This is a genomic window from Sphingobium cloacae, assembly GCF_002355855.1.
GTDB classification, from domain to species: Bacteria; Pseudomonadota; Alphaproteobacteria; order Sphingomonadales; family Sphingomonadaceae; genus Sphingobium; species Sphingobium cloacae.
Window position 1 is genome coordinate 904484 of the sequence record NZ_AP017655.1, and the last position, 110680, is coordinate 1015163.

Genomic DNA, 110680 nt, shown 5'->3' on the forward strand with positions numbered 1-110680 from the left:
GTTCGCCAGCGCCCGCGCCACCGCCACGCGCTGCTGCTCGCCGCCCGACAGCTGGCTCGGCCGATGATCCAGCCGGTGGCCCAGCCCCAGCGACGTCAACAGCGATTCGGCCCGCGCCCGCGCCGCGCCCATGTCCACGTCGCGGATCACCTGCGGCAGGATCACATTCTCCACCGCGTTGAAATCCGGCAGCAGATGGTGGAACTGATAGACGAAGCCCAGCGCATCGCGCCGCAGCCGCGTCCGCCCGTCATTGTCCAGCTTCGCCGCTTCCTCGCCGCCGATGCGGATGGAGCCGTCGAACCCGCCTTCCAGCAGCCCGACCGCCTGCAACATGGTCGACTTGCCCGAGCCGGACGGGCCGAGAAGCGCGACGATCTCTCCTGGCCCCACGCTCAAATCCACGCCGCGCAGCACCTCTATGGTGACGCCGCCCTGCGTGAAGCTGCGCGTCAGGCCGGTGACTTTCAGGACGTCATTCATAGCGCAGCACCTGCACGGGATCGGTATTGGCGGCCTTGAACGCGGGATAGAGCGTCGCAAGGAAGCTGAAGACAAGCGCCATCAGGCAGATGATGGTGATTTCCACCGGATCGGGCTTGGACGGCAATTCGGTGAGGAAGCGGATCGACGGGTCCCACAGATTCTGCCCCGTCACGAACTGGATCGCATTCACCACCGCCTGCCGGAAGAACAGGAAAGTGAAGCCCAGCACCATTCCCGCCGCCATGCCCAGCGCGCCGATGGTGACGCCCACCGTCATGAATATCTTCACAAGCCCACCCCGGCTCGCGCCCATGGTCCGCAGGATCGCGATGTCCCGCGTCTTGGCGCGCACCAGCATGATGAGCGAGGACAGGATGTTGAACACCGCCACCAGCACGATGATCGACAGCACGACGAACATCGCCACCCGCTCGACCGCCAGCGCTTCGAACAGGGATGCGTTCATCTGCCGCCAGTCGGTGATGACGGCGCGGCCCGCGACCTTGGCCGCCAACGGCTCCAGGATCGCGCCCACCTTGTCGGGATTCACCGTCTCCACCTCGATCATGCCGACCATGTCGCCCATCAGCAGCAGCGTCTGCGCATCCTCGATCGGCATGACGACGAACGCCTTGTCATAATCGTAGACGCCGACCTCGAAGATCGCGGCGACCTCATAGGAAACCTGCCGGGGCACGGTGCCGAAGGGGGTGGAGCGCCCCGCCGGGTTGATGATCGTGATATGGTCGCCCTTCTGGATGCCCAGATTTTCCGCGAGCCGCGATCCGATCGCCACCTTGTCGCTGCCCGCCGCCAGATCGTTCAGGCTGCCCGACAGCACCTTGCCCTTGAGGGTCGCGTTGTCGCGGATGTCCTGCACCGTCATGCCGCGCACCAGCACCGCCTCAACCCGTCCCTGGAAGGTGGACAGCAGCGGCTGGTCGATCAATGGCGTGGCGCTGGTGACGCCGGGCGTCGCTTTCGCCTGCTTCAGGATGCTCTGCCAGTCCGGCAGCCGGCCGCCATAGCCCTGCACGACGGCATGGCCGTTCAGCCCCACGATCTTGTCGAACAGTTCCGCGCGGAAGCCGTTCATGACGCTCATCACGATGATGAGCGCCGCGACTCCCAGCATCACCGCGACCAGGCTGATTCCCGCGACGAGGAAGATGAAACCCTCCCCTTTGCCGGGCAGCAGGTAACGCTTGGCGATCATGCGTTCGTAGCGGGATAGAATCATGATGGCGCGGATGGCCCCTTGGAATGGCGTGTGTTCGTCCGTCTAGCAGGCTATGGGCGGACGGCAAGCATTGCCGCATTGTTGCAACGCGGCCACAGGGTGCAAGGTAAAATCGCGACGCCGCCCAAATAGCCCGTGACAGCGGGGCCCCGTCGCCATAGCAAAGCAATCGAAGCACAGGTAAACAAGGCCGTGGTTCAGGGATACTGATTCCCCGTTTTCGAGCTAGGGGGCTGAGAAAACAGGTTGAGGCAGGCCAAGGGGGAGACGAGAAATCGTCCATCAGTGCCCGGATCGTGGAAACGCGATCCGGGCACTTTTGCTTTCAAGGACACATCGCCTCCCTGCCCCTCTTGAAACCCCGTTCCGCCGAACCATATCGCTGCTGTCCGGCCGCCATCAGGGGCCGGGCAATGTATCGCCGGATGCCATGTTCCGGGTCCGGCATGTTCATTTTGCTCTTTGGAGATGATGACAATGCGTGGTTTCGACCTTACCCCCTATCGCCGCTCGACCGTCGGCTTCGATCGTCTGTTCGACCTCATCGAAAACAATGCCCGGTTGCAGCAGGGCGACAATTATCCGCCCTTCAATATCGAACGCCTTTCGGAAGACCGCTATCGCGTGACGCTGGCCGTCGCGGGCTTCCGCTCCGACGAGCTGGAGATCACCGCGCAGCAGAACCTGCTTCAGGTGTCCGGCCGCAAGGAGGAAACGCAGGCGACCGACCGCGCCAAGTTCGTCCATGTCGGCATCGCCAACCGCAGCTTCGAGCGCCGCTTCGAACTCGCCGATTTCGTGCGGGTCGAAAAAGCGGACCTGGCGGACGGCCTGCTCATCATCGAACTGGTCCGCGAAATCCCCGAAGCCATGAAGCCCAAGAAGATCGCCATCAACGGCGGTCAGCTCGTGGAAATCGGCAAGGATCGCGACGCCGCCTGATCGGCATCCGATACGCATCCACGGGGGCGCGGCCATATCGGCCGCGCCCTTTTTCCTATGGGGAATGCGAGCGCTGGTGCCGGATGACGTTGATGGGTGGTTAGCGGACGGTTTGCTTTCCTCATTCCGTTCGCCCTGAGCGAAGTCGAAAGGCAAGGCCGACCGTAGGGAGGCTACTTCGCTCCGCTCAGTGAAGGGCCCTTCGACTTCACTCAGCCCGAACGGATGAAGGAGTGTCCGCTCCTGGCCGGTAAGCCGTCGCAAGCAAGATTGCAGCTTTGCGGACTTCTTAACGCCCGCCGGTCCGCTGCACCGCGCCCTTGTGTGCGCCCACGCCGCTACGGCGACGGCGGAAAGGCTTTTTCGCGGGCGCGTCGCCATCGGGCCGATGGGCGCGATCCGGGGTACCGCGCTGCTGCTTCTGCTGGTCCTGATAGCGGCGCTGGCCTTCGGCGCGTTTCACCTGCTGGACGGGCGTCTGCGGCTTGCCCTTGCGCTGGGGCGCGGGCTTGGGAAGGTTGCGGACCGCTTCCATGAAATTGTCCGGCAGCGGCGCCACGTCCAGTTTCACCTTCGTGGTCCGCTCGATCGCCTTGAGATAGGGCCGCTCGTCATCCGCCACGAAGCTGATCGCGACACCTTCCGCCCCCGCGCGGGCCGTGCGGCCGATACGGTGCACATATTGTTCCGGCACATTGGGCATCTCGAAATTGATGACATGGCTGACGCCGGACACGTCGATGCCGCGCGCGGCGATGTCGGTCGCGACCAACAGCTTCACATGGCCATGACGGAAAGCCTGAAGCGCGGTCGTGCGCTGGGCCTGGCTCTTGTTGCCATGGATGGCGACGGCCTCGATCCCCGCGCCTTCCAGAAAGCGCACGACACGATCCGCGCCATGCTTGGTGCGGGTGAAGATGAGAGCGCGATCGATCGGTTCGTTCCGGATCGTCAGCGTCAGTAGCGCCTGCTTTTCCGCCTGGTTGACGAAGGTGGCCTGCTGGCGAACCCGCTCTGCCGTGGTGGATTGCGGCGCGACGCTGACCTTCACCGGATCATGCAGGAACTGGGCGGCCAGCGCCTCGATCTCCCTGGGCATGGTGGCGGAGAAGAAGAGGTTCTGCCGTTCCGCGGGCAACAGCTTGGCGATGCGGCGCAGCGGGTGGATGAAACCCATGTCCATCATCTGATCCGCTTCGTCGAGGACGAAGATTTCCGTATCCTTGATGGTGAAGGCGCGCTGGTCGAGCAGGTCGAGCAGGCGGCCCGGCGTCGCGACCACGATGTCGACGCCCCGGCTCAGCGCCTTGATCTGGCGGTTGATGGGAACGCCGCCGAAGACGACTTCCACCGAAAGTTTCAGGAAACGGCCATAATCGCGGAAGCTCTGCGCGATCTGCGCGGCCAGCTCGCGGGTGGGCGACAGCACCAGCATCCGGCAGCCGTTGAGCGGCGTCTGCTTCGGATGGCGGGCGAAATGATCGAGGCTGGGCAGCGCGAAGGCCGCCGTCTTGCCCGTGCCGGTCTGCGCGATGCCGCACAGGTCGCGCCCTTCCAGCAGGACGGGGATCGCCTTTTGCTGGATCGGCGTCGGGGTCGCATAATTTTTGGCGGCCAGCGCCTTCAGAATCGGTTCGGCAAGGCCAAGGTCGGTGAATTGCATGGGATGACTTCCATAATCAAAGCCCGCGCCTGCGCAGAATGCGGGCACGGGGCGGGTGGCGAAACGACCCGCGTGACAAGGGAAGCCTCAAGAAAAGACACGAAGCTGATCTGGCCTCATCTTCGTGCTTCATATGCACGCACGAAGACATTCACGCTGCCAGCCATCGGAACCATCGGTCCGTCAGCCGGGGCGCATATGGCGCAAATAACCGGAAAAAGCAAGCAGCCCTCGGAAATTACGGGGACTGCCGCCATCGCCATGGCCCGTCAGAGGGAAACTTCAGCGTGTTTTTCCTGCATTCCCTTGCGCGCATCGCCGCCGAACAATTTGTGGAAAAAGCCCGTCGCCGCGCTGTCGGCGCGCCAGATTTCCGCCGTGCCGAGGTCGAACCGCAACATCAGCAGGTTGGGATCGTCCCGCCCGCCCGGATACCAGGCGGCGACATCGTGCGACCAGTAACGGTCGATGATCGCCGGGTCGGTTTCCGGCATCAGCGTACCGTCGATGCAGGCGAACAGGTCATGATCCTTCGACACGAACTGGGCCATGGCCGGGCCGCCGGTGGCCAGTCGGTTGCCCTTGCTGGAATAGAACCAGAAACAGTGGTTGGCGTTGGCGTCCAGTTGCGCGGTCATCGGCATCGCATGGTCCTGCGTCCCTTGCAACGACACCATCACGAAAGGACTATGCGACAATTCCTTCCAGAAACGGTCCCGGATTTCGGTTTCCGTGCTCATGGGGCCTTCTCCTTTGCTGGTCTCCTGCCATCAATGTCCCCCCTATCCGGAAGTTCCGCCGGCGCTTGATCTTCCGCCATTCCGACGCCACATAGCGGGCATGTTGATCGAGACCGAAGCGACGCCCAATCCGGCAACCGTCAAATTCCTCCCCGGCCGTGCGGTCATGGGGAACGGCACGCGCGATTTCGCGAGCCCCGAAGAGGCCGAAGCCTCTCCGCTGGCCGAAGCATTGTTCGGGCTGGGCGATGTGACGGGGGTCTTCTTCGGGAGCGATTTCATTTCCGTCACCATCGCGCCCGGCGCGGAATGGAGCGATGCGAAGCCGGAAGTCCTTTCCATCCTGCTCGATCATTTTTCGGCGAACATGCCGCTTTTCGCGCCCGGCAGCGCGGCGGACATCACCGTCCCCGCGCAAGAGGAGGATTTTTCCGACGATCCCGAAGACGCGGAAATCGTCGCCCAGATCCGTGAATTGATCGATACGCGGGTGCGTCCCGCGGTCGCCAATGACGGCGGCGACATCGTGTATCGCGGTTTCGACAAGGGCACCGTCTATCTGCGGATGCATGGCGCCTGCTCGGGCTGTCCGTCCTCGACCGCCACGCTCAAGAACGGCATCGAGCAGCTTTTGAAGCATTATGTGCCCGAGGTGACGGAAGTGCGCGCCGTCTGAGCCATTGCGCCGACGCGAATATCGCGGCATCTGGCGAATCCGGCGACGCCGATGACCGGTAGCCGCCCAAGGGGAATTTTGCTTGCGACTGCTTGTCATCGACACCGCGACACAGGCGCTGTCCGTCGCGCTGCTGGATGACGGGGTCGTCGTGGGGCGTTTCCACGAAATCGTGGGACGCGGCCATGCCGAGGCATTATTGCCGGTGATCGCCGCCCTGCCCGATGGAGGCCGCGCCGATACCATCGCCGTGGACGTAGGACCGGGCAGCTTCACCGGCGTCCGGATCGGGATCGCGGCGGCCAAGGCTCTCGGGTTGGCGTGGCATATCCCGGTCCATGGCTTCGATGCCCTGACGCTTATCGCCGCCAAGGCCGCGCAGACGCATGAAGAAGGCCCGCTCACCGTCACGCTGACCGGCGGGCATGGCGAACTTTTCTGGCAGAGTTTTGCGAGCGATGGCCTCACGCCTCTCACGCCGGCTGCCTCCACGCCCATCGCCGTGCTGGCGGAAGAGGCGAGCGCTACCATGTTTTACGGCCCCGGCGCGGATGCGCTGGTGACGGCGAAGGGATCGGGCACGGCCGTCACCCTTTATCCCGATGCGGCCGATTATCCCCTGATCGCCGCGCTGCCGCCGCTGCCCCCTACCCCCATCTATGGTCGCGAGGCCGATGCCCGCCCGATGGCCGGAGGCGCGCCCATGCTGGGGGACGCGACGCCATGATGCCCGACATCGTCCTCGACACCTATGAGGATGGGGAACGCAACGCGCTGGCCGATGCGATGGAGATCATGGCCCGCGCTTTCGATCCCGCCTATGGCGAGGCGTGGACGCTGCCGCAGATGTCGGGCGTCATGCTGATGCCCGGAACCTGGCTTACCGTCGCCCGGCTGGACGCCACGCCGCTGGGCTTCGCGCTGGTCCGCTCGGTGCTGGACGAATGCGAATTGCTGCTGCTGGCCGTCGATCCTGTCTGGAGGGGCCGGGGCATCGGCAACGCGCTGCTCGCGGGCAGCCTTTCCACCGCGCGCCGTAGGGGAATCACGTCCATGAACCTGGAAGTGCGCGCCAATAACAGCGCAATCAAACTGTACGAGAAATTCGGTTTCGAATATGTTCATCGCCGTCCCGCTTATTATCGCGGCAATGACGGTCAACTTCATGATGCATTAAGCTTGCGGCTGGATATGATGATGTGACCTGCCCCCTTGCCAGATTAGGTAGAAAAGGATAGCGGACAGCCGCCGCTCAACCATGGATATCCGGCGGGGCGGGTTGCATCTCATGAAAGCCTTTGCAGGAATTACGAAAATGGAAAATGAATCCGCCCAGAATGAGCTATTGATTACTTTGACGTCGGATATCGTCGCGGCGCATGTTTCCAATAACAGCGTATCCGTGTCGGACGTCGCTTCGCTTATTCAGAACGTGCACGCCGCGCTGACCGGTTTGTCGGCTCCCGCTCCTGCCCCCGAAGCCAAGCCGGAACCTGCCGTTTCGGTGCGTTCTTCCATCAAGCCGGATTATATCATCTGCCTGGAGGACGGGAAGAAGCTCAAGATGCTCAAGCGCCATCTGATGACCCATTATCAGATGACACCCGAAGACTATCGCGCCAAATGGAGCCTCCCCGCCGATTATCCCATGGTGGCGCCCAACTATGCCGAACAGCGCCGTACGCTGGCGAAGAAGATCGGCCTGGGCACGAAGCGCCGCCGCACGCGCGGGAAATGATCGCATCCCGCTATCCAGACTGAAGAGGGGGTGCGGTCCGCGCCCCCTTTTACCTGACGCCAAAAGGCGTTAGGCTCCGACCTTCCTGTCCATTCAACCGGCGAACATATATGAACCGCAAGATCGACGTAGAGGCCCTTTGCCATGAAAAGGGCCTTCGCATCACCGAACAGCGCCGGGTGATCGCCCAGGTTCTCAGCGATGCGACAGACCATCCCGATGTCGAGGAACTGCACCGGCGCGCCGCTGCGATCGATTCGGGCATTTCCATCGCCACCGTCTACCGCACCGTCCGCCTGTTCGAGGAAGCCGGCATTCTGGACCGGCATGATTTCGGCGACGGCCGCGCCCGTTATGAAGCGGCGCCCGAATCCCACCACGACCATCTGATCGACGTGGAGACGGGCAATGTGATCGAGTTCGTCGACCCGGAACTGGAACAGCTCCAGAAACAGATTGCCGAGAAGCTGGGCTTCCGCCTGGTCGATCACCGCATGGAACTTTACGGCGTGGCGATAGACCGCAAGAACTGACACTTGGGCCGGATACGCCGTTTCCTGCGCCTTTGCGCTCTGACGGCCAGCCTCTTCCTTTGCCTCATTCCCCATTTGCTCTGGCGCCTCTTGCGCCGGCCGTCGCCTTGGCCGCGCCGTTTCCTGGCGCTGGCCGCGCGATCCGTAGGCGCGCGGGTCGAGGTGACGGGAAAGCCCGTGTCCAGCGACCTGTTCCTGATCGCCAACCATGTGAGCTGGGTCGACATATTGGCGCTGGGCGGCGCGACCGGCACCGCCTTCGTCGCGCATGACGGCATCGCCCGCTGGCCGGTGTTCGGCTGGCTGGCGGCGCAGAACAACACGCTGTTCGTCTCCCGCGAAAGGCGCGGCGGGCTGAACACCCAGATCGACGCGCTGCGGACGGCGATGGCGGGGCATCAGCCGGTGGCGCTGTTCCCCGAAGGAACGACCGGCGATGGCCGCGCCCTCCTGACCTTCAAACCCACGCTGCTGGCGGTGTTGCTGCCCCCGCCCCGCAATGTGATGATCCAGCCGGTGCATATCGACTATGGCCCGGCGGCGCCCGACATCGCCTGGCATGGCGACGAACCGGCGGGCAGCAACGTGAAGCGGCTGCTGGAGCGCCGGGGGCGGCTGGTCGTGACGCTGCGCTTCCTGGAGCCTTTCGACCCGTCGGGCTACGGCGACCGCAAGGCCATCGCGGCCATCGCGCGCGACCATATCGCCGCGAGCATGACGGCTCACCTGCCGCCTTCCGCTCCGCGCGATGGCACTGTATAGCTGGATCGCATGAATCGTAACGACACGCCCCCAAAACCCGCCAGCAAGTCCCCGGCCACTTTCCACGTCAAATCCTTCGGCTGCCAGATGAACGTCTATGATGGCGAGCGCATGGCCGAGATGCTGGGCGAGCGCGGCATGACCCCCGCGGCGGACGGCGTGGAGGCGGACCTGGTCATCCTCAACACCTGCCACATCCGCGAAAAGGCGGTGGACAAGGTCTATTCCGACATCGGCCGCCTGCGCCGCGAGGACGGCTCGCGTCCGATGATCGCCGTCGCGGGCTGCGTCGCGCAGGCCGAGGGCGCAGAGATCAGCCGCCGCGCGAAGAGCGTCGACATCGTCGTCGGCCCACAAGCCTATCACCGCCTGCCCGACCTGATCGACAAGGCCGGACGCGGCGAGGAGGCGGTAGACACCGACATGCCGCTCGCTTCGAAATTCGGCGCCCTGCCCGCCCGCACGAAGCAGGCGCGTCCCACCGCCTTCCTCACCATCATGGAAGGCTGCGACAAATTCTGCACCTATTGCGTCGTGCCCTATACGCGCGGCGCGGAAGTCAGCCGAAGCTGGTCGGCGATCCTCGACGAAGCAAAGGCGCTGGTCGATGGCGGCGCGCGGGAAATCACGCTGCTGGGCCAGAACGTCAACGCCTGGACCGGCGAGGACGACAAGGGCCGGATGCAGGGCATGGACGGCCTCGTCCGCGAACTGGCCAGGATTTCGGACCTCAAGCGCATCCGCTACACCACCAGCCATCCCAACGACATGAGCGACGGCCTGATCGCCGCCCATGGCGAGGTGGAAAAACTGATGCCCTTCCTCCATCTGCCGGTGCAGGCGGGCAATGACCGCATCTTGAAGGCCATGAACCGCAGCCATAGCGCGGAAAGCTATTTGCGGATCATCGAGCGGGTGCGGGACGCGCGGCCCGACATCGCATTGTCGGGCGATTTCATTGTCGGTTTTCCCGGAGAGACGGATGCGGAGTTCGAAGACACTCTGAAGATCGTCGAGCAAGTGCGTTACGCACAATGCTATTCCTTCAAATACAGCCCCCGGCCGGGCACGCCTGCCGCCGATATGGACGGCCAGGTTCCCGCCGAGGTGATGGACGAGCGGCTGGCACGCCTCCAGGCGCTCCTCAACCGGCATCAGGTCGCGTTCAACGCCGCCACGGTGGGCCGTCGCACGGACATCCTTCTGGAACGCAAGGGCCGTCATCCCGGCCAGCTCATCGGCAAGACGCCCTGGCTCCAGTCCGTTCACGTCACAGCGCCGGACCTTACCATCGGCGACATGGTGGAAGTCGACATTGTCAGCGCCGGCCCCAATAGTCTGGCCGGCGAACCCAGCAGGAGGAAAGCCGCTTGAACCAAAGCCTCGTCTGTCCCGCATCGGCGGGGAACCCTTCCCTTCACCCACGAGCCGTGAGACCGGGATGGAAGACGAGCGAGGGAGGCTGCTGACATGGGCAAGAAACCGCATCAACGCGCCGAAGCGGGCGACCGCGCACGGCTGGAGGTCACCTTCGAACGCCCGCATCTTCTGGGTGCGCTGTTCGGGCAATATGACCAGAATCTGGTCGCCATCGAAAACCGGCTGGGCGTCTACATCGCCGCGCGCGGCAACAAGCTCCAGATCGAGGGCGACGCCGAAGCCGCCGCCCGCGCCCGCGACGTGCTGACCGGGCTCTACAACCGCATAGCCGCGGGGCAGGAGATCGACAGCGGCGCCGTGGATGCCGTCATCGCCATGTCCGCCGAACCGACGCTGGACGGCATCATCCGCCATGACGTCGCCGAACCGCCCAAGATGATGATCCGCACGCGCAAGAAGACCATCGTGCCGCGCTCCGCCACGCAGGTCACCTATATGGAGGCGCTGACGCGGAACGACATCATCTTCGCGCTGGGGCCGGCGGGCACGGGCAAGACCTACCTTGCTGTCGCGCAGGCGGTGAGCCAGCTCATCTCCGGTTCGGTGGACCGCCTCATCCTCTCCCGCCCCGCCGTGGAAGCGGGCGAGCGGCTGGGCTTCCTGCCCGGCGACATGAAGGAGAAGGTCGATCCCTATCTCCGCCCGATCTATGACGCGCTTTATGACACGCTACCCGCCGAGCAGGTGGAACGGCGCATCGCGAGCGGCGAGATCGAGATCGCGCCACTGGCCTTCATGCGCGGGCGGACGCTCTCCAACGCCTTCATCGTGCTGGACGAAGCGCAGAACACCACCGTCGCCCAGATGAAGATGTTCCTCACCCGCTTCGGCGAGAACAGCCGCATGGTGATCTGCGGCGATCCGCGGCAGGTCGACCTGCCGCAGCCGGGCATTTCCGGCCTTGCCGACGCCGTCGCGCGGCTGGAAGGCGTAGAGGGCATAGCGGTCGTCCCGTTCAATGTCGGCGACGTGGTCCGCCACCCCGTCGTCGGGCGGATTGTCCAGGCTTATGAGGGCCCTGATGCTTGATATTGCCATATTGCTTGAAGATGGCTGGCCGGGCATAGACTGGGAAGGACTGGCTGAACGGGCGGTGACCTCCGCCATCACGCACAGCCTCTATGCCTCGTTCATGGAAAGTCCCGTCACCTATGAAATCGCCGTCAAACTGACCTCTGACGAGGAAGTGCATCGGTTGAACCGCGACTATCGGGACAAGGACAAGCCGACCAACGTCCTGTCCTTTCCCATGGTGCAATCGGACCTGCTGCAAGGCACCGCCAATACCGACGACGGCGAGGTTCTGCTGGGCGACATCGTGCTGGCCGAAGGGGTCTGTGCCCGCGAAGCCCATGAGAAAGGCATTTCCATCGCCGATCATGCCGCGCATTTGATCGTGCACGGGACTTTTCATTTGCTGGGATATGACCATATGGTCGATGCCGAAGCCGAGGCCATGGAAGCGCTGGAAATCCGCGCGCTTGCCAATCTCGGCCTGCCTGATCCCTATGGGGATCGCGAAACAGGGGATTAGGGAAGATCATGGCTGAAGGCAGCCCGAAGGACGGCAATGGCAATGGCTCCAAGGAACCGGACAGTAGTAGCGGCGAAGGCGGTTTATGGAGCGGCCTGAAGGCGCTGCTCTTCGGAGAGGATGAAGGGCACAGCCTCCGACGCGAACTGGAGGAAGCGCTCGACGAATATGACGAGGAAGAAGGGGATGGCGCGCCATCCCCCGCCAAGGGCGACCTGTCGGCGATCGAGCGGCAGATGGTCCGCAATCTCCTTCATTTTTCCGAACATACGGTCGATGACGTCGCCGTGCCGCGCGCGGACATCATTGCGATCGAGGAAAAGGCGAGTTTCGCCGACCTCGCCGCGCTCTTCGCGGAAGCGGGACATAGCCGGATTCCCGTCTATCGGGAGACTTTGGACACCATCGTCGGCATGATCCACATCCGCGATGCCTTCGCGATCATGGCGGGCAAGACGCCGGTGCCCGATACGCTGGAGCCATTGATCCGGCAGCCGCTCTATGTTCCGGAAAGCATGGGCGCGCTCGATCTGCTTGCGGAAATGCGGGCGAAACGGACGCACCTCGCCATCGTGCTGGACGAATATTCGGGGACGGAGGGTCTGTTGACCTTCGAGGATCTGGTCGAGGAAATCGTCGGCGAGGTCGAGGACGAGCATGACGACGCCCCCGAAGCGATGCTGGTGCCGTTGGAGGACGGACTGTGGGAGGCCGATGCCCGCGCGGAACTGGATGACGTGGCGGAGGAAATCGACGAGAAGCTCGGCGACGTGGAAGAGGATGTCGACACGCTGGGCGGACTGGCCTTCGTACTGGCAGGCCATGTCCCGGAACCCGGCGAAATTCTGGAACACCCCCAAAGCGGCTGGAAACTGGAAGTCCTTGCAAGCGATGGACGGCGCGTGACCCGATTGCGGTTGCACCCGCCCTTGAGGAAAGCGGAAGAGGAAGCGGATTAATCTGTTTCCGGGCAAAGGCGCAGATCCACCCAACACAGAACCTCCGTTCGCCCAGAGGTGGGGCTGAGCGAAGTCGAAGACCCGCATCGAAAGGTCGCGCGCCACTGCCCTTCGATACGCCACTTCGACAGGCTCTCCGGTACCTCAGGACGAACGGTAATGGGAAGCAGACCGTCTGCAAACCACCTAACCCGGCCCATTCTTTCAGGCTGAGCGATCGGTGCCCGGTATCCAGCAAGCGCAAAAGGCAAGCCAGCCCACGCCTTCGATCCATCCCGCGATCACGTCGCTGGGCCAATGGACGCCGAGCCAGACGCGACTGCCCCCAATCCACATGATGACCAGCGCGGCGATGGCATAAATGGGCCAGCGCCCCGCCAGCAGCGCCAGCGCGCCGAAGAATATCATATTGCCCGCCGCATGGCCGCTCGGAAAGCTGTAGCTGTGCACGATATCCAGATGCGGCAGCAGGTCTGGACGCGGCGCGGTGAATATCTGCTTCAGCAGGGCGTTCAGCAACGCTCCCCCCGCAACCGTCAGCGCCAGCCACAAGGCGCGGCCGCGGGCTTTGCGCCAAAGCAGGACGGCCGCCGCCGCCAGCAGGATCAGGCGCGCCGTCGTGCCTCCGATGACCGAAGCCGCCTGCATCCCGGCCGTCAAATGGCGGCCCACGGGGTCATGTCGCCACTCCCCCGCCCGACGCATCAATCCTTCGTTGAGAAAATCCAGCAACCCCTGACGTTGAAGCAGCGCGATCGCCAGGACACAGAGCAGCGCGAGAGCCAAAACCCCCGCGCCTCTTGCCCACGCCCCGCGTTCAGATATGAAGCGCGCGCCCATAAGCGGCGAGCACGCTTTCATGCATCGCTTCGGAGATGGTCGGATGCGGGAACACCGTTTCCATGAGTTCCGCCTCGGTCGTCTCCAGCGTCTTGCCGACGGTATAGCCCTGGATCATCTCGGTCACCTCCGCGCCGACCATATGCGCGCCCAGCAATTCGCCGGTCTCCGCATCGAACACGGTCTTCACAAAGCCTTCCGCTTCGCCCAGCGCGATCGCCTTGCCATTGCCGATGAAGGGGAAATTGCCGACCTTCACCGCATAGCCCGCTTCCTTCGCCTTGGCTTCGGTCAGGCCGACCGAGGCGATCTGCGGATGGCAATAGGTGCATCCCGGAATGTTGCGAACGTCCATGGCATGAGGATGCTTGCCCGCTATGGCTTCGGCGGCGATCACGCCCTCATGGCTCGCCTTGTGCGCCAGCCATGGCGGCGCGGTCACGTCCCCTATGGCCCAGATGCCGTCCACACTGGTCCGGCAGTTGGCGTCGGTCACGATATGGCCGCGGTCCGTCTTCACGCCGAGTTCCTCCAGCCCGATATTCTCGGTGTTGGGGAGGATGCCGATGGCGACGATGACATGGCTGTAGTCCCCGCTAACGACCTTGCCGTCCTTGCCCTTGATCGCGGCCTTGACGCCGTTCGCGCTCACGTCCAGCTTTTCGACGCCCGCGCCGGTCATGATCTTCATGCCCTGCTTGGTCAGTGCCTTTTCGAGGAAGGCGGAAACGTCGGCATCCTCTACCGGCACGATGCGGTCCATCATCTCGACCACGGTTACATCCGCGCCCATGTCGTTATAGAAGCTGGCAAACTCGATGCCGATCGCGCCGGAGCCGATCACCAGCAACTTGCCCGGCATTTCCGGCGGCGTCATGGCGTGGCGGTAAGTCCAGACGCGCTTGCCGTCCGTCTTGGCAAAGGGCAGGTCGCGCGCGCGCGCGCCGGTGGCGACGATGATGTTCTTCGCCGTCAGTTCCTCACTCTTCCCGTCCTTGGTAACGGTGAGCCTGCCTTTCGCGACCAGCTTCCCGTCGCCCATATGGACGGCGATCTTGTTTTTCTTCATCAGGTGGGTGACGCCCTGATTGAGCTGCTTCGCGACGCCGCGCGAGCGTTTCACCACGGCTTCGAGGTCGGCGCTGATCTTCTCCGCCGCGAGGCCATAGTCCTTCGCATGCTGCATATAGTGGAAGATTTCGGCCGAGCGCAGCAGCGCCTTGGTCGGGATGCAGCCCCAGTTGAGGCAGATGCCGCCCAGATTCTCCCGCTCGACGATGGCGGTCTTGAGGCCCAGTTGGGCGCTGCGGATCGCCGCGACATAGCCGCCGGGCCCCGAACCCAGAACGATGACATCGTAATTCTCTGCCATGGATCACACTCGTTTCTTGATGGTTTGCTTCATTCAGCCGGGAGCGTCGGCACGGGGCGCGGATGGCGGTCCTCGCCGATCGCCACGAAAGTGAAAGTCGCCTGCGTTACGCGATAGGATCGGTCGTCGTGGCGCGTGCGGCGCCATGCTTCCACGCCGATCCGCATGGATGTGCGCCCCACGCTGGCAAGCTTCGCATAGACCGACACTTCGTCGCCCACGACCACGGGCCGCAGAAAGGTCATGCCTTCCACCGCGATGGTGACGGCGCGGCCCTTGGAATGACGGGCGGCGACGGAACCGGCGGCGGAGTCCATAAGGCTCATCAGCCAGCCTCCGAAAATATCCCCATAGGGATTGGTGTCGGCAGGCATGGCAATGACGCGCACCGCGGGGCAGCCTTCAGGCGGCTGTTCCTCGGCATGCGCCATCAGGCAAGCATCCCCAGCGGATTTTCGACCAGTTGCTTGAACGCCTTCATCAGCCGCGCGCCATCCGCGCCATCGATCGCGCGATGATCGAAGCTGCCCGTCGCCGACATGATGGTCGCGATTTGCAGGCTGTCATCCACCACATAGGGCCGCTTCTCACCCGCGCCGATAGCCATGATCATGCCCTGCGGCGGGTTGATGACCGCTTCGAACTGCTTGATGCCGAACATGCCCATATTGGAGAGCGAGGCGGTGCCGCCCTGATATTCCTCCGGCTTGAGCTTCCCTTCCTTGGCGCGCTCCGCCAAATCCTTCATCGCGGTGGAAATGGCCGCGACGCCGCGGCTATCCGCCTCCGTGACGATCGGCGTGATGAGGCCATTGGGAATCGATACCGCCACGGAGATATCGGCCCGCTGGAACTTTAGCATCTGGTCGCCCGCGAATTGGACATTGCATTCGGGCACCTGGACCAGCGCCACGGCCAGCGCCTTGATGAGCAGATCGTTGACCGACAGCTTCACGCCACGAGAGGCTAGCCCATCGTTCAACTCTCCCCGCAATTTGAGGAGCTTATCGAGTTGGATATCCACGGTCAGGTAGATGTGCGGCACCTGTTGCTTGGATTCGGTGAGCCGGCGCGCGATCGTCTTGCGCATGTTCGACAGCTTGACGATCTCGTGCGGGACGCCGAAATCCTGCGCCGCTACGGGCGCGGTCGCCGGAATGGCCGCGGACGGAGCGGCGGTCGCGGCTCCGGCAGGTTTCGCGCCTTCCAGATCGGCTTTCACGATCCGGCCATTGGGGCCGGAGCCGGAGACGCTCGCCAGATCGACGCCCTTTTCCTGTGCAAGGCGGCGAGCGAGCGGGCTCGCCTTCACCCGATCGCCTTGACCGGAGGACTCCGCAACCTTCGGTTCTGGCGAGGAAGATGGGGCGGCGGCCGATGCGGATTCGGCTTTCTGGGGTGCCGCTTCCGGCTTGGGCTCCGCCGGCGCGGAAGGCGTTTCACCGCCCCCCTTGGCCGCTTCCGCGACATCTTCGCCTTCTTCCGCCAGAATCGCGATCACCGTGCCGACCTTCACGCCTTCGGCACCTTCCGAAACCAGGATTTTCGCAATCGTGCCTTCATCGACGGCTTCGAATTCCATCGTCGCCTTGTCCGTTTCGATCTCTGCCAGAAGATCGCCTGACGAAACTGTGTCGCCCTCCTTCACCAACCATTTGGCCAGCGTTCCTTCCTCCATGGTGGGGGACAGGGCAGGCATCTGGATCGTCTTGCTCATGCGGTGGGGCCTTTTCTCGCATCTTTGCCTTTCCAGGTCGTTTCGACGCTTTCGGGGAAAGGGTCAAGGGCGTGGCTTGCGCGGACCCCGATTATGCATCACATTTCACCCAGTTGGTTCATAGGACCGGCTCGCATGGCCACGAAGGCCATTTTCACACTGCTGGGGGCTTGGGAAAGTGCGGACATATCTGGTTGTCGTGGACGAATCGCCTGAAGCGGAAACCGCGCTTCGCTTCGCGGCCCGGCGCGCCGCGAAGACCAACGGGGCAGTGCGCATCCTGGCTCTCATTCCGCCATCGGAATTCGTGCAATGGAGCGGCGTTCAGGCCACAATGGAGGATGAAGCGCACCAACGCGCCGAAGCGCTGGTGACGAGCGCGGCGGGCACCCTGACGGACGAATCCGGCATCCGTCCCAGCATTACGGTGAAGCAGGGCGACCCGGTGGCGGTCGTACGCAAGACACTCGACGACATGGATGATGTCGCCGCCCTAGTGCTGGGCGCAGCGGCAAGCGGCAATCCGGGCAAGCTGGTGTCGCACTTCGCGGGGGCGGATGCAGGCAAGCTGCCCTGCCCGATCATGGTCATTCCGGGCGGGCTGGACGCCGAAGCGATCGACCGGCTGAGTTGACCGCGCTCAGCGCTTCCGGTGCTTGCCCCGCGCGCTGCCCATGTGGCGGATATTGGCGGGGCGGCCGCGCCTGATGCCCGGACGGGCGCGATCCTTCCTGAAGCTTGGCCGCTGCGGCAGGGCGTCAGGCAGTTCGAAGCGCAATGCGCCGTTGATCGGGTCCGCCTCCGCCAGCCGCAATTGCAGGCGTTGGCCCACCGTATAGCGATCTCCGCTCTCCACGCCCTCCAGCGCGCGGGCCGCCTCGTCATAATAGAAGCGTTCGTCGCCGAGCGTCGATACTGGCACCAGCCCATCGCCGCCCAATCCCTCGACGGTCGCGAAGAAACCGAAATTCTGGACGCCGGTGATCCGCGCCTCCACCAGATCGCCGACATGCGCGGCGAGAAAGGCGGCGACATAGCGGTCGACGGTTTCGCGCTCGGCCTCCATGGCGCGGCGTTCATGCTGGCTTATCATCTCGCCGACACGACCCATATTCTCATAATCCTCGCCGCTGAGCGAGGTGCGGTCGGGCAGCTCGCCACCTGTGGGCGCGGGCATTTCCAGCCCATAGGCGCCCACCAGCGCCCGATGCACCAGCAGGTCCGCATAGCGGCGGATGGGCGAGGTGAAATGCGCGTAGCTTCCCAGCGCAAGGCCGAAATGCCCCATATTCTCCGGACTGTAATAGGCCTGGCTTTGACTGCGGAGAATCTGTTCCATGATCTGCGGTTTTTCTTCCGCCTCGCCGATGCGCTCGATCAGGCGGTTGAAGGTCGCGGGCCTGATCACTTGCCCCAGCGCGAAATCGATGTCGAAGGTCGCCAGATAATCCTTCAGCGCTACCAGCTTGTCGCGGCTGGGCGGATCATGGTCGCGGTACATGACCGGGGCCTTCTTCGCCTCCAGCGCCTTGGCGGCCGCGACATTAGCGGCGATCATATAATCCTCGATCACCATATGCGCGTCGAGCCTTTCGCGCACCGCGACGCTGACGATCTTGCCCCATTCGTCCAGCACCACGCGCCGTTCCGGCAGATCGAGCGCCAGCGGATCGCGTTTCTCGCGCGCCTTGCGCAGCAGCGCCCAGCAGGCCCAGAGAGGCTTCAACGCCGGTTCCAGCAACGGGTGGTCCTTTGTGCCGTCGATCGCCGCCTGCGCGTCCTCATAGGCAAGCACCGCCGCCACGTGGATCACCGCGCGGGAAAAGCGCCATGACGTCACCTTCCCCTTTGCATCGATGACGAGGTGGCAGGCCATCGCCGCCCGATCCTCGCCCGCGCGCAGCGAACACATGTCGGACGAAAGCTGGTGCGGCAGCATCGGCACGACCAGATCGGGGAAATAGACGCTGTTCCCGCGCTTGCGCGCCTCCCGGTCGAGAGCGCTGCCGGGCCGCACATAGTAACTGACGTCGGCGATGGCGATAATGGCGCGATAACCGCCCGGATTGCCGGCATCGTCGTCCGGCGCGGCCCACACCGCATCGTCATGATCGCGCGCATCCACCGGATCGATGGCAACGATGGGCAAGTGGCGCAGATCTTCCCGCTTATTTTCATGCAATGGCAGTTGGGAAGCGGCAACGGCCTCTTCCTCGACCATGTCCGAAAAGACATGGGGAATGCCATGCTTGTGGATCGCGATCAGGCTGAAGCTGCGCGGCGCGAAGGGATCGCCCAATATATCCGTTACCCGCGCGGTAATGCGGGGCGGGCGCCCGACCGGCTCGGCCAGCACCAGATCGCCCGGCTTGGCCGCCCCCGCATCGGAAATCGGCGTATCCCGCCTTATGCGCTTGTCCACCGGGCGCAGCCACAGCTTGCCCCCCCCATCCTGATTCGCTGGCGCTTCCTCCACCACGCCCAGCAGTTCCTCGCTGGCCTTGGCGAGCTTTTTCATCGGGCGCGCGACCCAGCCGCGTCCGGCCTCCTCCGTCCGCGCCAATATCCGGTCGCCGATGGTGAGCGCCCCGCGCTTCCCACGCTCGACCACGCGCAGGCGCGGCGCGGGCTGGCCTTCCGCCTCCCAGCGTTCGGGCGTGGCGATCAGCGCCGTGTCGTCCACGTCGACGATCCGCAGGACGGTGACCTTGGGCACGCCGCCCATCTTGTGAAAGGCTCGTGCAGGACCAATATCGATCAGCCCTTCGTCGGCCATATCCTTGAGCAGCGCCTTGAGCGCGATCTTCTCCTGTCCCTTGAGGCCGAAGGCTTTGGCGATCTCCCGCTTGCCAGCGGGCTGATCGGAGGAGGCGATGAACTCCATCACCTGGTCGCGGGTCGGAAAACCGGCGGGCCGCACCTTCGCGCGGACGGGCGCGGACTTCTTCTGCTTCTGGGTCGATGCCATGCCCTTGCTATAAGGAGCGCCCGGCCCCTGCGCCAGTGCGGCAGGGAATAAAGAGGGACAGCGATGGTGCCGGATGAGGGGATCGAACCCCCGACCTTCGGTTTACAAAACCGCTGCACTACCGCTGTGCTAATCCGGCCTCGCTGTCCGGGGACGCCCATACTATCAGATGACGCCGAACGTCCAGCCCTCAGTGGCGGCGATCCGCATATCGAGCGGCGGAGGCATCCAGAGCGCGGTCCTTCCCGCCGCCCCGCGCATCCATGCGGCGGTGAGCAGGGCATCGGCGCCATGATCATCAGGCTCAGGCCCACGATAGGCCGCGCAGCCCAGCGCCGACAGCGCCCCGTTCAGCGCGGCAAGATCGCGCATCTTCGTCCGTCCCTTGGGCCGGCCGGCGGCGCGAGCGGCAATGCTGGTATAGATCTCCACCACCAGCGAGCCCTCATCCGGCAGGGGATCGAAGGGCCAGACAGGAACATGGCTGCGCACGCGATGGAGCAGGCGCATCCCGGCAAAGCTCGCCTTCGCCACCTGAGCCGCGCCGATGGCGTCGTAGACGGTCGACGGCTTTCCCCCGCCGCCCGCATTATAATGCGCCTCGCAAACGCGGTTATGCATGAAGTCGGCCTTCACCCCGTCCGCCTTGCCGAAATAGAAATGGCGGCGATGGGTGTTTTCCAGAAGGCTTGCCGCGCCCAGATCGGGATCATCGCAGATGCGGTCGACATAAGCCCAGAAATCCGGCCCGCTTTCCGGCACCATGTCACCGGGCAGATAGCCGCCCCTCGCCACGAAGGGCGGCGCAAAACTGAAATCGAAGCCAAAGAGCGTCGGCTTTTCCCCGGCCGCATGCACCAGCCAGTCGGCCACCGCCCTGCGTGACCAGATGCCGCCGGGCGCCTCCACCAGAGCGGGCGCGCCTTCCGCTTCGCAAATCGCCGCCGCGATCCCTTTATGCCGCACGCCTTTCGCACCGGACCAATCGATCGCGGCGAAGCGTTCGAACCGGGGCGTCACGCCTGTCCCCGCTCCTGCCGCAGCCTGTTCCAATGCGCGATGCGCTCCGCCACGCGCGCCTCGTATCCGCGATCGCCCGGCGCATAGAAGGTTTGCGGCTCCATTTCCTCAGGCCAGTAATTCGCCCCGGAAAAGCCCTCGGCCACGTCATGATCATACTGATAGCCCTTGCCGTAGCCAACCTGCTTCATAAGCTTCGTCGGCGCGTTCAGGATATTCGGCGGCGGCATCAGCGACCCGGTATCGCGCGCCGACTTCCACGCCGCTTTCATCGCCACATAGGCCGCGTTGGATTTGGGCGCGGTCGCACAATAGAGACAGGCTTGCACAATGGCGAGTTCGCCCTCGGGACTACCGAGAAACTCATAGCTGTCCCTGGCCGCAAGGCATTGAACCAGCGCCTGCGGATCGGCGAGGCCGATGTCCTCGCTCGCGAAGCGCACCAGCCGCCGAAGCACGTAAAGCGGCTCCTCCCCCGCCGTCAGCATCCGTGCAAGATAGTAAAGCGCCGCCTGCGGGTCGGATCCGCGCAGCGACTTATGCAGGGCGGAAATGAGGTTGTAATGCCCTTCCCGATCCTTGTCGTAAACCGCCAACCGCCGGTGCAGCAGCGCCGAGAGGCCTGCGGGATCGAGCGGCTCCGCCAGATCGACGGAATAGAGCGTCTCCACCTGATTGAGCAGGAAGCGCCCGTCTCCGTCCGCGCTGGCGATCAACGCATCCCGCGCCGCCGTATCCAGAGGGAGGGGCCGCTCCATCAATGCCTCCGCCCGGTCCAGCAATTGCTCCAGCGCGGCGGCGTCCAGCCTTCTCAGGATCAGCACCTGCGCCCGCGACAGGAGCGCGGCATTCAGTTCGAAACTCGGATTTTCGGTCGTCGCCCCGACCAGCGTGACCGTGCCATCCTCCACGAAAGGCAGAAAGCTGTCCTGCTGCGCCCGGTTGAAACGGTGGATCTCATCCACGAACAGCAGTGTCTTCTCGCCCAGTCGCGCATGATCCTTCGCCGCGGCGAAGACTTTCTTGAGGTCAGCAACACCGGAAAACACGGCGGAAATGGGCTCGAACCGCATTCCCACAGCATCGGCCAGCAGACGCGAGATGGTCGTCTTTCCTGTTCCTGGCGGCCCCCAGAAGATGATGGAGGACAAGCGTCCGGCCGACACCATCCGCCCGATTGCCCCATCAGGGCCCGTCAGATGATCCTGCCCCACCACATCCGCCAGAGTACGCGGACGCAGCCGGTCGGCCAGCGGGCCGCCGTCCGTCACCACGGGAAGGTCGTCCTGTGCGAAAAGATCTGCCATTGCTCCCCGATATAGGGATGCTTTGCCGTTCAGGGAACCGGGCTGGCCTTCATCGTCGCGCCCTGCGCCCGCTGACGGATCACGCGCAGATAGGTGTCGACCAGCGCCTGATTGACCTGGTCCCAGCCATAGCGTTCCGCTTCCGCCATGGCCGCCTGCCCCGCTCGCTCTCGCACGCCTGCATCCGAACAATAGATTTGCAACGCATCGGCGAAAGCCCCGATCGCGCCGGGGCGGATCAGTCGCCCGGTCACGCCGTCCGTGACCAGGCTTTCGCTTCCCGTCGCGCGCGCCGCCACGGTCGGCAGGCCGCAAGCCATCGCTTCCAGCGTCACGTTGCCGAAGGTCTCCGTGACGGAAGGATTGAACAGCATGTCCATGCTGGCCACGGCCCGGCCCAGGTCGGCGCCTTTCTGAAAACCGGTAAAGACCGCGTCCGGCAAGCGGTTCTGGAACCATTCCCGCGCTGGTCCTTCGCCCACCACCAGAACCTTGTGCCGCACCTGCCGCGCGACGAGCTGGTCGATGCTGTCGGAAAAGACATCCAGCCCCTTTTCCATCACCAGCCGTCCGATGAAGCCGATGACCGGCTCATGATCCCCGATCCCCACGGAACGCCGCCATTCGGGATCGCGACGGCCCGGATGGAATATCTCGCGGTCGATGCCACGCGTCCAGATGCCGACATCAAAGCTCATGCGCTGTTCGCGCAACAGTTGCGCCATCGATTCGGACGGCGCGACAATGGCGTCGCACCGGCGATAGAAGCGCCGCAGCATCGATTCGATCACCGGCTCCAGGAAGGCCAGCCCATAATAGCGCGGATAGGTTTCGAAGCGGGTATGGACCGACGCCACGGCGGGAAGCCGGTTGCGCCGCGCCCAGCTCACCGCGCGATGCCCCAGCGGATCGGGGCTGGACACATGGACGAGATTGGGAGCGAAAGCCCTTAAATCCCGCTGCACCATGCCCGACATGCGATAGGGAATGCGATATTCCCTGCGTCCCGGCACGGGAATGGAGGGCGCGCTCACCAGATCGCCGGTCGGCTCGAAGGCCGGCGTGCCGATGGTCGGGGAATAGACACGAACCGCCGCCCCTTGCCTCAACAGATACCCGACAAAGCGATTGAGCGCCTGATTCGCGCCATCTCGCACATAATTGTAATTGCCGCTGAAAAGCGCCACGCGCAGGCCGGTTGCATCCATCCCGGCCCCTTAACCCAGCCGGAACCAAAACCCAAGGGAACCCGCGCCAGCTTCGGACATTTTGCCTTGGCGGGCAGGATAAGGATGGCTTTTCATGTCCAACGGTTTTCATGCGGGCCTGCGGGTCAGATGGAATCGCGGCCAGAGCGTCGGCCGGGGCAGGATCGCGGCCTGTTTCGACCATCAGGTCGAATATATGATCGAAGGCACCCGCGTTCGCCGCAACGGTTCTCCGCAAGATCCCGCTTGCCTGGTCATCAGGGATGCGGGCGGCGAAGTGCTGAAGCTGAGGTCGGAACTCAGCCTTACTTGAATGGCCGCTTGCTCCGCACTGGCCCTCCCCATGATCCGGCTGCGATGGCAATGAAGGGGCATGAGCGATTCCAGCATGATGATAAGCGCGCTCCTGATCGGGTCTCCGCGCCCTTTCCGGGGAAACGATCACAGCGCCATCGCCAAACAGCCGCAGTCCGGGCCCATCGCTATCGGTTGGGAAGGGCTGGCCGGCGACAGCGTCGCGGATCGGGTACATCATGGCGGGCTGGACAAGGCGATTCATCTCTACCCCCAGGATCATTATGAATGGTGGAAACAACGCAAGCCCGGCCATCCCCTGCTCGATGCGCCCGGCGCCTTTGGCGAGAATATAGCGGCCCACGGGATGACGGAGGCGAACATATGCCTTGGAGACCGGTACAGCCTGGGCAGCGCCATCGTGGAAGTCAGCCATGGCCGCCAGCCCTGCTGGAAACTGGACCATCGCTTCGGCGCACGCGACATCATGGCGACCATTGTCCGAACGGCGCGCTGCGGCATCTATCTCCGCGTCATTCGCCAGGGTGAAGCGCAAGCCGGAATGACCATGGATCTGCTCTCCCGCCCCTTGCCCGACTGGCCGGTCGAACGCGTGTTCCGCCTGTTGATCGGCGGAGAGCACAAGGCCGACAGGGAAGGCGTCCGCTCGCTCGCCGCGATGCAGGTTCTGGGGAGCACATGGCGGGAACGCGCAAGGAAACTGGCCGCAGGCTGAATGGCGGCTCGGTTGAGAAGCGCCGCACATTTGAAGGCGAGCCTCCCATGATCGGTCGCTTGCCGCACCTCATGCTCCATAACAAAATGGGGGCCGGCATCGCTGCCGGTCCCCACTTCCGTCGGCGTGCATGATCCGTATTTCCTGGCGAAAATGCGATCATCAACCTCGACGTGACCGATGTTTCCGCCTTTTTCAAAGCATCCGCATCGCATTGGCCATGGCGTTGGACCAAAGTCCTGTTCCATCGCCGAACTTCCTGTCACCCATGCCCGGCGTTCACTTTCGCGCGCACTTGGCACTTCTTCAGGAAGTCGTCCGTCCGTCACGCGATCCTTGCGGACCCTGCTTTGGAGCGAACTCCCGAAACATCTTCAAGTTGCTGATTTCTCAGCCCCTTCCTGGTCCGGATTTCTCCGTTCCTCTCGTCTCGATGAAGCGATGCTCTCATGAGAACCGAGTCGAACAAAGCGAATATTGAAGGTCACTTGACCATTTCGCATCGAAATCTGTGGGTAAATGTGGATAACCCTAAATATGCCCACATAATCAATTGCCTATATAGTCAAGAAGACCGATCTCCTCTCCCTGCTAGGCGGAGGGTTGAGCCTCGGCTGGTCGCGCCATCCCGACCATTCGTCGGAAAAATTATCCCCCTGAGAACAACGTCTTCCGTCGTTGCCGCACGTTCATGCAACCCTGCTAGAACCGGATGGGTTGAACCGGCAAACGCTATCGGAGGAGATAATCATGCGTAAAGCCATTCTCGCACTGGCCGCGGTTTCGTTGGCGGTGCCTGTTTCCATGGCGTTCCCAACAGAGGGCGCGCAGGCTCGCAAGCACAAGCATTATCGTTACAAGGAGTGGCGTGGCCGGGACGGGCGGATGTATTGCCGCAAGTCCAACGGCACCACCGGCCTGATTGTCGGCGGCGTGGGCGGCGCTCTGGTGGGCCGTGCCATCGACACGGACGGCGACCGTGCGACCGGCACGATCCTTGGCGCCGCGGGTGGCGCGCTGCTTGGCAAGGCGATCGACAGTAAGCGCAGTTGCCGTTAACGCGCGACCCTGTTTGAGGAAAGGGCGGCTCCCATCGGGAACCGCCCTCTTTTTTTTGCGGATTATTCGGCCGTCGCGCCCTTTGCATCGGCGACCTGGATGTCACCACCTGTCCAAAGACCTGTCATGCCTGGCCGTCAGGTTGCGCGCCTCATGCGATCACGGCATCGATACGTCACGCCTGCGACATGGCGAGAATATGCTGGAACTCGGCCTTGGTCAGCGGAGACACCGATAGACGCGACTGGCGCAGCATGGTCATGTTCGCCAGCGCGGGATCGGCTTTCATCGCCTTGAGCGTCACGGGTCGGGTCAGTTTTTCCTTCGGCGCGACATGGACCGCGACCCATTTTCCCGTTTCGTCCGTGCTGTCGGGCGCAGCTTCTTCCACGATTTCCATCACGCCGACAGCCTCGACACCGATATTGCTGTGATAGAAAAGAGCGAGATCGCCCTTCTTCATCGCCATCATATGCAGCTTCGCCGCATGATTGCGCACGCCATCCCATTCCGCCTTCCCCTTTTCGACAAGGTCGTCATAGGAAAAGACATCCGGTTCCGATTTCATCAGCCAGTAGTTCATGCCTCCTCCTTGCATGAGCGGCAAAGCGCGATCAAGGACCGGATGACATTCGGCCAAACGAGGTGATCGCGTGACTCAATCCGTGCTGGATCAGATACCTGTTCTTTCCATGACGGAACTGGACAGGGCGGATTTCGCCGCAGCGTTCGGCGCATCCTTCCGGCGTTTCGGCTTCGCGATGGTGCGCGATCACGGCATGGACCCGGCATTGATCGAAGAAGGCCTGGCACTGACGCGCCGCTTCTTCGCCCTGCCCGAAGCGGTGAAAACCCGTTATGATGCGCGCTCCAACAGCGGACAGCGCGGCTATACCGCCTTCGGGCGGGAGATCGCAAAAGGCGGTCGTGAAAATGACCTCAAGGAGTTCTGGCACATCGGGCGGGACCTGTCAGCCAACGATCCGCTGGCCGGCACGATGCCGCCTAATGTCTGGCCGGAGGAATTGCCGGAGTTCAAACCCGTTTTCACCCGCCTTTTCGCTGCATTCGATCGGATCGGCGCGGCGCTTCTATCGGCCATCGCCCTCCATCTGGGATTGGAGGCGGACTGGTTCGACGACCCCGCCCGCAATGGCAATTCCATCCTGCGCCTGCTTCATTATCCCCCGGTCTCTCCCGATGCCCCCGGCATCCGCGCAGGCTCGCATGAGGACATCAATCTCATCACCCTGCTGCTGGGCGCGGAGGAAGGCGGGCTGGAACTCAAGGACCGCGGCGGCCATTGGTTGCCCGTGGTTCCGCCGCCCGGCGTGCTGGTCATCAATGTGGGGGACATGCTGCAAAGACTGACCAATCATGTCCTCCCTTCGACCAGCCACCGCGTGGTCAATCCGCCGCCGGAGCGGCGTGGCATTGCGCGCTATTCTATGCCCTTCTTCCTGCATCTGCGGCCTGATTTCGTCATCGACGCATTGCCGCAATGCGTGAGCGAAAATCATCCGCGCCGCGATCCGCCAATCAGCGCGAACGACTATCTGAAGGAACGGCTGGTCGAAATCGGCCTGATCGGGAAATAGCCAGGCGGTTATTTCCGGCTGCGTCCCAGGGTGATGCCGATCTCCTCGCCCCGTTCGCTCAGCGCCAGCTTCACGATCTTGACCTGCACATGGCTGACCTTGTCGTCCTGAAGGAAGATCGTGTCGATGATATGGTCGGCCACCGCTTCGATCAGGGTGAAATGCTGGCCTTCGGGCAGCGCCGAGGTCGCGGCATGCTTCAGGTCCATATAGTTTTTGGACCGCGAGAGCGGCGTGTCCGGCTCATAATGATCGGCCACCTTCAACTGTGCGCGAATGGAAATCCGCAAGGGCTGGGGAAGGTGTGTTTCTTCCGAATAGATGCCGGTCAGCACATCGACGTGCAGATTGTTGACCTCCAGCGTCAGAAAATCGTCAAATGGGGTGTCCATAGCTCGCCATATCGGGCCATGGGGGCTGTTCCCTTGCGGCCAGTTTCTACTTTCAATTTATGCCGCAGGCGCTAAAGCCCGCCGCTTCCGGCGCGGTCCATGCGCCATTGACGGCGGATCGGCAAGACGTGTCATCGATAGTGCCCCTGAATCTGGTGCCGGAAAGTGCGATAGAACAGCTGTTGGACGCCGCTTTCGGTACGGACCGGCATGGGCGCACCGCCTATATGATCCGCCATGGGATGCCTTGGCTGCCCGCCTTGTCCTTCGGCATGGTGGACGAGCATGGGGCGTTGGTCGGATCGCTGCAAAGCTGGCCTGTCGCTCTTACACGGGAAGATGGAACGCAGACGCCCCTCATCATGGTGGGGCCGGTCGCGGTGACGCCCACGCTCCAGCGGACCGGACATGGCCGCGTGATGATGGACGCGGTGGTCGCCGCCGCCCGCGCCCGCGCGACCGAACCGCTGGTGATGATCGGCGATCCGGAATATTATGGGCGCTTCTGGGGCTTTTCCCATGAAGGAACAGGCGAATGGAACGCGCCTGGGCCTTTCGAACATCGGCGGTTGCTGGCACTGTCGGTGGATGGCCGGGCGATTGGCGGCAAGGGGATGCTGGGTCCGCGAGCGACGGTTTCGATCTGATTGTTCAGATAATATTTTTCCATTTTTTCCATTTACTTAATAGTAATTCTGTTCATTTTGTTGGAACGATTGATTGGCGCGGGAAGCCATGCGTGGCGGTCTGTTTCAAGCGCGTTTCGGTCCGTTCGGCGCAAAAGGGGACATAGAGAATTCCTACCCGAAAATGGGAATCGCCCATGCTCCTGCGTGGGCGGCAGCACCTATCGAACGGTAGAAGGGCGGCTGGATGGACACACGCCGCCCGTAATCCGTGCATCACCGACCCTGCATAATCCCCTTTGCCTTCGGGCGCGCCGCATCCTATCTCGGCGCCATGCCGATGGAACCGCCGCCCGACCTTGCCACGCTTTCCCTGACCGACATCGCGCGCCTGCTCGCCGAAAAACGCCTGCCGCCGGTCGAGAAGTGGAATCCGGAGCATTGCGGCGACAGCGACATGCGGATCGCCCGCGACGGCACATGGTTCCATCAGGGCTCGCCCATCGGCCGGGAAGCCATGGTGCGGCTGTTCTCCACTATATTGCGACGCGAGCCGGACGGCTCCCATGTCCTTGTCACGCCGGTCGAGAAGCTCTCCATCGCGGTGGAGGATGCCCCCTTCGTCGCGGTCGAGATGAAGAGCGAGGGCACAGGCCAGGATCGCGCCATCGCCTTCCGCCTCAACACGGGCGACATCGTGGCGGCGGGACCGGACCATGCGTTGACCGTGCGGGACGGCGAAACCGGCCCCCATCCCTATCTGCACGTGCGCGGCGGCATGGAGGCGCTGGTCGCGCGCAGCGTCTATTATGAACTGGTCAACCTTGCCCTGGACGAAGGCGGCGAACGGGTGGGCCTCTGGAGCGGCGGGACTTTCTTCCCCCTGGACGGCGCGGCATGAGGCTGGCCGAGCAACTGCGCGCCGCGCTGACCGAGGGACATAGGGAAGGCGATGCACTCCTCTCCTCCGACACGCGCGATCCGCGCATCGATGGCGAAATGGTGCTGGCCCCCGCCGCCGTGCTCGTGGCGATCACCGAGCGGCCGGAACCCGGCCTGATCCTGACGCAAAGATCTTCCTCCCTCCGCAAACATGCGGGCCAGGTCGCCTTTCCCGGCGGCCGGGTGGATGACAGCGATCCCGACGAAATCGCCGGCGCCCTCCGGGAAGCGCGGGAAGAGATCGGCCTGCCCCCCGACCAGGTCCAGATCATCGGCGTGTCCGACCGCTATCATACCTTCACCGGCTTCGACATCGTGCCGGTGCTGGGCGTCATCCCCCCGGACTTTCCTTTCGTTCCCCAGCAAAGCGAAGTGGATGACCTGTTCGAGCTTCCCCTCGCCTTCGCGCTCGACCCGGCAAACCGGATCAGGAGATCGATGGAATTCCAAGGTATTGAACGGCATTATTACGAAATATTCTGGCAAGATCGGCGTATCTGGGGAGTGACCGCCGCGATCCTCGCCAATCTTTCGCGCAGGCTGGGCTATGATCCTGTCACTGCCTGACGCTTCCTGGCGTCATCGCGCGGGCCTTGAGAGCCTGCTTTCCGCGCTGGAAGCGGATCGGGGCCATGCGCGCTTCGTCGGCGGCATGGTGCGCGACAGCCTGCTGGGCCTGCCGGTCAACGATCTGGACATCGCCACCACGCTGACGCCACGGCAGGTCATCGAACGGCTGAACGGGGCGGGAATCAAGGCGGTGCCGACCGGAATCGATCATGGCACGGTGACGGCGGTAACGGCGGGAGGCCCGGTCGAGATCACGACCCTGCGCCATGACGTCAGCACGGACGGCCGCCGCGCCACCATCGCCTATACGACCGATTGGCGCGAAGACGCGGCCCGGCGCGACTTCACGATCAACGCCCTGTATGCCGATCCGCTGACCGGCGAGATCAGCGACTATTTCAACGGGATCGGCGATCTGGAAACGCGGCGAGTGCGCTTCATCGGCGACGCTTCGGCGCGCATCGCGGAGGATCACCTGCGCATCCTGCGCTATTTCCGTTTCCTCGCCCGCTTCGGTCATGACGAGCCGGATACCGAAGCCTATGCCGCGTGCATGGCGGCCGCAAACAGCCTGATGGCGCTGTCCCGCGAACGCATCGCCGACGAGTTTCTGAAGCTGCTGGCCGTCACCGCCCCCGTTGCCGCCCTGCGCCTGATGGTGGACGGCGGGATATTGCGCCCGGTGCTGCCGGAAATAGACGTGGCGGGCATCGAGCGGCTTGCGCGGCTTGTCGAACGGGAAGCGGCCTGCGCAGCGCAGCCCGCGCCGCTGCGCCGTATGGCCGCCCTGCTCCCCCCCGATGCACAGGCGGCGGATGCGGCAGGCGCGCGGCTCAAGCTCTCCAACAAGGCCCGCAAGCGGCTGGTCGCGGCGCTGGAAGTCATGCCGCCGGACCTGCCGCCCCGTACGCTTGCCTGGAGGATAGGCGTGGAAGGCGCGGTCGACCGCATCCTGCTCGATCCGTCCGCGCCGCTCGCGTCCCTGACCGAAATCGAGGAATGGACGCCGCCCAGGCTACCCATCGGCGGCGGAGCGCTGATCGCGCGGGGCCTCACGCCCGGCCCCGACGTGGCGAAGGCTCTTCATGAAGTACAGGAAATCTGGGTGGCGGAGGGCTTTCCCGACGCCGCTCGCGTCGCGCAGATCGCGGATCAGACCGTTTCGAAGTTCCAGCGAGCGCGCCAGTAATCGAACGCGTCCATTTCGTTCATCGGTTTGGCGAAATAATAGCCCTGCCCCTGCCAGCAGCCCATGCGTTGCAGTTCCAGCGCCAGTTCCTGCGTTTCGATGCCCTCGGCCGTCACATGCAGCCCGAGCGATTCCGCCAGCGACAGGATCGTCCGCACGATCACCGTCTTGTCGCGGTCCTCCAGCATGGAAAAGACGAAGCTGCGGTCGATCTTCAGGATGTCGATGGGCAGGCTGTGCAGGCTGGCGAGGTTGGAATAGCCGGTGCCGAAATCGTCCATCGCGACCGACATCTGCAAATCCTTGAGCGCGACGAGCAGCTTGCGTGCCTTGTCCGGATCGGCCACGATCGCGCTTTCGGTGATTTCGGCCGTGAGGCGGTTGCCCGCAATGCCTGAATAGCGAAGCGCCTCTTCGAACATGGAAGCCACATCGTCGCGGGCCATATGGATCGGCGACAGGTTCACGTTCACGCCCACCGGCAAGGGCTCGCCGAATTTGGCGTCCCAGCGGCTGAGCGCCTGCGTTGCTTCATAGGTCGCCCAACGCCCCAGAGGCGCGATCAGGCCGCTTTCTTCCGCCACGGCGATGAATTCGACCGGAGAGACATGGCCCAGTTCCGGGTCATGCCAGCGCGCCAGGGCTTCAAAGCCGGTGATCTCCCCCGTCTGCAAATGGATGAGAGGCTGGAACGCCAAGGTCAGGCCGCCGTGCGCCAGCGCTTCGCGCAGCTTGCTTTCCAGCGTGAACCGCCGTTGCGCTTCCTTGAGTACGCCGTTGCGATAGATTTCCACCTTGCCGCTGGCCTTGGCGATCTTGACCGCGGCCTGCGCCTTGCGGATCACATCGTCGGGATCCTCCTCAAGGTTCGCTGAAATCGCGCATCCTACCGCGCAATCCACGCGGATATGCAGCCCACTCAGGCGGATGGGGGCGCTCAGCGCATCGTTGATCCTCTCAACGATATGAAGAGCGTCTGACAAACCATTGTTAAGGCGCGCGAATATCGCAAAGTCATTACCGCCGATACGCGCCAGCACATCGCCCTGGCGCAGGCAGGATTTGAACCGCTTCGCCACGGTGATGAGCAGTTCATCGCCCGCCATCGGCCCCAGCGATTCATTGACGCGGCTGAATCGGCTGAGATCGATCGCTATGATGCCGAACTGCGCATTTTCGGGCCAGGTGGAATGACCGATGCGATCCTCGATTTCCTCGCTGAAACCGGCCCGGTTCGGCAGCGCGGTCAATCCGTCGGACAGCAATTCCCGGCGCAGGCTCTTTTCCACGCTGCGTTCCCGCGTGCAATCGAGCGCGGTGAAGAGATATTGCTCAACCCCGTCTTCCTGGGACGGCAGGCGCCCGATCATGCATATGAAATGTTCCGAACCCAATGGTCCGTCGCGCCCCATCTCGAAACTGCCCCGGTCGCGCTTCGAGGCGATCAGTTGCAGGATTTTCTTGCTCCATTCGCCCGTGGCCTTCTTGCCCTTGCCGTCCTTCGGGGTCGATGAGGGGAAGGTCTCCGCGAAAGCCCTGTTCGTGCGGACCACCATCAACTGGCCGTCGGCATAGGTCAGGATAGCGGCATATTGGCCGATCGCCGCCAGCCAATCGTCCGTGTCGATCGGCGACGCCTCAGGCACGCGCGCAGGCGCGTCCTCGGTCTCGTCTGAAAGGCCGCTTCGAACCGACATGGTTCCGGAGTAAAACGAAAGGGTAAATTTTCCGGAAACATGCTTAGCTTTTCATATCAAAACCGATTGTCACGCGGGAAGCCCGTAGGCGGCATCCGTCCCGCCGCTCCGCGGGCCACGCGCCATGGCGTCATGTCCGCTTCCGTGCGGGTGCGGCCGGTTTCCCCGCCCATCGTCCAGCTCAGGCCATCGGCGAAGCGGAAGGCGATGGCGTCGGACAATCCGCCGTCGCGATACCGTTGCATCTGGACGCCCTGCCCACGCGCCATGCGCGGCATTTCGGTCAGCGAATAGACCAGCAGCTTGCGGTTTTCCCCCACCACCGCGACGCTGTCCGCTTCCGGCGCGATGGGGCGCACGACCGCCAGCTTCGCCCCGGCGCGGACGTTCACCACCTGCTTGCCCTTGCGCGTTTCCGCGATCACATCGCCCATGGCCGCGACGAAGCCGCGCCCGTCCGACGCCGCCAGCAGCAATTCGCCGCCAGACCGCGCGGGCAGCAGGGCGACGATGCCGCCTTCATTGTCCATGTCCACCATCATCCGCACCGGATCGCCGAAACCGCGCCCGCCCGGCAGCTTGTCCGCGCCCAGCGTATAGATCCGGCCCGTCTCGGTCGCCAGCAGCAGCTTGTCGGTCGTCTGCGCGTGGAAGGCGATCATCGGACCATCGCCTTCCTTGAACTTCAGCGTGTCGGCGGAGGCCAGGTCGCGATGCCCGCTCATCGCCCTGATCCAGCCGCGTTCGGACAGGATCACGGTGATCGGCTCCTTCTCGATCATCGCCTCCAGCGGGATTTCGCGCGCGGGCGCCGCTTCCTCGACCAGGCTGCGGCGGCGGCCGATGTCGCTGTCGGGCGAATAGCGTTTGCGCAGGTCCGCGAGGTCCTTCTTGAGCCGCGTCCGTTGCCGCGCCGGGCTTTCGACCAGCTTGGTGAGTTCGTCCCGCTCCTTCAGCAATGCCGAATGCTCGCGGCGCAGCTCCATCTCCTCCAGCTTGCGCAGGGAGCGCAGCCGCATGTTGAGGATCGCCTCGGCCTGCCGGTCGGTGAGCTGGAATTCCTCCATCATCACCGCCTTGGGTTCATCCTCGGTGCGGATGATCTCGATCACCCGGTCGAGATTGAGGTAGGCGATGATGTAACCGTCCAGCAGTTCGAGCCGGGCCGCGATCTTGTCCAGCCGGTGCTTCGCGCGCTTCACCAGCACGTCGATCTGGTGCCGCAGCCATTCGACCAGCACCTCGCGCAGGCCCATGACGCGCGGCGTCCGGCTGGCGTCCAGCACGTTGAGGTTGAGGCTGAAGCGGTTTTCAAGGTCGGTGAGGCGGAACAGGCTGTCCATCAGCACGTCGGGATCGACGGTCCGCGCGCGCGGTTCGATGACGATGCGGATTTCCGCGTCGCTCTCATCCCGCACATCGGCCAGGATCGGCAGCTTCCTGTCGTTGATGAGCGCGGCGATCTGCTCGATCAGCTTGGATTTCTGCACCTGGAAGGGGATTTGGGACACGACCGCGACCCATGTGCCGCGCCCGCCTTCCTCCTTGTGCCAGCGCGCCCGCGTGCGGAACGCCCCGCGCCCGGTCGCATAAGCCTCCGATATGATGGAGGGGCTGTCGACCAGCACGCCGCCGGTCGGGAAGTCCGGCCCCTTCACGATCTCCATCAGCGCCGCATGGTCCGCTTCGGGATTGTCGATCAGCAAGGTCGCCGCGTCGATCAGTTCCGCGACATTATGCGGCGGGATGCTGGTCGCCATGCCGACCGCGATGCCGCTGGCGCCATTGGCCAGCAGGTTGGGGAAGAGGCCGGGAAAGACCTCCGGCTCCTCATCCTCGCCATTATAAGTGGGGCGGAATTCGACCGTGCCTTCGTCAAGGCCCGCCATCAGGTCCGCCGCCGCCTGCGTCAGCCGCGCCTCGGTATAGCGCATCGCCGCCGCATTATCGCCGTCGATATTGCCGAAATTCCCCTGCCCGTCGACGAGCGGCGTCCGCAGTGAGAAATCCTGCGCCAGACGCACCATGGCGTCATAGACGGACGCATCGCCATGCGGGTGGTATTTGCCGATCACGTCGCCCACGACGCGCGCGCATTTCTTGTAAGCGGTGGTATTGCGCGCCGGATTGGCGACGAGCACGTCGGGCGAGGCGCCCGAAGGTTCCATGCGCAGCAGCCGCATCGCCCAGAGCAGTCGCCGGTGCACCGGCTTCAATCCGTCGCGCAGGTCCGGCAGCGACCGCGCCGTGATGGTGGAGAGCGCATAAACCAGATAGCGCTGCGACAGCGCATCGTCGAAAGGATGGTCCTTGATGGCGTCGAACGGATCGCGAAAGTCAGTCATCGCGAAGCCGAATAGCAAGCCGCAAGTCGATGGGGAACGCTTTTTCCCATGCCGCGCCAACAAGAAAATTGTGCAAGTGCAGCAAAAAGAGGCTTGCGAAATCCGGACGCCGCGCCAATTTTCGGGCCGTGGCCCATTCCCCTTCCTTTCCCCAGCTTCCGCCGCCCCCGCAGGCCCTGCTGAACGGCGCATCGCTTTTCCTCGATTTCGACGGGACACTGACGCCCATCGCGGATACGCCCGACGGCGTGACGGTCGACCGGGATTTGCTCGACCTGCTCATCCGGCTGCGCGATCAACTCGATGGCCGTCTTGCGATCGTGAGCGGCCGGTCGGTCGCCACCTTGCGTGACCTGGGCCTTTCGGCCTTCCTGCTGGCAGGTACGCATGGGCTGGAATTCGCGCGGCCCGGCTGTCCGGTCGAGGCGCCCGAACGTCCCGCCTCCATCGATCGAGCCGAAGCGGCCTTCCATGCCTTTGCGGACGGCAAGCCCGGCCTGCTGGTCGAGCGCAAGTCGATCAGCGTCGGCCTGCATTTCCGGGGCGCGCCGCAATGGGGCGAGGAGGCCGGCGACCTCGCCGCCGACCTCGCCGCCCGCCACGCGCTCCAGCTCCAGCCCGGCAAGATGCTGTTCGAACTGCGCCCCGGCGGCGCGGACAAGGGAAGCGCCGTCCATGCCCTGATGTCCCGCGGCCCGATGCAGGATGGCACCCCCCTCTTCATCGGCGACGACGTGACGGACGAAGAAGGCTTCGCCGCCGCCGCCGACCTGGGCGGAAACGGCATATTGGTGGGGACACCTCGCGAAACGCGGGCGGGCTTTTCCTTGGAACAGGTAGCGGCCGTCAGGCATTATCTGCGGCAAGGGGTGCCGGCCTGAACCGGCTACCCCTTTTTCATGGTGCACGGAGAAAAGGGGGCAGACCGATAATCGGACTTAGCAACAATCCGCTGGGCGGCAATGAGCGGACACTCGACCTCTGGCCCATTGGAAACTGCCAGGCATCCGCCCTGATCGACCGAGCCGGGCGCATGGTGTGGGCCTGCGTCCCGCGCGTGGACGGCGACCCGGTTTTTTCCGCCCTGCTCGACGACAAGCCGTGGGACAGCCCGGAAGCGCGCGGCTTCTGGGCGATAGAATTGGAAGGATGCGTACAGGTCGAACAACGCTATGTCCGCAACACCCCCATATTGGTGACGCGGCAGAGCGACGCGCAGGGCAACGCCATCGAAACCTATGATTTCTGCCCGCGCTATCCGCATCAGGGGCGGATGTATCGCCCGGTCGCCTTCGCCCGCGTGGTGCGCCCGGTGGCGGGATCGCCGCGCATCCGCGTGCGGCTGCGCCCGACGACCAGCTGGAATTCGGAAGCCGTGCCGATCAGCTTCGGGTCCAACCACATCCGGATCGTGCTGTCCTATATGGCGATGCGGGTTTCGACCAACGCGCCCATCGGCCTCATCAGCCAGGAAAGCTGGTTCCGCCTCGAACATGACATGCATTTCTTCATGGGGCCCGATGAGAGCTTTTCCGACGCCTTGCGCCCCGCGCTGGAGCGGATGCTGGACGATACGGTGCATGAATGGCAGGTCTGGGTCCGCAGCCTCGCCATCCCGCCCGAATGGCAGGAAGCGGTCATTCGATCGGCCATCACGCTGAAACTCTGCCAGCATGAGGAAACGGGCGCCATCGCCGCGGCGCTCACCACCAGCATCCCCGAACATGCCGATAGCGGCCGCAACTGGGACTATCGCTACTGCTGGATCAGGGACGCCTATTATACGGTGGAGGCGCTGAACCGGCTGGGGGCGCTCGATGTGTTGGAAAGCTACCTCGTCTATCTCCGCAACATCGTGGACAATGCGCGCGGCGGGCATATCCAGCCGCTTTACGACGTGCGCGGCAAGGCCACTCTGGAGGAATGGGAGGCCACGAACCTGCCGGGCTATCGCGGCATGGGGCCGGTGCGCGTGGGCAACGCCGCCTATTCGCAAATCCAGCACGACGCCTATGGCCAGATCGTGCTGTCATCGGTCCAGGGCTTCATCGACCAGCGGCTTCTCCGCATGGCGGGGCAGTCGGACTTCGAATCGCTGGAGGCCGTGGGCGAGCGCGCCTGGCAGGTCTACGATAAGCCGGACGCTGGCCTTTGGGAGCTGCGTACCCGCAGCCATGTGCACAGCTATAGCGCGGTCATGTGCTGGGCCGCCTGCGATCGGCTGGCCCATGCCGCGCAGGCCATCGACCTGCCGTTGCGCGCCGCCTATTGGCGCAGCCGCGCCGACACCATGAGGCAGCGCATCATCGAGGCGGCATGGCGGCCGGAGAGCAAGGCCATATCCGCCAATTTCGAGGATGACGCGCGCGACGCGTCCCTGCTCCAGTTGCTCGACCTGCGTTTCCTGAAAGCGGACGATCCGCAATTCACCGGCACGCTCGCGGCGCTGGAGGCCGATCTGCGCCGGGGAAACAATATGCTGCGCTACAGCGCGCCCGACGATTTCGGGGAGCCGGTCACAGCCTTCAACGTCTGCACCTTCTGGCTGATCGAGGCGCTGCACCGCACCGGCCGCGCCGAGGAGGCCCGTGACCTGTTCGAGGAGATGCTGTCCCGCCGCACCGCCGCCGGACTTCTTTCCGAGGACATCGATCCCGCGACGGGGGAGTTGTGGGGCAACTATCCCCAGACATATTCACTGGTCGGCATCATCAACTGCGCCGTGCTGCTGAGCAAACCATGGAGCATGATGCGATGAGCCGCCTGATCGTCATATCCAACCGGGTCAGCAAGCCGGGCAAGTCCGGCAACCAGGGCGGCCTTGCCGTCGCCCTCTCCCAGGCCCTGCGGGAAAGCCGGGGCATCTGGTTCGGATGGTCGGGCGAGGTGACGGATCATTTCACCGGCCAGATCGGCTTTGCGGAATATGATGGCGTCAAGACCGCGACCATCGACCTGGAAGAACAGGATGTCGACGAATATTATAACGGCTATGCGAACAGGACGCTGTGGCCGCTGTTCCACTTCCGCATCGACCTTGCCGAATATGAGCGCGATTTCGAGGGCGGCTACAACCGCGTCAACCAGCGTTTCGCGGACTGCGCCAGTCCCCTGATAGAGCCGGAGGACGTCATCTGGGTGCAGGACTATCACCTGATCCCGCTCGGCCAGATGTTCCGCGACCGGGGATTGAAGAACCGCATGGGCTTCTTCCTCCATATCCCCTGGCCGCCCACGCGCCTGCTCGTCTCCCTGCCCCATCATAGCAAGCTGGTCAGCAGCCTGTTCGCCTATGACGTGGTGGGATTTCATACCGAGGAATGGCTCGAATCCTTCCGGCACTATGTCGAAAAGGAAATGGGCGGCACGGTGAAGGGCGACACTGTGACATTGGGCGACCGCACGATCGAGGCGGTCGCCTGCCCCATCGGCATCAATGCGCAAGCCTTCGCCAAAGCCGCCGACAGCGACGCCGCCCAGAAGATGCACCGGCAGGTCCGCGCCTCGCTTCAGGACCGGGCGCTGATCGTGGGGGTCGACCGGCTCGACTACAGCAAGGGGCTGGAGGAGCGGTTCAACGGCTATGCCCGCTTCCTCAAGGACCATCCCGAATATCACCGCCAGGTCGTGCTGGCCCAGATCGCCCCGCCCTCCCGCGGGGAGGTGGAGAGCTACCAGCAGATCCGCGCCACGCTCGACGCGCTGGCGGGGCGGATCAACGGGGAATATAGCGATGTCGACTGGACCCCGATCCGCTACGTCAATCAGGGTTATCCACGCGACCAGCTCGCGGGCATCTACCGCGCGGCGCGGATCGGGCTGGTGACGCCGCTGCGCGACGGCATGAACCTTGTCGCCAAGGAATATGTGGCGGCGCAGAATCCCGACGATCCCGGCGTCCTCATCCTCTCCCGCTTCGCCGGGGCGGCGACGCAGCTCAAGGAGGCGTTGCTCATCAATCCCTACAGCCCGGAGGAGATGTCGGACGCCATCAACCGTGCGCTCGACATGCCGCTCGACAAGCGCAAGCAACGCTGGCGGGCGATGATGGACAGCGTGGAAAAGCAGGACATAAGCTGGTGGCGCGAAGCCTTCACCAGCCGCCTGATGAACGCGCAGGGCAAGACCGGGCTTTCCGGGAAGGAAACCGTCGGTTAAGGCCTGTCCGATGGACGACGAACCCACCGGCCTCCTCTCCGCTCTGCGCGCGCGTTCGGGCGTCCTGCTCGGCATCATCGGTCTTGCCGCATGGATCGCGCTACTCTGGTTCATGTTCGGCGACGTGCTGTAGGGCGCGCCGATTGCGCCCCTGCGCGCTTTGGTCTATGGGCGGCCCAAGCAGCCCCGGCACCCGCTGATCCCCACGATTCGCGTTTGCCGGGGCGGATTCTTTTTCAGGAAAGACAGGAGCGCGCATGGCTCGTCGCCGCCAGATTTACGAAGGCAAAGCCAAGATCCTTTACGAAGGGCCGGAGCCGGGCACGATCATCCAATATTTCAAGGATGACGCGACCGCCTTCAACGCGCAGAAAAAGGGCACGATCACCGGCAAGGGCGTGCTCAACAACCGCATTTCCGAGCACATCTTCACCCTGCTCGGCCAGATCGGCGTACCCACGCACTTCATCCGCCGCCTCAACATGCGCGAACAACTCGTGCGGCAGGTGGAGATCGTGCCGATCGAGGTCGTCGTCCGCAACGTCGCCGCCGGATCGCTCAGCAAGAAGCTGGGGATCGAGGAAGGGACTCAGCTTCCCCGCACGCTCATCGAATATTGCTACAAGGACGATGCGCTCGGCGACCCGCTGGTGTCGGAGGAGCATATCGCCTGCTTCGGCTGGGCCACGCAGGAAGAGATGCACGACATCGCCGACATGGCGATCCGCATCAACGATTTCATGTGCGGCCTGTTCGCCGCCATCGGCATCCGCCTGATCGACTTCAAGCTGGAGTTCGGCCGCCTTTGGGACGGCGAATATAGCCGCGTCATCCTGGCCGACGAGATCAGCCCGGACGGCTGCCGCCTATGGGACATGGCGACCGGCGAAAAGCTGGACAAGGACCGTTTCCGCCGCGATCTGGGCGGCGAGGTCGAAGCCTATCAGGAGGTCGCCCGCCGCCTGGGCCTGCTGCCTGAAGGCGCGGACACGACCGTCCTCGACCTCGACACACACCGCAAGAAGCGCGGCAAGGACTGAGCGTTCGGGCGGACGCCTTCCTCAAGCGAGGATCGCGTCCGCCATCAGCTTGATGCCCAGTAGCACCATCAGCACATAGATCAGCGTGTAGAAGCGCGCGGGATCGACCCGCTTCACCAGCGCCACCCCGGCGAAGGTCGCGGCAATCGCCACGGGCGCCAGCATCGCCGTCGCCAGCAGGTTTTCCCGCGTGAACTCGCCCAAGGCGGCATAGGCGGGCACCTTCATCCAGTTCATGACGGCAAAGGCGATGGCGGTCGTCCCCACCAGCATGTCGCGGGGCAGCTTCCTGGGCAGCACCCACATCTGGAAAGGCGGCGCGCCCGCATGGGCGATCTGGCTGGTGAAGCCGGTGGCGACGCCGAACAGCACCCCTACCCAGGCCGGGGAATTGGACGGCAGCACGATGGCGCGGCCCCGCTCTACCCACAATCTTTGCAGCCCGAACAGCACGGAGATCGCGCCCAGCGCTCCAAGCACGGCGGTTTCCGGCACTTTCGCCGCGAACAGATAACCCAGCAGCACGCCCGCCGCCATGCCCGGCAGCATGACCGCCAGGACATATCTGTCCCAGCTATGACGGAATGCCCAGACGCTCACCGCGTCCTGCAATATCAGGATCGGCAGGAGGATCGCGGCCGCCCGCACCGGATCGATCGCCAGCGCCATGACCGGCATCGCCAGCGATCCGATCCCGGCGAACCCGCCCTTGGCCAGTCCGGAAATGACGACCGCGAAGATCGCGCAGGCATAATAGAGCAACGGAGAATCCATGGGATCGCCTAAGCAGGTCGGCAAGCCGGATGAAAGCCCTCTTGCGCCCGAACGCATGGGGCGGGAACGGCATATCCTCTTGCCTGTGCGGCTTCCCGCGCCTAGGGGGATCGCGAAAGCCATTCACGGAGTTTCCGCCTCATGAAAGCCCGCATCTTCGTCACCCTCAAGGGCGGTGTCCTCGACCCGCAGGGCAAGGCGATCCATCATGCGCTCGAAGGCCTCGGCTTTGGCGGCGTCAACGATGTGCGCGCCGGAAAGCTGATCGAACTGGACCTTGCGGACGGCACCAGCGATGACGATATCGACGCCATGTGCCGCAAGCTGCTTGCGAACACGGTGATCGAAAACTACCGCATCGAAAAGGTGGCCTGAGCCATGAAAAGCGCCGTCATCGTCTTCCCCGGCAGCAATTGCGACCGCGACCTTGCCGTGGCGTTCGAGGCGGTGACGGGCGCGAAACCGGCTATGGTGTGGCATCGCGACACGGAACTGCCCGGCGACATCGACCTGATCGGCGTGCCCGGCGGCTTTTCCTATGGCGACTATCTGCGTTCCGGCGCGATGGCTGCCCGCTCGCCCGTCATGCAGGCGGTGGCGAAGGCGGCGGATCGCGGCGCCTATGTGCTGGGCGTCTGCAACGGTTTCCAGGTGCTGACCGAAAGCGGCCTGCTTCCCGGCGCGCTGCTGCGCAATGCGGGTGGGCATTTCGTCTGCCGCGACGTGGCGCTGACCGTCGAGAATGCGCAGAGCGCCTTCACCAGCCGCTATGAGGCGGGCGAGACGGTGACTTTTCCTGTCGCCCATCATGACGGCAATTATTTCGCCGATGCCCAGACGCTCGACCGTCTGGAAGGCGAGGGCCGCGTGGCACTGCGCTATGCGGAGGGCGTCAACGGTTCCGCGCGCAATATCGCGGGCATCCTCAATGAAGGCGGCAATGTACTGGGCATGATGCCCCACCCCGAACGCGTGATCGAAGCCGCCCATGGCAAGACCGACGGCCGCCGCCTGTTCGAGGGCCTGGTCGAAGGATTGATGGCCCGCGCCTGATCCGGTCACTCACTCCGACAATCCCCGACAGTAAACCCCGGAAGATCGCTCTTCCGGGGTTTACTGTTTTCTGTCCGTCTTGTCTTATCAGCGAGAGGCGAACTGCCGTCCCTTGGCCGCCGCCCATTGCAGCGGAGCGGCGTTGGGCGTGCCCTCGCGCACAAAGCATTGCCCCTTGCGCGCCCGGATCGAGCCGCACAGCGCCACGGCATCGGCACGGCTCGCAAAGCCCTTGACCGCCAGACGGTGGAAGCTGGCGCCATTGACCGTCACCTGGCTCGTCATCACCGGGAACGCCGCCAGCATTCCGTTGGAACGCGACATGTTGATCCATTTCTCGCGCGCGATGGCCGCGCTGTCATAAGCGCCGAGTTGCACCACCCAGTTGCTCGCCCCATTGTCGACTGGCCGAAGGAACGCGGCCTTCTGCATGACGGGAACGGCAGCCTTGGGCGGCGTGACCTTCATGGGAGCGTGGGCCTGCGCCGCGACACGGACCGGTTTGACAGGCGTCGGATCGGCCGCGATGCGGACGGGCGTCGCGTCGGCTGCTATGACCGGGGCGGAATCGGCCGTCTCGATCACCGGTGCCGAAGCATAAGCAGGTGCTTCTTCCTCGATGGAAGCCATCTGGACGGGCGCTCCGGCAAGGGGCGCCGCCACCGGAGCGAGCGCCAGAGCCACGGGTTGCCCCGCATCATCCCCGGCCATGCTCACCCCCATCAGGGAGGCCACGCGCATGGGGGCGAGTTCGGGAGCCGCGACCGAAGCCCATTGCGTGATCCGCTGGTTGGCGGCAGCCGGGTCGAGATCCATGCCGACCACCAGCCGCGCATCCTTCCAGCGGCCCGCCAGGGCATAGGCATAAGCCAGATTCTGCCGCGTGCGGGCCGTCACCGAAGGATCGTGAATGGCTTCGGAGAGGATACGCACGCCTTCCGGCGCATTGCCCGCCATCGCCATGGCGAGACCGTAGTCGGATGCCGGAACCTTGTCCGCATGATCGACCAGCAGCGCCTGCGCCGCGTCATTCTTGCCCAACGCGATGCGCACGAGCACCAGATTGACGATGGTCCGCGCTTCCCGGTTGCCCAGCGTCATCGCATCCGAAAGCGCCGTTTCGGCCGAAACGAAACGCCCGCCCGCGACATAGGCCAGACCCAGCAATTGCCGGTAATCCGCATTGTCAGGCTTCAGGCGCACCGCTTCCTCGGCGGCACGGATGGCGCGAATGCCATCGCGATCCGCTATCGCCTTTTCCGCCGCCAGGGCCTGCCTGCCAGCGTCGCTGTTTTGCTTGACCGCCGCAGTGGACGGACGAAAGGCGGCCCCCGTGCACCCCACCATGGTGACAGCCACCATCAGGGAAGACACCGCTGCCTTGCCGAATGCAGAACGCTTCATAATCACCCTACCCTTGTTTGCGACCGCGCATGGGCGGCACCTGCTGCACGAGCCGGTCGATTTCCGGCAAGTCGCTGAGATAATTGTCGACCGCTTCCGTGACGATCTGCTGCGCCGACCGCCCCGCCACCGCGCAGGCGAGCCGCAGCCGGAGATGCCGCTCGGCGTCGAGACGCAGGGTGAAAGCCGTCTTGCGCGTGGAACCCGCGCCGCGATTCGGCGCGGAAAGCGTTTCGGCCACCCGCTCTGCAAGGCCGCGCCTTTCGGCCACGACCGACGGCACTGGAACTTCCCTGGGAAGGGCATGGATCATCGGCGTGAGGCCGACGACCGGAGAAGGTTGCGGCGAAGAAGCCATGGGCGGGTCCCCCATGTCGTTCCAGCCCAGATCGTCCTGCGTCGCTGCCGCAGCCGCGGCGGCGCCAAGTCCCAGCACAGGCCTGCGCATCGCGGGTTGGGCCGCGCCCTTGCGGGCGAGAAGGCCGGAGGTCAGCGAGGCGATCGGTTTTGCTTCAGCCATCACGCGCCCTCCCCTCAATGCCCCACGACGCGACGGCCAAAGCCGCCGCCGGCAGGCCGCGCGCTTCCCGTGGTCCCGACGCTTCCATGCGGAACGGAAAAGACCGTGCGCCGGAAATTCTTTTCGAGGCGATCCGAAATATAGCTCCACAACTGGACGACTTCGCCGGCGGAGCGGCTCTTCGCATCCACCTCCATCACCGTGCGGCCGTCGATCATCGATGCGGCAAAGTCGGTGCGATGATGGATCGTGACCGGCGCGACAGTGCCATGCTGGGAAAGCGCGATCGCCGCTTCCGACGTGATCCGCGCCTTTGGCGTCGCGCCGTTGACGACGAAGATCAGCGGCTTGCCCGCGCGGTCGCAAAGGTCGACCGTGGCCCCCACCGCCCGCAGGTCGTGCGGACTGGGCCGCGTCGGAACCACGATCAGCTCTGCCACTGAAATCACGCTCTGGATCGCCATGGTGATGGCGGGCGGCGTATCGATGACCGCCAGTTTGAAGCCCTGCTGTCGAAGGATTTCGAGGTCCGCGGCCAGCCGCGCCACGGTGGTCTGGGCGAAGGCAGGAAATTCCGCCTCGCGCTCGTTCCACCAGTCGGCGAGCGACCCCTGCGGATCGATATCGATGAGGACGACGGGACCCTGGCCCGCCCGTTGCGCCTGCACGGCCAGATGTCCGGAAAGCGTCGTCTTTCCCGATCCGCCCTTCTGCGATGCCAGTGCCAAGATGCGCACGCGTTTCCCCCCAAGGAAATCCAGTTCCGGGCAGGATTGCCATGGCAGCACCTAAAATTTGGTTAACCCATCGGGGCGCTCCGCACCGCGAAGAAGCGTGGCGCGCCCGCTCGCGCCGCTAACAGCCTTTTAACCAATATCCGCGATAAAATGGCGTGAATGCCGTGGATTTGGGAGCAGCCCTTTCATGAACAATTTTCGAGGCGCGCTTATCGCAATCGCGACGTTGAGCCTGAGCCAACCCCTTCTCGCCGACGTCAAGCTGGGCGTCGATGCCTGGCAGCAGGGCGATTATGCGAAGGCTTTGGCGGAATGGCGTCCCCTCGCCGAAGCGGGCGACGCGGATGCGCAGTTCAATATGGGACAGGCCTATAAGCTGGGTCGCGGTGTTTCGACCGATCTCAACGCCGCGATCCAATGGTATCGCAAGGCAGCCGCGCAGGGCCATTTGCGCGCCGAGGACAATCTGGGCCTCTGCCTGTTCCAGCAGGGGGACCGTTCCGCCGCCATGCCTTATCTGGAACGTGCCGCGGCGCGAGGAGATTCGCGCGCGCAATATATCTATGGGACCGCCCTGTTCAACGGCGACCTCGTGGGCAAGGACTGGGTCCGTGCCTACGCCCTCATGACGCGGGCATCGGCGTCCGGGCTGACGCAGGCGAATAGCAGCCTGCAACAGATGAACAAATATATCTCGGATGAGCAGCGCGAACAGGGGAAAGCCCTGGCGGCCCGGATGGAACGCGAGAAAGGCTCGCTGCTCGCCTCCGCTCCCGCGCGAAACGAGAGCGCCGGACCCGCATTGCGACCAGCCCCCGCCCCGATCCGTACCACCGAAGTCGCCCCTTCCGCCCCACCGGCGCGCGCCGAGCCACCCAAGGTCAAGACGCCGACGCCGCCAAAACCGGCTCCGGTTGCCGCGACACCTCCCGCACGGTCCGCTTCGGGTCCATGGCGGGTCCAGCTTGGCGCCTTCAGCGCGGATGCGCGCGCCCGGGCCATGTGGACGCAACTTGCCGGCAAGGTTCGCGGCCTGTCTTCCTACCAGCCTTATTATGTCCAAGCGGGCGGCATCACGCGCCTTCAGGCCGGCCCGCTCGACAGCTCGGCGGATGCGACCCGGCTCTGCGCGCAGATCAAATCGGCGGGTGCGGACTGCATCCCCAAGAGAAATTAGGCCGAGGCGGCCATTCTTACGGGTTGATCGGCGACCGGGCTTAGGGCAACGCGGCCCCGACCATTATCTGGAGGCATGTGTTGACCAGTCCTGTTGCCCCGTCATGGGTGTTGACCCTCGTTTGCGTGGATCGCGTCGGGATCGTCGCAGCGGTCAGCCAGTTCCTGGCGGAACGCGGCGGCTTCATCACCGACAGCCAGCAATATGCCGACCGGGAATCGGGTCGCTTCTTCATGCGCGTCGCCTTCGAAGCGACGGATCACCGCATGGACAACGGCACGGAGGGGCTACGTGCGGAGTTCGCGCCGATCGGCGACCGCTTCGCCATGGATTGGCGGCTGACCGACATTCATGAGCGCCCGCGCATCCTGATCGCCGTGTCCAAAGGATCGCATTGCCTCGCCGACCTGCTGCATCGCTGGCAGACAGGCACATTGGCGGTCGAAATCATGGGCGTCGTGTCCAACCATCCCGACATGCGCCGTATCACGGAATGGCACGGCATCCCCTATCATGAACTCCCGTCCAATGGCGACAAAGCCGCTCAGGAAGCCGCCCTGCTCGACATTTTCGAGCGGACCCGTTCCGACTATCTGATCCTGGCGCGCTACATGCAGGTGTTGTCGGAGGAACTGGTCGACAAGCTGGTGGGACGCTGCGTCAACATCCACCACAGCTTCCTTCCGGGCTTCAAGGGCGCCCGCCCCTATCACCGCGCGCATGAACGAGGCGTCAAGCTGATCGGCGCGACCGCCCATTTCGTGACGGCCGATCTGGATGAAGGGCCGATCATCGAACAGGCGGTCGAACGCATCGACCATCGGGCCACAGCGGAAGACATGGTTCGCATCGGGCGCGACATAGAGACGCAGGTTCTGGCCAGGGCGGTCCGGTGGATCGCCGATCGCCGCGTATTGCTGAACGGCGGCAAGACCGTCATATTCCGATAAACGATCAGTCCCGACAATCAACGCCGGCCGGACGGAACCGGGCGGGGTGAGTTCATACGCCCGCTCTTCCGGTGGCGGCCCGGATCAGAAGATCGCCGCATATATGAACCAGCCTATGATAAGCAGGCTGGTCACCAGGCACACTCGATCGCCAAACACGTCCATTCGCGACATTTCGACACCCTATCCCGCTGGCGCTCCTGTTGGCGCCTTGGAATCAGGATACAGCAGTTTCGCGGATGAAGGAACAGTAAAGACAAGGCGAAGCGAAGGAAGGGATCGACAAGGCGCGGAGGGCTTCCTTGAACTGATATGGCGCCGTTCCTTGCGCCAGCGCATGGGGCTCATGCCGCTATTTCAGATCCATGGATGAGCCGGAGTGGCCCCGATGCCGGAGAAAGGATTGCGTGGCTTCCTCCGGCCCACGATAGGCTTCCTGAAATTCGGCGCTCCAATATTTCAGGTCTTCCAGATCGATGCGTGCGCCCGAAACGGCGCACAGGACGAATTGCCCCGGACGCACCACATCGAAATGCGGCGTGTCATAATGCAGCACCGCAAGGCCCTGAATATCCGCCATCAATCGCCCGTCAGGATACGGTCGACCAACTGCTTCACCGTCGGAACGAAGCCGTTGGAATAAAATGGGTCCGTCTTGAAATTATAGGCCCCATGCCCCGCGAACAACAGATTGTCGTCCAGCGAGCCGCCATGGACCGCCTGCTGCAACGACTTCTGGATGCAGAAGCTGCGGGGATCGGCCAGGCGCCCGGTGGAATTGGTCTCGCTGTCCATCCAGCTTGAGAAGGCGCACTGGCTGAGGCAGCCCATGCAATCCGTCTGATCCTTGCGGATCTCGGCCTTGTCCTCTTCATCCACGAAGACCAGCGTGTTGTCAGGCGTCTTGAGCGCGGAGGTGAAGCCCTGTCCCACCCATTCGCGCGCGCGCAGCAGGTCGCCGCGCGTCACCCAGAAATTCTTGCCCTTCACGCCCGCATCGAGCTGGTGCGTATGGTCGCCCGCCTGTTCGGTACTGAACGGAATCTGCCGCTCGGACCGCGCTTCCAGCTGGCGGAGGAAAGGATTGCGGATGGCGGAGCTGTAAAAGCCGGTGGGCGAGAAACGGTGCAACAGCACATCGCCGGGCTCCAATTGCATCAGCCTTTCCTTCCACGGCTGCGGAATGGGGCTTTCCTGCGTCAGGAGCGGCCGGGTGCCGAACTGGAACGCGATGGCGCCCAGTTCCGGATTGTCGATCCAGTCGTTCCAGTCGCGCAGATACCAGACACCGCCCGCCATCACGATCGGCACATCGTCGGAAATGCCGCCTTCGCGCATGGTGTCCCGCAGCGCCTTCACGCGGGGATAAGGGTCCTGCGGTTCGCGCGGGTCCTCCGCGTTGGACAGGCCGTTATGGCCGCCCGCCAGCCACGGATCTTCATAGACCACCGCCGCCAGCCATTCCGACGCCTTGGAATAGGCGCGCTTCCACAGAGCGCGGAAGGCGCGGCCGGAACTGACGATCGGCAGATAGTTGACACCATAGGACGCCGCGATCTCGCTCAGCTTGTATGGCATGCCCGCGCCGCAGGTGACGCCCGCCACCATGCCCCTGGTCTTTTCGAGCACGCCGTGCAGAACCCGCTGCGCGCCGCCCATTTCCCAAAGGACGTTGATGTTGATCGCGCCCTTGCCGCCCGCGATCTCGAAGGCGCGCTTCACCTGCTCGACCGCGCCATCAATGGCATAGGCGATCAGTTCCTCATGCCGGTCGCGGCGCGTGCGGCCATGATAGATTTGCGGGATGACATTGCCCATGGAATCGTAGCTGTCGGCATTCACCGCCGATACAGTCCCAATTCCGCCCGCCGCCGCCCATGCGCCCGAACTGGCGTGATTGGAAACGGCCACACCCTTTCCGCCTTCGACCAGCGGCCAGACTTCGCGGCCGCCATAGACGATGGGTTTCAAACCCTTGAACAAAGACATCTCCCGCACAAAAACCAACGGCTCCCCCGGCCGCCTAAATGCCGACCCATAGCAGATTATGGGCCGGATAACGAATTTTCGCGCGGCCCCTAGCGCAAAATGCCCGGTTGGGCCAGTGCCTTCCCATAGAGCGTGGCATAGGCATCCACCATCCGCGCCTCGTCGAAGTCGTGGGCGGCGCGTTCCCGGTTCGCGATCCCCAGTCGCGCGCGCAATCCGGCATCGTCCGCGAGCGCGCCCAAGGATGCCCCAAGCTGCCCTTCGTCCCGCACGATGAAAGGGCGGTTTTCGGGAGCGACCATGTTCGCCACGTCGCCCACATCCATCGCGGCGACAGGAACGCCTGCGGCCATCGCCTCCACCAGGGAAATCGGGAATTGCTCGCTGTCCGATGACAGGGCGAAGATGTCGAACAGGCCGACGAAGCGCCATGGGTCGCTCATGAATCCGGCGAGGCAGATGTCGTCGAGGCCATGGGCGGCGGCTTCGGCGAGGATCGCGTCCCGTTCGGGGCCTTCGCCGACGACGACCAGTTGCAGGCGGTCGCGATGGGCCGCAACGGCGCGGACGAGGCGGGGAATGTTCTTGACCGGGCGCAGGCCCGCCAACGTGCCGACCAGCAGCTTGCCCGGAGAGCGGCGGAGCACGGGGATGGCGCCGGGCGACGGCGGGGCGGCATAGCGGGCGACGTCGATGCCGTTCCGGATCAGGTGCACCTTCTGTGCCGGTTGCCGCCAGACCTGGCGGGCAATGGTTTCGAGGCGGATGGAGGGGACGACGAGGGCCTCGGCGCGCTGGAGGGCGAAGCGGCGGTAGAGGTTGCGCCGGGGCTTGAGGCCATGGGCTTCGTCGGCGTTGAAGCCGTCCTCATGATGGATGAGGGGAGGCAAAACCATGAACGAGGTGGCGAGGCGATGGGATATTGCCGCGTCCATCGCGCCCCAATTGTAGGTCAGTATCAAATCGAAACCTTGCAGGAAGCGCGCGATCTGGCGGAAGCGGCGGGGGTCGGGCTTGCCGGCGAGCGGCGGGGGCGTGGGGAAGTCCACGCGGATCGCGGGGTCGATGGCTTCGCGGGCGTCCATGGCGTCGGGAGCGGCGCTGACGATGCTGTGATGGGCGCGGCCGCCCCAGAGGTTCATCAGGCGGACGGCGCGGGCTTCCTTGCCGCCCAGCGAGAAGCTGCCGTGGACGTGGAGCAGCCGGGGCGGCCGCGACGATCCGTCAGCCATGGAGGACGCGGGCGAGCAGGCGGTCGACCGCCGCCACCGATTCGGGCTCATCCAGCGCGGGGGCGTGGCCGACATTCGGCACGACCGTGAGGTCGGCGCTCTCGCCTATGTCCGCGACCATGCGGCGGGCGGTGGCGTCGCCCAGCAGGTCGGAACGCTCGCCCCGCAGGATCGTCGTCGGGATGCCGCGAAAGGCGGCCATGACCGGCCACATGTCGACGGCGGCTTCCTCCCCGCCGGTCAGGCGCAGCGGTTCGGCCACCCGCATGTCATAGTCCAGCACCACGCGGCCCGCGGAATTGAGGCGGTAGAGCCGCTTGGCCACGGCGATCCATCGTTCGAGATCATAGGCGGGATAGACGTCGCGGTTGGATTCCTCCAGCGCGCGGGCGGCATGCACCCAGCTGGGGTGCGACTGGCCGATGCCGACATAGGTGCGGATACGCGCCAGTCCCGCTTCCTCCAGCGTCGGCCCCACATCGTTGAGCAGCGCCCCGGCCAGCCATTCGCGATGCGTCGCCGCGATCAGCATGGCGATGATGCCGCCCAGCGACGTGCCGATGGCGACGAAACGGGTGATGGCGAGGTCCGCGAGCAGCCGCCCTATGTCCTGCAAATAGGTGAGCGGGACATAGGTCATCGGGTCTTTGGCATAGGCGCTTTCCGCCCGCCCGCGCATGTCGGGGCAGATCAGCCGCCATTCGCCCGCGAGCCGCTCCGCCAAAGGCTCGAAATCGCGGGCGTTGCGCGTGAGGCCGGGCAGGCAGAGCAAGGGCGGACGACCGTCATCGCCGCCCGCATAGTCCCGATAATGGAGCCGGAGGCCATCGGGTGACCACCAAAATCCGTCGCTATGGCCGCTCAACCTTGATCCCTCCGCATGTCTCCCCCCATATCGCCTTATGACCACGCCCCTGCAAGCCGCCAAATACCGCCCCGCCGATGAAATCTCCGCGCTGATGCCGGACATCGGCGATCCGGTGGAAGCCGCCGATTTCCCGCAGACCGTCCTGCGATTCCGCAATGACCGCTGGGCGGACGCGGTGGGGCTGGGATCGTTGAGCGAGGATGAGTGGATCGGCCATTTCGGGCGCTTCCATCCCTTGCCAGAAACGCTGCCCAAGCCATTGGCTTTACGCTATCACGGCCATCAGTTCCGCATGTACAACCCGCAGATCGGGGATGGGCGCGGCTTCCTGTTCGCGCAACTGCGGGACGGGGCGGGACGGCTGCTCGACCTGGGGACCAAGGGATCGGGGCAGACGCCCTATAGCCGCTTCGGCGACGGGCGGCTGACGCTGAAAGGCGGGGTGCGGGAGATATTGGCGACGGAGATGCTGGACGCGCTGGGCGTCAACACGTCCAGGACCTTCTCGCTGATCGAGACGGGGGAAGCGTTGCAGCGCAATGACGAGCCCTCCCCTACCCGCTCGGCGGTGCTGGTGCGGCTCAGCCATTCGCATATCCGCATCGGGACGTTCCAGCGGGCGGCCTTCTTCGATGACAAGGCCCTGCTGGAGAAGCTGACCGACTATGCGCTGACGCGGCTTTATGGGGAGGAGCCGGGGGACAGTCCGCCCGTGCAGCTCATGGCCCGCGTGATCGAGCAGGTGGCCGATCTGGCGGCCAGCTACATGGTCGCGGGGTTCGTGCATGGGGTGCTGAACAGCGACAATATCAACGTGACCGGGGAGAGCTTCGATTATGGGCCGTGGCGGTTCACGCCGCGATGGGACAATGGCTTTACCGCCGCCTATTTCGACGAGAGCGGGCTTTATGCCTTCGGGCGGCAGGCCGAGGCGATCCATTGGAACGCCGCGCAACTGGCGGTGTCGTTGAGGCCATTGGTGGAGGCGGAGCCGCTGGTGGAGCAGATGGAGCGGTTTCCGGCGCTGTTCGAGGAGGCTTTGACGCGGCGGTTCTGCTGGCGGCTGGGGGTTGCCGGCGGCGGGGATGCAGCCGCTCTGGTGCAGACAGCGGTGCGCGGGATGGTGGAGACGGGGACGGAGATCGACCGCTTCTTCCATGACTGGCGGGGCGGCGCGGCACGGGCGGCGGAGCGTTATGCGGAGGAAAGCTGGGCGCCGTTTCGGGAGGTGGCGAGCGGGTTTACGGCGGCGAATGGGGCGCGGGATCATGGCTATTGGAGAGATGACGCGCCCTGTTCCATGCCGATCGGGGAAGTGGAGACGATCTGGAGCGCCATCGACCGGGATGACGACTGGCGGCCGCTTCATGACAAGGTGGCGGCGATCCGGCGAATGGGGGAAGCCCATGGGGATGCGCCGGCGGTGGCGTGAGGCAGCCTCCGGCTCGTTCCTGTTGGTGGCTGTTTTCGGCGAAAAGCAGCCACCGCCAACCTGCCTTGCAAAGCAGCCGTCTTGCCTGCCGCGCGAACCTCTAAAATCCCGCGATCATTCACAGGTTGTTCAATGGCGATGCCCTATGCCATGATCCATGATGATGAACAGGAAAAGCCTGATCGCCACGCTGGGCGCGTTGAGCGTCCTCATGGCCATGACGCCGGCGGCCGACGCGGGCAACCGGCGCGACGAGCAGGATGCGGCGCGGCGGGCCATGCTGGACGGGCAGGTCATGCCCTTTTCCATGATAAAGCGCCGTGTGGACGCCGCCGTGGGCGACGCGACCTATCTGGGGAGCGAGTTCAATCCCTCCTCCAATCGCTATCGCCTGAAATATGTGAAGAACGGCAAGGTGGTATGGGTTGATGCGGACGGCCGCACAGGCGATATAACGGGCTGGGCGCGCTAAGGCGTCCATCACGGAAACATCGAAACAAGAACGGGGCCATATGCGTCTGCTGATCGTCGAGGATGAACCCAGCCTGGGGCAGCAGCTCCGCAACACGCTGGAGGGCGCGGGCTATGCCGTCGATCTGGCCGACGATGGCGAGGACGGGCATTTCCTCGGCTCGACGGAAAATTACGATGCGGTGGTGCTGGACCTGGGCCTGCCGACCATCGACGGGCTGACGGTGCTGGACCGCTGGCGCAAGGAAGGCCGCGGCTTTCCGGTGCTGGTGCTCACCGCGCGCGACAGCTGGTCGGACAAGGTGGCGGGCCTCGATGCGGGCGCGGACGACTATCTCGCCAAGCCGTTCCAGAGCGAGGAACTGATCGCCCGCCTGCGCGCGCTCATCCGCCGCGCTTCGGGCAATGCGTCGAGCGAACTGACGGCGGGCGACGTGCGGCTCGATACGCGATCGGGCAAGGTCACGCTGAAGGGCGAGCCGGTGAAACTCACCGCGCAGGAATATAAGCTCCTGTCCTACCTGCTCCACCACAAGGGCAAGGTGGTGAGCCGCACGGAACTGATCGAGCATATTTACGATCAGGATTTCGACCGCGATTCCAATACCATCGAAGTGTTCGTGACGCGCATCCGCAAGAAGCTTGGCGCGGACGTCATCACCACCATCCGGGGCCTTGGCTACAGCCTGGACGAGCCGGCCTGACCCCTCCCCCTCGCCGTTCACCCTCGCGAAGTCGATGGACGGGCCAGGGGCGCATCATGTCGGCTTCGCGTGAACGGGGATGATGGAAAGCAACCCGCCCTCGACAGTGCGTTCCACGGGATCGCTCCGCCGCCGCATGATCGGCGTCGCGGCGCTGTGGATCAGCGTCCTGCTGCTGGGCGGGGGCATCGCGCTGGACCGGGTGCTGTCGGACGCGATCACCCGCAATTTCGACGATGGCCTCAACTATGTGCTGACCGCGATGATCGCATCGGCGGAAATCGGCCCGGACGGCGAAGTGCTGTTCAACCGCCCGCTGGCCGACCAGCGTTTCCTCGAACCCAATAGCGGCCTTTATTATCAGATCAGCGCCAGGGGACATGAAGACTGGCGGTCCCGTTCCCTCTGGGACCGCGCCCTCAAGGTGCCGGAGGGGCACTCCGACCAGAATTTCCACACCTATGACAGCAAGCAGTTTCCGGGCGAGGATCTGCGGATCATGGAACGGACGGTCATCCTGCCGGGGTCGAACACCCGCTGGATGTTCATGGTGGCGGCCGCCCGCGAAGGGCTGGACGCGCAGATTCACACATTGCGGTCCAAGCTGTTCCAGAGCTTTGCCCTGCTGGCCATCGGGCTGATGGTCCTGACGGCCCTCCAGACCATCTACGGCCTGCACCGCCTGCGGGTGATCCGGCATGAAATCATCCGGATGCGCGCGGGGGAGAAGAATCGCGTCACCGAACCCATGCCGGTCGAAGTGCTGCCGATGGTGGAGGAATTGAACGCGTTGCTCGCCCATAATGAGCGGCAGGCGGAGGAGGCCCGCACCCATGCCGGCAACCTCGCCCATGCGCTCAAGACGCCGCTGACGGTCATCATGAACGCGGCGACGGCGCGGTCGCCCGACCTGGGCGACACCGTGATTCGCGAAGCGACGACGATGCGGCGGCAGGTGGATCACCATCTCGCCCGCGCGCGCGCAGTGGGACGGCGCGGGGCGGCGCAGAGCCGCGCGGACGTCTGGACCAGCCTGGAGGCCGTGGAAAGGGCTGTCCGCCGTCTCTATCCCGACACGCGCATCGACATGAGCGGCGACAAGACCGCCGCTGTCCGCGTGGAGCGGCAGGATTTGGACGAGATGCTCGGCAACCTCGTCGAAAATGCCGCGAAATATGGCGGAGGCAGCGTTTTCGCGACGGTCGAGAAAAAGGGGAATATGGTCGAAATACTGGTGGAAGACGACGGCGCGGGCATCCCGGAAGCCGATCGCATCCGCATTTTCGACCGGGGCGTGCGGCTCGATTCCGGCAAGCCCGGCACCGGCCTCGGCCTCGCCATCGTGCGCGACGTGGCCGAAATCTACGGCGGGTCCGTCGCCATGGAAGAGAGCGAGGATCTGGGCGGCACGCTCGTCCGTCTGCGGCTTCCAGCGAGCTGATGCGCCGGACTTTCTATCTTCTGGCGGGATTCCTGTCGTTGGGGCTTGGGGCCATCGGGGCCTTCCTGCCCCTGCTGCCCACCGTCCCGTTCATGATCCTCGCCGCCTTCTGTTTCGCGCGATCCAGCCCGGCGCTGGAGGCGCGCCTGCTCGATCATCGTCATTTCGGCCCGCACATCCGGCGCTGGCGCGAACGGGGCGCGATCAGCCGCCGGGGGAAGAAGGCCGCACTGGCCGCTTTTGCGTTCAGCGTGATATTGGCGCTGATCTTTTCGCCCTTTCCCTGGTTCCTCGTGCCGGTCGCCGCCGCCCTGATCGGCGGCACATGGATATGGACGAGGCCCGAAGCCTAGGACGCGCTCAGTTCATCGCCAGGATCATGTTCCGTACCTGGGGATAGACCAGCTTTTCCCATTTGCTGCCGGAAAAGACGCCATAATGGCCGACGCCGGGTTGAAGATGATGGCGCTTGAGATGAGGCGGAAGCCCCGTGCAAAGGCCGTGCGCGGCCGAGGTCTGGCCGATGCCGCAGACATCGTCCCTCTCCCCTTCCACCGTCAGCAGCGCCGTCTTGCGGATGGCGCCGGGATCGACCAGCCGGTCGCGGTGCATCAACTCGCCCTTCGCCAGCAGGGTCCGCTGAAACACCCGGTCGACGGTTTCGAGGTAGAATTCCTTCGTCATGTCGAGGACCGCGAAATACTCCTCGTAGAAATCCTTGATATGCTGGGCTTCGTCATCCTTCCCGTCGGCAAGGAGTTGATAGAGTTCGCGATGCTGCGCGCCATGCCGCCCGAGGTTCATCGAAACGAAGGCCGAAAGCTGGAGGAAGCCCGGATAGACCTCCCGCCCGCGCCCCGCGAAACGGAAGGGCACGACGGAAATCAGGTTGCGCTCGAACCAGTCGATCGGCTTGTCCTGCGCCAGATCGTTGACCGCCGTGGGTTCGGCGCGCGTATCGATGGGTCCGGCCATCAATGTCATGGAACGCGGCGTGGCGGGGTCCTTGTCCTCGGACATGAGCGCCACCGCCGCCAGCGCGGGGACGCAAGGCTGGCATACGGACAGCAGATGCCCGCCGGGACCGAGTTCCTGAAAAAAGCCGATCACATAATCGACATAATCGTCGAAACCGAACGTCCCCGCGCTGAGCGGCACGTCACGCGCATTCTTCCAGTCCGTGATATAAACGTCGTGATCCCGCAACAGCGTGGTGATCGTGCTGCGCAGCAGCGTGGAAAAATGACCCGACATCGGCGCGACCACGAGCACCCTTGGCTGGGGTGTCGACACATCGTCCTTGGCGAAGTGCAGGAGGTCGCCAAAGGGCATCTCCAGCACGATTTCCTCTCTCACGGCCATTTCGGCGTTGCCGGCAATCACCGTTTCGATGCCGTAAGAAGGACGCTTATGGGTGAGTTTGGCGCCTTCGAACACATCCATCAGGGCGAAAAGACGCCGCGGCCCCGGCAGGTCGGCAAAGGAACCCAGACTGTCCTTCATGCCAAGCGCCAGCCTCGCGCCCCAGCGCGAAGGAGCCAGCATATCATTCCAGGCCTGATAGCCCGCATAGAGCATTTGCATCGTTCCTACCGCGCCTTTTTCATGTCCACGTCGATTCCGCCTTGCCAGAAAGACGTTTCGAGCGCTTCATGATGCACTGCATCATAACCGATTGGAAGCCTTTCTCCATGGAGAAAACGTCATGGCGGTCGCGGAACTTACCCTGTCGAGCAAAAATTACTCATCCTGGTCGTTGCGCGGATGGCTGCTCTGCCGTCTCGCGGGCCTGACGATCACCGAACGGCCGATCGCCCTCGACGATCCGGAAAACAGGGCGGAACTGCTTCTGCTCTCGCCATCGGTGCTGGTCCCGCGGCTCACCCATGAAGGGGCCAGCGTGTGGGACACGCTGGCCATAGCGGAATATCTGCATGAGCTTTATCCGCAGGCCGGACTCTATCCCGCCGACCGGATCGCCCGCGCCCATTGCCGGTCGGTTTCAGGAGAAATTCATTCCGGCTTTTCCAACCTCCGCTCCGCGCTGCCGATGAACCTGAAAGTGCGGCATGATAAATTCCCGGTCTTCCCGGGCGCCAGGCCGGACATTGAGCGAATCGAAGCCCTATGGACTGACTGTCTCGACCGCTATGGCGGACCCTGGCTGTTCGGACAGAAGCCGACCGTCGCCGACGCCATGTTCGCGCCGGTGGCCGAGCGTTTCCTGACCTACGCCGTGCCGCTCTCGCCTGTTTCGGCCGCCTATTGCCGCACCGTCAACGGCTGGGGTCCGATGCGCGAATGGATCGACGATGCGCGGCGGGAGCCGGATGAAGTCGAAGAACTGGAATATGAGTTCTAGGGCGGATCGGCATTCCTATCACGCCGTGAAGAAAATGGCGGTTTTCCGCGATCCTATACGCAAAAAAGGCGCCATTTGCAGGCCGTCAGGTTTGAATGTCGATCTTTCAGACTTGCCGGATATTCCCCAGCCATTCAGCGATCATCGCTCGGCCCGCCGCCACGGCATTCGCCCCATGCCGGTCATGATCCTCGCGTAACGCAATGCCGCATTGTCCCGCGATGCCAAGATCGGCCCAGAAATGAGTCAGCCATTCCTCGAACCGGGCATCTTCCCCCATCTCCGCGTGGAACTGCAACGCCAGCAGATTGGCTCCGCGCCGGAATGCCTGATGGGCATAATGCCGGGTCGAGGCCAGCAGTTCCACGCCCCAGGGCAGGTCGAACGTATCGCTATGCCAATGCAGCACCGGCACCTCCTCCAGATGACGCAGCGGAGAATCCATGCCCGCACCGTTCAGCGCAATGGGTGAGAATCCGAGTTCCATCGTCCCGCCGGGATAAACCTGCGCGCCCAGCGCCGCGGCCATCATCTGACTGCCCAGGCAAACGCCCAATGTCGGCCGGTCGCGTTCCAGCCTTTGGGCCAGCTTGGCGATCTGCACGGGAATCCAGGGATGCGCGTCCTGTTCGTAAACGCCCATCGGCCCGCCCATCATGATGAGCAGTTCGGGCTCGCAAAGGTCGACCCCGGCAAAGTCGGGATTGGCCACGTCCACCCGCTCTATATGATAGCCCGCCGCCTCGATCGGCTGAAGATAACCTGCCGCTCCTTCGCGCGGCACATGACGGACGATCAGCGCTTTCTTCATCGCCGGTTTGCATAAGCGGAGAGAAGGGCGATTGGCTACAGAGCCAATCTTGTGCGGGCCAAAATCCTGCTATCGGCGCGTTGGTCGGCCGAAACACGCTTGCCAGGAAAAAAGGCCCTCTCCAGCGGGAAAGGGCCTTTCCATCTCAATCCCGGTCGCGGTCAGGCGGCGAGCTTGCGCAGCACATATTGCAGGATGCCGCCGTTCAGGAAGTAATCCAGTTCGTTGACGGTATCGATCCGGCACAGCGCCGTGAAGGTGAAGGTCGAGCCATCGGCGCGCGTCACCTTCACTTCCACGTCCTGACGCGGCTTCAGGCCCGCGACGCCCGTGATAGTGAAGCTCTCGTCACCCGTCAGGCCCAGCGTCTCGCGATTCTCGCCGTCCTTGAACTGGAGCGGCAGCACGCCCATGCCGACCAGGTTCGAACGGTGGATGCGCTCGAAACTCTCGACGATGACGGCGCGGACGCCCAGCAGGTTGGTGCCCTTCGCCGCCCAGTCGCGCGACGATCCGGTGCCATATTCCTTGCCGCCGATGACGACCAGCGGCGTGCCGTCGGCCTTGTACTTCATCGCCGCGTCATAGATCGGCATCACTTCGCCGTCATAGCGGGTCATGCCGCCTTCCACGCCGTCCAGCATCAGGTTCTTGATGCGGATATTGGCGAAGGTGCCGCGCATCATGACTTCATGATGGCCGCGGCGCGAACCATAGCTGTTGAAGTCCGCCTGAGCGACCTGATGCTCGCTCAGCCACTGGCCCGCCGGGCTGCTGGCCTTGATCGAGCCGGCCGGAGAGATGTGGTCGGTGGTGATCGAATCGCCGAAGATGGCGAGCGGCTTGGCGTCCACGATGTCGGTGACGGGCGCCGGGGTCATCGTCAGCCCCTCGAAATAGGGCGGGTTGGCGACGTAGGTGGAACCCGCGCGCCAGCTATAGGTATCCGAACCCGTGACGTCGATCGCCTGCCAGCGGGCGTCGCCGGTGAAGACCGTCGCATAGCGGCTTTCGAACATATTGCGGGTCAGCGCGCCGTCCATGACCGAGCGCACTTCGTCATTGCTCGGCCAGATGTCCTTCAAATAGACGTCCGAACCGTCGCTGCCCTGGCCGATGGGCGTGCTGACGAAATCCTGCGTCACCGTGCCCTTGAGCGCATAAGCGACGACCAGCGGCGGCGAGGCGAGGAAGTTGGCGCGCACGTCGGGCGACACGCGGCCTTCGAAGTTGCGGTTGCCCGACAGGACGGACGCGGCGACGATGTCGTTGCCGTTGATCGCCTTGCTGATCGGCTCGGCCAGCGGGCCGCTATTGCCGATGCAGGTGGTGCAGCCATAGCCGACCAGGTTGAAACCGATCTGATCCAGATAGGACTGGAGACCGGCCTTCTCCAGATAGTCGGTGACGACCTGGCTACCCGGCGCGAGCGAGGTCTTGACCCAGGGCTTGGGCTTCAGGCCCTTTTCGACCGCCTTCTTGGCGACGAGGCCCGCGGCGACGAGGACGCCGGGGTTCGACGTGTTGGTGCAGGAGGTGATGGCGGCGATCACCACGTCGCCATCGCCGATGTCATGACCCTTGCCGTCCACCGCGACGCGGGCGGGTGCGGTCTTCTTGTAGACCTTTTCGAGGTCGGCGTTGAACACGTCATCGACCTGCGTCAGCACGACCTTGTCCTGCGGACGCTTGGGACCGGCGAGCGACGGCACGACGGTGCCCATGTCGAGTTCCAGCACATCGGTGAAGACCGGATCCGTGGAGGCGTCGAGCCAGAAGCCCTGTTCCTTGGCATAGGCTTCGACCAGCGCGATATTCTCTTCGCTGCGGCCGGTGAGGCGCATATAATCCAGCGTCTTGCCGTCGATGCCGAAGAAGCCGCAGGTCGCGCCATATTCCGGCGCCATGTTGGCGAGCGTCGCGCGGTCCGCGAGGCTGAGCGAAGCCAGACCGGGGCCGAAATATTCGACGAAGCGGCCGACCACGCCCTTGGCGCGCAGCATCTGGGTGCAGGTCAGCACCAGATCGGTGGCGGTGATGCCTTCCTTGAGTTCGCCGGTCAGCTTGAAGCCGACGACTTCGGGGATCAGCATGGAGACGGGCTGGCCCAGCATCGCGGCTTCGGCCTCGATGCCGCCCACGCCCCAGCCCAGGACGCCCAGGCCGTTGATCATGGTGGTGTGGCTGTCCGTGCCGACGCAGGTGTCGGGATAGGCGACGATATTGCCGTCCGCATCGACCGACGACCAGACCGCCTGCGCGATATTCTCCAGGTTCACCTGATGGCAGATGCCGGTGCCGGGCGGAACGACCTTGAAATTGTCGAGGCTCTTGGAACCCCATTTCAGGAAGTCGTAGCGTTCCATGTTCCGCTGATATTCCAGCTCGACATTGTCCTCGAACGCCTGCGGGGTGCCGAATTCGTCCACCATGACCGAATGGTCGATGACGAGGTGCACGGGCACCTGCGGATTGATCTTGCCGGCGTCGGCGCCCAGGCTGTTCATCGCGTCGCGCATGGCGGCAAGGTCGACGACGCAGGGAACGCCGGTGAAGTCCTGCATCAGTACGCGGGCCGGGCGATACTGGATCTCACGATCCGACCGGCGCTCCTTCTGCCAGTCCACGATGGCCTGGATGTCCTCGACCGTGACGGTCACGCCATCCTCGAAGCGGAGCAGGTTTTCCAGCAGCACCTTCATCGAAAAAGGCAGGCGCGACACGTCGCCGAGCTTCGCGGCCGCCTTCTTGAGCGAATAATAAGCGATGTCCTTACCGCCGACCTTCAAAGTGTCGCGCGTGCCGAGTGTGTCCTGTCCGATGGCGGTCATGAGTCGTGCGTCTCCTCGCAAGTGCCCCGGCCATGGGGCGGGAGGATGACGCGATTCCACCAGAGGCTCGCCAATCAACGGCAAGGCCAGGGATGCGCCCCAACCGGATGGCCGAAGCGGGTATGTCCCGATGTTGCAGCGCCATAGCGCCTGTCGCCCCGGAGTCAAATGGACAAAGCGCGAAACCGCCCGCTGGCAGCAATTCCCGGCATGATCGATGAGGAATAGCGGACGTTGGAGGGAACTTCATCGCCCGCGAGCCGTTCCTTTGGAGCGACGAACGGAGTTCCATGCCATGCCTCAGCCTGCCTGCGCCGCTCTCTCATCCGCTCTCCGGCCGCCCCGCGGCTATGCGCTGCTTTATCATGCCGGAGAGTCGAACCATTGCCCCGGCTGCGGCCAGCGCCACTGGATCATCGGACGGATGATGGCGCAATGCGCCCGCTGCGAGACGGCCCTTCCACTCGACGAGGTACATGGCATCGGCTATGCACCGCGCTTCATCAGCGGCCATCAGCCAGGGGGAGCGCCTGCCATTTTCTGAGGCGCGCCGCATATCGGGTGGAAGGATCAGGCGGGGGCGACCCCTTCCACCTCGACGATATCCTCGCCGATACGCCAGCCCTTTATCCTGACGCGCTTCTCGACATGATCGACAGGCACGCGCAGCAGCACCAGCCTGTAAGAGCCGCCCGCATCCCGCTGAAGCAGGAAACCGGCCGAATCCCTCAGCAGGCGGCCGGTTTCATCTACTCCAACGTCGTTCAGGTCCATGCGGTCAGTCTATGGCGTCCTTGACGCCCCTGCCAGCCATGATGCCAAGCACGAGGAAAATCAGGAACAGGACGATCGCAACGCCGAACAACAGCTTGGCGATGCCGACAAAGGTGCCGGCCGCGCCGCCAAAGCCCAGCAGGGCAAGCACGGCGGCAATGACGAGCGAGATAAGCGCGAGCTTGATCATGGACAGCATCCCTTCAATGACAAGATAGACTCTGAACGAGCCACGAAGGGTCTTGTTCCGCCAGGGGATGCCGGGATCAGATCCAGCCTTCCAGCACCTGGTTGGGGGGCCGGTGCCCATCTGCCCAGCTGCGGATATTGGCGATCACGCGCGCGCCGGTGGCGTCGCGTCCTTCGAACGTCGCCGATCCCATATGGGGCAGGAGAACCACGTTGGAGAGCGTCAGCAGGCGCGGGTCGACCGCCGGTTCATGGGTATAGACATCCAGCCCCGCCCCCGCGATCCGCCCTTCGCTGAGCGCCCCGATCAGGGCCTGCTCGTCCACGATCTCCGCCCGCGACGTGTTGATGAGATAGGCGTCGGACATGAGCAAGCCGATGCGCCGCGCGTCGATCATGCCCCGGCTGTCGGTGTTCAGCGGACAGTTGATCGAAACGATATCCGCTGCCGCCAGCAATCCGTCCAGTTCCGGGCACCAGCTTGCCTCCAGTTCCTGTTCGACTTCGAAGGGCAGGCGATGGCGGTTATGATAGGCGATGGAAAGCCCGAAGGCGCGGGCGCGGCGGGCGACGGCGCGCCCGATTCGGCCCATGCCGATGATGCCCAGCTTCTTGCCGCCGATACGATGGCCCAGCATTCCCGAAGGACTCCAGCCGCGCCATTCACCCGATCGGACCAGCTTTTCCCCCTCGGCCAGGCGGCGCGGGACGGACAGGATCAACGCCATCGTCATGTCCGCGGTATCTTCCGTCAGGACGCCAGGCGTATTGGTGACGATGATGCCCTTCCGCCTCGCCGCGCCAAGATCGATATGATCGACGCCGCTGCTGAAGCTGGCGATCAGTTGCAGCCGTTCCGGCGCGCCCTCTATCAGCGCGCCGTCGATCTGGTCTCCGATGGTGGGGACCAACACGTCGCACTGGGCCATGGCGCGTGCCAAGGCGGGACGGTCCATCGGCACGTCGCCCACATTGAAACCCACGTCGAACAGCTCGCCCATGCGCGCCTCCACATGGGGAGGCAGGCGACGGGTAAGGATGACACGCGGTTTGGCGGGGCGTGGTTTCTTGGCCATGGCCCGGCGCTATTCTCCCCCGTCCCCCCGGTCAAGACAGCAGTTGTCGCAACCCTGGACGAAGCGCTATGGTGGCGATCTGACGTTGAGGGATCGGGTCCGGGAATGAAGGGGTTTTTGCTGGCTGCGGGCGTGTCCGGGGCGTTGTTGGCCGCAGGTGCGGCGAAGGCCGCGCCGAACAAGCCGGTGCCCTATTGGGCCTCGCTCGCGCAGGACGAAGCGCGGATGCGTGTCGGGCCCAGCCTCGACTACCCGTCCAACTGGGTCTATCGCCGCCGCGACCTGCCGGTGAAGGTGGTGCAGGTGTTGGGCCTGTGGCGCAAGGTCGAGGATTCGACAGGCGCGCAGGGCTGGATGCATGTCCGGCTGCTCAGCGACACGCCGACCGCCATCGTGACCGCCGACGCGGCACCGATGCGTCAATCGCCCAGCGACGATGCACGGGCCTTGTTCCGCGCACAGAAAGGCGTGGTGGGCCGCCTTTCCTCCTGCTCGAACGGCTGGTGCGCCTTCGACGTGCGGGGACAGAAGGGCTTCGTCAAGGCGACGGATATCTGGGGCGCGCGATAAACGGGGCTTTCGTAGCGGTTTACGGGCAATTGTTGCCGTTCCTTCACCCCGTTCGGGCTGAGCCCTTCGACTGACTGCTTGCAGCAGTCGCTCAGGGCGAATGGGGATGGGTGTCTGAAATTGAAGTGCGCCCTGCTCCTGCGAAGGCAGGTGCCCAGTTCCACCGTTTCATCTGGGCTCCTGCCTTCGCAGGAGCAGGGTACATATGGATAACCGGACAGTCCGCGCCCGCGCGCCGCTCCCTAACCAACCTTCGCCGTGCATGCTGCGCATGGCGCAATCGTCAAACCGGCTCCTCGGCCTCCCCTGCTTATCGAAGTTTTTACCGGCGCGCGGTTAGAGAGAAAGCCGTTATGAAACAGCCGGTCTTTCCCATGCGCCCTTTGATCGCCCTGCCCTTCGCCATGGCCCTGCTGACGCCGCAAGCGGCCTTCGCGCAGGATATCGCCGCCGATAGCGGCGATACGGCGTGGATGATGCTGTGCGCCATGCTGGTCCTGCTGGCGGCGTTGCCGGGGGTGGCGCTGAGGCTGGCGGGAGCCGCCTCCGTGCGGAACGCGCTTTCAGCCGTGGCGGGGAATATGGGCGTGGCGGCGAGCGTGTCGCTGGCCTGGGCCATGGCTGGATATAGCCTGGTCTATGCGGCGGGCGACGCGTGGCTGGGCGGGATCGGCAACCTGATGCTCGCCCATCTGGCGGCGTTGCGGGACGGCATGACCGTGCCGGAATCGGCCTTTGTCCTGTTTCAGATGAGCCTCGCCCTGTTCGCGGCCTGTCTGGCCGGTGGAGCGGTGGTCGGGCGTGGCCGCGCGGGATGGCTGACGCTGTTCGCGCCGCTGTGGCTGCTGCTGGTCTATGTGCCGATCGCCCATTGGACATGGGGCGGCGGATGGCTGGCGAATGTGGGCGTCATGGATTTCGCGGGCGGACTGGTCGTGCATGTCTGCGCGGGTTTCTCCGCGCTTTCGCTGGGGTTGATCGCGGGGAAGCGCGCGCCGGGAAAGACCGACGCGCACGCGCCGCTGCTGGGCATGGCGGGAGGCGCGCTGATCTGGCTGGGATCGGCGGGAAGCATCGGCGGATGGGCGCTGGGCGCGACGGACGACGCCGCGACGGCGATCCTGAACGGCCATTTCGCGGCCTGCGCGGGAGCGCTCGGCTGGATCGCGCTGGACCGGCTGCTGGGCGGACGGGCCACGGCGACGGGCGCGGTTGCGGGCGCTCTGGCGGGGATCGCGGCGGGTGCGGCGAGCGCGGCGCTGGTGGGCGCGGGCGGCGCCATGCTGATCGGCGCCGTCGCGGCGGCGATTTGCCGGGGGATCGGTGGCGTGCCGGGCAGGCTGACGGACGATCCGGCACGGATTTTCGTGCTGCATGGGATCGGTGGTGTGGCGGGCGTTCTGCTGCTGCCGGTCTTCGTGCTGCCCGTGCTGGGGGGCGTCGGGTTCGAGAGCGGCATCGGGCTGGGCGGCGCCTTGCTCAGCCAGGCGATCGGGGTGATCGTGGTGGCGCTGTGGTCGATGGCGGGGACGGCAATCGCGGCGTTCCTCATTTCCATGGCACTGCCCTTGCGCGCGAGCCCGGAGGATGAGGAAAACGGGCTGGACGCGGCGCTGCACGGCGAGCAGGCGTGGGATTTCCGCTAGGCGCATGACGGTCGCCGTCGGCATTTTCGCGCATCAGGAGGAACGGCGCATCGGCCTGTGCCTTGGTTCGCTGCCGCTGGACCGGGACGATATGCGCTTTCACATATTGGCGAACGGCACGACCGACGCGACGGTGGAGCGGGCGCGGGCCTGTGCCGCGGGGCGGCCGCATGTCATCGTCCATGACATCGCGCAGGGCGGCAAGTCGCGGACGTGGAATCATTTCGTGCATGACCTGCTGAACGGAGACGAGGAAACGGTCGTCTTCATGGACGGCGACGCGGAGATCGCGCCCGGCTCCATCGATGCGCTGGTCGCCGCCCTCGCCGCCCATCCGCACGCCAATGCCGCCGCCGGGATGCCGATGAACGGACGGCAGGCAGAGACCTACCGGCGCAACCTGAAGATCGAGGGCGGACTGTTCGGCGATCTTTATGCCCTGTCCCGGCCTTTCCTGACGGCGATCCGGGATCGGGGACTGCGCCTGCCCGACGATCTGATCGGCGACGACGGGCTGGTCGCGGCATGGGCGCATAACGATCTGGAGCGGGACGAAAACTGGGCGCTGGAGCGGATCGTCGCCTGCGACGGCGCGGGTTTCCGCTGCGAGCCGGTCAGCCTGCTGAGCCCGGCAAGCTGGCATATGCAATATCGGCGCATGAACAATTATTCGGTGCGCCATTTCCAGAACCGGATCGTGTCCGACATCATGGGGCGGGATGGGCCGCAAGGGCTGCCGCGCCGGATGGCGGAGCTGTATGGCGAATGGCTGCCGCGCTTCAGGCCGAGGCGCGGCCCGGCGGGCTGGTTCGACCGCAGGGCGCTGGGCCGGATGCGGGCGCAGGTGCCCGATGGCCGCTAATTAGCGGTCCTTGCCTGCCAGTTCCTTATTGATGAACAGGGCCAGGCCGGTGACGACCGCGCCCGACAGCAGATAGACGCCCGACGCCGCCAGCCCGAAAGTGGTCGACAGGGCCAGCGCGACAAGCGGCGCGAACCCCGCCCCCACCAGCCATGCGAGGTCCGATGTCAGGGCCGATCCGGTATAGCGGGTGGCGCTGGAGAAATTGGACGCCACCACGCCCGACGACTGCCCGAAGCTGAGGCCCAGAAGGATGAAGCCCAGCACCATGAAGGCGACTTCGGACAGGTCGCCGCCGTTCAACAGCAGCGGCGCGGCGATGGAGAAGATGCCGATGCCGAGCGCCGAATAAGCGAGCAGCGAGCGGCGGCCGACCTGGTCGGCGACGAAGCCCGACACGATGATGGCGAGGATGCCGACGCAGGCGCCGATCATCTCGATGCCGAGGAAACGCTCCAGCGGCTGCTGCGTATAGAGGGCGATCCAGGAGAGCGGGAACACCGTCACCATATGGAACAGCGCGAAGCTCGCCAGCGGGGCGAAGGCGCCGATGACGATGTTGCGTCCGTCGCTGCGGACGGTTTCCAGCACGGGAGAAGGTTGCAGTTCCTTCGATTCGAACAGCCGCTCGAACTCATGGGTGACGACGATGCGCAGGCGCGCGAACAGCGCCACCACGTTGATCGCGAAGGCCACGAAGAAGGGATAGCGCCAGCCCCAGTCGAGGAAATCGGCGCGCGACAGGGTGGAAAGGAAGAAGGCGAACAGGCCGCTCGCCACCAGCAGGGCGATGGGCGCGCCGAGCTGCGGCATCATCGCATACCAGCCGCGCTTGTTGCGGGGGGCGTTGAGGGAGAGCAGCGAGGCGAGGCCGTCCCAGGTGCCGCCCAGCGCCACGCCCTGCCCGCAGCGGAACAGCGCCAGCAGCGCCGCCGACCAATGGCCGATGGTGTCGTATCCGGGCAGGAAGGCGATGGCCGCCGTCGATCCGCCCAGCAGGAACAGCGCGATGGTGAGCTTCACGGCCCGGCCGTGATGGCGGTCCACCCACATGAAGATGACGGAGCCGATCGGCCGCGTGACGAAGGCCAGCGCGAAGAGGGCGAAGGACCAGAGCGTCCCCGCCAGGGGGCTGAGATAGGGGAAGACGTGCGCCGGAAAGACGATGCAGGATGCGATGGCGTAGACGAAGAAATCGAAAAATTCGGACGTGCGGCCGATGATGACGCCGATCGCGATCTCGCCGGGGGCGACCCGCTTGTGCCGCGCGGTCACGCTGCGCGCATCGCGTTCCATCGCGGTCGAAGAGGGCGTGGTCGTCACGGAGGTCATGGTGTCTCGCTGGCCTTCAGTCTGCGGGAACGATCCATGTCGCATTTCGTTGCGGAGAGTCGAATCGTGCCGGTGGTCGAACAGGCCATGCCCTATTTTGCACCTGCGAGGGGATAGGACAAAAGGTCCAATGTCGATCCGTAGATGCCCTGACTATGCGAGGAGCATGACCGTTCGCCGAATCATCGACCGTTCCGCATTTTTGCGCCGCTTCAGCCCTGCCCTGCTGCTGCCGCTGGGCGGATGCGATTGGATATTGATGAACCCGGCGGGTGATGTTGCGTTGCAGCAACGCGACCTGATCCTGATCTCCACGGCGCTGATGCTGCTCATCATCCTGCCGGTGATGGCGATGACGGTGTGGTTCGCGTGGCGTTATCGGGAAAAGGCGCAGGCGGAGGATTACGATCCCGATTGGGACCATTCGACGACGCTGGAACTGCTGATCTGGTCCGCCCCGCTGCTCATCATCATCGCGCTGGGGGCGATCACCTGGACCAGCACGCATTTGCTGGACCCCTATCGCCCCATCGAGCGGATCGACCATCAGCGCAAGGTGGACCCCGCCGCCCCGCGCCTGAAGGTCGAAGTGGTGGCGATGGACTGGAAATGGCTGTTCATCTACCCCGACCTCGGCATCGCGACGGTGAATGAGCTGGCCGCGCCGGTCGACCAGCCGATCGAGTTCAGGATAACATCGTCCAGCATCATGAACAGCTTCTTCGTGCCCGCGCTGGCGGGGCAGATCTACGCCATGCCGGGGATGCAGACGGTGCTGCACGCGGTCGCCAACAGGCCGGGGAATTTCGAGGGCTTTTCCGCCAATTATTCGGGCGCGGGCTTTTCCAACATGCGCTTCCGATTCCATGCGATGGACCAGGCCGGGTTCGATCGGTGGGTCGCGAAGGTCAGGGCGAGCGGCGCGGGGCTGGACCGGGCGGCCTATGTGAAGCTGGAACAGCCGAGCGAGAAGGTGCCGCCGATGCATTTCGGCAGGGTCGATCCGGCGATGTTCCACGCCGCGCTCAACATGTGCGCGCAGCCGGGCAAGCGGTGCATGGACGCGGTGATGATGACCGACGCCAGGGGCGGCGCGGGCAAGGAATCGGCGCGCGATACGGAAGGGCTGCGGCATGACGGCACCATCGACGTGGGCGGCTTCCACCCCCTGCCGCCGGGCAAGCGCGGCGAGATCGCCCAGCCCGCCGGGATGACCCCTGCGGCCGAACGCACGCCCGCCGAACAGGGTCATCAGGCTCCGGGGCAGAAGGATGCCGACGGGCATGGAGGGCATCATGGCATGTGATGTTCCACCCTCCCCGCCGCGAGCGGCCATTCCATCCTTTCCCCTTTCCTTTCGCCTGAAGGCCTGAACCATGTCCCCCCATCCCGCAGCGGAAAATAGCGGCATCTGGAAACTGATCTTCGGGCGGCTCGACTGGAGCGCCATCCCGATCCACGAGCCGATCCTGATCGGCACCTTCATCGCGGTCGCCATCGGCGGCGGCGCGGTGCTGGGCCTCGTCACCAGATACCGCCTCTGGGGCATGTTGTGGCGCGACTGGTTCACCACGGTCGACCACAAGCGCATCGGCATCATGTACATGATCCTGGGCCTCGTCATGTTCGTGCGCGGGTTCGCCGACGCGATCATGATGCGGTTGCAGCAGGCGATGGCGTTCAACGGGTCCGAAGGCTATCTGAACGCGCATCATTACGACCAGATCTTCACGGCGCACGGCGTCATCATGATCTTCTTCGTCGCGATGCCGATGATTACCGGGATCATGAACTATATGGTGCCGCTCCAGATCGGGGCGCGGGACGTGAGCTTTCCCTTCCTCAACAATTTCAGCTTCTGGATGACCACGGCGGGGGCCGTCATCGTCATGATGTCGCTGTTCGTGGGTGAGTTCGCGCGGACGGGATGGCTCGCCTATCCGCCGTTGTCGGGCATCGCCTACAGTCCCGGCGTAGGGGTCGATTATTATATCTGGGGACTACAGGTCGCGGGCATCGGGACGCTGCTGTCCGGCGTCAACCTGATCGCGACCATCGTCAAGATGCGCGCGCCGGGCATGACGATGATGAAGCTGCCCATCTTCGTGTGGACTTCGCTGCTCGCCAACGTGCTGATCGTCGCGGCCTTCCCGGTGCTGACCGCCGTTCTGGCGCTGCTCAGCCTCGACCGCTATGTCGGGACGGCGTTCTTCACGAACGACTTCGGCGGCAATCCGATGATGTATGTGAACCTCATCTGGATATGGGGCCATCCGGAGGTCTATATCCTGATCCTGCCGCTGTTCGGCGTGTTCTCCGAGGTCACCTCCACCTTCTCGAACAAGCGGCTCTTCGGCTATTCGTCGATGGTCTATGCGACGGTGGTGATCGCGATCCTGAGCTACCTCGTCTGGCTGCACCATTTCTTCACCATGGGATCGGGGGCGAGCGTCAACAGCTTCTTCGGCATCACGACGATGGTGATTTCGATCCCGACCGGCGCGAAGCTCTTCAACTGGCTGTTCACCATGTATCGCGGGCGCATCCGCTTCGAACTGCCGATGATGTGGACCATCGCCTTCATGCTGACCTTCGTGGTCGGGGGCATGACCGGCGTGCTGCTGGCGGTGCCGCCCGCCGACTTCGTGCTGCACAACTCGCTGTTCCTGATCGCGCATTTCCATAACGTCATCATCGGCGGCGTGCTGTTCGGCCTGTTCGCGGCGATCAACTATTGGTGGCCCAAGGCGTTCGGCTTCAGGCTGGACCGCAAATGGGGCGTGCGCAGCTTCTGGCTGTGGGTCGTGGGCTTCTGGTTCGCGTTCATGCCGCTCTATATCCTGGGCCTGATGGGCGTGACGCGGCGGATGCGGGTGTTTGATGACCCCAGCCTGCAAATCTGGTTCGAGATCGCGGCGCTGGGCGCGGTCATGATCGCGGCGGGCATCGCGTGCATGTTCATCCAGTTCGGGGTCAGCATCAAGAATCGCGAGAAGCTGCGCGACACGACCGGCGATCCGTGGAACGGCCGGACGCTGGAATGGTCGACCAGTTCGCCGCCGCCGGACTATAATTTCGCCTTCACGCCGGTCATCCACGACGGCGACGCCTGGGCCGACATGAAGAAGCGCGGATACCGGCGCCCGACCAGCGGGTTCGAGCCGATCCATATGCCGGGCAACACCGGCGCGGGCATCATCCTTGCGGGGCTGTCGGTCGCCTTTTCCGTCGGCATGATCTGGTACATGTGGTGGCTCGCGGGGCTGAGCTTCGTTGGCATCCTGGCGGTCGCGATCGGCCACACCTTCAACTACAAGCGCGACTTCCATATCCCGAGGGACGTGGTCGAGCGCACCGAGGGCGAGCGCACCCGTCAGCTCGCGATGCAGGGCTAAAGGCAGATGGCAAGCACACCTACCCCAAATTCCCTTGGCGATCCCGCCTTCCTCGACAAGGACGGCAAGCCGATCTTCCATCTGGAACAGGAACCGCACCATCCCGAAGGCTCCAGCACCATGCTGGGCTTCTGGATGTACCTGATGAGCGACTGCCTCATCTTCGCCTGCCTGTTCGCGACCTATGCGGTGCTGGACGGCAACTACGCCGCCGGGCCGGGGCCGAAAGACCTGTTCGACCTGCCGCTGGTGGCGCTGAACACGGCGATGCTGCTGTTCTCCTCCATCACATACGGCTTTGCGATGCTGTCGATGGAGAAGAACCGGATCGGCGCGACGCAAGGCTGGCTGGCGGTCACCGGCCTTTTCGGCCTCGCCTTCCTCGGCATCGAGCTGTACGAGTTCGCGCACCTCATCCATGAGGGCGCGACGCCGATGCGGTCGGGTTTCCTCTCCGCCTTCTTCGCGCTGGTCGGCACCCACGGGCTGCACGTCACCTTCGGCATCGTCTGGCTGGTGACGCTGATGGCGCAGGTCGCGCAAAAGGGGCTGATCCCCGCCAACCAGCGGCGGTTGATGTGCCTTTCGATGTTCTGGCACTTCCTCGACGTCATCTGGATCGGCGTCTTCACCTTCGTTTACCTGATGGGGATGCTGCGATGAGCGCGCACGAGAATCACGACGCCCATGGCCATCATGGGGGCGGCCAGGCGCACGGCACGTTCGGCAGCTACATGATCGGCTTCGGCCTGTCGGTGATCCTGACGGCCGTCCCCTTCTGGCTGGTGATGACAGGCACTTTCGCCGATCCGAAGACGACCGCTTTCGTCATCATGGCCTTTGCGGCGGTGCAGATCGTCGTGCACATGGTCTTCTTCCTGCACATGAACACGCGGTCGGAAGGCGGGTGGACGATGATGGCGCTGATCTTCACGCTGGTGCTGGTGGTCATCACCCTGGCCGGATCGATGTGGGTCATGTACCATCTCAACCATAATATGATGCCCCAGATGCAGGGAATGAGCGTCCACGACATGAGCCAGATGCCGTGACGGCAAGGAGGCGGTCGGCGGGGTTCCTGATCGGGCTGACGCTGATCGCGGCTTTGCTGGTGGCGGGATTCGGCGCGCTGGGCGCGTGGCAGGTAAAGCGGCTGGCGTGGAAGCGCGACCTGATCGCGCGGGTGGAGGCGCGAATCCATGCCGATCCGGTGGCGGCTCCCCGATCGGCGGGCAAGGCGGACGAATATCGGCGACTGCGCGTGACGGGGCGCTTCCTGAACGACGAGGCGACGCTGGTGCAGGCCGCGACGGTGCGCGGGGCGGGCTATTGGGTGATGACGCCGCTCGTGACGGAAGACGGCTTTACCGTGATCGTCAATCGGGGTTTCGTGCCGCCGGAGGCGAAGGCCGCTTATGAGCGGCCGCAGGGGCCGGTGACGCTGACCGGACTGCTGCGGGTGAGCGAGCCGGGCGGCGGGTTCCTGCGCGCCAACGATCCGGCGGCGGACCGCTGGTACTCCCGGGACGTGGCGGCCATGGCGGCCAAGCGCGGGCTGAAGCGGCCGGTCGCCGGCTATTTCATCGATGCGGAGGCTTCCCCTTCCCCCGATATGCCGCCGGTCGGCGGGCTGACCGTCGTCGCCTTTCCCAATCATCATCTTTCCTATGCGCTGACATGGTTCGCGCTGGCGATCATGAGCGCGGGCGCATACATCTTCGTCATGCGTGTGGAGTGGAAAGCGCGCGCGGCGGCATGACGGCTCCGCGCATCATCGCCCGGTGGCTGCCCGGCCACTGGCCCGCCAACGCGGCCGGGCGGCGGAACATGGCGCTGCTGGTGCAATTGCGCTGGATCGCCATCGCCGGGCAGGTCGCGACGATCCTGATCGTGCATTTCGGCATGGGCATCCACCTGCCCATCGCGCCGATGCTGCTGATCGCGGCGCTGGCCTGCGCGATGAACGTCGCGAGCTTCGCGATCCTGCGCCGCCGGACGGACGTGGCGCGGCCGGAACTGTTCCTGGCCCTGCTGTTCGACGTGCTGGCGCTGACGGCGCAGCTTTACCTGAGCGGCGGGGCGACCAATCCCTTCATCGGCCTTTACCTGTTGCAGGTCGCGCTGGCGACGGTGCTGCTCGACCGATGGAGCGTGTGGGGGATCGCGATCCTGTCGATCCTGTGCGCGGCGATGCTGTCGATATTCCATCATCCGCTGGCGCTATCGGGCGCGCTGGAGGGGCATCTGTTCGACCTGCATATCATCGGCACGTGGATCAGCTTCGCCATGATCGCGGTGCTGCTGGTGCTGTTCATGTCGCGGGTCACGCACAACCTCCAGTTGCGGGAGAAATATCTGGCCCGGCTGCGGCAACAGGCGGCGGAGGAGGAGCATATCGTCCGCATGGGGCTGCTGGCGTCGGGGGCGGCGCATGAACTGGGCACGCCGCTGTCGCAACTGGCGGTGGTGCTGGGCGACTGGCTCCATATGAAGGAGGTGACGAAACACCCCGCGCTGGTCGAGGAAGTGCGGGAAATGCAGGCGGCGGTCGGACGGTGCAAGGCCATCGTCACAGGCATCCTGCTGTCCTCCGGCGAAGCACGGGGAGAAGCGCCGCGCGTCACCGGCCTGCGCGATTTCGTGGAAGGCATCGCGCAGGATTGGCGGGCAGCATATCCGGGCACGGAACTGCTGAGCGATTTCGGGCCGCACGATTATCCCCGCATCGTCGCCGATCCGGTGATCCGGCAGGCCATCGGCAACCTGCTCGACAATGCGCGCGAAGCGGGCGCGAGCCGGATCGACATGCTGGTCGGGCGGGACAGCCATTCGCTGAACATCGCCGTGCGGGACAATGGGCCGGGTTTCAGCGAGGATATGCTGGCCGATTTCGGCAAGCCCTACCGATCCAGCAAGGGCCGGCAGGGCGGCGGACTGGGACTGTTCCTCGTCGTCAATGTCGTGCGCAAGCTGGGCGGCCGCGTGAGCGCGAGCAACGGCGCGGAGGGCGGCGCGCTGGTCCTGCTGCGCCTGCCGCTCGCCACGCTGGCCATGGAGGAGATCGAGGATGCCCAATGACCGCCTGCTGATGATCGTGGAGGATGACGAAGCCTTCGCCCGCACGCTCAAGCGATCGTTCGAGCGGCGCGGCTATGACGTGCTGCTGGCGGACAGCCAGGAGGCGCTGGAGAAGCTGCTGGAGACGCATGACCCGGGCTATGCGGTGGTGGACCTGAAGCTGGGCGCGCAGTCGGGGCTGCCCTGCGTCCAGAGGCTGCATGCCCACGATCCGGCGATGCTGATCGTCGTGCTGACGGGCTTTGCGAGCATCGCGACGGCGGTGGAAGCGATCAAGCTGGGCGCGACCAACTATCTGGCGAAACCCTCCAACACCGACGACATAGAAGCCGCCTTCGCGCGGTCGGGCGGCGATCCCGCCGCGCCGCTCGGCCCGCGCCCGACATCGATCAAGACGCTGGAATGGGAACATATCCATGAAGTGTTGAAGGACAGCGATTTCAACATTTCCGAAGCGGCGCGGAGGCTGGGCATGCACCGCCGCACATTGGCCCGGAAACTGGCGAAACGGCAGGTCGGTTGACGCGCCTTTCCGGTCATGCCATGGGCAGGGCGCCGCGGGTGTAGCTCAATGGTAGAGCTCTTGCTTCCCAAGCAAGTGACGGGGGTTCGATTCCCCTCACCCGCTCCAGCCTGCCCGGCCCCTTTCCCTTCGCCAGGATCCCGTGACGGCGCCGTCTTGCGGTAAAAACCTGCCGTGCCCGTCGCCCGGCCCGGAACCAGCCGGACAGCGAAGACATGGCGTTTCCTTTTCATGGCCGGTCATGGAATATTCTGATAATCCATGATCGAAAACTGCGGAATCGCAAATCCCATAAGGGAGGAACCCCTGCCCCCGACGGTGCGTTTGCTTTCTGGCAAAAGATGATGACAAGGACCTCCGCTCCCGTGAAAAAGGCAATGCCTGACCAGCTGGGAAATCGGTTCGAACTGCTGGTGCAGAGCGTCACGGACTATGCGATCTACATGCTGGACCCCAACGGCACGGTAGCCAGCTGGAATGCCGGGGCCGAGCGGCTGAAGGGGTATAGTGAGAAGGAGATTGTCGGCCAGAGTTTTTCCCGCTTCTATTCGGAGGAGGACAGGCTGGCGGGGATTCCGTCGCGGGCGCTGGACATCACGGCGCGTGAAGGGCGTTTCGAGGCCGAAGGGTGGAGAATCCGCAAGGATGGCTCGCGCTTCTGGGCCAGCGTCGTCATCGACGCCATCCGCAGCCCGCAGGGCGACCTGCTGGGCTTTGCCAAGGTCACGCGCGACCTGACCGAAAGGCGTGAGGCGCAGCGGGCTCTGGAAGACGCGCGCGAGGCCATTTTCCAGACGCAGAAGATGGAAGCCATCGGCAAGCTGACGGGCGGCGTGGCGCATGATTTCAACAATCTGCTGGCCGTCATCGTCGGCAGCCTGGACCTTGCCCGGCAGCGGATGACGACCGGGGCCGATGTGTCGCGCTATATCGACAATGCCATGGCAGCGGCGGAGCGCGGCGCGACGCTGACCCAGCGGATGCTGGCCTTCGCGCGCAAGCAGGAACTGAAATTACAGAGCGTCGATTGCATCGCGCTGGTGCGCAACATGGCCGAATTGCTGAAGGCGACGCTGGGCACCGGGATCGTGATCGAATCCCGCTTTCCCCTCGCCATGGCGCCCGCCCATGCCGATCCGGCCCAACTCGAACTGGCGCTGCTGAACCTGGCGGTCAATGCCCGCGACGCGATGCGCGGCGTCGGGCGGCTGATCCTGGAAGGGGTGGAAGTCGCGACCCCCTCCATCCCGCGCGGCGACTTACAGGACGGCCCCTATATCCGCCTGTCGGTGATCGACGAAGGCGAAGGCATGGACGAAGCGACGCTGGCGCGCGCGACCGAGCCTTTCTTCACGACCAAGGGCGTGGGGAAAGGGACCGGGCTGGGGCTGTCGATGGTCCACGGCTTTGCGGAACAGTGCGGCGGGGCCATGACCATATCGAGCGAGACGGGCAAGGGCACGACGGTCTCGCTGTGGCTGCCGGTGGCCTCGCTCCAGATTCAAAATGCGGAGGAAGCCGCGGCGGAAGCGATGGAGGAAGCCGGCGAGCCGCTGGTGATCCTGGCCGTCGACGACGACGATCTGGTGCTGACCAATACCGCCGGGATGCTGGAGGATCTGGGGCATACCGTGTTTCAGGCCGGCAGCGCGGCCGATGCTTTGCGGATATTGGAGCAGGGGACGGTCGACCTGGTCATCACCGACCATGCCATGCCCGGCATGACCGGCGCGCAACTGGCCGATGTGATCGAGGAGAAGCTGCCGGGCCTGCCCGTCATCATCATCACCGGCTTTGCGGAATTGCCGCCCCATGCGACCAGCAGGCCAAGGCTGGACAAGCCCTTCAAGCAAGGCGCGCTGGCAAGGATAGTGGGGACGATAAGCCGCAGGCCCGCTGCCGATCCTTCCGGCCCCGCCCAGGGGGATTTGGGGCAGCGATAGGTTCCGGCCGCCGCTTTTTCGCGCCGCCGCTCTTGCCAGCGGCCTGCGACATGGCGAAGGAAGGGAAAGCTTCCCTTCCACCAGCCCGCAGGATCGCATGGAAACCCCCGCAGCGCCGACCCCGACTTCGCATTTCTTCACATCGCTGCGGACCCGCCTCCATTATCTGGACTGGGGCAATCCTTCCGCCCCGCCCCTGATCCTGGTGCATGGCGGGTTCGACCATGCGCGAAGCTGGGACTGGACCGCGCGGGCGCTGGGCGGCGACTATCACGTCATGGCCGTGGACCTGCGCGGGCATGGCGACAGCGGCTGGTCTTCGGACGGCGGCTATATGATGAGCAGCTTCGTCTACGATCTGGCGCAGATGATCGACATGATCGGAAGCGGGAAAGTGACGATCGTGGCCCATTCGCTGGGCGCGGCGATCAGCCTGCGCTATGCGGGCCTTTGCCCCGAACGGGTGGAGAGGCTGGTCGCGATAGAGGGTCTGGGCCTTTCCCCCGCGCGCCTCCAGGAAAAGGCGGAAATGCCCGTCGTCGAGCAATGGCGCGAATGGATCGACCTGCGCCGGGCGACATTGCGCAAGCCGATACGCAAGCTGGCGTCCATCGAAGCGGCCGTCGAGCGGATGCGCGCGCGCAACGATCATCTGTCCGTGGAGCAGGCGCTGCACCTCACCATCCACGGCACCAACCGGAACGAGGACGGCAGCTATGGCTGGAAGTTCGACCCCTGCCTGCGCGACTGGTCGCCGGGCACGGGGATCGAGCAGGAACTGCCCGCCTTCTGGGGCCGGATCACCTGCCCCGTCCTGCTGTGCCTCGGCCTCGACAGCTGGGCGTCAAATCCGGTCAAGGATGGCCGGATCGCCCATTTCCGGGACGCGCGGCTGGCGGAGTTCGCCGATGCGGGCCATTGGCTGCATCATGACCAGTTCGACCGCTTCATCGCCGAACTGCGCGCTTTCCTATGAACGGAAGGCGGCAACGGCGTCGCGATATTCGGCCTTGAGCTGATCGATGAAGGCGCCCGCGGGCTGAACCTTGCGGATCGCGCCGATGCCCTGCCCCGCGCCCCAGATGTCGCGCCACGCCTTCGCCCCGTCGCCTGCCGCGCTGGCGAAATCCATCGCGGCGGCGTTCGGCAGATTGTCCGGGTCCATGCCCGCCGCGACGATGCTGGGCTTCAGATAATTGCCCAGCACGCCGCTGAAGACGTCGGAATAGAGGATGTCGTTCGCGCTGCTGTCCACGATCATCTGCTTGTAGGCGGGCGCGGCATCGGCCTCCTCGGTCGCGATGAACGGGGAGCCCATATAGGCGAGATCGGCGCCCATCATCCGCGCCGCGGCGATGGACCGGCCGGTCGCGATCGCCCCCGACAGCACCAGCGGCCCGTCGAACCATGCGCGGATTTCCTCCACCAGCGCGAAGGGCGACAGGGTGCCCGCATGGCCCCCCGCCCCCGCCGCCACGGCGATCAGGCCGTCCGCGCCCTTTTCGACCGCCTTGCGCGCGAACATATCGTTGATGACGTCATGCAGGACGATACCGCCATAGCTGTGGATCGCCCGGTTCACATCCTCCCGCGCGCCGAGCGAGGTGATGACGATCGGCACCTTATATTTGACGCACAAGGCCAGATCCTCCTCCAGCCGCGCATTGGTGCGGTGGACGATGAGGTTGACGGCGAAGGGCGCGTCCTTTTCCGCCAGCGCCTCTTCGATCTGTTGCAGCCAGCTTTCGAAGGTGCCCGAAGGCCGGGCGTTGAGCGAAGGAAAGGAACCCACGATGCCCGCGCGGCATTGGGCGATCACAAGCGACGGCCGCGACACCAGGAACATCGGCGATCCGATCAGCGGCAGGGACAAGCGGCCTTCAAGCAACGCTGGCAGGGTCATGGCGGTCTACTCCCTCACTATGTCGCGGTGGCGCTATCATTGCAAAGGGGTGGGAAAAAGGAGAAAATCCGCTGTGTTGCCAAATAATATAGCGATGCTAGACCGGGCGGGATCAGACATTATCAGGGGCTGGCCGTGTATAGCGAGAGCGATCTTCAGGATGCCGTAGCGGCGGGCGCCCTGTCCGCGGAGGCGGCGCAGGCGCTGCGCGATCATGTCGCCCGGATGCGCGCCAGTCCGGTGGTCGATGAAGAGCATTTCCGCCTGCTGACCGGCTTCAACGATATTTTCGTCGCCATCGCCAGCATCATCCTGCTGGTCGCGGTCGGATGGCTGGGCAACAGCCTGCGCCTGGGCGCGGGGGAGCATCATCCCTCCATCGCGTCGGGCCTGCTGGTCGCGGCCGCCAGTTGGGGGCTGGCCGAATATTTCACGCGGCAGCGGCGCATGGCCCTGCCCTCCATCCTGTTGCTGGGCGGATTCGTGGGCGGCGTGGCCTTTGCGCTGGCGGCGCTGGCCGGGCAGATTTTCCCCGATGCCGACGACAGGACCGGCGGGCTGATCGTGTCCGGCATCGCCCTGATGACCGCTGGCGCGGCGTGGGTGCACTGGCGGCGCTTCATGGTGCCCATCACCGTCGCGGCGGGCGCGGCGGCGGGCGCGGGTGTCGTCGCGGGCCTCGTCCTGTCGGTCGCGCCGAAAAGCGAAGGGCTGTGGTTCGTTCTGCTGTTGCTCGCGGGGCTTGCGATCTTCGCGCTGGCGATGCGCTGGGACATGTCGGACCGGGGACGGACGACGCGCCGTGCCGACGTGGCCTTCTGGCTGCACCTGACGGCCGCGCCGATGATCGCCCATTCGCTGTTCCATCTGCTGGGCGTGTTCGACGGCAATGAGATGGGCGTGGGCAAGGCGGTGATGGTGCTCGCGCTTTATTTCGCCTTCGGACTGGTGGCGCTGGCCATCGACCGGCGCGCGTTGCTGGTGTCGAGCCTCGCCTATGTGCTGTTCGCGCTCTATGCGTTGTTCCACAAGGCCGGGGCGGTGGAACTGTCCTCCGCCTTCACTGCATTGGTGATCGGATCGGCGCTGCTGCTGCTCTCCGCGCTGTGGCACCGGGCGCGGGCCTGGGTGGTGGGCGGATTGCCCGACGCGCTGACGGATCGCCTGCCCTATCTGGATCGCGCGGCGGCCTGAGCCGTCAATCGACGATCTTGAGCAGCTTTCTTTCGACGGGGGCGAGGACGGCGTGGAGTTCCTGGCCGCGCTTCAGGACATGCCCCGCTTCGCCGATCAGCGCCCACATGCCTTGCCGATGGCGTAGCGCGGGCCGCTTTTCGATGCGATATTCGGGGCGCTCGGCCGACCGGCGGAAGGCGGAGAAGATCGCCGCGTCGCGCCCCATGTCTATCGCATAATCGCGCCAGTGCCCGGCGGACACCATGCGGCCATATAAATCCATGATCCGCTGCAATTCCAGACGATCGAACCCGGTCTGTCCGGCCTTCTGCCCATGAGCCGGAAAAGGGGTCACATTGGACATCAGGCGCGATCGCGTTCCTTGAACAGGGTGATGTCATCCTTGCCGGCCGGGCCGGAGGACCGTTTCTGCTCCTCGATCAATTCGGCCAGGCGCTTCTGCAATTGCTCCATTTCGCACTGGAGCAGTTCCAGCTTCTGCTTTTCCGGATCGAAGCAGTCGGAACAGGGCGTGCCATAGGGGACGAAATCGCGCTGATAGGCGGTCACGTCGACCAGCATCTGCCGCGCCGGGATGCCGACCATCGTCGCGCTTTCGGGCACATCCTTGGTCACCACGGCGTTGGCGCCGATGCGCGCGCGGGACCCGACGCGGATCGGCCCCAGGACCTGCGCGCCCGAACCGACGATCACGCCGTCCTCCAGCGTCGGATGGCGCTTGCCCGCGATGCCGTTGGCCGGGTCCGTTCCGCCCAGCGTCACATTCTGGTACAGGGTGACGTCATCGCCGATTTCCGCGGTCTCTCCAATGACGGTGAAGCCATGGTCGATAAAGAAGCGTTTGCCGATCTTCGCGCCGGGATGGATGTCGTTCCCCGTCAGGAAGCGAGACAGATGGTTCACCGCCCGCGCCAGGAAATAGAGGCGCACGCGATAGAGGCGATGGGCCACCCGATGGAAGGCCAGCGACCAGACGCCGGGATAGAGCAGGATTTCCGCGCGCGAACGAGGCGCCGGGTCCCGCGACTTCACCGAGTCCAGATAAGCCATGAGGTTACGCAGCATCATTCCATCCCTGAACAGCCCGCGCCGTGCACGGTTCCGCTCTACATAGTCGCATATCCGCAATTTTTCCAGAGAAGCCCTAAAGACAGCTTATCATCGGGGAAAGGAAAGCTGCTTGGCTTTGCGCTCAATTTCTATCATTGAAGTAGACATTCGATTGATAGGCGGTTCATGATCGATTCTCTCATGCATCATTTCGGCGACATCCTCCCCTTCATCCTCGTGGGTTTCGGGGCGCAGATGATCGACGGCGCGCTGGGCATGGCCTATGGCGTCATCTCCAGCACGCTGCTGCTGGCATTGGGCCTGCCGCCGAGCAGGGCCTCGGCCAGCGTCCATGCGGCGGAAACCTTCACCACCGGCGTTTCGGCGATCAGCCATATCGCGCACCGCAACGTCGACTGGCGGCTGTTCGCGCGGCTCATCGTTCCCGGCGTGATCGGCGGCGTGGCGGGGGCCTATCTGCTGTCCAACATCGACGGCGCGATCATCAAGCCCTTCGTGCAGCTTTACCTGACGGGCATCGGCCTCTACCTGATCTGGCGCGGATTCCACTTCCCGCCGCAGGCGCGCGATCCCAAATGGGTCGCGCCGCTGGGCCTTGTCGGCGGCTTCATGGATGCGTCGGGCGGCGGCGGATGGGGGCCGGTGGTCACGTCCAACCTGCTGATCCAGGGGTCCAGCCCGCGCCACACCATCGGCACGGTCAACACGGTGGAGTTCTTCCTGACCCTGTCGATCAGCATCACCTTCCTGCTGCATCTGGGGTGGGAGACGTTCACGACCTACACGGTCGGCCTGCTGATCGGCGGCGTGGTGGCCGCGCCCTTCGGCGCCATGCTGGCCCGCCATGTCGCGCCCCGCTTCCTGTTCGTGGCGGTGGGCATCATCCTGACGCTGACATCGCTGTTCGGGGTGACCAAATGGCTTGGATATATAGGATAGGTCACTTATATTCGGCTTGTTAATCGAAAGAGCCGATCAAGATGTCCAACTACATGCCCACGCTGAAGCAGCTCCAATATCTGGTGGCGCTGAAGGAGCATGAGCATTTCGGCAAGGCGGCCGATAGCTGCTACGTCACCCAGTCCACGCTGTCGGCGGGGATCAGGGAGCTGGAATCGCTGATCGGCGTGACGCTGGTGGAGCGGACCCGGCGCGTGGTGCGCTTCACAGCGCTGGGCGACCGGATCGTGGAAAAGGCGCATCGCGTGCTGCGCGAGGCGGAGGAACTGTCCGCCATCGCCGAAGCGTCCGGCAAGCCGCTGACCGGCGAACTGCGCATGAGCGTCATCCCGACCATCGCGCCGTTCCTGCTGCCGCGCCTGCTGCCGCGCCTGCGCGCGGACCGGCCGGAACTCAAGCTCTACCTGCGCGAGGAAACGACGCAGGCGGCGATCGAATCGCTGCGGCACGGCCAGGTCGATTGCGTGCTGCTCGCCCTGCCCTTTCCGACCGGCGAGGTGGACAGCGAGATCCTGTTCCAGGACCGGCTCTATGTGGCTTTTCCCCATGACGATCCGCGCGATCCGCCCGAATGGATCGGGCCGGACATGATCGACGAGACGAAGCTGCTGCTGCTGGAGGACGGGCATTGCCTGAAGGATCATGCGCTGGCGGCTTGCAACCGGCCGGAACTGCGCGCCAGCGCCACCATGATGGGCACGTCCCTGCATACGCTGGTGCAGATGGTGGACAATGGGCTGGGCATGACGATGCTGCCGGAAATGGCGATCAGCGGAGGGATATTGGAGCATACCCATATCGCCGCGCGGCCCTTGCAGTCGGAGCGGGCCTATCGGGACATCGCGCTGATCTGGCGCAGGAACAGCCCGCGGGAGAAGGAATTCCGCCTGCTCGCGGAGATATTGCGGGATGCGGCGGAAAAGCGGGGCGAGAGCTAGGTCAGCGCGTCCAGCCGCGCGCTTTCGCCTCATCCTCGGCCTGGGCCTCCACCCAGCGGGCCGCGCCGTCGGCGAAATGCTCCTTCTTCCAGAAGGGCGCGTGGGATTTGAGCCAGTCGATCAGGAAGGCGCAGCTTTCCAGCGCCGCCCCCCGATGACGCGAGGCGGTGCCGACGAAGACGATCCGCGCGCCCGGCTCCAGCCGTCCCACGCGGTGAATGACGCTGAGGCCCAATAGCGGCCAGCGGGTCATCGCTTCATCGGCGATCCGTTCGACCTGCGGCAAGGTCATGGCCGGATAATGTTCCAGTTCCAGCGCGGCCAGCCCGCCCTCGTCCCGCACGATGCCGGTGAAGCTCGCCACGCCGCCGCCGCCCAGCGCCTCCAGCGCGGCGAGTTCGGCGGCCGCGTCGAAATCCCCGGTCTGGATGGAAATGCGCCTCATCCGCCCGTCACCGGCGGGAAAAGCGCCAGTTCCCGCGCTTCCCCGATGGGTTCGCCGAGGGTGACGAAATGCCGGTCGAGGGCGGCGCGCAGGCGGGAGAGGTCGCCAAGGGCTTCGGCATAGCCGCCACCGCGTTCGGCAAGGGTTGCGATCAGGTCGGCGATGCTGGTGCCGGGCGCGGGCCGCTCGATACGCTCTTCGTCAAGGCCGATGGCTTCGCGCACCCAGGCGAAATAGACGAGGGTCAACGCCGCCACGGATCAATCCATGTGCCGGATGCCGACGCGCAGATAGTCCCACCCGGTGACGAGCGTCAGCACCGCCGCCGCCCACAGCGTCGCCAGCCCGATCATCTGCACGAAGGGATAATGCGGCACCGCCCCGGCAAGGATCAGCGCGCCCAGCGCGATCAGCTGAAACGTCGTCTTCCATTTGGCGAGGCGGGACACGGGCACCGACACTTGCAACCCGGCGAGGAACTCGCGCAGGCCGGACACCGCGATTTCCCGCAGCAGGATGACCATCGCCGCGACGATATGGATGCCCGCAATGTCCCGCGTGGCCGCGAGCATCAGGATCACCGCCCCCACCATGATCTTGTCCGCGATGGGATCGAGGAAGACGCCGAGCTTCGACACCGTGCCCTGCGCGCGGGCGAGATAGCCGTCGAAATAATCGGTCACGCCCATCAGGCAGTAAAGGGCGAAGGCCAGCGCATAGCCGGTTGTCCAGCGCGCGCCGACCTCAGCGGGCCAGAGCAGCGCGACCAGCAGCGGCACGGTCAATATGCGCGAAAGCGTCAGCAGGTTGGGCAGCGTCAGCATAGCGGCGGACTGCCACAGTCGGGCGGCGGGCACAAGCAGGGCGCATCCGATGCGCGCAACATTGGACAGGACCGCCTCCAGCGGCTAGACCCCCGCCCGGTTCTCCACAGCGAAGAAGACCGTTCCTTCATGCAGGCCTCGCTCAGGCTTCTCAACAAGCGCCGTTTCCTGCCGCTTTTCGTGACCCAGCTCCTCGGCGCGTTCAACGATAACCTGTTCAAGAACGCCATGGTGCTGTTCGTGGTCTATCAGGTTTACAACGACGAAAAGTCCGAAACCTGGTTCAGCGCGCTGGCGACGGGAATCTTCATCCTGCCTTTCTTCCTGCTGTCCGCGCTGTCGGGGCAATTGGCCGACCAGCGCGACAAGGCGACGATCATCCGCATCGTCAAGGCGGCGGAAATCGCGATCATGGGCGTGGGCGCGGCCGGGCTTGCGCTGATCTGGAGCGGAATCGCCGTGCATACGCTGGCGATTCCGCTGCTGTTGGCCGCGCTGTTCGCGATGGGGGTCCATTCGACCTTCTTCGGCCCGATCAAATATGCGATCCTGCCCCAGCATCTGCATGACGAGGAGGTTCTGGGCGGCACGGGCCTCGTCGAGGCGGGCACCTATATCGCGATTCTGGCGGGCACGATCCTGGCTGGCGTCATTCCGGTCGAAGTGGCGGCCATCGGGATCATCCTGACGGCGGTCATCGGCTATCTGGCGGGGCGGGCCGTGCCGCCCGCGCCTTCGCTGCTGGACAAGCAGCCGATCGACTTCCACATCATCCGCTCCTCCATCGCGCTGGTGCGCGGGACGATGCACATCCGCCGCCTGTTCCTGGCGATCATGTCGATCAGCCTGTTCTGGTCGGTCGGGTCCATCCTGTTCATCCAGTTCCCGCCACTGGTGAAGAATGTGCTGACCGCCGACAAGCCGGTCGCCAGCCTGTTCCTCGCCATCTTCTCCATCGGGATCGCCATCGGCTCCATCGCGATCAACCGGCTGCTGCGCGGTCAGGTTTCCGCCCGATTCGCGCCCGCTTCGGTGATCGGCATGGGGCTTTGCATCGTCGCCTTCCATATCGTGTGCGACCTGTGGACGCCGGAGCCGGAGGGGCAATTGCTCTCCCTCTCCGGCTTTCTGGCGCATCCGCTGGCGATTTCGCTGTCGCTCTGCCTGCTGGGCGTGGCGACGTTCGGCGGGATGTTCGTGGTGCCGCTCTACGCTTTCCTGACCACGACCGTCGAAAAATGCGAAGCGGCGCGCACGGTGGCGGCGAACAATATCGTCAATTCCGGGGCGATGGTCGTGGGATCGCTATGCGCCATCGGCCTCAGCATCGCGGGAATGTCGGTCATCAACCAGTTGCTGCTGGTGGCCCTGCTTTCCCTGCCCTGCGCGTGGCTCGCCTGGACGCTGCACAAGGCCTGCGACGGCGTGGAATGCCACTGATCCGTCAGAAGATGAAGCTGTAGAAAGCCGTGAAGAAGGCGCAGAAGCTGAGCGCGAACAATTTCCAGTCGCTGTCGTCGTCCACCGGCTTCTTCGCCCGCGCGGCGGCATTCCCATCGGTCACACGCAGCACATGAGGGGGCAGCATCCGCCGGAAAGGATGGCGGGCGGATTCGGTGGTGAGGACGAGCGGACGATTTCTCATGACCCTTGGTTAACGCATCATTTACCATTTCGGCCATGCCCAATCATGGTTAATGCGATCCTGTCCCGCTGCGGGACATGCTTGACTGTATCACCTTTACAATACAGCATGGCCTGACCGATGATCGAACCCCTGCCGACCGCCGATTCCACCGCCGACGCGCAACGCCCTTTCGGGGCGGGACCGCCCAGCGCCTTCGCCCCGCCGACGCCGTGGAAAAGGCGGTTGCAGATCGCGGGATGGGTCGTCGCGGGGCTGCTGGCGCTGCTGATGATCCTCATCGCATGGCTGGCGGTGACGGCGCCCCTCTCCCGATCGCTGGAGCCGGTCGCCCCGCCCAGCATCAGCCTCATGTCGTCGGACGGCCACCTGATCGCCCGGCGCGGGGCCGTGATCGACAAGCCGGTCGCGATCAAGGATCTGCCGCCCCATGTGCCCCAAGCCTTCATGGCGATCGAGGACCGGCGCTTCTATAGCCATTGGGGCGTCGATCCGCGCGGAATCGCACGGGCGGCCTGGCATAATATGTGGTCGGACCGATCATCGCAGGGCGGCAGCACGATCACGCAGCAGCTGGCCAAGGGCGTGTTCCTGTCCGCCGACCGCACCTTCGGCCGCAAGGCGCGCGAGGCGCTGATCGCCTTCTGGCTGGAAGCATGGCTGACCAAGGACCAGATTTTCGAACGCTATCTGTCGAACGTCTATTTCGGCGACAATGTCTACGGGCTGCGCGCGGCGGCGCTCCATTATTTCAACCGGGAGCCGGAGAAGCTGACCATCCCGCAGGCGGCGATGCTGGCGGGCCTGTTGAAAGCGCCCTCCCGCCTTGCGCCTACCACCAACCTCAAAGGCGCGCGCGCCCGCGCCGATCTGGTGACGCAGGCGATGGTGGAGGCGGGCTATATCAGCAAGGCGCAGCGCGACGCCCTGCCCTCCGCGCGCCTCAACGTGCGGGAAACGGCCGATCCCACCAGCGGCACCTATTTTGCGGATTGGGTGCTGCCCGACGCGCGGGACCGGGCGGGCGCGGTCTATGGCGCGCAGAATGTGACGACGACGCTCGACTGGCGCATCCAGCGGCTCGCCGAAAGCGCCGTGCGCCGCGCGCCTCTGGGCAAGGCGGAGGCGGCGCTGGTGGCGATGAAGCCGGACGGCAGCGTCGTCGCCATGGTCGGCGGGCGGAACTACGGGAAGAGCAGCTTCAACCGCGCGGTCCAGGCGAAGCGCCAGCCCGGATCGACCTTCAAGCTGTTCGTCTATCTGGCGGCGTTCCGCGCCGGAATGACGCCGGACGACATGATCGAGGATGCGCCGATCACCACCGGCACCTATCGCCCGGCCAATCATGGCGGCAAATATCGGGGCCGGATCACGCTGCGGCAGGCTTTCGCGGTTTCCAGCAATGTCGCGGCGGTACGATTGACGCAGAAGGTGGGCGTCGACAATGTCATCGAGGTCGCGCGCGACCTGGGCGTCACCGCGCCGTTGACCGAGGATCTGAGCCTGGCGCTCGGCACATCGGAGATTCCGCTGATCGAACTGGCCGAAGCCTATGCGGCGGTGGCGGCGGGGGCTTATCCCGTGACGGCGCATGGCTTGCCGCCCGAGGAACAGGGCTGGTTCGACCGGCTGATGCGCCGCCAGCATCGTTTCCGCGAGGATCAGCTGGAGATGATCCGCGACCTCCTTTCTTCCGCCGCCAATCGGGGGACGGGCAGCGCGGCGGCGCTGCGGACCAGCACCTTCGGCAAGACCGGGACGACGCAGGACAGCCGCGATGCCATTTTCGTGGGCTATGCGGGCGGGCTGGTGACGGCGGTGTGGATCGGGAATGACGACAACGCCCCCCTGCCCGGCGGCGCGGCGGGCGGCGGCATCCCGGCGCGCATCTGGCGGGACTTCATGGCCCGCGCGATCAACGAGCCGGTGGAGAATGCGCCGGCGGAGCAGAAGGACAGCGATCTGGTCAACGCCATCGCCAATGTGACGGTGGAGACGGGCATCGGCAATATGGGCCTGGATGTCGATCAGGAAGGGATGACGGTGAATATCGGCCCGGCGCAGATCCGCCTTCCCGCCGATCAGGCGCCTGCCGGTCCAGCCCCCTCTCCGGCGCAACCGCAGGCCACGCCCCCGCCGCGCATGGCCCCGACCCAGCCGCCCGGCTCCGATGCGCCGCCCTAAGGATACGCCGCGCGATTGACCTCGCATCGGGCGAAAGGCCATGCGGAGCTTTCCTCACCGGATGATTCGCAAGGACAAGGGACGCATGGCATTCACCGCACATATCCTGTTGCTGGGTTCGGGCGAGCTGGGCCGGGAATTCACCATTTCGGCCAAGCGGCTGGGCTGCCGGGTCATCGCCTGCGACAGCTATGCCGGCGCGCCCGCCATGCAGGTCGCGGACGCCTGCGAAGTCTTCTCCATGCTCGACGGCGATGCGCTGAAGGAAGCGATCCTGCGGCATCGGCCCGATTTCGTCGTCCCGGAGATCGAGGCGATCCGCACCGAAACGCTGGCGGAGGTCGAGGCGCTGGGCATCACGGTGGTCCCTTCCGCCCGCGCCACCATGATGACCATGAATCGCGACGCCATCCGCGAAGTGGCGGCGGACGAATTGGGCCTGCGCACGTCGCGCTATCGCTTTGCCGAAACGCTGGAGGAAGTGCTGGCCGGGGCGGAGCATACCGGCCTGCCCTGCGTCATCAAGCCGGTCATGTCCTCTTCCGGCAAGGGGCAGAGCACGGTGCGGGACGCCGGGGAACTGGAAAAGGCGTGGGACTATGCCGTGGCGAACATGCGCGGCGACCGGCGTCGCGTGATCGTCGAGGAGTTCATCCCCTTCGACTATGAGATCACGCTGCTGACCGTGCGGACACGCGAGGGCGTGCTGTTCTGCCCGCCCATCGGCCACCGGCAGGAGCGCGGCGATTATCAGGAAAGCTGGCAACCGATCGCCATGTCCGCCAAGACGCTGGCCGACGCGCAGGACATGGCGCGCAAGGTGGTCGACAATCTGGGCGGCCATGGCATTTTCGGCGTGGAATTCTTCGTGAAGGGCGAGGACGTCATCTTCTCCGAATTGTCGCCGCGCCCGCACGACACCGGCATGGTGACGCTGATCTCCCAGAATCTGAGCGAGTTCGACCTTCATGCCCGCGCCATATTGGGCCTGCCGATTCCGGAGATCAGGCTTTATGGCCCATCGACGTCGGCGGTCATCCTGGCCGACCGGCAATCGGACCGCTTCCGTTTCGAGGGGCTGGCCGAAGCGTTGGCGACGCCCGGCGCCGAGGTGGACGTACGCCTGTTCTGCAAGCCGACCACGCGGCCCTATCGCCGGATGGGCGTGGCGCTGGCCCGTGCGGGGACGGTGGAGGATGCGCGGAGGATCGCGGCGGAGGCGGCGGCGAAACTCCATATCGTCCATGAGGCGGAATAAGCTCGGCCCGGCCCTTCACCCGAAGCCTTTCCTGCCCTAGATAACAGCCGATGAGCGCGCCTCTCTACAACAAGGACATATTGCGGCTGGCGGCCAGCATTCCCCATCATGCGCGCCTGCCCGACGCGCAGGCGAGCGTGGAACGGCGTTCGCCGACCTGCGGGTCGCGGATCACCGCCGATGTGCGGATGGAGGACGGGCGGCTGGCCGACATCGGGTTGGATGTCAAAGCCTGCGCCCTGGGCCAGGCGTCCGCTTCGCTGATGGCGGGTCATGCGATCGGCCGGACGGCCGATGAACTGGCGGACGCGCGCGACCGGCTGACCGCTTTCCTGGCGGGCGAAAGCGACGATCTGGATTTCTGGCCGGGGCTTGGGGTGCTGGCCCCGGCGAGGGACTATCCCGCGCGCCATCCGTCCATCCGGCTCGGTTTCGAAGCCGTGGCCGAAGCGGCCCGGCAGGCCGGCGCCTGATGGGTCCGCAAGCGCCCGAAGCCGCCTTGTCCGCCACCGATATCCTCTTGACCGATGGCGTCATCCTGCTGGGCGCGGCGGTATTCTTCGTCATCCTGTTCCGGCGTTTCGGGCTGGGCGCGGTGCTGGGCTATCTGATCGCGGGCGCGCTGGTGGGACCGCAGGGCCTGGGATGGGTCGGCGGGGCGGAATCGAAGCTCGCCATCGCGGAAATCGGCATCGTGCTGCTGCTGTTCCTCGTCGGGCTGGAACTGCATCCGGCGCGGCTGTGGCGGCTGAAACGCGACATCTTCGCGCTGGGCCTGGCGCAGGTGGTCCTGTGCGGCGTGGCGCTGACGGGCCTCATCTTCTATTCGACCGGGTTCAGCTGGGGCGCGGCCATCGCGCTGGGCCTGCCGCTGGCGCTGTCCTCCACGGCGCAGGTGCTGCCCGGCCTCAAGAATAGCGGCCGCATCAACTCGCCCTTCGGCGAGAAGGTGTTTTCGATCCTGCTGTTTCAGGACCTGTCCATCGTCCCGCTCATCACCATCATCGCCGCCTTGTCCCGCAATCCGGCGGACGCGGCGGGGCCGCCGGGCTGGCTTCTGACCGTCTATACGCTGGCGGCGATCACCGGGCTGGTGCTGGCGGGCCGCTTCCTGCTGCGTCCGCTGCTGCAACTGGTGGGGCGGCTGGGCGAGCGGGAGCTGTTCGTCGCGGTCGGCCTGTTCACGGTGCTGGCGGCGGCGTCACTGATGCATGCGCTGCACCTTTCGACCGCGCTGGGCGCGTTCGTGGCGGGCGTGATGCTGGCCGATTCGCCCTATCGCCATGAGATAGAGGCGGATGTCGAGCCGTTCCGTTCCATCCTGCTCGGCCTGTTCTTCCTGGCGGTCGGCATGGTGCTGGATCTGCGGACGGTGGCGGCCTTTCCGCTGTTCGTCATCGGCATGGCGGCGGCGCTGGTCGTGACCAAGACGATCCTGATCGCGGGTCTGGCGCGCCTGTTCGGCATGGACTGGCGGCAGGCTCTGGGCGCGGGCCTGCTGCTCAGCCAGGGCGGCGAGTTCGGCTTCGTGCTGTTCGCGCAGGCGCAGAACGCCCACCTGATCGCCCCGCAGGCTGCCAGCCTGTTCAGCGCCATCGTCACGCTTTCCATGGCGACCACGCCCTTCCTCATGCTGTTCGCGTCGCGGTTCGAATTTGCAAGACCCAAGGTCAACGCCTCGCTTCGCGATCCCGATCAGGCGCCGCGCGGCACCGCCATCGTGGTGGGCTATGGCCGCTTTGGCCAGACGGTCGCGCAGATGCTGGCCGGGCATGGCTTCGGCGTCGTCCTGATCGACAGGAAACCCGCGCAGATCGAACTGTCGAGCCGGTTCGACGTGGAAGTCTTCTACGGCGACGGCACGCGCATCGACCTGCTCCGCCGGGCGGGCGCGGACGAGGCGCGGCTGATCGCCTTCTGCATCGACGATCCGTCGCTCGACAGCCGGGTGCTGGAACCGATCGCCGAGACATTCCCGCAAGCGGCTATCCTGGCCCGCGCCTTCGACCGGCGGCAGTTGCTGGAATTGCAGGACATGGACCTGGCGGGCGTGATCCGCGAAGTGTTCGAATCGGCCATCTGCATGGGGATACAGGCCATGGAGACGCTGGGCGTCCCGCAGGCGGAAATCGACGAAGTGGTGGAGCAATATCGCGAGAACGACCAGCAGCGGCTGGCCGTCCAAAGGGAGCATGGCGATCTTTCGGTCGCCAAGGAATTGATCTATCGGCCCGGCAAGCGGATGAATCTGGCGTCGCGGGGCGAAGGGGAGGAAGTGGCATGATCGCTGTTCTGGCCGCGCTGTCGGCCGCCATCGCCATCGGCGCGGGCGCTTTCGGAGCGCATGGCGCCGCCAGTCCGCAAGCGGCGGAGTGGCTGCGGACGGGCGGCATCTATCAGATGGTCCATGCCGTCGCGGCACTGGTGCTGGCGGGGACGGCGCGCGGACCGGCGGCGCTGCTGCTGATCGGCGCGGCGATCTTCGCCCTGACGCTCTACATCATGGCGGTGGGCGGCCCCAAATGGCTGGGCGCGGTGACGCCCATAGGCGGGACCCTGATGATCGCGGGATGGCTGTGGGCCGCGTGGAGCTTCTGGCGGGGATGAACCGGCGGCTAAGCCTTGCTCCGGGCCTTGTGCAAGCCTAGATTAAGCCCATGGCCGACCATCATCACAACCATCATGAGCCGACCGGCGCCAGACTGGCGGACGCCGCGCAGGCCACGCTCGAAACGCAGGGCGAGCAGTGGACGCCGATGCGCGCCGCCATTTTCGACGCCCTCGCCGCCGAGGAAAAGCCCGCTTCGGCCTATGACATCGCGGACACGGTATCCAGGGCGCGCGGCAAGCGGGTCGCGCCCAACAGCGTCTATCGGATATTGGACCTGTTCGTCGCGAACAACATCGCGATGCGGGTGGAAAGCGCCAACGCCTATATCGCCAACGCCCATCCCGGTTGCCATCATGACTGCATCTTCCTGGTATGCCGCAACTGCCATCAGGCCACGCATGTCGACGATGACAAGGTGACAAGCGATGTCCGCGCCGTGGCCGAGCATGAAGGTTTCCGTCCGGAACGCCCGGTGATCGAGATTTTGGGCACCTGCGCCCGCTGCGCGGCCTGACCCCCGGCGTTGCTTTCACGCCCGGAACGGCCTAGCGGCTTGATGAGTATATGTCTTCGATGAACGACCGTCCTTCCACGCCCCTGCTCGACCAGATCCACTGGCCGTCGGAGTTGCGCGGCCTCAAGCCCGAACAGCTTCGGCAACTGGCCGACGAACTGCGGCAGGAAGTGATCGCCGCCGTGGGCGTGACGGGCGGCCATCTGGGATCGGGGCTGGGCGTCGTGGAACTGACCACGGCGATCCATTATGTGTTCGACACGCCGCAGGACAAGCTGGTCTGGGACGTGGGCCATCAATGCTATCCGCACAAGATCCTGACCGGGCGGCGCGACCGCATCCGCACCTTGCGGCAGGGCGGCGGCCTGTCCGGCTTCACCAAGCGGACCGAGAGCGAATATGATCCGTTCGGGGCCGCGCACAGCTCCACCTCCATCAGCGCGGCGCTGGGCTTCGCGATCGCCAACAAGCTGGCCGACCGGCCCGGCAAGGGCATAGCGGTGATCGGCGACGGTGCGATGTCGGCCGGCATGGCCTATGAGGCGATGAACAACGCGCGCGAGGCGGGCAACCGGCTGATCGTCATCCTCAACGACAATGACATGTCCATCGCTCCGCCGGTGGGCGGGCTTTCGGCCTATCTGGCGCGGCTGGTGTCCAGCAGGGAATTTCTGGGGCTGCGCGGCCTTGCGAGGCGGCTCGCGCGCAAATTGCCCCGCCCGCTGCACAATGCCGCCCGCAAGACCGACGAGTTCGCGCGCGGCATGGCGATGGGCGGCACCCTGTTCGAGGAACTGGGCTTCTATTATGTCGGGCCGATCGACGGGCATAATCTGGACCAGTTGATCCCGGTGCTGGAAAATGTGCGCGACGCGGCGGAAGGCCCCTGCCTCATCCATGTCGTCACGCAAAAGGGCAAGGGTTACGCGCCCGCCGAAGCGGCGGCCGACAAATATCATGGCGTCCAGAAGTTCGACGTCATCACCGGCGCGCAGGCGAAGGCCCCGCCCGGGCCGCCCAGCTACACCAGCGTCTTCGCCAAGGCGCTGATCGCCGAAGCGCAGCGCGACGAGAAGATTTGCGCCATCACCGCCGCCATGCCGTCCGGCACGGGCCTCGACGCATTCGCGGAGGCTTTCCCCGACCGTACATTCGACGTGGGCATTGCCGAGCAGCATGCGGTGACCTTTGCGGCGGGCCTGGCGGCGGAGGGGATGCGGCCCTTCTGCGCGATCTATTCGACCTTTCTCCAGCGCGCCTACGATCAGGTCGTGCATGACGTGGCGATCCAGAATCTGCCGGTGCGCTTCGCCATCGACCGGGCGGGGCTGGTCGGCGCGGACGGTTCCACCCATGCGGGCAGCTTCGACATCACCTATCTCGCCACCCTGCCCCATATGGTCGTGATGGCCGCCGCCGACGAAGCGGAACTCGTGCATATGGTCCACACCTGCGCCCTGCACGACGAGGGGCCGATCGCGGTGCGCTATCCGCGCGGCAATGGCGTGGGCGTGACGCTCCCGGCTGTCCCGGAGCGGCTGGAGATCGGCAAGGGCCGGATCGTCCGCGAAGGGCGGCAGGTCGCGATCCTGTCGCTCGGCACGCGGCTGGAGGAAGCCTTGAAAGCGGCGGAAACGCTGGAGGCCAAGGGGCTGTCCACCACCGTCGCCGACCTCCGCTTCGCCAAGCCCCTGGACGAAGCCTTGATCCGCCGCCTGCTGACGACCCATGAGGTCGCCGTCACGGTCGAGGAAGGCGCGATAGGCGGCCTGGGCGCGCATGTGCTGACGCTGGCGAGCGACGGCGGCCTGATCGACAATGGCCTCAAGCTGCGCACCATGCGCCTGCCGGACATGTTCCAGGATCAGGACAAGCCGGAAAAGCAATATGCCGACGCCAGGCTGGATGCGGCGGGCATCGTGGACACGGTGTTGACGGCGCTGCGCCACAACAGCGCGGGGGTGGAGACAGCGCGGGCCTGATTCCGGGCAGGGAACGGAAATCCGTCTGGCGCGTCCTGCGATACATGGCGCTTTGCGCTTCAGGCGGGGGGAATGGATGGGGCGATCCACACGAAAGGCGGCGGGCGGCGACAGGCATATGCTGCGCCATGCCGTCCTGCTGGGCCTTGCAGGACTGGCGGGCAGTTGCTCCCGGCCCCCTCCGGCGGAAGCGCCGCCCCGCGCCGATGATCCCGTTCCCGTTCCGAAAGAACCCTCCATCCTTTCCGTGCCGGTGGACATCGACTCCGGCGCCATCCGGCAAGCGGCGGAACGCGCCATTCCGCGCCAGCTATGGACGATTAATCAGCATTCCCCGCGCTGCATCCCGCCACAGAAGGTCAAGATCCTCGGCGCGAAGCTGAACGTCACGCCCGCGATCAGCTGCACCATCGTGGGCGTCGTCACGCGCGGGCCGATCCGCCTGCGGGGCGAAGGGCGGGACATCATCGCCGATGTCCCCATCCACGCGCAGATCAGCGCGCGCGATGTCGGCGGCCTGTTGAAAGGGGAAACGGCCACCGGCTCGGCGCTGGCCCATGCGCGGATCAAACTGGACCTTGGCAAGGATTGGAAGCCGCGCGGGACGGTGCGCCTGCATTATGACTGGACCAAAGCGCCCGGCATCGATTTCCTGGGCCAGCGCATCACCTTCACCGATGAAGCGGACCGGAAATTGCGGCCCATCGTCGGGACGCTGGAGCGCGACCTGCCACGTGAACTGGCCCGCGCCAACGTGCCCGCCCAGGTCGAGCAACTGTGGCGCAAGAGCTTCGCCGTTCTCAGTTTGAACGAGAAGAATCCGCCGGTCTGGATGCGCGTTTCGCCGATCAAGATCCTTTATAATGGCTACACGGTGCGGGAAAGCCGGGTGCGGTTCAATCTGGGCATCGAAGCCATCACCGAAACCTTTGTCGGTAACCGGCCGGATGCCACGGAACCCACCCCGCTCCCGCCGCCCGCGGCCGGCCGGACGGACGGTCAATTCCACTTCTTCATCCCCGTGACCGCCGACTATCGCGAGTTGGAACCCGTCATCATGCGCGCCTTGACCAAGCGATCGCAGCGGCCCTTCGACCTGCCCGCGATCGGGCCGGTCATCGCGCGATTCGAAAAGGTCGAAGCCTATGGAACGACCGGCGGACGCATCGCCGTGGGGCTGACATTGACGGCCCGTCCGGCGAAAGGCGGCAAGGCGCAGGAAGTCCATGGCCGGATATGGATGACCGCCATGCCCCGCAACGCGCCCAACTCGCCGGAAGTCCATTTCGACGCCTTGACGGTCACGGGCAATACCGATGCCCTGAGCGGCGACCTGCTGCTGGCGCTGGGGAATAGTCCGGCGGTCGGCGCGCTGATAGCGCAATCCCTGACCCAGAATTTCTCGAAGGACATCGCGGAACTATTAGGAAAAATCCGGCGCGCCATCGACGAAAAGCGGGCGGGAGAATTCCTGATCACCACCGATCTGGACCAGGTGGAAATCGGGCAGATCAAAGCCTTTGGGCAAGGACTGCATCTGCCCGTCCGGGCGAAAGGGACCGCCCGGATCGCCTATAAGCCACAGTCCTGAGTCAGAAAGGCAATTTATCGGTTGCCTTTCCTTGCAACCTCTTGCATATAAGCAACCAGGAGGTTGCTGATGATCGATGCCATCGTCAAGACGATTGAAATCGAAGCCCCCGTGGAGCGGGTCAGGGATGCGCTGATCGACCATTGGAAATTCGGGACATGGTTTCGCGTCACGCTCGACCAGCCCTTTGAACCGGGGAAGCCCTCCACCGGACATATGACCTATCCCGGCTATGAGGATTATCGCTGGGAAGCCCGGATCGTGGCCATCGACCCCATGAGACGGTTCGCCTTCGAATGGCCCGCGACCGGCGGCGACAAGGAATGGATGGATAGCGGCGTTCCGGTCCCGGAATGGACGCTGGTCGAGTTCGTGCTGGAACCCACCGGGAGCGGCACCCGCCTGACCGTCACGGAAAGCGGCTTCGACAAGGTGCCCGAGCCGCGCCGCACCCACGTCATGCGTGACAATGAAGGGGGCTGGGCCGAGCAGGTCGGGAATATCCGAAACTATGTCGAGGGTTGAAAGCCCCGATCCGGCTCGTCTGTTCGCCGCCTTGGGCGATGCGACGAGATTGGGCTTCATCGCACGACTGGCGGACGGACAGGCGCGATCCATCGTGCAAATGGGCGATGGCCTGCCGATCAGCAGGCAGGCTGTCGCCAAGCATCTGGACGTGCTGCGTCAGGCCGGGCTGGTGCAGCGGACCCGCAGCGGCCGCGAAGTCCATTTCGCGCTGCGAAGGGAAGCCATCGAAGACGCCCGGCTTTGGCTCGACACGGTGGACGCCCAATGGGCCGGCACTTTGGCGCGGTTCAAGGATTTTGTTGAAAACGGCCAGTAATGGCTTGTTTTATAGAATGACGGGCCGAATTTTTACCCGGCCCACACCCATCGATTATGGCTGGGGCACGGACGCCCGCGCATCCTGCCCGTCGCCCTCCGGCGCGGCGATGATGTCGCGTGTGGTTTCCCCCTTCTCCACTACTTCCGTCGCCGGATCGCCCGCGGAGGAACGGATGCCGGGCGCGGCATTGCCGCGGCCCGCGGCGGAAAGGGCGGCGTTCTCCGTATCGCTGCGCGCCGAAGGCCCGCCGAACATCGCTTCCATGGCGGCGCGGCTCGAATCGACGGTCGCGGCGGCGGGTGCGCCCGGCGCCGGGGGAACCAGCGCGAAATCGGGCGGGATCACCAGCGGAGCCTGACGCGACACCGCGAATTCATCGGGACGGTCGCGGTTGAACAGGCCCGACGAACCGCAAGCGGACAGGGAGGCGACAAGGCCAGCGGCAAGGATCAGTTTACGCATCAGTTCAATGACTCCGTCTTTGCGCTCTTCTCGCGCAGCAAAAGCGCCCGCGCAAGCAGGATCAGCACGCCAATGGTGATCGCTGCGTCGGCCAGGTTGAAAATCAGGAAGGGCCGCCATTCGCCGAAATGCAGATCGGCATAATCGACCACATAGCCCAGCCGCACGCGGTCCACGATATTGCCGATGGCCCCGCCCAGCACGAGACCCAGCGCCGCCACGTCCTGCCGCGCCCTTTCCCGCCACATCCATACGCCCACGAAGATCGCGATGACCATGGTCATGCCGACCAGCAGCCAGCGCATCAGATCGGTGTCGGCATGGAAGAAGCCCATGGAAACGCCGCGATTTTCCAGCCAGCGCAAACGGAAGATCGGCAGGATGTCGATCCCCTCCTCGCCCCGGCTCTTGAGCGCGAGCGGATAGGTGACGGTATATTTGATGAGCTGATCGAGCGCGAGCGTGACGATCGCGACGGTCAGGCCCAGCGGGCGATGATTGACGGCGGGAACGGTCATGCCTTCAACACCTCGTCACAGCGATTGCAGAGCGCGCCATCTTCTTCGACTTCTGGCAGCAACCGCCAGCAGCGGCCGCATTTGTGCCATTCGGACGGATTGACGACGATGCCGTCGCCCACGCCCATGTCCACGCGGGCGACAATCGCGACCTCCGCGAAGTCCACGTCGCCCACCGGCACCCGTTCGCCCATCATGACGTCCGCTTCCAGGCTGGAGCGGACGATCTTTTCCCGGCGCAGCGGCTCGATGGCTTCGTTGACCTGATCGCGCTGGTCGCGGATTTCCGCCCATTTTTCGCCGAGGCCATGGTTCGCCCAGTGGCCGTCCACTTCGGGCCATTCCAGGAAATGGACGCTCTCCGCCTCATCGGGGAAGCGGCTTTGCCACACTTCCTCCGCCGTGAAGGGAATAATCGGCGCGGCGTAGCGGACGAGCGCGTGGAACAGCGTGTCCAGCACGGTGCGATAGGCGCGGCGCCGGGGGTCCGACTTCGCATCGCAATAGAGGCAGTCCTTGCGGATGTCGAAGAAGAAGGCGGAAAGATCGCTGTTCGCGAAGTCCATCAGCGCGCGGGTATAGCGGCTGAATTCCAGCCAGTTCTCGCTGCCCGCCTTCCGGTCCACGATGCCGCGCAGTTCCTCGTCCAGCTTGGCGAGAAGGTGGAGCATGTAGCGTTCCAGCTCCGGCATTTCGCCGACGGGGATTTTCTCTTCCTCAGAAAAATCGGAAAGAGCACCAAGCAAGTATCGGAAAGTATTACGGAGTTTGCGATAGGCGTCGGACGATCCGGCCAGCACTTCCTTGCCGATGCGAACGTCGTCGAAATAGTCGGTGCTGGCGACCCAGACGCGCAGGATGTCTGCACCGCTCTCGGCCATGATCTTGAGCGGATCGACGACATTGCCGAGGCTCTTGGACATCTTCCGCCCCTGCCCGTCCAGCGCGAAGCCGTGGGTGAGCACGGCGTCATAGGGCGCCCGCCCGCGCGTGCCGCAGCTTTCGAGCAGCGAGGACTGGAACCAGCCGCGATGCTGGTCGGAGCCTTCGAGATAGAGGTCGGCGCGGACATCCTCGCCATAGCGCGCCTCGACGGTGAAGGCGTGGGTCGAGCCGGAATCGAACCAGACGTCGAGAATGTCGTTCACCACCTCATAGTCGGCGAGGTCGTAATCCGAGCCGAGCAGCGCCTGATGATCCGCGCCGAACCACGCATCCGCGCCGCCCTGCCGGAAGGCTTCGACGATGCGTTCATTGACTGCCTTATCAACGAGATATTCGCCGCTCTTGCGATGAACATAGAGCGCGATGGGCACGCCCCATGCGCGCTGCCGCGAGATCACCCAGTCCGGGCGGCCCTCCACCATGGAGCGGATGCGGTTGGTCGAGCGCTCCGGCACCCAGCGGGTATGGGCGATGGCGTCGAGCGCCACGTCACGCAGCGTCGGGCCGTTGCCGACGATGATGGGGGTGGGCAGGAAACTGCCGTCCACATCGACCGGCACGCCGTCCTGCGGCCTGTCCATCGGGATGAACCATTGCGGGGTGCAACGGAAGATGATCTTCGCCTTGGAACGCCAGCTATGGGGATAGCTGTGCCTGAAATCGTCCGAGGCGGCGAGCAGCGCCCCCGCTTCGCGCAGGTCGGTGCAGATGGGGCCGTCCTTGCTGACGAATTTGGGGTTGATGACGCTCCCCTGCCCGCCGAGCCAGAGCCAGTCCGGACGGTATTTGCCGTCACCCTCGACCGCGAAGACCGGGTTGATGCCGTTTTCCTTGCAGAGCGCAAAGTCATCCTCGCCATGGTCGGGAGCCATGTGAACGAGGCCGGTGCCCGCGTCGGTGGTGACGAAATCGCCAGCGAGGAGCGGGCGTGGCTTGGCAAAGAAGCCGCCGAGATGGTGCATCGGGTGGCGGGCGACGGCTCCGGCGAGTTGGGAGCCTTTGCCGGTCCATGCAAAAGATATCCCCTGACCTTCAGACAACCAAGCACTTTCGCCGAGCCTCGCCAGAACTGCGGAAACCAGATTTTCTGCAATCAGAAGATAGCTGTTTCCGATGGCTACAAGAACGTAATCAATGTCCGCACCATAGGCGAGCGCCTGATTAACGGGAATCGTCCAAGGCGTAGTAGTCCAGATCAACGCATAAACTGATCGGCCTGCGGCTTTAGCTGTAGTTACCCATGATTGCAGACCAGAATCTGCGGCATCCACGATCTCGAACGCCACGTCGATCTGGGTCGAGGTGATGTCCTCATATTCCACTTCCGCTTCGGCGAGCGCGGTCTTTTCGACCGGGGACCACATGACGGGCTTTGCGCCGCGATAAAGCTGGCCGCTTTCCGCGAATTTCAGCAGCTCGCCGACGATGGTCGCCTCAGCGTCGAACTTCATGGTGAGATAGGGATCGTCCCAATCGCCCATCACGCCCAGACGCTTGAACTGCTCCTTCTGGACGCCCACCCACTTGTCCGCATAGGCGCGGCACTGGGCGCGGAATTCCTGCGCGGGAACCTCGTCCTTGTTCTGCTTCTTCTTGCGATATTCCTCCTCGATCTTCCATTCGATCGGAAGGCCGTGGCAGTCCCAGCCGGGGACATAGGGCGCATCCTTGCCGAGCAGCGACTGGCTGCGGACGATGATGTCCTTCAGCACCTTGTTCATCGCATGGCCCATATGGATGTCGCCATTGGCATAGGGCGGGCCGTCATGGAGGATGAAGCGTTCGCGCCCCTTCCGCCGCTCGCGCAGCTTGCCATAGAGGTCCATCGCCTCCCAGCGCGCGAGGATCGCCGGTTCCTTCTGCGCAAGGCCCGCCTTCATCGGGAAGTCGGTGACGGGCAGGAAAACGGTGCTTTTATAGTCGGGCTGGTCGGTCATGAGGTCCGGAGAAATAACTGACAGTCAAGTTCGCGGCCCTACGCGACGTGAGGCGTTCCCGCAAGGATTTGCCGCGCATCGTCGCAGTCCTTCGCAATCTGCGCGGTCAGGGCGTCCATCCCTTCGAACTTCGCCTCCGGCCGCAGGAAACGGATCATCTGCACCTCGATCACCTGATCGTAGAGGCTTTCGGAAAAATCGAAGAAATGCGGCTCCAGCAATTCCTTGGGCGGATCGAAACTGGGACGGATGCCAAGGTTCGCCGCGCCGTCCAGCACACGGCCATCGGGCAGCAGGCCGCGCACGGCGTAGATGCCATAGGCAGGCCGCAGATATTTGCCGATGTCGATATTGGCGGTCGGAAAGCCGATGGTGCGGCCCAGCTTGTCGCCATGCTGGACCTGGCCCTGGATGGCGAAGGGGCGGCTGAGCAGGCGGGTGGCGGTTTCGCAATCCCCGGCCTTCAGCGCATCACGGATGCGACTGGAGGAGATGACATGGCCGTCCTTGCCGATGACGGGCGCCACGGCCTGCGCGGCCATGCCGACCGCGGCGCTGAGTTCGGTCAGGCGTTCGGCGGTGCCGCCCCGGTCCTTGCCGAAAGTGAAATCCTGGCCCGTCACCACCCCCGCCACACCCATGTCATGCGCCAGCAGGCGCACGAATTCCTCCGCAGTGCGCGTCGAAAGGGCCGCGTCGAAGGTGAAGACCATCATGGCGTCCGCCCCGGCCCGGGCGAACAGGACCTGCCGCTGATCCAGCGTGGTGAGGCGGAAAGACGGCGCGTCAGGCTGGAAAAAGCGCATGGGGTGGGGATCGAAGGTCGCGACGATGGCGGGACGGCCTTCGGCCTTCGCCCATTCGATGGCGCGGGCCACCACGGCCTGATGACCGCGATGAAATCCGTCGAAATTGCCCAGCGCCATGATCGCGCCGCGCAGATGCGCGGGGACAGGGGCACCGCTCTCCAGCCGCTCCATGGCGCGGGCTATAGGGACAGGAAGGGCCGGGCGCAATGCGTCGAAATCATGCGCCGGCCCTGCGCCGGAAGGTGACGAAGCTGTAGGCCGGCGCTTCGCCCGCCGCCGCATGATCCCGGCGGGACGCTTCCTCCCAGCAGGCGGGGTCGGGATAGGGAATGGCGGTATCGCCGACCGCATCGATATGGATTTCGGTCAGTTCGATCCGGTGCGCCAAGGGCAGGAACTGGCGATAGATCTCCGCGCCGCCGATCACCATGACGGCGGGCGCGGCGGCGAGACGGAGGGCGCCATCGACATCATGTGCGACTTCCGCGCCCTCCCCCATCCACGCCCGATCGCGAGTCAGGACGATGTGGCGGCGTCCGGGCAGCAGCCCGGGCAAGCTGTCAAAGGTCTTGCGGCCCATCACCATCGGATGCCCGAGGGTCAGCGCCTTGAAGCGCTTGAGGTCGGCGGAAAGACGCCAGGGAAGGCCGCCGTCCCGGCCGATCACGCCATTGTCGGCGCGAGCCAGGATCAGGACGATCTCCGGCGCTTCGCTCACAATGTCAGCCGCGTGACATGGCCCATCTTGCGGCCCGGACGCGCTTCATGCTTGCCGTAGAGATGGAGATGATTGGCGGGATCGGACAGGATCGCCTGCCATTCATGCGCCTGCGCGCCGATCAGGTTGCGCATCTCCACCTCTTCCGCCGCGAGCCTGGTATCGCCGAGCGGCAGGCCGCAGATCGCGCGGACATGGTTCTCGAACTGGCTCGTTACCGCGCCTTCAATGGTCCAATGGCCGCTATTGTGGACGCGCGGGGCCATTTCATTGAAGACGGGGCCGTCCGCTCCGGCGAAAAACTCCAGCGTCAGCACGCCCACATAATCCAGCGCGTCCGCCACCTGACGCGACAGGGCGCGGGCCTGATCCACCTGCCCTTCGATCAGGGGGCCGGCGGGGACGGTGGACGTGGCGAGGATGCCGTCGACATGCACATTGGCGGCGGAATCCCAGAAACGGACCTGCCCATCGGCGGCACGCACGAGGATCACCGAAAATTCCTCCTCGAAGATCACGAAGCCTTCGAGAATGGCGCTCTGGCGGCCGATGGCGTCCCATGCGGCCGAGGCATCGGCAGCGCCGGAAAGCCGCGCCTGTCCCTTGCCGTCATAGCCCATGCGGTTGGTCTTGAGGACGGCGCGGGGGCCGACCTGTCCGATGGCGGCTTCCAGATCGGCAAGGCTTTCCACCGGAGCGAAAGGCGCGGTCAGCCCGCCCAGATCGTTGACGAAGCGCTTTTCGGCGAGGCGGTCCTGCGCCACGCGGAGCGCCTGCGCGCCCGGACGGACGAGGCCGTGGGTGGCGAGCACCTCGACCGCCGAAGGGTCGATATTCTCGAACTCATAGGTGACGACATCGACCGCATCGGCGAAGGCGGCGAGCGCGGCGGCATCCTCATAGGCGCCCCGCGTCCAGCCGGAGGAAACATCGGCGGCGGGGCCGCTATCCTCCGGCGCATAGATATGGGTCCGATAGCCCAGCTGCGCGGCGGCGATGGCGATCATCCGGCCCAGCTGGCCGCCGCCGAGGATGCCGATGGTGGAGCCGGGCGGGATCGTCGACATCTTATTCCGGCGTCTCGGCGACGTCGTTGGTCTGCTTCGCGCGCCATGCGTCGAGCCGTTCGGCCAGCGCGGCATCCGTGGTGGCGAGGATGGAGGCGGCGAGCAGCGCGGCGTTGATCGCGCCGGGCTTGCCGATGGCGAGCGTGCCGACCGGGACGCCGCCTGGCATCTGGACGATGGAAAGCAGCGAATCCATGCCCTTGAGCGACTTGGATTCCACGGGAACGCCCAGCACGGGCAGACGCGTCATGGAGGCCGTCATGCCGGGCAGATGCGCCGCGCCGCCCGCGCCCGCGATGATGACCTTGAGGCCGCGGCCGACCGCTCCGGTGGCGTAATCGTAGAGGCGCTGGGGGGTGCGGTGGGCGGACACGACCTTGCACTCATGGGCGACGCCCAGAGCGTCCAGCGTTTCGGCGGCATGGCGCATCGTATCCCAATCGGACCGGCTGCCCATGATGATGCCGACCTGCGCGGCTGCGCTATCCCCGCTCATTCCCCATGCTTCCCGTCAAGGAGCAGTCCCATGCTGCCCGGAAAGCAAAGCCCCTTAGCGGTCGGGCCGCCAAGGGGCAATGCGGGATTTGCTTCCGCCCCGGTTCGTGTGCGGAATATCCTAGCGTTCGGACAGGTAATAGCGGTCCTTCGCCGTCAGGTCGTCCGCCAGATCGTAGACGATCGGCTGGCCGGTCGGGATTTCCAGCTCCGTGATCTCGTCGTCGGGGATGTTGGACAGATGCTTCACCAGCGCGCGCAGCGAATTGCCGTGGGCGGAAATGAGGACGCGCCTGCCCGCCCTCAGTTCCGGCGCGATGCGGCTTTCCCAATAGGGCAACACGCGGGCGATGGTGTCCTTCAGCGATTCCGTCGAGGGGATGGCGATGCCGTCATAGCGACGGTCCTTCGACAGGTCGAATTCGCTGCCCGGCTCCAGCGGCGGGGGGGGCACGTCGAAGCTGCGGCGCCAGATCTTGACCTGCGCGTCGCCATGCTTCGCCGCCGTCTCCGCCTTGTTGAGGCCGGTGAGGCCGCCATAGTGGCGCTCGTTGAGGCGCCAGTCCTTCTCGACGGGGAGCCACAGTCGGCCCATTTCCTCCAGCGCGAGGTTCAAGGTCTTGATCGCGCGGGTCTGGAAAGAGGTGAAGCACTGGTCGAAATCCAGCCCCTTTTCCGCCATCAGCCGACCGGCGGCGCGCGCTTCCTCCGCGCCCTTCTCGGTCACGTCCACGTCCCACCAGCCGGTGAAGCGGTTTTCCAGGTTCCAGGCCGACTGGCCATGACGGATAAGGACGAGTGTGGGCATGAGGCGCGTCTCCTGCACGATGGGCTTTGCGTTGCGCTTCCCATAGCGCGGGAAATCGCGGGCGCAAGCTTGTCGCCCCGCCCTTCCGCCCCACATTGCAGTCGGACGGGCGATAGGATAGCCCGGTGGCAAGGCTTGAAAGAGGAACCGGCAACTTGGCATTCGTAAAAGGCGCCTGGCGCATATTGGTCGCGATCAAGGACGGGCTGGTGCTGCTGCTCCTCCTGATGTTCTTCGGCCTGCTCTATGCGGCGCTGTCCTTTTCCCCCAAGCCGAGCGCGAGCGTCCGTTCCGGCGCGCTGCTGCTGGATCTGGACGGCACCATCGTCGAGCAACCGGCGGAAATCGATCCGACGGCCCTGCTGGCCGGTTCCGGTCCGAAGATGAAGGAATATCGCCTTGCCGACATCGTGACTGCGCTGGAGGCGGCGAAGGACGACGGCAAGGTCAAGGCCGTCGTGCTGAACCTCGACGGCTTCATGGGCGGCGGGCAGGTCGCGCTGGAGCGGGTGGGCAAGGCGCTGGACGCCGTGCGCGCCGCGAAGAAGCCGGTCTTCGCTTTCGCCACCATCTATAGCGACGACGGCTATCAGCTGGCCGCCCATGCCAACGAGACATGGCTCGACCCGCTGGGCGGCGTGGCGATCATGGGGCGTGGCGGCTCCTCCCTTTATTACAAGGGGTTGATCGACAAGCTGGGCGTCAACACCCATGTCTATCGCGTCGGCACCTACAAGAGCTTCGTCGAACCCTTCATCCGCACCGATCAATCGCCCGAAGCGAAGCAGGCCAATCAGGCGCTGGCCGATGCGCTGTGGCAGGATTGGCAGGAGGATGTCGCCAAGGCCCGACCCAGGGCGAAGCTGGCCGCCTATGCAAGCGATCCGGCCGCCGCGGCACGGGCAGCGGGCGGCAATCTGGCCAAGGCGGCGGAAAATGCCGGGCTGGTCGACAAGCTGGGCGACGAAGCGGCCTTTGGCGAAAGGGTGGCGAAGGTCGCGGGCGAATCGCCCGACGCGCGGGCGGGCCGTTTCGCCAGCATCGATCTTTCGACCTATGTCCAGGCGCGCAAACCCGCCAATGACGGGCAGATCGGCATCCTGACGGTCGCGGGCGAGATCGTGGACGGGGAAGCCGGGCCGGGCACGGCGGCGGGCGACACCATCTCCAACCTCCTCTACAAGGCATTGGCGGAAAAGGACCTGAAGGCGCTCGTTGTCCGGGTCGATTCGCCGGGCGGATCGGTGATGGCGTCCGAGAAGATACGCGGGGCCGTCATGGCGGCCAAATCGCAGGGACTGCCCGTGGTCGTGTCGATGGGCAATGTCGCGGCCAGCGGCGGCTATTGGGTGTCCACCCCCGCCAATCTGATCTTTGCCGAGCCGGCGACGATCACCGGCTCCATCGGCGTATTCGGGATATTGCCGAGCTTCGAGGGCACGCTGGCGAAGATGGGGATCACCACGGACGGGGTGCGGACCACGCCGCTATCGGGACAGCCGGACCTTGCGGGCGGCACGACGCCGGAGTTCGACCGCATCATGCAGATGGGGGTCGAGGATATCTACGGACGCTTCGTCGGCCTCGTCGCGCAATCCCGCCGCAAGTCGCCGGAGCAGATCGACGCCATCGCGCAGGGCCGGGTGTGGGACGGCGGCACGGCGCGGCAGATCGGGCTGGTGGACCGTTTCGGCGGGCTTGAGGACGCCATCGCCGAAGCGGCGAAACTGGCGAAACTCGATCCGGCCAAGGCCCGCCCCTACCGGATCGAAAAGGAACCGGATAAATTCACCCAGTTCCTCCAGTCCGTTCTGGAGCGGGAGGATGATGGGAAGGATCGCTCCCGCGACATGCTGGCGCGCCAGGCGATGCTCCAGCGGCAATGGGCCATGCAGGCGATTGGCGATGTGAAGGCGATGGTCGGCGGCGCGGGCGTGAGGGCGGATTGCCTGGAATGCCGGGCCTATGGCGCACCGCGTCCGGTGAGCCACGCGGATGAGCGGGGGCTTTTCGCGATGCTCGCGTCGCTGTGGCGGTGAAGGGCGTATCGTTCAGGACGGTCCTATTCCCGGCGGATGCCCCTGTAGACAGGCAGGCCCCATCCCCGCCAAATCGCCAGCGCGCGTAGCAGGAAGCCTAGCAGGACCGCGATCACGCTGGCGATGGGCACGTCCAGTCCGCCCCAGCGCAGCAGTACGAAGGAACCGGACGAGACGACGGCGGCCGTCACGTAAAGCTCCGGGCGCAGCAGGATGGAGGGCTCCCCGGCCAGAAGATCGCGCATGATGCCACCGACGCAGCCGGTCACCACTCCCATGATCGCGGCGACGAACGGCGGGATGCCGAAGCTCATCGCCTTGGCCGCGCCGAACACGGCGAAGGCGGCGAGGCCGACGGCATCCAGCCAGTCGAGCGCGCGGTCGCTCCAGAAAGAGCGCGGCGTTATCCAGACAAGCAGGGCCGCGGCCATGCAGGTGATGGCGGGCGTGGCATCATGCACCCAGAAGACCGGCGCATCGATCAGCAGGTCGCGCACCGTCCCGCCCCCGACACCCGTCACCAGCGCGAAAAAGGCGAAGGTGACGAGCGTCTGGCGCAAGCGCGCCGCAGCCAGCGCACCCGATGCCGCAAACACGAAGATACCGACGATGCTCAGGACTTGCAGCACCGTGCCGATCTGCGGCGTGAAATTCTCGGGAGGGGGCAGCATCGGAATAAGCCGTCAGGCCGGGACGCCATGGCCGCGCCCGGCCCCTGCCCCGCATGGCGGGCGCATCGCAGCGCCCTCCGGCATGGGAAGGCCAGCCGCCGAACCGGCCGATGTCGGAACGGCGGCGTTCGGGATCACTTTGCCAGCTCGGCCTCGATCGCGGCGATCAGCGCGGGATCGTCCGGCGCGGTGGTCGGCGCGAAGCGAGCCGCGACGGAACCGTCCCTGGCGATCACGAACTTCTCGAAATTCCAGAGGATTTCGGGTTCGGGATTGGGTTCCATGCCATAGCCTTTCAGCTTTTCGCGAAAGGCGTCGCCGTCGCCCTCGGCCTTGGGCCACGCGCTGGTCAACGCGGCGTAAAGCGGGTGCTTTTCCGGGCCGGTCACGACGATCTTCTCGAACATCGGGAAATCCACGCCGAAATTGGTGGTGCAGAATGTCGCGATCTCGTCATTGCCGCCCGGTTCCTGCGCGCCGAAATCATTGGCGGGAAAGCCGGCGACGACAAGGCCCTTGTCCTTGTAATCGGCATAGAGCTTCTCCAGCCCTTCATATTGCGGGGTCAGGCCGCATTTGGAGGCGACGTTGACCGCCAGGACGACCTTTCCGGCGTAGTCGCCCAGGCTGGTGTCATCGCCCTTGATGGTCTTCAACGGAATTTGCTGGATCACGCTCATCATCGTCTCCTTGGAAATGGGGTCGGCGCGGACCTTGCCACTATAAGGCCGCGCCGAAAAGCCTGCCGATGCCCGCCGTCACCACCATCGCCAGCACCCCCCAGAATATGACCCGCACGATGGAAGGCAAAGGCTTCCCCCCGCCCAGCCGCGCGCCGATATAGCCGAGCAGGCCAAGGCAGAGCAACGAGGTCAGGGCGATGACGGCGATCGCCTGTGGCGCAGGACTGAACGCGGCGGCCAGCACCGGCGCGATGGCCCCGGCGGAAAAGGTCGCGGCGGAGGTGAACGCGGCCTGCACCGGCCGCGCCGTCGTCACGTCCGAAATGCCGAGTTCATCGCGGGCATGGGCACCCAGAGGATCGGCCGCCATCAACTGATCCGCAACCTGCGCCGCCAGATCGGGCGACAGGCCGCGCTCGACATAGATGTCGCGCAGTTCCGCCCATTCCTCTTCGGGCTGCTGGACGATGGCGCGGCGTTCCTTGGCCAGATCGGCGCGTTCCGTGTCGGATTGGGCGCTGACCGAGACATATTCCCCCGCCGCCATCGACATCGCGCCCGCGAACAGCGCGGCGATGCCCGACAACAGGACCGTATCCCCCGGCGCGCCCGACGCCGCGATGCCGGTGAGCAGGCTGGCGGTGGAGACGATGCCGTCGTTCGCGCCCAGCACGGCAGCACGCAGCCAGCCGACCCGGTTCACATAATGGACCGCATGATGCGGACGGGGCGGCCCGACGGCCTGCCCCTTTTCCCCCGTCGAGGATTGTGCCTGATGACCGGCGACCATGCGATCCGACCTCCCTGTTGCTTTTCCACCGCTACCAGATGAGCGGCGGATCGCAAATTCAACCGCTTAGCCCTTCGGCCTTTTCGGCGAGTTCCAGCCAGCGCTCCTCGGCGGCGTCCTTGTCGGCGCGCGCCTGCTCGACGGCCCTGGTGAGGGCGTCGAACTTCTGCCGGTCGCGGGCATAGAGATGGGGATCGTGCAGCGCCTCCTCATCGCGCGCGATGGCGGCTTCCAGTTCCTCGATCCGCCGCGGCAGCAGGTCGAGGTCGCGCTGATCCTTGTAGCTGAGCTTGGCGGGCGCGGATCGGGGCGGCGCGGGAGAGGCGGGCGTCTTCTTCTCCGCCTTGGGCGCATGGCGCTGCTGGCGCTTGGCCACCCAATCCGCATAGCCGCCCACGATCACATCGACATGGCCGGAACCGTCCAGCCCCAGCGTCACCGTCACCGTGCGGTCGAGGAAGTCGCGGTCGTGGCTGACGATCAGCACCGTGCCGTCATAGTCGGCAATGACTTCCTGCAACAGGTCCAGCGTTTCCAGGTCGAGATCGTTGGTCGGCTCGTCCAGCACCAGCAGGTTGGATTCGCGGGCGAACTCCCGCGCGAACAACAGGCGCGAGCGCTCCCCGCCCGAAAGCGTGCCCACCTTCGCCTCGGCCAGCGCCGGATCGAAGAGGAAGTCCTTGAGATAGCCGTGCACATGCTTGCGCGCGCCCCGCACGTCGATCCAGTCGCCGCCTTCGGCCAGAACGTCACGGACCCGCTTGTCGGGCTGCATCAGGCTGCGCTGCTGGTCGATGAAGATCATGTCCAGGTTTTTGGCCAGCGTCACCGAGCCGCTGTCGGGCGCCAATTCGCCCGTGAGCAGCTTGAGCAACGTCGTCTTGCCCGCGCCGTTGCCGCCGACGATACCGATGCGGTCGCCGCGCTGGATGCGAAGCGAGAAGTCCCTGATGATCGCCCGTTCCCCGAAATTCTTCGTGACATGATCGGCGGCGATGACGCTTTTCGTCTTGCTGTCGTCGCTGGCGGCGGCGATCTTCGCCACGCCCTGCGGCCCGACCATCGCGGCGCGTTGGGCGCGCATCTCATGCAGTTGCGCCAGGCGGCCCTGGTTGCGCTTGCGCCGGGCGGTGACGCCGCGCTGGAGCCAGTGCGCCTCGATCTTGAGCTTGGCGTCCAGCTTCTCGGCGGCGCGGCTTTCCTCGGCATAGACCGCTTCCATCCAGTCCTCGAACCCGCCGAAGCCGATTTCGTTGCGACGGAGCGATCCCCGGTCCAGCCACAGCGTCTGCCGGGTCAGCCGCGTCAGGAAAGCGCGGTCGTGGCTGATGACGATGAACGCGCCGGAATAGCGGCCGAGCCACCCCTCGATCCAGTCGATCGCGGCAATGTCCAGATGGTTGGTCGGCTCGTCCAGCAGCAGCAGGTCCGGCTCGCTCGCCAGGGCGCGGGCAATGGCGGCGCGGCGGCGCTCCCCGCCCGATGCGGTAGCGGCTTCGCGGGAAAGGTCGATGCCGAGCTGGCTGGCGATCGCCTCCACCTCATGCGCGGGCGGCGCATATCGGCCGGCCAGCGCGAAATCGCGCAAGGTCCGGAACGCGCCGACATCCGGGTCCTGCTCCAGCATGATGACGCGCGCGCCGGGGCGGACGGAACGGGTTCCCTCATCCGCTTCGATCTGGCCGCCCAGCAGCTTCAAAAGCGTCGTCTTGCCCGCGCCGTTGCGGCCGATCAGCGCCAGCCGGTCCCGTTCGCCCACGAAAATGTCGATATGGCGGAACAGCCAGTGGGTGCCTTGCGAAAGGCCCAGATTTTCAAAGGAGAGGATGGGTGCTGCCATGGCCGTGCAGCTAGGGCTTCGCGCGCGCATGGGCAAGAGGCATGGAACCGAAAGCTGTCTGACGGCTTTCAACGCATGTCAGCGTCCATTCATCGCAGCCGTCACAAAAGGCCGCATGGCTCTATAAAGGAGAAAAGCCCATGAAATCCGCCCTCGCCCTGATGGCGCTCGGCGTTGCCGCGCTTCCCGTTGCAGCGCTCGCCCAGACCAGCGTCACCATCGCCGAGACGGCGCCGGTCGTCACGCTGAACGTCACCGAAACGGTGGAGGCCGCGCCCGACATCGCGACGGTCGGCACCGGCGTCCAGACCCGCGCACCCACCGCCCAGCAGGCCATGACCGACAATGCGGCCAAGATGGACAGGCTGATCGCGGCGTTGACCAAGGCCGGGATCGCCCGCAAGGACATCCAGACCAGCGGCGTCAACCTCAATGCGCAATATGATTATGGCAACCGCGATGGCGATAATTCGGCTCCGCGCTTCCTGGGCTATGAGGCGTCGAACCAGCTGAGCGTCACGCTGCGCGACGTGAAGCGGGTGGGGTCGCTGCTCGACACGATGGTGAAGGCGGGCGCGACCAACATCAACGGGCCCAGCTTCTCCATCGACGATCCCACGCCGATGATCGCGCAGGCCCGCGCCACCGCCCTCAAGACCGCCAAGGCGCAGGCCGATTTCTATGCGCAGGCCGCCGGTTTCCGTACGGCGCGGCTCGTCTCCATCTCGGAAAGCAACAGCGGGGGCAATCCGCCCATGCCGGTGCTGCAAACGGCCCGCTTCAAGGCGGACGCGGCGGCCGCGGCGCCGACGCCGGTCGAACCGGGACAGGTGGGATCGTCGGTAACCCTGACCGTGCAATATGCGCTGGACCGATAAGGCATAGCGCGACGTCAAAAAGCTGGCGCGGCAGGGGTCGCGCCAGCTTTTTATCTGGGAAATGGCGTGGCTGAGAAGATTCGCGCAACAGTTCCGGGTGGGGAGCGGACGGTTT

Annotated in this window: 114 protein-coding genes and 2 tRNA genes (1 of these 116 only partly in view); 65 read left to right on the forward strand and 51 right to left on the reverse strand. The window is 64.8% G+C overall.

Features of this window, described 5'->3' with window-relative positions; all coding sequences use genetic code 11:
- Together SCLO_RS04410 and SCLO_RS04415 are read right to left on the reverse strand one after the other, a co-directional pair.
- Window positions 1–483: the 5' portion of an ABC transporter ATP-binding protein gene (locus SCLO_RS04410; RefSeq protein WP_066514046.1), read on the reverse strand. Its footprint begins 207 nt before the window's first position; the window shows 483 of its 690 coding nt (coding positions 1–483); its start codon is at window positions 481–483; its stop codon lies off the left edge, out of view.
- On the reverse strand, window positions 476–1726 hold the full coding sequence (locus SCLO_RS04415) for a lipoprotein-releasing ABC transporter permease subunit (RefSeq protein ID WP_066514047.1): 1251 nt from the start codon (window positions 1724–1726) through the stop codon (window positions 476–478). Before SCLO_RS04415 ends, SCLO_RS04410 begins: the two co-directional genes overlap by 8 nt.
- 477 nt (window positions 1727–2203) lie before the next feature.
- Here SCLO_RS04415 and SCLO_RS04420 point away from each other — a divergent pair, with 477 nt between their 5' ends.
- On the forward strand, window positions 2204–2668 hold the full coding sequence (locus SCLO_RS04420; protein ID WP_066514048.1) for an Hsp20 family protein: 465 nt from the start codon (window positions 2204–2206) through the stop codon (window positions 2666–2668).
- 289 nt (window positions 2669–2957) lie between these two features.
- Here SCLO_RS04420 and SCLO_RS04425 read toward each other — a convergent pair whose 3' ends face one another.
- Complete coding sequence (locus SCLO_RS04425; protein WP_066514049.1) at window positions 2958–4331, reverse strand: DEAD/DEAH box helicase; 1374 nt, start codon at window positions 4329–4331, stop codon at window positions 2958–2960.
- 269 nt (window positions 4332–4600) lie between these two features.
- Window positions 4601–5071, reverse strand: coding sequence for a pyridoxamine 5'-phosphate oxidase family protein (locus tag SCLO_RS04430; protein ID WP_066514050.1), 471 nt, complete (start codon window positions 5069–5071; stop codon window positions 4601–4603).
- Window positions 5072–5171: 100 nt separating this feature from the next.
- Between SCLO_RS04430 and SCLO_RS04435 the strand changes: the two genes are divergently transcribed.
- The 10 genes from SCLO_RS04435 to SCLO_RS04480 all read left to right on the forward strand — a co-directional run bounded on the left by SCLO_RS04435 (window position 5172) and on the right by SCLO_RS04480 (window position 12713).
- Window positions 5172–5747 carry a NifU family protein gene (locus SCLO_RS04435; protein ID WP_066514052.1) on the forward strand — a complete coding sequence of 192 codons (576 nt, stop codon included), beginning with the start codon at window positions 5172–5174 and terminating at the stop codon, window positions 5745–5747.
- A gap of 82 nt (window positions 5748–5829) precedes the next feature.
- Window positions 5830–6474, forward strand: a complete 645-nt coding sequence (gene tsaB, locus SCLO_RS04440; protein WP_066514053.1) for a tRNA (adenosine(37)-N6)-threonylcarbamoyltransferase complex dimerization subunit type 1 TsaB — start codon at window positions 5830–5832, stop codon at window positions 6472–6474.
- Window positions 6471–6950 carry a ribosomal protein S18-alanine N-acetyltransferase gene (gene rimI / locus SCLO_RS04445; RefSeq protein ID WP_066514055.1) on the forward strand — a complete coding sequence of 160 codons (480 nt, stop codon included), beginning with the start codon at window positions 6471–6473 and terminating at the stop codon, window positions 6948–6950. The genes tsaB and rimI overlap by 4 nt, the downstream gene beginning before the upstream one ends.
- A 112-nt stretch (window positions 6951–7062) precedes the next feature.
- The gene (locus SCLO_RS04450) at window positions 7063–7485 is read left to right on the forward strand and encodes a MucR family transcriptional regulator (protein WP_066514057.1); all 423 of its coding nucleotides are present in this window, start codon (window positions 7063–7065) and stop codon (window positions 7483–7485) included.
- A gap of 110 nt (window positions 7486–7595) precedes the next feature.
- A complete protein-coding gene (locus SCLO_RS04455; protein WP_066514060.1) occupies window positions 7596–8018 on the forward strand; it encodes a Fur family transcriptional regulator in 423 nt (140 codons plus the stop codon).
- Window positions 8019–8084: 66 nt separating this feature from the next.
- On the forward strand, window positions 8085–8780 hold the full coding sequence (locus SCLO_RS04460) for a lysophospholipid acyltransferase family protein (RefSeq protein WP_407695325.1): 696 nt from the start codon (window positions 8085–8087) through the stop codon (window positions 8778–8780).
- A gap of 9 nt (window positions 8781–8789) precedes the next feature.
- Window positions 8790–10154, forward strand: a complete 1365-nt coding sequence (miaB, locus tag SCLO_RS04465) for a tRNA (N6-isopentenyl adenosine(37)-C2)-methylthiotransferase MiaB (RefSeq protein ID WP_066514063.1) — start codon at window positions 8790–8792, stop codon at window positions 10152–10154.
- Window positions 10155–10250: 96 nt separating this feature from the next.
- Window positions 10251–11249, forward strand: a complete 999-nt coding sequence (locus SCLO_RS04470) for a PhoH family protein (RefSeq protein ID WP_066514067.1) — start codon at window positions 10251–10253, stop codon at window positions 11247–11249.
- Window positions 11242–11754 (forward strand): rRNA maturation RNase YbeY, encoded by a 513-nt coding sequence (gene ybeY / locus SCLO_RS04475; protein ID WP_066514068.1) that lies wholly within the window; start codon window positions 11242–11244, stop codon window positions 11752–11754. The genes SCLO_RS04470 and ybeY overlap by 8 nt, the downstream gene beginning before the upstream one ends.
- Before the next feature lie 8 nt (window positions 11755–11762).
- Window positions 11763–12713 (forward strand): hemolysin family protein, encoded by a 951-nt coding sequence (locus tag SCLO_RS04480; RefSeq protein WP_066514070.1) that lies wholly within the window; start codon window positions 11763–11765, stop codon window positions 12711–12713.
- 204 nt (window positions 12714–12917) lie between these two features.
- On the opposite strand, the gene SCLO_RS04485 is transcribed toward SCLO_RS04480, so the two are convergent.
- Genes SCLO_RS04485 through SCLO_RS04500 form a run of 4 tightly spaced genes read right to left on the reverse strand, consistent with a single transcriptional unit; the run spans window position 12918 to window position 16642 of the window.
- Window positions 12918–13553, reverse strand: coding sequence for a phosphatase PAP2 family protein (locus SCLO_RS04485; protein ID WP_066514074.1), 636 nt, complete (start codon window positions 13551–13553; stop codon window positions 12918–12920).
- The gene (gene lpdA / locus SCLO_RS04490) at window positions 13531–14925 is read right to left on the reverse strand and encodes a dihydrolipoyl dehydrogenase (RefSeq protein ID WP_066514075.1); all 1395 of its coding nucleotides are present in this window, start codon (window positions 14923–14925) and stop codon (window positions 13531–13533) included. Before lpdA ends, SCLO_RS04485 begins: the two co-directional genes overlap by 23 nt.
- 29 nt (window positions 14926–14954) lie before the next feature.
- Complete coding sequence (locus tag SCLO_RS04495; protein WP_066514077.1) at window positions 14955–15356, reverse strand: acyl-CoA thioesterase; 402 nt, start codon at window positions 15354–15356, stop codon at window positions 14955–14957.
- Window positions 15356–16642 carry a pyruvate dehydrogenase complex dihydrolipoamide acetyltransferase gene (locus SCLO_RS04500; RefSeq protein ID WP_066514079.1) on the reverse strand — a complete coding sequence of 429 codons (1287 nt, stop codon included), beginning with the start codon at window positions 16640–16642 and terminating at the stop codon, window positions 15356–15358. The genes SCLO_RS04495 and SCLO_RS04500 overlap by 1 nt, the downstream gene beginning before the upstream one ends.
- Window positions 16643–16820: 178 nt before the next feature.
- Here SCLO_RS04500 and SCLO_RS04505 point away from each other — a divergent pair, with 178 nt between their 5' ends.
- Complete coding sequence (locus SCLO_RS04505; protein ID WP_066514081.1) at window positions 16821–17276, forward strand: universal stress protein; 456 nt, start codon at window positions 16821–16823, stop codon at window positions 17274–17276.
- Window positions 17277–17282: 6 nt separating this feature from the next.
- Here the strand turns inward: SCLO_RS04505 and rnr are convergent, their stop codons facing one another.
- The 5 genes from rnr to SCLO_RS04530 form a co-directional block, all read right to left on the reverse strand.
- Window positions 17283–19610, reverse strand: a complete 2328-nt coding sequence (rnr, locus tag SCLO_RS04510) for a ribonuclease R (RefSeq protein ID WP_066514082.1) — start codon at window positions 19608–19610, stop codon at window positions 17283–17285.
- Between the two features lie 64 nt (window positions 19611–19674).
- A tRNA-Thr gene (locus SCLO_RS04515) sits at window positions 19675–19749 on the reverse strand.
- A 26-nt stretch (window positions 19750–19775) separates the two neighbouring features.
- Window positions 19776–20630: a hypothetical protein gene (locus SCLO_RS04520; protein ID WP_066514083.1), complete on the reverse strand. Its 855-nt coding sequence runs from the start codon at window positions 20628–20630 to the stop codon at window positions 19776–19778.
- Entirely contained in the window at window positions 20627–21937 is a 1311-nt protein-coding gene (locus SCLO_RS04525; protein ID WP_066514087.1) for a replication-associated recombination protein A, read from the reverse strand. The genes SCLO_RS04520 and SCLO_RS04525 overlap by 4 nt, the downstream gene beginning before the upstream one ends.
- 29 nt (window positions 21938–21966) lie before the next feature.
- The gene (locus SCLO_RS04530) at window positions 21967–23145 is read right to left on the reverse strand and encodes a glycosyltransferase family 4 protein (RefSeq protein WP_066514089.1); all 1179 of its coding nucleotides are present in this window, start codon (window positions 23143–23145) and stop codon (window positions 21967–21969) included.
- A 94-nt stretch (window positions 23146–23239) separates the two neighbouring features.
- On the opposite strand from SCLO_RS04530, the gene SCLO_RS04535 reads away from it, so the two are divergent.
- The 3 genes from SCLO_RS04535 (at window position 23240) to SCLO_RS04545 (ending at window position 25234) form a co-directional block, all read left to right on the forward strand.
- Window positions 23240–23458 carry a hypervirulence associated TUDOR domain-containing protein gene (locus tag SCLO_RS04535; RefSeq protein WP_066514092.1) on the forward strand — a complete coding sequence of 73 codons (219 nt, stop codon included), beginning with the start codon at window positions 23240–23242 and terminating at the stop codon, window positions 23456–23458.
- Between the two features lie 60 nt (window positions 23459–23518).
- Complete coding sequence (locus SCLO_RS04540) at window positions 23519–24175, forward strand: MOSC domain-containing protein (protein ID WP_066514094.1); 657 nt, start codon at window positions 23519–23521, stop codon at window positions 24173–24175.
- 750 nt (window positions 24176–24925) lie between these two features.
- Entirely contained in the window at window positions 24926–25234 is a 309-nt protein-coding gene (locus tag SCLO_RS04545; protein ID WP_066514095.1) for a glycine zipper 2TM domain-containing protein, read from the forward strand.
- Between the two features lie 175 nt (window positions 25235–25409).
- Here SCLO_RS04545 and SCLO_RS04550 read toward each other — a convergent pair whose 3' ends face one another.
- Window positions 25410–25817 (reverse strand): EVE domain-containing protein, encoded by a 408-nt coding sequence (locus tag SCLO_RS04550; RefSeq protein ID WP_066514097.1) that lies wholly within the window; start codon window positions 25815–25817, stop codon window positions 25410–25412.
- A gap of 70 nt (window positions 25818–25887) precedes the next feature.
- On the opposite strand from SCLO_RS04550, the gene SCLO_RS04555 reads away from it, so the two are divergent.
- Entirely contained in the window at window positions 25888–26832 is a 945-nt protein-coding gene (locus tag SCLO_RS04555; RefSeq protein WP_066514098.1) for an isopenicillin N synthase family dioxygenase, read from the forward strand.
- A gap of 8 nt (window positions 26833–26840) precedes the next feature.
- On the opposite strand, the gene SCLO_RS04560 is transcribed toward SCLO_RS04555, so the two are convergent.
- Window positions 26841–27224 carry a dihydroneopterin aldolase gene (locus tag SCLO_RS04560; RefSeq protein WP_066514099.1) on the reverse strand — a complete coding sequence of 128 codons (384 nt, stop codon included), beginning with the start codon at window positions 27222–27224 and terminating at the stop codon, window positions 26841–26843.
- A 128-nt stretch (window positions 27225–27352) separates the two neighbouring features.
- On the opposite strand from SCLO_RS04560, the gene SCLO_RS04565 reads away from it, so the two are divergent.
- The 4 genes from SCLO_RS04565 to SCLO_RS04580 all read left to right on the forward strand — a co-directional run bounded on the left by SCLO_RS04565 (window position 27353) and on the right by SCLO_RS04580 (window position 30551).
- Window positions 27353–27871 carry a GNAT family N-acetyltransferase gene (locus tag SCLO_RS04565; protein ID WP_066514283.1) on the forward strand — a complete coding sequence of 173 codons (519 nt, stop codon included), beginning with the start codon at window positions 27353–27355 and terminating at the stop codon, window positions 27869–27871.
- Window positions 27872–28184: 313 nt separating this feature from the next.
- On the forward strand, window positions 28185–28751 hold the full coding sequence (locus tag SCLO_RS04570) for a DUF1285 domain-containing protein (protein ID WP_066514285.1): 567 nt from the start codon (window positions 28185–28187) through the stop codon (window positions 28749–28751).
- A complete protein-coding gene (locus SCLO_RS04575; RefSeq protein WP_066514100.1) occupies window positions 28748–29359 on the forward strand; it encodes a CoA pyrophosphatase in 612 nt (203 codons plus the stop codon). The genes SCLO_RS04570 and SCLO_RS04575 overlap by 4 nt, the downstream gene beginning before the upstream one ends.
- The gene (locus tag SCLO_RS04580) at window positions 29340–30551 is read left to right on the forward strand and encodes a CCA tRNA nucleotidyltransferase (protein WP_066514104.1); all 1212 of its coding nucleotides are present in this window, start codon (window positions 29340–29342) and stop codon (window positions 30549–30551) included. The genes SCLO_RS04575 and SCLO_RS04580 overlap by 20 nt, the downstream gene beginning before the upstream one ends.
- On the opposite strand, the gene SCLO_RS04585 is transcribed toward SCLO_RS04580, so the two are convergent.
- Window positions 30515–32248: a putative bifunctional diguanylate cyclase/phosphodiesterase gene (locus SCLO_RS04585; protein WP_066514106.1), complete on the reverse strand. Its 1734-nt coding sequence runs from the start codon at window positions 32246–32248 to the stop codon at window positions 30515–30517. The two genes, SCLO_RS04580 and SCLO_RS04585, sit on opposite strands and share 37 nt — an antisense overlap.
- A 56-nt stretch (window positions 32249–32304) precedes the next feature.
- The gene (parC, locus tag SCLO_RS04590) at window positions 32305–34593 is read right to left on the reverse strand and encodes a DNA topoisomerase IV subunit A (RefSeq protein WP_066514286.1); all 2289 of its coding nucleotides are present in this window, start codon (window positions 34591–34593) and stop codon (window positions 32305–32307) included.
- Between the two features lie 128 nt (window positions 34594–34721).
- Between parC and otsB the strand changes: the two genes are divergently transcribed.
- The 5 genes from otsB (at window position 34722) to purC (ending at window position 39791) form a co-directional block, all read left to right on the forward strand.
- The gene (otsB, locus tag SCLO_RS04595; RefSeq protein WP_231923347.1) at window positions 34722–35474 is read left to right on the forward strand and encodes a trehalose-phosphatase; all 753 of its coding nucleotides are present in this window, start codon (window positions 34722–34724) and stop codon (window positions 35472–35474) included.
- Window positions 35475–35626: 152 nt separating this feature from the next.
- Window positions 35627–37351 carry a glycoside hydrolase family 15 protein gene (locus SCLO_RS04600; RefSeq protein WP_066514108.1) on the forward strand — a complete coding sequence of 575 codons (1725 nt, stop codon included), beginning with the start codon at window positions 35627–35629 and terminating at the stop codon, window positions 37349–37351.
- Complete coding sequence (otsA, locus tag SCLO_RS04605) at window positions 37348–38751, forward strand: alpha,alpha-trehalose-phosphate synthase (UDP-forming) (protein ID WP_083948978.1); 1404 nt, start codon at window positions 37348–37350, stop codon at window positions 38749–38751. Before SCLO_RS04600 ends, otsA begins: the two co-directional genes overlap by 4 nt.
- 10 nt (window positions 38752–38761) lie before the next feature.
- The gene (locus tag SCLO_RS24170; protein WP_255210209.1) at window positions 38762–38884 is read left to right on the forward strand and encodes a hypothetical protein; all 123 of its coding nucleotides are present in this window, start codon (window positions 38762–38764) and stop codon (window positions 38882–38884) included.
- Window positions 38885–39008: 124 nt separating this feature from the next.
- Window positions 39009–39791, forward strand: a complete 783-nt coding sequence (gene purC, locus SCLO_RS04610; protein WP_066514113.1) for a phosphoribosylaminoimidazolesuccinocarboxamide synthase — start codon at window positions 39009–39011, stop codon at window positions 39789–39791.
- 21 nt (window positions 39792–39812) lie between these two features.
- Here purC and SCLO_RS04615 read toward each other — a convergent pair whose 3' ends face one another.
- On the reverse strand, window positions 39813–40565 hold the full coding sequence (locus tag SCLO_RS04615; RefSeq protein ID WP_066514116.1) for a sulfite exporter TauE/SafE family protein: 753 nt from the start codon (window positions 40563–40565) through the stop codon (window positions 39813–39815).
- Window positions 40566–40706: 141 nt separating this feature from the next.
- Here SCLO_RS04615 and purS point away from each other — a divergent pair, with 141 nt between their 5' ends.
- Window positions 40707–40940: a phosphoribosylformylglycinamidine synthase subunit PurS gene (purS, locus tag SCLO_RS04620; protein ID WP_009821548.1), complete on the forward strand. Its 234-nt coding sequence runs from the start codon at window positions 40707–40709 to the stop codon at window positions 40938–40940.
- A 3-nt stretch (window positions 40941–40943) separates the two neighbouring features.
- The gene (gene purQ, locus SCLO_RS04625) at window positions 40944–41618 is read left to right on the forward strand and encodes a phosphoribosylformylglycinamidine synthase subunit PurQ (protein WP_066514119.1); all 675 of its coding nucleotides are present in this window, start codon (window positions 40944–40946) and stop codon (window positions 41616–41618) included.
- A gap of 87 nt (window positions 41619–41705) precedes the next feature.
- On the opposite strand, the gene SCLO_RS04630 is transcribed toward purQ, so the two are convergent.
- Genes SCLO_RS04630 through SCLO_RS04640 form a run of 3 tightly spaced genes read right to left on the reverse strand, consistent with a single transcriptional unit; the run spans window position 41706 to window position 44279 of the window.
- Complete coding sequence (locus SCLO_RS04630) at window positions 41706–43022, reverse strand: SPOR domain-containing protein (RefSeq protein WP_066514121.1); 1317 nt, start codon at window positions 43020–43022, stop codon at window positions 41706–41708.
- A gap of 7 nt (window positions 43023–43029) precedes the next feature.
- A complete protein-coding gene (locus tag SCLO_RS04635) occupies window positions 43030–43542 on the reverse strand; it encodes a plasmid partition protein ParG (protein ID WP_066514127.1) in 513 nt (170 codons plus the stop codon).
- Between the two features lie 14 nt (window positions 43543–43556).
- Window positions 43557–44279 carry a ParA family protein gene (locus SCLO_RS04640; RefSeq protein ID WP_066514295.1) on the reverse strand — a complete coding sequence of 241 codons (723 nt, stop codon included), beginning with the start codon at window positions 44277–44279 and terminating at the stop codon, window positions 43557–43559.
- Window positions 44280–44466: 187 nt separating this feature from the next.
- Between SCLO_RS04640 and SCLO_RS04645 the strand changes: the two genes are divergently transcribed.
- On the forward strand, window positions 44467–45456 hold the full coding sequence (locus tag SCLO_RS04645) for an SPOR domain-containing protein (RefSeq protein ID WP_066514129.1): 990 nt from the start codon (window positions 44467–44469) through the stop codon (window positions 45454–45456).
- 107 nt (window positions 45457–45563) lie between these two features.
- A complete protein-coding gene (gene purU, locus SCLO_RS04650; RefSeq protein WP_066514130.1) occupies window positions 45564–46406 on the forward strand; it encodes a formyltetrahydrofolate deformylase in 843 nt (280 codons plus the stop codon).
- A gap of 352 nt (window positions 46407–46758) precedes the next feature.
- Here purU and SCLO_RS04655 read toward each other — a convergent pair whose 3' ends face one another.
- The 4 genes from SCLO_RS04655 to SCLO_RS04670 form a co-directional block, all read right to left on the reverse strand.
- Window positions 46759–46986: a DUF2093 domain-containing protein gene (locus SCLO_RS04655; protein ID WP_066514131.1), complete on the reverse strand. Its 228-nt coding sequence runs from the start codon at window positions 46984–46986 to the stop codon at window positions 46759–46761.
- Complete coding sequence (locus tag SCLO_RS04660; protein WP_066514296.1) at window positions 46986–48389, reverse strand: NAD(P)H-dependent flavin oxidoreductase; 1404 nt, start codon at window positions 48387–48389, stop codon at window positions 46986–46988. The genes SCLO_RS04655 and SCLO_RS04660 overlap by 1 nt, the downstream gene beginning before the upstream one ends.
- Before the next feature lie 95 nt (window positions 48390–48484).
- A complete protein-coding gene (locus SCLO_RS04665; RefSeq protein ID WP_066514297.1) occupies window positions 48485–49627 on the reverse strand; it encodes a glycosyltransferase in 1143 nt (380 codons plus the stop codon).
- The gene (locus SCLO_RS04670; protein ID WP_066514132.1) at window positions 49620–50492 is read right to left on the reverse strand and encodes an alpha/beta fold hydrolase; all 873 of its coding nucleotides are present in this window, start codon (window positions 50490–50492) and stop codon (window positions 49620–49622) included. Before SCLO_RS04670 ends, SCLO_RS04665 begins: the two co-directional genes overlap by 8 nt.
- Before the next feature lie 37 nt (window positions 50493–50529).
- On the opposite strand from SCLO_RS04670, the gene SCLO_RS04675 reads away from it, so the two are divergent.
- The 5 genes from SCLO_RS04675 to SCLO_RS04695 all read left to right on the forward strand — a co-directional run bounded on the left by SCLO_RS04675 (window position 50530) and on the right by SCLO_RS04695 (window position 54896).
- Window positions 50530–51927 (forward strand): protein adenylyltransferase SelO family protein, encoded by a 1398-nt coding sequence (locus SCLO_RS04675; protein ID WP_066514133.1) that lies wholly within the window; start codon window positions 50530–50532, stop codon window positions 51925–51927.
- Between the two features lie 157 nt (window positions 51928–52084).
- Entirely contained in the window at window positions 52085–52399 is a 315-nt protein-coding gene (locus SCLO_RS04680; protein WP_066514135.1) for a hypothetical protein, read from the forward strand.
- A 40-nt stretch (window positions 52400–52439) separates the two neighbouring features.
- Entirely contained in the window at window positions 52440–53102 is a 663-nt protein-coding gene (locus SCLO_RS04685) for a response regulator transcription factor (RefSeq protein WP_021243784.1), read from the forward strand.
- Between the two features lie 136 nt (window positions 53103–53238).
- The gene (locus SCLO_RS04690) at window positions 53239–54543 is read left to right on the forward strand and encodes a sensor histidine kinase (protein WP_066514299.1); all 1305 of its coding nucleotides are present in this window, start codon (window positions 53239–53241) and stop codon (window positions 54541–54543) included.
- Window positions 54543–54896, forward strand: a complete 354-nt coding sequence (locus SCLO_RS04695) for a YbaN family protein (protein ID WP_066514139.1) — start codon at window positions 54543–54545, stop codon at window positions 54894–54896. Before SCLO_RS04690 ends, SCLO_RS04695 begins: the two co-directional genes overlap by 1 nt.
- A gap of 7 nt (window positions 54897–54903) precedes the next feature.
- Here the strand turns inward: SCLO_RS04695 and SCLO_RS04700 are convergent, their stop codons facing one another.
- Window positions 54904–56127: a polyhydroxyalkanoate depolymerase gene (locus SCLO_RS04700; protein WP_066514140.1), complete on the reverse strand. Its 1224-nt coding sequence runs from the start codon at window positions 56125–56127 to the stop codon at window positions 54904–54906.
- Between the two features lie 121 nt (window positions 56128–56248).
- Here SCLO_RS04700 and SCLO_RS04705 point away from each other — a divergent pair, with 121 nt between their 5' ends.
- On the forward strand, window positions 56249–56905 hold the full coding sequence (locus SCLO_RS04705) for a glutathione S-transferase (protein ID WP_066514141.1): 657 nt from the start codon (window positions 56249–56251) through the stop codon (window positions 56903–56905).
- A 106-nt stretch (window positions 56906–57011) separates the two neighbouring features.
- Here the strand turns inward: SCLO_RS04705 and SCLO_RS04710 are convergent, their stop codons facing one another.
- Window positions 57012–57716 carry a glutamine amidotransferase gene (locus SCLO_RS04710; RefSeq protein WP_066514142.1) on the reverse strand — a complete coding sequence of 235 codons (705 nt, stop codon included), beginning with the start codon at window positions 57714–57716 and terminating at the stop codon, window positions 57012–57014.
- Window positions 57717–57877: 161 nt separating this feature from the next.
- Window positions 57878–60547: an aconitate hydratase AcnA gene (gene acnA, locus SCLO_RS04715; RefSeq protein ID WP_066514148.1), complete on the reverse strand. Its 2670-nt coding sequence runs from the start codon at window positions 60545–60547 to the stop codon at window positions 57878–57880.
- A gap of 295 nt (window positions 60548–60842) precedes the next feature.
- On the opposite strand from acnA, the gene SCLO_RS04720 reads away from it, so the two are divergent.
- A complete protein-coding gene (locus tag SCLO_RS04720) occupies window positions 60843–61091 on the forward strand; it encodes a hypothetical protein (protein ID WP_066514152.1) in 249 nt (82 codons plus the stop codon).
- A 26-nt stretch (window positions 61092–61117) separates the two neighbouring features.
- Here the strand turns inward: SCLO_RS04720 and SCLO_RS04725 are convergent, their stop codons facing one another.
- The 3 genes from SCLO_RS04725 to SCLO_RS04735 all read right to left on the reverse strand — a co-directional run bounded on the left by SCLO_RS04725 (window position 61118) and on the right by SCLO_RS04735 (window position 62586).
- Window positions 61118–61321 carry a DUF5818 domain-containing protein gene (locus tag SCLO_RS04725; protein ID WP_066514154.1) on the reverse strand — a complete coding sequence of 68 codons (204 nt, stop codon included), beginning with the start codon at window positions 61319–61321 and terminating at the stop codon, window positions 61118–61120.
- 4 nt (window positions 61322–61325) lie between these two features.
- Entirely contained in the window at window positions 61326–61511 is a 186-nt protein-coding gene (locus SCLO_RS04730) for a DUF1328 domain-containing protein (RefSeq protein ID WP_066514300.1), read from the reverse strand.
- Between the two features lie 76 nt (window positions 61512–61587).
- The gene (locus SCLO_RS04735) at window positions 61588–62586 is read right to left on the reverse strand and encodes a 2-hydroxyacid dehydrogenase (protein WP_066514156.1); all 999 of its coding nucleotides are present in this window, start codon (window positions 62584–62586) and stop codon (window positions 61588–61590) included.
- A 105-nt stretch (window positions 62587–62691) separates the two neighbouring features.
- Between SCLO_RS04735 and SCLO_RS04740 the strand changes: the two genes are divergently transcribed.
- The 3 genes from SCLO_RS04740 to SCLO_RS04750 all read left to right on the forward strand — a co-directional run bounded on the left by SCLO_RS04740 (window position 62692) and on the right by SCLO_RS04750 (window position 65664).
- The gene (locus SCLO_RS04740) at window positions 62692–63156 is read left to right on the forward strand and encodes an SH3 domain-containing protein (protein WP_066514157.1); all 465 of its coding nucleotides are present in this window, start codon (window positions 62692–62694) and stop codon (window positions 63154–63156) included.
- A gap of 374 nt (window positions 63157–63530) precedes the next feature.
- A complete protein-coding gene (locus tag SCLO_RS04745) occupies window positions 63531–64802 on the forward strand; it encodes an ammonium transporter (protein WP_066514302.1) in 1272 nt (423 codons plus the stop codon).
- 4 nt (window positions 64803–64806) lie between these two features.
- Window positions 64807–65664, forward strand: coding sequence for a glycosyltransferase (locus SCLO_RS04750; protein WP_066514158.1), 858 nt, complete (start codon window positions 64807–64809; stop codon window positions 65662–65664).
- Here the strand turns inward: SCLO_RS04750 and SCLO_RS04755 are convergent, their stop codons facing one another.
- Complete coding sequence (locus SCLO_RS04755) at window positions 65665–66996, reverse strand: MFS transporter (protein WP_066514162.1); 1332 nt, start codon at window positions 66994–66996, stop codon at window positions 65665–65667.
- A 166-nt stretch (window positions 66997–67162) separates the two neighbouring features.
- Between SCLO_RS04755 and cyoA the strand changes: the two genes are divergently transcribed.
- The 10 genes from cyoA to SCLO_RS04805 all read left to right on the forward strand — a co-directional run bounded on the left by cyoA (window position 67163) and on the right by SCLO_RS04805 (window position 76911).
- The gene (cyoA, locus tag SCLO_RS04760; protein WP_066514163.1) at window positions 67163–68302 is read left to right on the forward strand and encodes a ubiquinol oxidase subunit II; all 1140 of its coding nucleotides are present in this window, start codon (window positions 67163–67165) and stop codon (window positions 68300–68302) included.
- A 70-nt stretch (window positions 68303–68372) separates the two neighbouring features.
- Window positions 68373–70391, forward strand: coding sequence for a cytochrome o ubiquinol oxidase subunit I (cyoB, locus tag SCLO_RS04765; RefSeq protein WP_066514164.1), 2019 nt, complete (start codon window positions 68373–68375; stop codon window positions 70389–70391).
- Between the two features lie 120 nt (window positions 70392–70511).
- Window positions 70512–71054: a cytochrome o ubiquinol oxidase subunit III gene (gene cyoC, locus SCLO_RS04770; RefSeq protein WP_231923402.1), complete on the forward strand. Its 543-nt coding sequence runs from the start codon at window positions 70512–70514 to the stop codon at window positions 71052–71054.
- On the forward strand, window positions 71051–71443 hold the full coding sequence (gene cyoD, locus SCLO_RS04775) for a cytochrome o ubiquinol oxidase subunit IV (RefSeq protein WP_066514168.1): 393 nt from the start codon (window positions 71051–71053) through the stop codon (window positions 71441–71443). Before cyoC ends, cyoD begins: the two co-directional genes overlap by 4 nt.
- On the forward strand, window positions 71440–72150 hold the full coding sequence (locus SCLO_RS04780; RefSeq protein WP_066514172.1) for an SURF1 family protein: 711 nt from the start codon (window positions 71440–71442) through the stop codon (window positions 72148–72150). The genes cyoD and SCLO_RS04780 overlap by 4 nt, the downstream gene beginning before the upstream one ends.
- A complete protein-coding gene (locus SCLO_RS04785; protein ID WP_066514304.1) occupies window positions 72147–73469 on the forward strand; it encodes an ATP-binding protein in 1323 nt (440 codons plus the stop codon). Before SCLO_RS04780 ends, SCLO_RS04785 begins: the two co-directional genes overlap by 4 nt.
- Window positions 73459–73992, forward strand: coding sequence for a response regulator transcription factor (locus tag SCLO_RS04790; protein ID WP_066514174.1), 534 nt, complete (start codon window positions 73459–73461; stop codon window positions 73990–73992). Before SCLO_RS04785 ends, SCLO_RS04790 begins: the two co-directional genes overlap by 11 nt.
- A 34-nt stretch (window positions 73993–74026) precedes the next feature.
- Window positions 74027–74100: transfer RNA gene (locus tag SCLO_RS04795), tRNA-Gly, on the forward strand.
- 269 nt (window positions 74101–74369) lie between these two features.
- On the forward strand, window positions 74370–75935 hold the full coding sequence (locus SCLO_RS04800; RefSeq protein WP_255210211.1) for a PAS domain-containing sensor histidine kinase: 1566 nt from the start codon (window positions 74370–74372) through the stop codon (window positions 75933–75935).
- A gap of 97 nt (window positions 75936–76032) precedes the next feature.
- Window positions 76033–76911 (forward strand): alpha/beta fold hydrolase, encoded by an 879-nt coding sequence (locus SCLO_RS04805; RefSeq protein WP_066514176.1) that lies wholly within the window; start codon window positions 76033–76035, stop codon window positions 76909–76911.
- On the opposite strand, the gene SCLO_RS04810 is transcribed toward SCLO_RS04805, so the two are convergent.
- Window positions 76906–77838 carry an NAD(P)H-dependent flavin oxidoreductase gene (locus SCLO_RS04810; protein ID WP_066514180.1) on the reverse strand — a complete coding sequence of 311 codons (933 nt, stop codon included), beginning with the start codon at window positions 77836–77838 and terminating at the stop codon, window positions 76906–76908. The two genes, SCLO_RS04805 and SCLO_RS04810, sit on opposite strands and share 6 nt — an antisense overlap.
- A gap of 135 nt (window positions 77839–77973) precedes the next feature.
- Between SCLO_RS04810 and SCLO_RS04815 the strand changes: the two genes are divergently transcribed.
- A complete protein-coding gene (locus SCLO_RS04815; RefSeq protein WP_066514181.1) occupies window positions 77974–79032 on the forward strand; it encodes a hypothetical protein in 1059 nt (352 codons plus the stop codon).
- 4 nt (window positions 79033–79036) lie between these two features.
- Here the strand turns inward: SCLO_RS04815 and SCLO_RS04820 are convergent, their stop codons facing one another.
- Window positions 79037–79378 carry a DUF2794 domain-containing protein gene (locus SCLO_RS04820; RefSeq protein WP_066514184.1) on the reverse strand — a complete coding sequence of 114 codons (342 nt, stop codon included), beginning with the start codon at window positions 79376–79378 and terminating at the stop codon, window positions 79037–79039.
- Entirely contained in the window at window positions 79378–80100 is a 723-nt protein-coding gene (gene epsC / locus SCLO_RS04825) for a serine O-acetyltransferase EpsC (RefSeq protein WP_066514313.1), read from the reverse strand. Before epsC ends, SCLO_RS04820 begins: the two co-directional genes overlap by 1 nt.
- Window positions 80101–80271: 171 nt before the next feature.
- Between epsC and SCLO_RS04830 the strand changes: the two genes are divergently transcribed.
- Window positions 80272–81045, forward strand: a complete 774-nt coding sequence (locus tag SCLO_RS04830; protein WP_066514189.1) for a sulfite exporter TauE/SafE family protein — start codon at window positions 80272–80274, stop codon at window positions 81043–81045.
- A gap of 41 nt (window positions 81046–81086) precedes the next feature.
- On the forward strand, window positions 81087–82004 hold the full coding sequence (locus SCLO_RS04835; protein ID WP_066514191.1) for a hydrogen peroxide-inducible genes activator: 918 nt from the start codon (window positions 81087–81089) through the stop codon (window positions 82002–82004).
- A 1-nt stretch (window position 82005) separates the two neighbouring features.
- On the opposite strand, the gene SCLO_RS04840 is transcribed toward SCLO_RS04835, so the two are convergent.
- From SCLO_RS04840 to pgsA, 3 genes are read right to left on the reverse strand one after another with little or no spacing between them, the layout of a single operon-like run.
- Window positions 82006–82449, reverse strand: a complete 444-nt coding sequence (locus SCLO_RS04840; protein ID WP_066514193.1) for a molybdenum cofactor biosynthesis protein MoaE — start codon at window positions 82447–82449, stop codon at window positions 82006–82008.
- A complete protein-coding gene (locus SCLO_RS04845) occupies window positions 82446–82706 on the reverse strand; it encodes a MoaD/ThiS family protein (RefSeq protein WP_066514195.1) in 261 nt (86 codons plus the stop codon). The genes SCLO_RS04840 and SCLO_RS04845 overlap by 4 nt, the downstream gene beginning before the upstream one ends.
- A gap of 3 nt (window positions 82707–82709) precedes the next feature.
- The gene (gene pgsA, locus SCLO_RS04850; protein ID WP_066514316.1) at window positions 82710–83273 is read right to left on the reverse strand and encodes a CDP-diacylglycerol--glycerol-3-phosphate 3-phosphatidyltransferase; all 564 of its coding nucleotides are present in this window, start codon (window positions 83271–83273) and stop codon (window positions 82710–82712) included.
- Window positions 83274–83402: 129 nt separating this feature from the next.
- Here pgsA and SCLO_RS04855 point away from each other — a divergent pair, with 129 nt between their 5' ends.
- Window positions 83403–84713, forward strand: a complete 1311-nt coding sequence (locus SCLO_RS04855) for an MFS transporter (RefSeq protein WP_066514197.1) — start codon at window positions 83403–83405, stop codon at window positions 84711–84713.
- Between the two features lie 4 nt (window positions 84714–84717).
- On the opposite strand, the gene SCLO_RS04860 is transcribed toward SCLO_RS04855, so the two are convergent.
- Entirely contained in the window at window positions 84718–84918 is a 201-nt protein-coding gene (locus tag SCLO_RS04860) for a hypothetical protein (protein WP_066514200.1), read from the reverse strand.
- A gap of 120 nt (window positions 84919–85038) precedes the next feature.
- Here SCLO_RS04860 and SCLO_RS04865 point away from each other — a divergent pair, with 120 nt between their 5' ends.
- From SCLO_RS04865 to SCLO_RS04910, 10 genes are all read left to right on the forward strand, one after another.
- Window positions 85039–87102 (forward strand): transglycosylase domain-containing protein, encoded by a 2064-nt coding sequence (locus SCLO_RS04865; protein WP_066514201.1) that lies wholly within the window; start codon window positions 85039–85041, stop codon window positions 87100–87102.
- An 85-nt stretch (window positions 87103–87187) separates the two neighbouring features.
- Window positions 87188–88360, forward strand: a complete 1173-nt coding sequence (gene purT / locus SCLO_RS04870; RefSeq protein WP_066514318.1) for a formate-dependent phosphoribosylglycinamide formyltransferase — start codon at window positions 87188–87190, stop codon at window positions 88358–88360.
- 50 nt (window positions 88361–88410) lie between these two features.
- The gene (locus SCLO_RS04875; RefSeq protein WP_066514204.1) at window positions 88411–88833 is read left to right on the forward strand and encodes an iron-sulfur cluster assembly scaffold protein; all 423 of its coding nucleotides are present in this window, start codon (window positions 88411–88413) and stop codon (window positions 88831–88833) included.
- Entirely contained in the window at window positions 88833–90644 is a 1812-nt protein-coding gene (locus tag SCLO_RS04880; protein ID WP_066514206.1) for a monovalent cation:proton antiporter-2 (CPA2) family protein, read from the forward strand. Before SCLO_RS04875 ends, SCLO_RS04880 begins: the two co-directional genes overlap by 1 nt.
- On the forward strand, window positions 90641–90967 hold the full coding sequence (locus SCLO_RS04885) for a DUF423 domain-containing protein (RefSeq protein ID WP_066514208.1): 327 nt from the start codon (window positions 90641–90643) through the stop codon (window positions 90965–90967). Before SCLO_RS04880 ends, SCLO_RS04885 begins: the two co-directional genes overlap by 4 nt.
- Window positions 90968–91017: 50 nt before the next feature.
- Complete coding sequence (locus SCLO_RS04890; RefSeq protein WP_066514210.1) at window positions 91018–91485, forward strand: Fur family transcriptional regulator; 468 nt, start codon at window positions 91018–91020, stop codon at window positions 91483–91485.
- 50 nt (window positions 91486–91535) lie between these two features.
- On the forward strand, window positions 91536–93467 hold the full coding sequence (dxs, locus tag SCLO_RS04895) for a 1-deoxy-D-xylulose-5-phosphate synthase (RefSeq protein ID WP_174521936.1): 1932 nt from the start codon (window positions 91536–91538) through the stop codon (window positions 93465–93467).
- A gap of 76 nt (window positions 93468–93543) precedes the next feature.
- Window positions 93544–95058 (forward strand): DUF4403 family protein, encoded by a 1515-nt coding sequence (locus tag SCLO_RS04900; protein WP_231923349.1) that lies wholly within the window; start codon window positions 93544–93546, stop codon window positions 95056–95058.
- A gap of 69 nt (window positions 95059–95127) precedes the next feature.
- Window positions 95128–95583 (forward strand): SRPBCC family protein, encoded by a 456-nt coding sequence (locus SCLO_RS04905; RefSeq protein ID WP_066514216.1) that lies wholly within the window; start codon window positions 95128–95130, stop codon window positions 95581–95583.
- Entirely contained in the window at window positions 95570–95902 is a 333-nt protein-coding gene (locus SCLO_RS04910) for an ArsR/SmtB family transcription factor (RefSeq protein WP_066514218.1), read from the forward strand. Before SCLO_RS04905 ends, SCLO_RS04910 begins: the two co-directional genes overlap by 14 nt.
- A 54-nt stretch (window positions 95903–95956) precedes the next feature.
- Here the strand turns inward: SCLO_RS04910 and SCLO_RS04915 are convergent, their stop codons facing one another.
- The 8 genes from SCLO_RS04915 to gpmA all read right to left on the reverse strand — a co-directional run bounded on the left by SCLO_RS04915 (window position 95957) and on the right by gpmA (window position 103664).
- Complete coding sequence (locus SCLO_RS04915) at window positions 95957–96367, reverse strand: DUF3035 domain-containing protein (protein WP_066514220.1); 411 nt, start codon at window positions 96365–96367, stop codon at window positions 95957–95959.
- Window positions 96367–96885: a signal peptidase II gene (gene lspA / locus SCLO_RS04920; RefSeq protein ID WP_066514223.1), complete on the reverse strand. Its 519-nt coding sequence runs from the start codon at window positions 96883–96885 to the stop codon at window positions 96367–96369. The genes SCLO_RS04915 and lspA overlap by 1 nt, the downstream gene beginning before the upstream one ends.
- Window positions 96882–99767 (reverse strand): isoleucine--tRNA ligase, encoded by a 2886-nt coding sequence (gene ileS / locus SCLO_RS04925; protein ID WP_066514225.1) that lies wholly within the window; start codon window positions 99765–99767, stop codon window positions 96882–96884. Before ileS ends, lspA begins: the two co-directional genes overlap by 4 nt.
- A gap of 38 nt (window positions 99768–99805) precedes the next feature.
- Window positions 99806–100747 carry a bifunctional riboflavin kinase/FAD synthetase gene (locus SCLO_RS04930; protein WP_066514228.1) on the reverse strand — a complete coding sequence of 314 codons (942 nt, stop codon included), beginning with the start codon at window positions 100745–100747 and terminating at the stop codon, window positions 99806–99808.
- A gap of 46 nt (window positions 100748–100793) precedes the next feature.
- Window positions 100794–101294 carry a dihydrofolate reductase gene (locus SCLO_RS04935; RefSeq protein ID WP_066514230.1) on the reverse strand — a complete coding sequence of 167 codons (501 nt, stop codon included), beginning with the start codon at window positions 101292–101294 and terminating at the stop codon, window positions 100794–100796.
- Window positions 101291–102361, reverse strand: coding sequence for a 5-(carboxyamino)imidazole ribonucleotide synthase (locus SCLO_RS04940; RefSeq protein ID WP_066514231.1), 1071 nt, complete (start codon window positions 102359–102361; stop codon window positions 101291–101293). The genes SCLO_RS04935 and SCLO_RS04940 overlap by 4 nt, the downstream gene beginning before the upstream one ends.
- Before the next feature lies 1 nt (window position 102362).
- Window positions 102363–102857: a 5-(carboxyamino)imidazole ribonucleotide mutase gene (gene purE / locus SCLO_RS04945; RefSeq protein WP_066514233.1), complete on the reverse strand. Its 495-nt coding sequence runs from the start codon at window positions 102855–102857 to the stop codon at window positions 102363–102365.
- Between the two features lie 120 nt (window positions 102858–102977).
- Window positions 102978–103664, reverse strand: a complete 687-nt coding sequence (gpmA, locus tag SCLO_RS04950; RefSeq protein WP_066514321.1) for a 2,3-diphosphoglycerate-dependent phosphoglycerate mutase — start codon at window positions 103662–103664, stop codon at window positions 102978–102980.
- 155 nt (window positions 103665–103819) lie between these two features.
- Here gpmA and sppA point away from each other — a divergent pair, with 155 nt between their 5' ends.
- Complete coding sequence (gene sppA / locus SCLO_RS04955; RefSeq protein WP_066514235.1) at window positions 103820–105703, forward strand: signal peptide peptidase SppA; 1884 nt, start codon at window positions 103820–103822, stop codon at window positions 105701–105703.
- A gap of 23 nt (window positions 105704–105726) precedes the next feature.
- On the opposite strand, the gene SCLO_RS04960 is transcribed toward sppA, so the two are convergent.
- From SCLO_RS04960 to SCLO_RS04975, 4 genes are all read right to left on the reverse strand, one after another.
- Window positions 105727–106374, reverse strand: a complete 648-nt coding sequence (locus SCLO_RS04960; protein WP_066514236.1) for a trimeric intracellular cation channel family protein — start codon at window positions 106372–106374, stop codon at window positions 105727–105729.
- 134 nt (window positions 106375–106508) lie between these two features.
- On the reverse strand, window positions 106509–107054 hold the full coding sequence (locus SCLO_RS04965) for a glutathione peroxidase (protein WP_066514237.1): 546 nt from the start codon (window positions 107052–107054) through the stop codon (window positions 106509–106511).
- A gap of 40 nt (window positions 107055–107094) precedes the next feature.
- Window positions 107095–107847, reverse strand: coding sequence for a VIT1/CCC1 transporter family protein (locus SCLO_RS04970; RefSeq protein WP_066514239.1), 753 nt, complete (start codon window positions 107845–107847; stop codon window positions 107095–107097).
- Window positions 107848–107905: 58 nt separating this feature from the next.
- Window positions 107906–109687, reverse strand: coding sequence for an ABC-F family ATP-binding cassette domain-containing protein (locus tag SCLO_RS04975; RefSeq protein ID WP_066514241.1), 1782 nt, complete (start codon window positions 109685–109687; stop codon window positions 107906–107908).
- Between the two features lie 140 nt (window positions 109688–109827).
- Here SCLO_RS04975 and SCLO_RS04980 point away from each other — a divergent pair, with 140 nt between their 5' ends.
- A complete protein-coding gene (locus tag SCLO_RS04980; protein ID WP_066514243.1) occupies window positions 109828–110565 on the forward strand; it encodes an SIMPL domain-containing protein in 738 nt (245 codons plus the stop codon).
- The last annotated feature ends 115 nt before the right edge of the window (window positions 110566–110680 follow it).

Coding starts and splice junctions, on each gene's coding strand:
- otsA (WP_083948978.1), top strand. CDS start 37,348: ATGAGCCGCCTGATCGTCATATCCAACCGGGTCAGCAAGCCGGGCAAG.
- SCLO_RS04790 (WP_066514174.1), top strand. CDS start 73,459: ATGCCCAATGACCGCCTGCTGATGATCGTGGAGGATGACGAAGCCTTC.
- SCLO_RS04860 (WP_066514200.1), bottom strand. CDS start 84,918: ATGAGAAATCGTCCGCTCGTCCTCACCACCGAATCCGCCCGCCATCCT.
- SCLO_RS04495 (WP_066514077.1), bottom strand. CDS start 15,356: ATGGCGCATGCCGAGGAACAGCCGCCTGAAGGCTGCCCCGCGGTGCGC.
- SCLO_RS04645 (WP_066514129.1), top strand. CDS start 44,467: ATGAACAATTTTCGAGGCGCGCTTATCGCAATCGCGACGTTGAGCCTG.
- SCLO_RS04685 (WP_021243784.1), top strand. CDS start 52,440: ATGCGTCTGCTGATCGTCGAGGATGAACCCAGCCTGGGGCAGCAGCTC.
- parC (WP_066514286.1), bottom strand. CDS start 34,593: ATGACTGACTTTCGCGATCCGTTCGACGCCATCAAGGACCATCCTTTC.
- lspA (WP_066514223.1), bottom strand. CDS start 96,885: ATGACCGTTCCCGCCGTCAATCATCGCCCGCTGGGCCTGACCGTCGCG.
- SCLO_RS04615 (WP_066514116.1), bottom strand. CDS start 40,565: ATGGATTCTCCGTTGCTCTATTATGCCTGCGCGATCTTCGCGGTCGTC.
- SCLO_RS04930 (WP_066514228.1), bottom strand. CDS start 100,747: ATGGAGCGGCTGGAGAGCGGTGCCCCTGTCCCCGCGCATCTGCGCGGC.
- SCLO_RS04550 (WP_066514097.1), bottom strand. CDS start 25,817: ATGAACTACTGGCTGATGAAATCGGAACCGGATGTCTTTTCCTATGAC.
- SCLO_RS04695 (WP_066514139.1), top strand. CDS start 54,543: ATGCGCCGGACTTTCTATCTTCTGGCGGGATTCCTGTCGTTGGGGCTT.
- SCLO_RS04730 (WP_066514300.1), bottom strand. CDS start 61,511: ATGATCAAGCTCGCGCTTATCTCGCTCGTCATTGCCGCCGTGCTTGCC.
- SCLO_RS04725 (WP_066514154.1), bottom strand. CDS start 61,321: ATGGACCTGAACGACGTTGGAGTAGATGAAACCGGCCGCCTGCTGAGG.
- cyoD (WP_066514168.1), top strand. CDS start 71,051: ATGAGCGCGCACGAGAATCACGACGCCCATGGCCATCATGGGGGCGGC.
- pgsA (WP_066514316.1), bottom strand. CDS start 83,273: ATGCTGACGCTGCCCAACCTGCTGACGCTTTCGCGCATATTGACCGTG.
- SCLO_RS04745 (WP_066514302.1), top strand. CDS start 63,531: ATGCGCCCTTTGATCGCCCTGCCCTTCGCCATGGCCCTGCTGACGCCG.
- dxs (WP_174521936.1), top strand. CDS start 91,536: ATGTCTTCGATGAACGACCGTCCTTCCACGCCCCTGCTCGACCAGATC.
- purC (WP_066514113.1), top strand. CDS start 39,009: ATGGCTCGTCGCCGCCAGATTTACGAAGGCAAAGCCAAGATCCTTTAC.
- SCLO_RS04675 (WP_066514133.1), top strand. CDS start 50,530: ATGACCACGCCCCTGCAAGCCGCCAAATACCGCCCCGCCGATGAAATC.
- SCLO_RS04735 (WP_066514156.1), bottom strand. CDS start 62,586: ATGGCCAAGAAACCACGCCCCGCCAAACCGCGTGTCATCCTTACCCGT.
- SCLO_RS04535 (WP_066514092.1), top strand. CDS start 23,240: ATGTCCAACGGTTTTCATGCGGGCCTGCGGGTCAGATGGAATCGCGGC.
- SCLO_RS04480 (WP_066514070.1), top strand. CDS start 11,763: ATGGCTGAAGGCAGCCCGAAGGACGGCAATGGCAATGGCTCCAAGGAA.
- SCLO_RS04470 (WP_066514067.1), top strand. CDS start 10,251: ATGGGCAAGAAACCGCATCAACGCGCCGAAGCGGGCGACCGCGCACGG.
- SCLO_RS04740 (WP_066514157.1), top strand. CDS start 62,692: ATGAAGGGGTTTTTGCTGGCTGCGGGCGTGTCCGGGGCGTTGTTGGCC.
- SCLO_RS04500 (WP_066514079.1), bottom strand. CDS start 16,642: ATGAGCAAGACGATCCAGATGCCTGCCCTGTCCCCCACCATGGAGGAA.
- ileS (WP_066514225.1), bottom strand. CDS start 99,767: ATGACCGACCAGCCCGACTATAAAAGCACCGTTTTCCTGCCCGTCACC.
- SCLO_RS04415 (WP_066514047.1), bottom strand. CDS start 1,726: ATGATTCTATCCCGCTACGAACGCATGATCGCCAAGCGTTACCTGCTG.
- SCLO_RS04420 (WP_066514048.1), top strand. CDS start 2,204: ATGCGTGGTTTCGACCTTACCCCCTATCGCCGCTCGACCGTCGGCTTC.
- SCLO_RS04530 (WP_066514089.1), bottom strand. CDS start 23,145: ATGGATGCAACCGGCCTGCGCGTGGCGCTTTTCAGCGGCAATTACAAT.
- SCLO_RS04820 (WP_066514184.1), bottom strand. CDS start 79,378: ATGTCCAATGTGACCCCTTTTCCGGCTCATGGGCAGAAGGCCGGACAG.
- cyoB (WP_066514164.1), top strand. CDS start 68,373: ATGTCCCCCCATCCCGCAGCGGAAAATAGCGGCATCTGGAAACTGATC.
- SCLO_RS04425 (WP_066514049.1), bottom strand. CDS start 4,331: ATGCAATTCACCGACCTTGGCCTTGCCGAACCGATTCTGAAGGCGCTG.
- SCLO_RS04655 (WP_066514131.1), bottom strand. CDS start 46,986: ATGGCGGATATTCAGGGCCTTGCGGTGCTGCATTATGACACGCCGCAT.
- acnA (WP_066514148.1), bottom strand. CDS start 60,547: ATGACCGCCATCGGACAGGACACACTCGGCACGCGCGACACTTTGAAG.
- gpmA (WP_066514321.1), bottom strand. CDS start 103,664: ATGCCCACACTCGTCCTTATCCGTCATGGCCAGTCGGCCTGGAACCTG.
- cyoA (WP_066514163.1), top strand. CDS start 67,163: ATGACCGTTCGCCGAATCATCGACCGTTCCGCATTTTTGCGCCGCTTC.
- SCLO_RS04525 (WP_066514087.1), bottom strand. CDS start 21,937: ATGGCAGATCTTTTCGCACAGGACGACCTTCCCGTGGTGACGGACGGC.
- SCLO_RS04875 (WP_066514204.1), top strand. CDS start 88,411: ATGAGCGCGCCTCTCTACAACAAGGACATATTGCGGCTGGCGGCCAGC.
- purQ (WP_066514119.1), top strand. CDS start 40,944: ATGAAAAGCGCCGTCATCGTCTTCCCCGGCAGCAATTGCGACCGCGAC.
- SCLO_RS04570 (WP_066514285.1), top strand. CDS start 28,185: ATGCCGATGGAACCGCCGCCCGACCTTGCCACGCTTTCCCTGACCGAC.
- SCLO_RS04900 (WP_231923349.1), top strand. CDS start 93,544: ATGGGGCGATCCACACGAAAGGCGGCGGGCGGCGACAGGCATATGCTG.
- SCLO_RS04910 (WP_066514218.1), top strand. CDS start 95,570: ATGTCGAGGGTTGAAAGCCCCGATCCGGCTCGTCTGTTCGCCGCCTTG.
- rimI (WP_066514055.1), top strand. CDS start 6,471: ATGATGCCCGACATCGTCCTCGACACCTATGAGGATGGGGAACGCAAC.
- epsC (WP_066514313.1), bottom strand. CDS start 80,100: ATGCTGCGTAACCTCATGGCTTATCTGGACTCGGTGAAGTCGCGGGAC.
- SCLO_RS24170 (WP_255210209.1), top strand. CDS start 38,762: ATGGACGACGAACCCACCGGCCTCCTCTCCGCTCTGCGCGCGCGTTCG.
- SCLO_RS04890 (WP_066514210.1), top strand. CDS start 91,018: ATGGCCGACCATCATCACAACCATCATGAGCCGACCGGCGCCAGACTG.
- SCLO_RS04940 (WP_066514231.1), bottom strand. CDS start 102,361: ATGTCGACGATCCCGCCCGGCTCCACCATCGGCATCCTCGGCGGCGGC.
- SCLO_RS04430 (WP_066514050.1), bottom strand. CDS start 5,071: ATGAGCACGGAAACCGAAATCCGGGACCGTTTCTGGAAGGAATTGTCG.
- SCLO_RS04905 (WP_066514216.1), top strand. CDS start 95,128: ATGATCGATGCCATCGTCAAGACGATTGAAATCGAAGCCCCCGTGGAG.
- SCLO_RS04540 (WP_066514094.1), top strand. CDS start 23,519: ATGAGCGATTCCAGCATGATGATAAGCGCGCTCCTGATCGGGTCTCCG.
- purS (WP_009821548.1), top strand. CDS start 40,707: ATGAAAGCCCGCATCTTCGTCACCCTCAAGGGCGGTGTCCTCGACCCG.
- SCLO_RS04915 (WP_066514220.1), bottom strand. CDS start 96,367: ATGCGTAAACTGATCCTTGCCGCTGGCCTTGTCGCCTCCCTGTCCGCT.
- SCLO_RS04880 (WP_066514206.1), top strand. CDS start 88,833: ATGGGTCCGCAAGCGCCCGAAGCCGCCTTGTCCGCCACCGATATCCTC.
- SCLO_RS04980 (WP_066514243.1), top strand. CDS start 109,828: ATGAAATCCGCCCTCGCCCTGATGGCGCTCGGCGTTGCCGCGCTTCCC.
- cyoC (WP_231923402.1), top strand. CDS start 70,512: ATGCTGGGCTTCTGGATGTACCTGATGAGCGACTGCCTCATCTTCGCC.
- SCLO_RS04800 (WP_255210211.1), top strand. CDS start 74,370: ATGCCTGACCAGCTGGGAAATCGGTTCGAACTGCTGGTGCAGAGCGTC.
- SCLO_RS04690 (WP_066514299.1), top strand. CDS start 53,239: ATGATCGGCGTCGCGGCGCTGTGGATCAGCGTCCTGCTGCTGGGCGGG.
- SCLO_RS04970 (WP_066514239.1), bottom strand. CDS start 107,847: ATGGTCGCCGGTCATCAGGCACAATCCTCGACGGGGGAAAAGGGGCAG.
- SCLO_RS04700 (WP_066514140.1), bottom strand. CDS start 56,127: ATGCAAATGCTCTATGCGGGCTATCAGGCCTGGAATGATATGCTGGCT.
- SCLO_RS04965 (WP_066514237.1), bottom strand. CDS start 107,054: ATGAGCGTGATCCAGCAAATTCCGTTGAAGACCATCAAGGGCGATGAC.
- SCLO_RS04755 (WP_066514162.1), bottom strand. CDS start 66,996: ATGACCTCCGTGACGACCACGCCCTCTTCGACCGCGATGGAACGCGAT.
- SCLO_RS04865 (WP_066514201.1), top strand. CDS start 85,039: ATGATCGAACCCCTGCCGACCGCCGATTCCACCGCCGACGCGCAACGC.
- SCLO_RS04560 (WP_066514099.1), bottom strand. CDS start 27,224: ATGGACACCCCATTTGACGATTTTCTGACGCTGGAGGTCAACAATCTG.
- SCLO_RS04710 (WP_066514142.1), bottom strand. CDS start 57,716: ATGAAGAAAGCGCTGATCGTCCGTCATGTGCCGCGCGAAGGAGCGGCA.
- SCLO_RS04750 (WP_066514158.1), top strand. CDS start 64,807: ATGACGGTCGCCGTCGGCATTTTCGCGCATCAGGAGGAACGGCGCATC.
- SCLO_RS04635 (WP_066514127.1), bottom strand. CDS start 43,542: ATGGCTGAAGCAAAACCGATCGCCTCGCTGACCTCCGGCCTTCTCGCC.
- SCLO_RS04575 (WP_066514100.1), top strand. CDS start 28,748: ATGAGGCTGGCCGAGCAACTGCGCGCCGCGCTGACCGAGGGACATAGG.
- SCLO_RS04450 (WP_066514057.1), top strand. CDS start 7,063: ATGGAAAATGAATCCGCCCAGAATGAGCTATTGATTACTTTGACGTCG.
- SCLO_RS04810 (WP_066514180.1), bottom strand. CDS start 77,838: ATGACCCTGCCAGCGTTGCTTGAAGGCCGCTTGTCCCTGCCGCTGATC.
- purT (WP_066514318.1), top strand. CDS start 87,188: ATGGCATTCACCGCACATATCCTGTTGCTGGGTTCGGGCGAGCTGGGC.
- SCLO_RS04975 (WP_066514241.1), bottom strand. CDS start 109,687: ATGGCAGCACCCATCCTCTCCTTTGAAAATCTGGGCCTTTCGCAAGGC.
- purE (WP_066514233.1), bottom strand. CDS start 102,857: ATGAGCGGGGATAGCGCAGCCGCGCAGGTCGGCATCATCATGGGCAGC.
- SCLO_RS04720 (WP_066514152.1), top strand. CDS start 60,843: ATGCCTCAGCCTGCCTGCGCCGCTCTCTCATCCGCTCTCCGGCCGCCC.
- SCLO_RS04680 (WP_066514135.1), top strand. CDS start 52,085: ATGATGATGAACAGGAAAAGCCTGATCGCCACGCTGGGCGCGTTGAGC.
- SCLO_RS04835 (WP_066514191.1), top strand. CDS start 81,087: ATGTCCAACTACATGCCCACGCTGAAGCAGCTCCAATATCTGGTGGCG.
- SCLO_RS04960 (WP_066514236.1), bottom strand. CDS start 106,374: ATGCTGCCCCCTCCCGAGAATTTCACGCCGCAGATCGGCACGGTGCTG.
- SCLO_RS04585 (WP_066514106.1), bottom strand. CDS start 32,248: ATGTCGGTTCGAAGCGGCCTTTCAGACGAGACCGAGGACGCGCCTGCG.
- SCLO_RS04665 (WP_066514297.1), bottom strand. CDS start 49,627: ATGGCTGACGGATCGTCGCGGCCGCCCCGGCTGCTCCACGTCCACGGC.
- SCLO_RS04545 (WP_066514095.1), top strand. CDS start 24,926: ATGCGTAAAGCCATTCTCGCACTGGCCGCGGTTTCGTTGGCGGTGCCT.
- SCLO_RS04455 (WP_066514060.1), top strand. CDS start 7,596: ATGAACCGCAAGATCGACGTAGAGGCCCTTTGCCATGAAAAGGGCCTT.
- SCLO_RS04885 (WP_066514208.1), top strand. CDS start 90,641: ATGATCGCTGTTCTGGCCGCGCTGTCGGCCGCCATCGCCATCGGCGCG.
- SCLO_RS04485 (WP_066514074.1), bottom strand. CDS start 13,553: ATGGGCGCGCGCTTCATATCTGAACGCGGGGCGTGGGCAAGAGGCGCG.
- lpdA (WP_066514075.1), bottom strand. CDS start 14,925: ATGGCAGAGAATTACGATGTCATCGTTCTGGGTTCGGGGCCCGGCGGC.
- SCLO_RS04840 (WP_066514193.1), bottom strand. CDS start 82,449: ATGAGGCGCATTTCCATCCAGACCGGGGATTTCGACGCGGCCGCCGAA.
- SCLO_RS04600 (WP_066514108.1), top strand. CDS start 35,627: ATGGTGTGGGCCTGCGTCCCGCGCGTGGACGGCGACCCGGTTTTTTCC.
- miaB (WP_066514063.1), top strand. CDS start 8,790: ATGAATCGTAACGACACGCCCCCAAAACCCGCCAGCAAGTCCCCGGCC.
- SCLO_RS04435 (WP_066514052.1), top strand. CDS start 5,172: ATGTTGATCGAGACCGAAGCGACGCCCAATCCGGCAACCGTCAAATTC.
- SCLO_RS04630 (WP_066514121.1), bottom strand. CDS start 43,022: ATGAAGCGTTCTGCATTCGGCAAGGCAGCGGTGTCTTCCCTGATGGTG.
- SCLO_RS04830 (WP_066514189.1), top strand. CDS start 80,272: ATGATCGATTCTCTCATGCATCATTTCGGCGACATCCTCCCCTTCATC.
- rnr (WP_066514082.1), bottom strand. CDS start 19,610: ATGGCATCGACCCAGAAGCAGAAGAAGTCCGCGCCCGTCCGCGCGAAG.
- SCLO_RS04705 (WP_066514141.1), top strand. CDS start 56,249: ATGGCGGTCGCGGAACTTACCCTGTCGAGCAAAAATTACTCATCCTGG.
- SCLO_RS04580 (WP_066514104.1), top strand. CDS start 29,340: ATGATCCTGTCACTGCCTGACGCTTCCTGGCGTCATCGCGCGGGCCTT.
- SCLO_RS04805 (WP_066514176.1), top strand. CDS start 76,033: ATGGAAACCCCCGCAGCGCCGACCCCGACTTCGCATTTCTTCACATCG.
- SCLO_RS04855 (WP_066514197.1), top strand. CDS start 83,403: ATGCAGGCCTCGCTCAGGCTTCTCAACAAGCGCCGTTTCCTGCCGCTT.
- SCLO_RS04785 (WP_066514304.1), top strand. CDS start 72,147: ATGACGGCTCCGCGCATCATCGCCCGGTGGCTGCCCGGCCACTGGCCC.
- ybeY (WP_066514068.1), top strand. CDS start 11,242: ATGCTTGATATTGCCATATTGCTTGAAGATGGCTGGCCGGGCATAGAC.